The following is a 115,343-nucleotide window of genomic DNA, read 5'->3' on the forward strand; positions in this document are numbered from 1 at the left end:
TTCAATAACTCGACAATTACGGGTGACGTCGCTTTTGTCAGCACCTTCGACGAAAACTATTATGTCGGTGGCCATGACAGTAATGCTGATGGCGTGCTGGATACCAATGGTTGGGACGACACCGACGAACTGAACCTAACGCTGGACAATGGCAGCAAATGGGTTGGGGCCGCCAACTCTGATGTTCAGATTGATTCAGCCTTATATAACCACAGCACCAACAGCATCTGGCCTGGCTCTGTCTTCAGCAGCACCAATGGCTATCTGACTGGCGATGAGGTTTATCAAAGCGGTCTATTTAATGTCGCGCTAAACAACGGTTCCGAGTGGGACACAACCAAAACGTCAAATATTGACGATCTGACTGTTAACAACCGGTCCCAGGTGAATGTCGTTGAATCTGAACTGCTGGCAGATCACATCTCCCTGACCAATACATCAACGTTGAAAATTGCCGCCCACGGTAGTGTTAAAACAGATGTGTTGAACCTGAGCTCAGGCAGTCAGGCATCGCTGACAGAAGAAAGCGCCTCTCTTTACGCCAACACCATCGTCGTGGGCAACGGCTCTGAGCTGAACTTAGGTTTGGGTGAGGTTGATACGCATAACATGGTTCTGACTGATAACGGTACTTTCGATATCGGTAGCCGTGAATATGTTCTTAACTCTGATATGAATAACGCACGCGACAAAACTGCCGCTGACTATGTGTATGATCAGGGGACTATCGCTATCAACTCCGACGGTCATCTGGCCGTGAATGGCGTGACAAACGGCAATTATCAGGTACGTATCGATAACGCGACAGGCGAAGGCCAGGTCGCTGATTATCAGAATAAAGAGCTGATCCGCATCTACGGCGGTAATGCGACCTTTACGCATGCGAATACCGCTGATCTGGGTGCCTACAAGTATCAGGCAGAACAGTACAATGATATCGTTGTGCTGGAAAAACAAGGCATTACCTCTACTGCAAATGCTGCCCTGAGCCTGCCTTCTTCTAATGCTGCAACCTGGCATATGGAACAAGACACGTTAGAAAACCGCATGAACAGTTCACGTCACACCCAGGGCAATGATAAAGGGGGTGTGTGGGTTAACTACTTCGGTGGTCAGCAAAACGGTGACAACGGCGTGATTGATTACGATCAGGACGTTAATGGCATTATGGTGGGTCTGGATAAAGTCACCGAAGGCGGTGGCGAACGCCAGTGGCTGGTGGGTATGGCAGCAAGCTTCGCGAAATCCAGCCTGTCTATGGATGATGCAGATGCGGATACTGACAGCCAGTCAGCACGCGTTTACTCCAGCCTGAACTTCAATAACGGCGCATTCTTTGATTCCTCTCTGAGCTACAGCCACTTCAGCAACTCAACAGACAGCACCATGAGCAACGGTCAGCAAGTATCAGGTGATAGCACTACTGATGCATGGGGCTTTGGTCTGAAACTGGGTTATGACTGGAAATTCGCACCTCAGGCTTACCTGACGCCATACGCAAGCATTACTGGCGTGTTTATTGGTGATGACGATTACAGCATGAGTAACAACATGCATGTCAGCGATCAGGCTTATGACAGTATGCGTTATGAGCTGGGTGGTAACCTGGGTTATTCCTTCGATCTGGGTGCAGATCAGGCAATCAGCCCGTATGCCACGCTGGCATATGTGTATGAAGATGCTAACAACGATGCAAACATCAATGGTGACCGTATCGACAACGGCGTTGATGGCTCCGCTGTCCGTGTTGGTTTAGGGGGTCAGTTCGACATGAGCAAAAACTTCACCGTTTACGCAGGGGCTAACTACCTTGGCGGCAGCGATGTTGACCAGCCCTGGGCAGCCAACCTGGGTATGAAATACCGCTGGTAATTTTGCCGGTCTGAATAACACTCTTCAGTAATTTGTTGGCCCCTTTTCAGGGGCCAATTTTTTTGGGTGTCTTCGCGGCTTTGCTGATTAGGATTCTGCTGCAGTGACATTTTCTGAAAAATAACTTCTACTATACTTATCAATATCCTGAATCGTTCAGGACAAGATGTTTAGGGAGTTGCAGAATGGGAATAATTAAAACCGTCATCGTGCTGGCCGTCATTTACGCGATTTTTCTTTTTTCGGGGTATGGCGTGACGGTTGGCAGCAGTGAGAATGCCGCCGGACTGGGCCTGAAATGCCAGTATTTAACGGCCAGAGGGATAGTCAGCTCGCAATATATTCACTCTGACAGTGGCGTTATCGGCGTTGCCAACTGCCCGATTTTCAAGCAGGTGGGTGAAGTGGTCGATAATAAATAAGACGAACAGTGTACCGCACTGCTGATTGTCATGCCTGCGGATGCAGACATGACAATCATTTATCAGCTATCGTGCTTCGTGAATTTCAACTCGATCAGTGAAATTGCCTTCTCGATAGCACGCTTCGTCACAGGATCGGCTCCGGCAGGATGCTTGCTGAAATCAATGCTTTTCAACTGATGAGACATCTTCTCACGCACTTCGGCTGGCGCAATAATTTCAATCACATCCAGAATTTGTTTAATTACCAGCTGGCATGCAACCAGATCGGATTCGATTTCCTGTTCTCTGTTCAAAGACTCGGACATGCGCTGCTCCTTCCATAACGGTCATTCATAAAAATTATGGCCGCGAGGATATCACGCCCTTTCCTGAAATTCTCTTTTCTGCCGCTTCGCATTTTTTCGTCCGACAAAGACGGACAAATAAGCAGCAAACGCACCGCGCCGGATGTTGTCAGGGGCATAATGGTTCTATGCTTAACAGGATGACAAAAATGGAGATGCGCTATGTTCGCACTTGTTTTGACGATTTGTTATCTGGGCGGAGGATGTGAAGACTTAGTGATCGATGCCTTTAATACTCAGAAACAATGCATGGCCGCGATGCATCAGCAAGGTTTACGCCAGGCTGGCTGTTACCCCATTGAAGATTTTATCGACGGTTACTGGATCCCTGCACACGAGAATGCTGACTACTGAAGCTTTGTGTCAGCATTCACACAGCGCGACAAAAAATGTCATAACGATTGCTAAAGTGTTCGAAGAACGGTATGAATACCCTGTTACTCATTGATATTTAACCATATTGACAGGGCAGGAAATGGCAATGACGATACGTAAAACTTATGGGTGCTTCAAAAAACTTCCTCTCGCGCTCCTTTTCTCCGGCTCCTTAATGGCTTCTTTCGCTACCTGCGCTGCGACTGTTCCCGCAGGCGTTGAGCTGGCAGCCAAACAAGAAATTGTCCGTAACAACGGGAGCGAACCCGCTTCGCTTGACCCGCACAAAGTGGAAAGCGATGTTGAATTCAATATACTCAGCGATCTTTTTGCCGGACTGGTCACTATCGATAGTAAAGGTAATGCACAACCTTCACTCGCGGCTAGCTGGGAAACTAAGGATAACAAAACCTGGGTCTTCCATCTGCGCCCCGGGATCGTCTGGTCCGACGGCTCTCCTGTCACCGCGCAGGATGTCGTTTTCAGCTGGCAACGGCTGATCGACCCGAAAACCGCTTCACCTTATGAAACTTATCTGAGCAGCATGCATGTGCTGAATGCCGGCGACATCATCAACGGCAAGAAGCCCGCTGACCAACTGGGCATCAAAGCGCTGGATAAGCAGACGCTGGAAGTTACGCTTGATCAACCGCTTTCCTATTTCCTCGGCATGCTGGCGCACCCTTCGCTCTCCCCGATCAGTCAGGCGGATGTGGAGAAATACGGCGATAAGTGGACTCAGCCAGGCAATCTGATCAGCAGCGGTCCGTTCAAACTCGATACCTGGACGGTCAACGAACGCATCACTGCCGTGCGCAACCCGAACTACTGGGATAACGCACATACCGTCATCAATAAAGTCACTTATTTACCGATCGCTTCGGGTACTGCGGACGTTAATCGCTATAAAGCCGGTGAAATCGACATTACTTATACCGTCCCTTCCCCGCTGTTTGCATCGCTGAAAAAAGAGCTGGGTTCACAAGTTCATGTCAGCCCTTATCTGGCCGTTTATTACTATGCGATGAACACCCAGAAGCCGCCATTTAATGATGTTCGCGTGCGTAAAGCGCTGAATCTGGCGATTGATAAGTCGATCATTGCCGATAAAGTGATGGGTCAGGGGCAAACGCCAGCCTGGCATCTTTCTCCGGATAACACCGGCGGCTTTACTTTCGCCAAACCTAAAGAAGCCAGTCTGACCCAGGAACAGCGTAACGAAGAAGCTAAAAAACTGCTGACAGAAGCAGGTTTTGGTCCGAACCATCCGCTTAAATTCAATCTGCTGTATAACACTTCTGAAGCGCATCAGCGCATTGCGATTGCCGCCGCGTCAATGTGGAAAAAGAATCTGGGTGTCGATGCTGTGTTACAAAATCAGGAATGGAAAACCATGCTGGATACCATGCATCAGGGCACATATGAAGTGGTGCGTTACGCGTGGATTGCGGACTATAACGAGCCGTCCACTTTCCTGAATACCCTGCACACGGGTAACAGTGAGAACACGCCAAAATTCAGCAATGCTGCTTACGATAAGGCACTCGATGACGCGTTAAAAGCCACGAACAAAGCGGATGTAGGCAAAGCCTATCAGCAGGCGGAACAGGTATTAACCGAGCAGTCACCGGTCATTCCTTTGTATCACTATGTCAGCGCTCGTCTGGTCAAACCGTATGTGGGGGGGTTCAACGACAGCCTGCTTAATTATATTTACACCAAAGATTTGTATGTAATTAAGCATTAATCTGCCTGCCTCTCCTTGCGGCGAATGATTGTCCGGGAGAGGTTTTTCAAATGCTCCGCACTGACCTTCTTTCCATTGCCCCCCTTGTCACACGCTGCCCAGATGATAGATTGTACGTAAATCACACAAACGGGAGCTGTTATGAAATTCTCGGAAAGTGAGATCCAACCGCTTTGGGATGAAGTGGCGCGTATTATCGGTGATGGCGTCATTCAGATGCGCCACAGAGGAGAACCTCTGAGTGCCGATGCGCTGATTGGTTATCTCGATGAGCAACTGGCCTGCGCGACGGGTGTACAGCGTCGTATCATGCTGGGTGCGGCAATTAATATGCTAAAAGCCGACCGGCGTTGCTGATCGTGCGACACAGCAAAACCTCGCAGCCCTGTCAGGCAACGATTCACTCATCAACGATCCGTCAGTCACTACCTGGATTGTGCCGCACGTCCCTGCGCAAATAAGAAAATGCGCTGGGTGATGTCATCAGCGCCCAGAATATTCCCTTTCTGTTCCAGATTAGCTCTGGCATATGCCACATCATGAGCCTGATCGACCATGCTGATCACCCGGTCACGGGTCGGTTTATCCAGTGTTCCCAGCAATGTCGTCAAAATCGCCTGATAAGCATTTGAAGCATAAGTCAGTTGTCTTTCACGTTGTTCCAGCGCGTCAATGCGAACCATCAGGGCCTGCAATTGTTCTTGATGCGTCATAGCGGCATCCTTCTTCACGGGGGGAGAATAACCGGAAACAGCGGAGAAAACAGACCTCCGCCGGTTACTGAATATAAGTTTAGCAGACTTAAAAAAAGTGAAGCCCCCGCACTCTCTCTTAAGTAAACCTGTGTTCAATGAGCCGTTAACTGCTTAGGAAAATGTAACGGAGATATCCCCACTCATGGCCGCCGGTCACCGGCTTGTCTTACCTGAGAAGTAACAGCGGCAGTACCTGCTTACAGATAGAAAAATGACAAGCGGGGGCCGTTATGACATTTTCTGCCACAGCACTATTTATTCATTTGGGGAGAATTCAGTTGAAAAAAATGATGTTGGGTGCAGCTATTTTCAGCATGGTGTTAGTGAGTTCATTTGCTCAGGCAGAAGGATGCCTTAAAGGCGCTGTGGCAGGAGGTGTAGTCGGTCATCTCAAGCATCACGCTGTACTTGGCGCCGTAGCAGGATGCGCTGTCGGGCATCATCTCGCAGCACAAGCCAAAAAACAGCAGATTGCGGCAGTTAAATAAACAGTATCAGGGCCGTTACATCCCCTGATGAGATGAATCTCTGGTTATTCCGGAGCAACAAGTATTTACGGAATTCCATCAATAGCCATCTTTCTATTTATTTCAATAAAAAGCCCCGCTAATGCGAGGCTTAAACAATGCTATGTCAATTTTAATCGAATACGCCATTAATAATCGAAGTGACAATAGCCGTACTCAGGGCAACCAGAACTAAATCATCACCCACGGCTCGCCATTCATAACCAGGATAATACGGCAATTCGTTCAGCATTGCGGCTGGAACTGCTTTCTTGGCAATTCCCGGAGGTAAAGGTTTGCCACGCATCAAGTTTTTTGCGATTCCTGGCGGTAGCGCCTGATATCCGGTTAATCCATAGTTTACTGCAAGTGAACGGGCACGAGAGAAGCTTAAATCTGACGAGACATGGTCTGGCTTGCCATAATTCTTACGATTCCCGGCTTGCTCGGATGATTTACCCTTTTCCTGACCTTTATTGGCGTGACCATTACTATTGCCGTTGCCGTTGCTATTACCGTTACCATTACTATTCCCATTCCCGGGATTAGCAAAAACGGGAGCTGACAGCACAGTCAGAGAAATAACCGCCGCCAGAGCAATCTGGAGTGTGCGACGCTTAAACATGATGGTTGTTCCTTGAGATTAATTATACTTTTTAAATCTATGCCAGAAAACTCGCTTTCACAATCTCATGTATTCCTATTTTATCGTTTTAAAACGATGTAAAAATTAATAACGCTGTTCTCATTATTTATCAGGCTCATCGTTCAAATTGTTAATTAAATAGCTCTCATTTTTCATGGACAAAGACTGCAGGAAAGTTTTGTGGTTCTGACTATTTAAAACAGGCGTTTTCAGTTTGGGTTTGCAGAAGAATTTTAGGCAGGATGAAAAACAAAGGGGGCGCGATGCCCCCGATGTCTACTGCAACAATCTCGCGATTACATATTTGCGATCATGTCGTCGGCAAACTCGCTACATTTGCGCAGCTTAGCGCCTTCCATCAGACGTTCGAAATCGTAAGTCACAGTTTTGTTGGCGATAGCGCCTTCCATGCCTTTAACGATCAGGTCTGCGGCTTCGAACCATTCCATATGACGCAGCATCATTTCTGCGGAAAGGATGATTGAACCCGGGTTCACTTTGTCCTGACCGGCATATTTCGGTGCAGTACCGTGAGTAGCTTCAAACAGCGCGCAATCAGAACCGATGTTAGCGCCCGGTGCGATACCGATGCCGCCAACCTGCGCCGCCAGGGCGTCGGAAATGTAGTCACCGTTCAGGTTCATACAGGCGATCACGTCGTATTCAGCAGGACGCAGCAGGATCTGTTGCAGGAATGCATCGGCAATCACGTCTTTAATGATGATGTCTTTGCCGTTGTTTGGGTTCTTGATTTTCACCCAAGGACCGCCGTCGATCAGCTCACCACCGAACTCTTCACGCGCCAGCTGGTAGCCCCAGTCCTTGAAGGCACCTTCGGTGAACTTCATGATGTTGCCTTTATGAACCAGCGTCAGTGAATCACGGTCGTTGGTGATGGTGTATTCAATCGCCGCACGAACCAGACGTTTGGTGCCTTCTTCGGAGCAAGGTTTGATACCGATACCACAATCTTGTGGGAAACGGATTTTCTTCACGCCCATTTCGTCTTGCAGGAACTTGATCACTTTATCCGCTTCAGCAGAACCGGCTTTCCATTCAATACCGGCGTAGATATCTTCGGAGTTTTCGCGGAAGATCACCATGTCGGTATCTTCAGGACGTTTAACCGGGCTTGGTGTACCGGTGTAATAACGTACCGGACGCAGACAGATGTACAGGTCGAGTTGCTGGCGAAGTGCCACGTTCAGGGAGCGAATACCGCCGCCAACTGGCGTAGTCAGTGGCCCTTTGATAGCAACACGATAATCACGGATCAGATCGAGGGTTTCTTCTGGCAACCAGACGTCTTTGCCGTACAGTTCTACGGATTTCTCGCCGGTATAGATTTCCATCCAGGAGATTTTACGCTCGCCTTTATAGGCTTTCTCAACAGCCGCATCAACGACTTTGATCATGGCCGGCGTCACGTCAACACCGATGCCATCACCTTCGATAAATGGGATAACAGGATTATTAGGAATGACCAGTTTACCCTGAGCGTCTACTGTAATCTTTTTACCTTCAGCCGGAACCACTACTTTGCTTTCCATTAACCTCTCCTTCGAGCGCATTTTTGTTAAAAATTTGTAAGATGCTGGTCGATATTACTCGAATATTTCTCGCTAGCCAATCCGAAACATTTTTCAAGTATAATGCGCTAATTCTCTCTAACTTCAATGCCTATGAACCCGCTATCTTTTAAAAATCACAACGTTAAACGTTTCAGCAAAAGGCCTGCTAAAGAACAATCTGCCCCAAAAGGGCCGGTAAAGGTGATTCTTTTCAATAAACCCTTCGATGTGCTGCCACAATTCACTGATGAGGCGGGTCGGGCGACACTTAAAGATTACATTTCATTAACAGATGTTTATGCCGCAGGCCGTCTGGATCGGGACAGCGAAGGTTTACTGGTGCTGACAAACGATGGCAAACTACAGGCTGCGCTGACCCAACCGGGTAAACGCACCGGTAAGATTTACTTTGTCCAGGTCGAGGGCGAACCGGATGACGCCGCGGTCAAGGCATTGCGTGCAGGCATTACGCTCAAAGACGGGCCAACACTGCCCGCTGGTGTGGAAATCGTCGATGAACCTGAATGGCTATGGGCCCGTAATCCGCCGATCCGCGAACGTAAATCTATCCCGACCACGTGGTTGAAAATCACGTTATACGAGGGAAGAAACCGTCAGGTGCGCCGCATGACGGCGCATGTCGGCTTCCCGACACTGCGTCTGATCCGTTACAGCATGGGCGAATTTACCCTCGGCGATTTACAACCCGGCCAATGGAAGGAAATTCCACATGTTTAAACCACACGTTACTGTCGCCTGCATCGTTCAGGCACAGGGAAAGTTTCTGGTTGTCGAAGAAATCATCCATGGCAACGTCACCTGGAATCAGCCTGCCGGTCATCTTGAAGCCGATGAAACCTTAGTCAGCGCGGCAAAACGCGAGCTGTATGAGGAAACCGGCATCCACGCCGAGCCGCAGTCTTTCCTCGGATTGCATCAGTGGCAGGCGCCGGACGGTACGCCTTTCCTGCGTTTCGCCTTTGTGATTGATCTGCCTGAAATTCTGGAAACAGCGCCTCAGGACGATGACATCGATCAGTGCCGTTGGGTCACCGCCGAAGAAATCATCGGTTCTGCGCAACTGCGATCGCCACTGGTGGCAGAAAGCATTCGCTGTTATCAGCAATCGCCGCGTTATCCTCTGGAAATTCTGCACAATTTCAACCTGCCGGAATAACTCTCCCCTGCCGGTGGTTGCCACGCGGTGAATCAGCGATGCAGCAACCGGCCTGACGTGATAAAATTTTGCGCTTCACGATTTACCTCGCGTGAAATCGCAGTAAAGCAGTGCCTCTCTGTCCGGGTTTCTGTGGTGTTCGGGTTCTGAAGTGTTTTAGTTACGCGCGGCCTTCATCCTCGTGGGACAAGCATCAGAAAAACACCGTCAGTACCGGGCAATTAATTCATGTGTTTCGGGACTATTATGTCTGACAACAGCCAGAAAAAAGTGATCGTCGGGATGTCCGGCGGTGTCGATTCCTCTGTCTCTGCGTACCTTCTGCAACAGCAGGGTTATCAGGTTGAGGGCCTCTTCATGAAAAATTGGGAAGAGGATGACGACGAAGAATATTGCACAGCAGCCACTGACCTTGCGGATGCGCAAGCCGTGTGTGACAAGCTGGGTATTGAACTGCACACCGTGAATTTCGCGGCGGAATACTGGGACAACGTGTTCGAATTATTCCTTGAGGAATACAAAGCCGGACGCACGCCAAACCCGGATATCCTGTGCAACAAAGAAATCAAATTTAAAGCCTTCCTGGAATTTGCGGCGGAAGATCTGGGCGCGGATTACATCGCAACCGGTCACTACGTTCGCCGCCAGGATATCGACGGCGTCAGCCATTTGCTGCGCGGCGTTGACGGCAACAAAGATCAGAGCTATTTCCTCTACACGCTCGGTCATGAACAGGTCGCACAAAGTCTGTTCCCGGTCGGTGAACTGGAAAAACCGGAAGTTCGCCGCATCGCCGAAGAGCTGGATTTGATCACCGCGAAGAAAAAAGATTCCACGGGGATCTGCTTCATCGGTGAGCGTAAATTCCGTGATTTCCTTGGCCGCTATTTACCGGCGCAACCCGGCGTGATCAAAAGTGTTGACGGTCAGGTGATGGGCGAACATCAGGGTCTGATGTATCACACACTCGGTCAGCGTAAGGGTCTGGGTATCGGCGGGCAGAAAGACGGCAGCGAAGAGCCGTGGTACACCGTTGAGAAGGATGTGGAAAACAACATTCTTTACGTCGCGCAAGGCCACGAGCATCCGCGCCTGATGTCAGTGGGCCTGATTGCACAGCAACTGCACTGGGTCGATCGCAAAACGCTGACCGCCCCGCTCACCTGCACTGTGAAAACCCGTTACCGTCAGGAAGATATACCGTGCGTCGTGACGCCGCTCGGTGATGACCGCATCGAGGTGCATTTCGATGCACCGGTTGCCGCCGTCACACCGGGTCAATCTGCGGTGTTTTATCTCGGCGACGTATGTCTCGGCGGGGGCGTGATTGAACAGCGTCTGCCGCTTCAGGCCTGATATTGAGTCAATATGTGATTAAATACGGGACGCTTTCGGGCGTCCCGCTTTATTTCTGCCCGACTGTGACGCCCTGCACTGATTCCGAACTGTGTTTAGGGTCAGTTTTATGGCATGATCTGTCGCCATGAATTTGGGCTATTTTCTTTGTCACTGCGTCTCATCGTTTCAAAAACGCTTACAGGAGTAAACGTGGCTAAAAATTATTATGACATTACGCTGGCGTTGGCGGGGATCTGTCAGGCAGCACGCCTGGTTCAGCAACTGGCACATGAAGGTCATTGCTCACAGGAAGAAATGTCAGTGTCACTGCGCAGCCTGCTGGAGATGAATCCGGCGTCTACGCTGGCGGTGTACGGTAATAATGAAGCCAATCTGAAGATGGGACTCGAGACGTTGCTGGGCGTACTGAACGCCAACCGTCAGGGGCCAGGCGCTGAGTTAACACGTTACGCATTAAGCCTGATGGTGCTGGAGCGTAAGCTCTATGCCAACAAAGCCGCTATGAATCAGCTCGGTGAACGTATCGATCAGCTCGATCGCCAGCTCGCGCATTTTGAACTGGAATCAGAAACGATGATCAGTTCTCTGGCCTCGATTTATGTCGACGTGGTCAGCCCGGCCGGTCCGCGTATTCAGGTCACCGGTTCACCGGCAATTTTGCAAAATTCGCAAGTGCAGGCGAAGGTCCGCGCCATTTTACTGGCCGGCATCCGCTCAGCGGTGCTGTGGCACCAGGTCGGCGGTGGCCGCCTGCAACTGATGTTTTCCCGTAATCGCTTGTTTGAACAGGCGAAAAATATTCTCGCTCATTGTTAATAAGATCCCAGGAGTTGCTACCGATGGAATTATCCTCACTGACCGCCGTTTCCCCCGTTGATGGACGCTACGGTGATAAAGTCAGCGCGCTGCGTACTATTTTCAGCGAATTTGGCCTGCTGAAATTCCGTGTGCAGGTTGAAGTACGTTGGCTGCAAAAACTGGCAGCCTGTGCAGAAATCAAGGAAGTTCCTGCTTTTGATGCCGACGCAAACGCTTTCCTCGACCAGATCGTGGCAAATTTCGATGTTAATGACGCACAGCGCATTAAAGACATCGAAAAAACCACCAACCATGATGTCAAAGCGGTTGAGTATTTCCTGAAAGAAAAAGTAGCCACGATCCCTTCCCTGCACGCGGTGTCTGAATTCATTCACTTCGCCTGTACCTCTGAAGATATCAATAACCTGTCCCACGCACTGATGCTGCAAACCGCACGTCAGGACGTGGTGCTGCCGTACTGGAAGCAGATTATTGATGCCGTGAAAGATCTGGCGCATAAATACCGTGACATTCCGCTGTTGTCCCGCACCCACGGCCAGCCTGCGACGCCATCCACGATCGGTAAAGAGCTGGCTAATGTCGCTTACCGTATGGACCGTCAGTTTAAGCAACTGCAAAACGTCGAAATCCTCGGCAAAATCAACGGTGCGGTCGGCAACTATAATGCTCACATTGTCGCGTACCCGGAAGTGAACTGGCATCAGTTCAGCGAAGAGTTTGTGACCTCGCTGGGTATTACCTGGAATCCGTACACCACCCAGATCGAGCCGCATGACTACATTGCCGAACTGTTTGACTGTGTGGCGCGTTTCAACACTATCCTGATCGACTTTGACCGCGACATCTGGGGTTATATTGCCCTGAACCACTTCAAACAGCGCACCATCGCAGGCGAAATCGGTTCGTCCACAATGCCGCACAAAGTAAACCCGATCGACTTCGAAAACTCCGAAGGTAACCTCGGCCTGTCCAATGCAGTATTACAGCATCTGGCCAGCAAATTGCCGGTTTCCCGCTGGCAGCGCGACCTGACGGATTCCACGGTACTGCGCAACCTCGGTGTGGGTCTGGGCTACGCACTGATTGCTTATCAGGCAACCATGAAAGGCGTCAGCAAACTGGAAGTCAACGAAGCGAATCTGGCGAACGAACTGGATCACAACTGGGAAGTGCTGGCGGAGCCAATCCAGACCGTGATGCGCCGTTACGGCATCGAAAAGCCTTACGAGAAGCTGAAAGAACTGACGCGCGGCAAGCGTGTGGATGCTGCCGGCATGCAGGCATTTATCGATTCGCTCGAATTACCGGAAGACGAGAAAGTACGTCTGAAAGCTATGACACCAGGCAACTACATCGGTCGCGCCACCACCATGGTTGACGAACTGAAGTGAGTTTTTAAGGTGTTGTACCCGAGGCGGCCTGCGGGTCGCCTTTTTTTATGCCGCCTCCGCCAAAGCCGTTTATAATTCGTTTAGGTTCTGTTGATGTTCGGCACACCTGCGTTGACCTGAGGTTGATTAAAATATTTCTGAATCATTTACAATCGCACTCAGAATGTTTAAACCATTTTTCGCGCTGTCAGGATAAGGAATTACCATGCGGATTTTAGTCATTGAAGATAATGCACTGTTACGTCATCACCTCTCAGTACAGTTGCGGGAAATGGGCCATCAGGTCGACGCGGCAGAAGACGCCAAAGAAGCAGACTATTTCCTGCATGAGCATGCGCCTGATATCGCCATTGTTGACCTTGGTTTACCAGGCGAAGACGGCCTGAGCCTGATCCGCCGCTGGCGCAGCCATCAGAACAATCTGCCGATTCTGGTGCTTACCGCCCGCGAAAGCTGGCAGGATAAAGTTGCGGTGCTGGAAGCCGGTGCAGATGATTACGTCACTAAACCCTTCCATCTGGAAGAAGTGCTGGCGCGCATGCAGGCGCTGATGCGCCGTAACAGCGGTCTCGCCTCACAGGTGATCACGCTGCAACCTTTCCAGATTGATCTGTCACGTCGTGAACTGACCGTCAATGAGCAACCGATTAAACTGACCGCTTTCGAATACACGATTATCGAAACACTGATCCGCAATGCGGGAAAGGTGGTCAGCAAGGATTCTCTGATGCTTCAGCTTTATCCGGATGCCGAGCTGCGCGAGAGCCATACCGTCGATGTTCTGATGGGACGTCTGCGTAAAAAATTGCAGGCAGAACATCCTGTTGATGTGATAACGACCGTGCGCGGTCAGGGTTACCGTTTCGACATCAGGCCATAATCATCGCCATGTTCAAAGGACGCTTCATGAAAGGACGTCGTACCCGCAACCCCTTCTCCCTTCGCGTCCGCTTTATGATGGCGACCGCTGCGGTAGTACTTACCCTGTCGCTGGCCTACGGGCTGGTGGCAGTTGTCGGTTATATGGTGAGTTTCGACAAAACTGCTTACCGTCTGCTGCGCGGCGAAAGTAACCTCTTCTTCAGCCTTGCGCAGTGGCGCGACGGCAAGCTGACTATCAACGTTCCGCCTGATCTCGACCTCAACACGCCGACGCTGGTGTTTATTTACGATGCCGAAGGGAAACTGTTATGGGCCGAGCGCCGCATCCCTGAGCTCGAAGCGCATATCGATAAAGCGTGGATGAACAAACCCGGTTTCTATGAGCTCGATACCGACACACAAATCAGCAGCGAAGTGCTGGGTAACAACCCACAGGCGCAGGATAAGTTGAAGGATTACGACGATACCGACGCCAACGCGATGACCCACTCCATTGCGGTCAATACCTACAATGCGACATCGCGCCTGCCAGCCCTGAACATTGTGGTGGTGGATACTATTCCACAGGAGTTGCAGCGCTCAGATCTGGTCTGGGAATGGTTCAGTTATGTCTTACTGGCGAATCTGCTGCTGGTCGTGCCGTTGTTATGGCTGGCAGCTTACTGGAGCCTGCGGCCCATTAAAGAGCTGATTCATCAGGTCGCTGAACTGGAAACCCACGAACGGGAATCGCTGGATGAAAACCCGCCACGGGAACTGCGCGGTCTGGTGCGTAACCTGAATATTTTGCTGCACGGTGAGCGTGGTCGCTATGACCGTTACCGCACCACGCTGGCCGACCTGACGCACAGCCTGAAAACACCGCTGGCCGTCTTGCAGTCCACCCTGCGTGCACTGCGCAATGGTAAACAGATGACCATTGAGGATGCCGAGCCGGTGATGCTTGAGCAAATCAGCCGCATCTCGCAGCAGATTGGCTATTATCTGCATCGCGCGACATTGCGTTCTGAACAAAACCTGTTGATCCGTGAAGTTCACTCCGTCCCGGCGATCCTGGACGGATTATGCTCGGCGCTGAATAAGGTTTATCAGCGTAAAGGCGTGGTGATCACTGTGGATATTTCGCCGGAAATTACCTTTGTGGGCGAAAAAAATGACTTCATGGAAGTGATGGGTAACGTAATAGATAACGCCTGCAAATACTGCCTGGAGTTTGTCGAAATCAGCGCCGTCCATACCGAAAATCAGCTGGTGATCCTGATTGAAGACGACGGTCCGGGCATTCCGGAAAGCAAACGCGAAGTGATTTTCCAGCGCGGTCAGCGTGCCGATACGTTACGTCCGGGGCAAGGTCTGGGGTTATCGCTCGCCAACGACATCATCGAACAGTACGACGGCAAAATTATCATTGGTGACAGCCCGCTTGGCGGTGCCAGCATGCGCGTCTGTTTTGGCCTGCAACAAGGCATCGAACTGGAGTGATGTTTTGCCCGAACATTTTGCCAGCAAATTTCGGCGCAATCTTAGCCATAGTGCGAAATTTGCTGGCAATTGCCCAACTCAGCCGCAACACCTTCCGTTATAATCATTTACAGACTCTCCTCTTCTTTATCACCCTCCATTTAATGCAAGGGAAATACTATGGATTACCAACTCGACTTAGACTGGAATGATTTCCTGCAGCGTTACTGGCAAAAGCGTCCTGTCGTATTAAAGCGCGGCTTTAAAAATTTCGTCGACCCGATTTCCCCGGACGAACTGGCTGGTCTGGCAATGGAGAATGAAGTGGACAGCCGTCTGGTGAGCAATCAGGACGGCAAGTGGAATGTCAGCCACGGACCTTTTGAGAGTTACGATCATCTGGGTGAAACAGGCTGGTCGGTGCTGGTGCAGGCCGTCGATCACTGGCATGAACCCTCTTCTCATCTGATGACGCCATTCCGTCACATTCCTGACTGGCGCATGGACGATTTAATGATTTCCTTCTCGGTACCTGGCGGTGGCGTAGGCCCGCACCTGGATCAGTACGACGTATTTATCATTCAGGGTACAGGTCGCCGTCGCTGGCGTGTGGGCGAGAAAATTGCAATGAAACAACATTGTCCGCACCCTGATTTGTTACAGGTAGAGCCGTTCGACGCCATTATCGATGAAGAACTGGAACCGGGTGATATCGTCTATATTCCGCCGGGCTTCCCGCATGACGGCTATTCACTGGAAAATTCCCTCAACTATTCCGTTGGTTTCCGTGCGCCAAACGCCCGTGAGATGGTCAGCGGTTTTGCCGATTATGTCCTTTCACGTGAGCTGGGCAGCCACCGTTACAGCGATCCGGAACTGGTTGAGCGTGAACATCCGGCCGAAGTGCAGCCTGCTGAACTGAATAAACTGCGCTCCATGATGCTGGATTTAATTGGCAATCCGGCGCACTTCAACAGCTGGTTCGGAGAGTTTATTTCCCAGTCGCGTCATGAGCTGGATCTGGCACCGCCGGAGCCGCCTTATCAGGCCGGTGAAATTTATGAACTGCTCGAATCGGGCGAAACGCTGGAGCGTCTGGGCGGTCTGCGCGTCCTGCGCGTGGGCGATACCTGTTACGTCAACGGGGAAGCCATGACCACGGAACATATCGGCGCGGTGGATGCCATTGCGCGCCATAAAACCGTGACCAAAGAAATGCTCGGCGATGCCATGAACGATCCATCCTTCCTCGCGTTACTGTCTGCGCTGGTCAACAGCGGTTACTGGTACTTTAACGACTGACCGGTGTTGCGCGAATAAAATAAAGGAGCGATGTTTTCAGACATCGCCCCTTTTTTGTCGCCACCTGAACCGTCAGTGCTTCACGGCTTCTTTCGCTGTCAGTTCCGCAATGCGCATAATCACCGCAACGGCTTTTTCCATTCCTTCGAGCGTCACAAACTCATGTTTACCGTGGAAATTATAGCCGCCGGTAAAAATATTCGGACAAGGTAAACCGCGGAAAGAAAGCTGTGCGCCATCGGTACCGCCACGGATTGGCTTCATGACCGGCTCGATGTCACAATCTTTCATCGCCTGCTGCGCCAGCGCAATAATATGCGGGTGCTTAGCCACCTTGTCGCGCATGTTGTAATAATGATCGTCGAGCGTGACTTCGATATAGCAGTCACGGTGCAGACCTTTGCCCACTACGTGCGCAATATCGATAATTTTTTGTTTGCGCGCTTCGAACTGCGTTTTATCGAAGTCACGGATGATGTAATGCATTTCTGCGCGTTCAACGTTGCCCTTGATGGTCGTCAGGTGATAAAAACCTTCGTAACCTTCCGTATGTTCAGGTGTTTCTTCCGCAGGCAGTTCGTTGTGGAAACGGGTTGCCAGTGACAGGGCATTGACCATCACACCTTTGGCACTGCCAGGATGCACATTGTTACCGACAATTTTTATGGTGGCTGACGCCGCGTTAAAGTTCTCAAACTCCAGCTCCCCAACGCCACCGCCATCAACGGTGTAAGCCCATTCCGCGCCAAAGGCAGGAATATCAAAACTCTGCGCACCTTTGCCGATTTCTTCATCAGGCGTAAAGGCAATGCGCACCGGGCCATGTGGAATATTGCTATTTTTCAGCCGGACCATCGCGGTAATGATTTCCGCAATACCGGATTTATCATCTGATCCCAGCAACGTTTTACCGTCGGTGGTAATAATCGTATGGCCGAGAAGCTGATGTAATACCGGGAACATCACCGGAGATAATATTTCATCGCCATTACCCAGCGCGATATCCCCGCCGCGGTAATTCTCAACAATCTGTGGATTCACATGTTTCGCCGTGAAATCCGGCGCGGTGTCCAGATGGGAAATAAAACCGATCACCGGCACTTTCCAGGCGACATTGCCCGGTAAGGTGGCCATCACACAGCCTTTATCACTGAGCGTAACCTGAGAAAAACCCAGTTCAGTCAGTTCATTACGCAGGGCCTGCGCCAGTTTGAGTTGTCCGTCGGTGCTGGGTGTGTGTTTAACATTGGGCTTAGATTGAGTATCGAAAGAAACATAATGAAGAAAACGATCTAGCAACTTATTCATTTGGCTATCCTCTGGCGGCTGGGTTTTATTATGCGCAGCATGAAAACCCTGAATATTGCGTCAGGTCATTTTTCACCAAGTTTAACGAGATATGTCTATTGGGCAGGCGCAATTTTTGGCGGGAACCGTAAAAAAAAGCCTGGTGATCACCAGGCCTGGTCTTTCTTGGTCAGGAACTTATGGACAAACTCCGGTACGACCTGGCTCGCCAGCCCGTAGTGCTTCATATCGAATTCACTTTCAACCTGACTCGGTTCAAGATTCAGTTCAACAGCACAGGCACCGCCGATGCGCGCCTCATGAACAAATCCGGCGGCCGGATAAACATGTCCAGAGGTGCCGATAGCAACAAAGAAATCGGCCTTAGCCAGCGCATCGTAAATCTCGTCCATGCCAAAAGGCATTTCCCCGAACCAGACAATGTGCGGACGCAACGGCGCCGGAAACTGACAGCAATGACAACGGTCATCCACCGTCAGGTCGCCCGGCCAGTCCAGCACCTGCCCCGATTGCGTACAACGCACTTTCAGCAATTCACCGTGCATATGAATGACGCGTGAACTGCCCGCGCGCTCGTGCAGGTTATCGATATTTTGTGTGACCAGCAGGAAGTTGTCGCCGAGGGCCTCTTCCAGCGTGGCCAGCGCGTAATGTGCGGCGTTAGGTTTGAGATCTTCTGCCTGCAACTGGCGGCGGCGCTCATTATAAAAACGCTGCACAAGTTCAGGATCACGGCGATAGCCTTCCGGGGTCGCCACATCCTCAACACGGTGCTCTTCCCACAGGCCATCAGCAGCGCGGAAAGTACGAATGCCGGACTCGGCGGAAATCCCTGCGCCGGTCAGCACCACAACAAACGGTTTCTTCAGCGATGCGGCCGCCATCGAATCCCGGTGGAAAATATTCGACCGGAATCGCTGATGGCGAATACGCTTATTTTTGCGAAACCGACACAGACGATGACGTGTGCGCATGAAGTGCTCCTTACTCTCTGTGTCTGATTAAAACTGCATTTAAAAATAGATTACTGGCCGCCACTGAGTACGCGGGCAGGATCGATACGGCTTGCCCGGCGGGCGGGATACCAGCTTGCCAGCAAACTCAGCACCAGCGCGGTGACCAGTACGCCCGCAACATCCAGCCAGTGAACTTCAGAAGGCAGGAAGTCGATAAAATAAATGTCGCCCGACAGGAACTGGTGACCGGTCAGTTTTTGCAAGGCATTGACGATATTGGTCAGCTGGAAAGCCGCAATCACGCCGATCACCACACCCGCCACGCTGCCCACCAGCCCTGCCAGTAAACCGTACCAGATGAAGACCGCGCGGATAAGTCCGTCTTTCGCGCCAAGTGTGCGCAAAATCGCGATATCGCTGCTTTTATCTTTCACTGCCATCACCAGCGTCGAGACGATATTGAAACAAGCAACGCCAATCACCAGCACCATTGCCATATACATGATAGCGCGCACCATCTGAATATCACGGTACATATAGCCATAAGTCCCGATCCAGCTGCTGATATAAACGTAAGCCTGCGTCACTTCACCCGCGTCGTGCACCAGTTTCTGTGCGGCAAAGACATCGTTCACCTTGATATCAATACCGGTCACGCTGCCGCCCATATCCTGATATTGCTGGGCGTCGGCCAATGGCACCATGCCAAGACTGTGATCAAGTTGCCCGCTAAGCTGCAAGATACCGGCAACCTGCAGGCGAATACGCTTTGGCTGCAACAGCTTCATTTCCGGGTCGCTGTTCGGGATCATCACCGTCACCCAGTCACCCTGTTTGACGCCCACGGCATCCGCCACGCCTTTGCCGAGGATCAGTTGCTGCTGACCGGCTTTAAAATTCTGCCAGGCATTATTCTGCACAAATTTCGGCGCAGCACTGACACGCGGTTCACTCTGCGGATCAACGCCTTTCAGCTGGATGGCGCGCAGTTTGGCACCGTGCTCAATCAGGCCGTTAAACTGAATATAGGGCGCTGCCGCTACAATACCCGGTACTTTTTCCACACGATCCAGCACGCCCTGCCAGTTGTTGAACGGCTGATTGACCGGGCGGATTTCGCCGTGCGGGACGACCGCCAGTACGCGTTCTTTCAGCTCACGTTCAAAACCATTCATGGCGCTGAGACCCACGATCAGCACGGCCACACCCAGCGCAATACCTAACGTTGAAATCACTGAAATCAGCGACACCATGCCGCTGCGACGGCGCCCGCGACTGAACCGCAGGCCAATCAATAATGAAAACGGAATGCCTGACATTACTTCGCTCCCAGCAACATCGAATCCTGCTGCAGCTTGCCGTCACGCATTTCCAGCTGACGCGTCAGACGGTTAGCGAGTTGCAGATCATGGGTCACCACCAGAAATGCCGTTCCCTGACACATATTCAGTTCGCCAAGCAGTTCGAAAATACTGTCGGCATTGCGCTGATCAAGATTACCGGTCGGTTCATCTGCCAACACCAGCGAAGGATTATTCACCAGCGCACGGGCAATCGCCACGCGCTGGCGCTCACCGCCGGAAAGCTCGGAAGGACGGTGATTGCTGCGATGCTGCAAACCCACCGCTTCGAGCATTGCCATCGCCCGCTCCTGCACTTCCGCCGGTTTCTTTTTGCCGATCAGCAGCGGCATCGCCACGTTTTCCAGCGCGGTAAAATCTGGCAGCAAATGGTGGAACTGATAGATAAAGCCCAGCTCACGGTTACGCAATTCTGATTTTGCCGATGAAGACATCGCGTTCAGCGACTGACCTTTGAAAATCACTTCGCCGGACGTCGGGGAATCCAGCCCACCCAGCAAATGCAGTAAGGTGCTTTTGCCGGAACCGGACGTTCCGACAATCGCCATCATCTCACCCGGCTGCATGGCGAAACTCACGTCACGCAGCACGTCGGTATGCATTTTGCCTTCCTGATATGTCTTACAGAGGTTGTCACACTGCAATAATAAAGAATTACTCATAACGTAAAGCCTCTGCGGGATGGGTGGCGGCAGCGCGCCAGGAAGGATAAAGCGTAGATAATAAAGCAATGACCATCGCGACCAGCGCAATGACCACCACCTGAAGCGGTTCGATATCGACCGGCAACGATGCGCCATCAAGCATCAGCCCGATAGCGGGCATAATCGTATTCAGCTGAGTGGCGAGTACCACGCCCAGCACGGCACCCAGCAACGCGCCAATCACACCGGCACTGGCACCCTGCACCATAAACAGCGCCATAATCTGGCGGCGACTTAAACCCTGGGTTTGCAAAATGGCCACTTCGGCTTGTTTCTCCATCACCAGTAATCCCAGTGACGTAATAATGTTAAACGCGGCGACGGCGACGATCAGGCTCAGCAGCAACCCCATCATATTTTTCTCCATGCGCACGGCCTGGAACAACTCACCACGACGTTCGCGCCAGTCTTTCCAGCTGGCACCTTCCGGTAGTTTTTGCGCGCTCAGGCTATCGACGTCCAGCGGTTTGTCGAGGAACAAACGCCAGCCGGTCACATTGCCTTTCGGATACAGCATCAGCCGTGAGGCGTCCTGAATATTGACCAGCATCTGGTAGCCATCCACTTCGCTGTTAGCGGAAAAGGTACCGATGACGTTAAACAAGCGCTGGCTCGGCACGCGCCCGACCGGTGTGAACTGGCTGACGCTGGTGACCATCAGACGCAACTGATCCCCGCGGCGCACTTTTAACTGTTGCGCCAGCTGGTCGCCAAGAATGACGTTGTATTTACCGGGTTGAAGTTCCTGCTGGGCAACCCCAGTTAAGTATTTCGCCAGCGGATCTTTTTGGTCAGGATCTACCCCAAGCATTACGCCTACCGCGACGCTGCCGGGACTTTGTAGCACGACATCACCGGTGGTCAGCGGCACGGCGCGGTTAACGCTTTGCAACGCAGACACCTGTTCATGGGTGATTTTCTGAGGATCGAGGGAACCGCCCGGCGTGGTGATTAACGCCTGAGGCATCAGACCCAGAATGTTGCCTTCCAGATCCTTCTCAAAACCGTTCATCACTGACAGTACGGTCACCAGCGCCATCACCCCGAGGGTGATACCAATGGTGGATAACCAGGAAACAAACCGCCCGAAGCGGTCCGAAGCACGTCCGCGCATGTAGCGCAGACCGATAAATAACGCGACAGGTTGATACATAACATCCGTTTTAAGTGCTTGGCCGCAAATAAGTGCGTGGCGCAGACTAAAGTGATCAAGGATAATAAAGGCTAGCACCGCTTTATGGAACCATTAACCCAAAGTAATCGGTTTAACTTTGTGACGCCGTTGACCGTTTTATACAGACAACGGGTTGACCCCGATTACCCCTGCAAAGCAAGATACGGTCTGCTAATTGGCCTCCGCCAGCCGCCAAAACGAGAACTCAAAACAGCCTATGTCTCAAGATTATCGTTATTCGTTGCCTGAACGTCCGGGCGACACCCGCCTGTTAGGGCAGCTTACGGGCTCTGCCTGCGCGCTGGAATGCGCCCAAATCACTGAACGCCATACGGGCCCGGTCCTGCTGATTGCGCCTGATATGCAAAATGCCCTGCGCCTGCGCGATGAAATTCAACAGTTTACTGATTATAAAGTCCTGAGCATTGCGGACTGGGAAACACTGCCTTACGACAGTTTTTCGCCACATCAGGAAATTATTTCCTCACGTCTTTCCAGTTTGTATCAGCTTCCGACTATGGAACGCGGCATCATCATTCTGCCGGTGAATACGCTGATGCAACGCGTCTGCCCGCATGAATTTCTGCACGGCCACGCGCTGGTGATGAAAAAAGGCCAGCAGCTTTCACGCGATAAACTGCGTGCACAGCTCGAACAAGCCGGTTACCGCAGTGTAGATCAGGTGATGGAACACGGTGAATTTGCTACCCGTGGTGCCCTGCTTGATTTGTATCCGATGGGCAGCGAAGAACCCTACCGCATTGATTTTTTTGATGATGAAATCGACAGCCTGCGCATTTTCGACGTGGATACCCAGCGCACGCTGACTGAAGTGGAACACATCAATCTGCTGCCCGCGCACGAATTTCCGACCGATAAAAACGCCATCGAGCTGTTCCGTAGCCAGTGGCGCGAGAAGTTCGAAGTGCGTCGCGATGCAGAGCACGTTTATCAGCAGGTCAGCAAAGGCACCTTCCCGGCCGGTATCGAATACTGGCAACCGCTCTTTTTCAGTCAGCCGCTGACCACCCTGTTCAGTTATCTGCCGGAAAACACGCTGATACTGAACACCGGCGATCTGGAAGCCGCTGCCGGGCGCTTCTGGCAGGATACCTGCCAGCGTTACGAAAGCCGCCGCGTCGATCCGATGCGTCCGTTGCTCGAGCCGGAAAATCTGTGGCTGCGTGTCGAGTCGCTGTTTACCGAGCTGAAATCCTGGCCACGTGTTCAGTTGCGTACTGATTCGCTGGCGGATAAAGCTGCCAACACCAATCTGAGTTACGAAAAGCTGCCAGATTTATCCGTTCAGCCGCAGAACAAAGCGCCGATGGATAACCTGCGTCGCTTCAATGAATCCTTTGCTGGCAGTCTGGTATTTTCCGTAGAAAGTGAAGGCCGCCGTGAAACGCTTCAGGATCTGCTGGCGCGCATCAAACTGATGCCGACGCTGATCACCCGCATTGAACAAGCTGAAACCGCCGGTCGTTACATCATGATTGGCTCATGCGAACGCGGTTTCCTCGATGCCGGTAAACAGCTCGCACTGATCTGCGAAAGCGATTTGCTGGGTGAGCGCGTGGCGCGTCGCCGTCAGGACAGCCGCCGGTCAATCAATACCGATACGCTGATCCGTAACCTCGCCGAACTGCGTCCCGGCCAGCCGGTGGTGCATGTCGAACATGGCGTGGGGCGTTATCTCGGACTGACGACGCTGGAAACCGGCGGTATTACTGCCGAATATCTGATACTGACCTACGCCGGTGAAGACAAACTGTATGTGCCGGTATCATCGCTGCATCTCATCAGCCGTTATGCAGGTGGCGCCGATGAGAGCGCGCCGCTGCATAAACTCGGCGGTGAAGCCTGGTCGAAAGCGCGGCAGAAAGCGGCGGAGAAAGTGCGCGATGTAGCCGCTGAACTGCTGGATATCTACGCCCAGCGCGAAGCCAAAAGCGGTTTTGCGTTTAAACACGACAAAGAACAGTATCAGTTGTTCTGTCAGGCTTTCCCGTTTGAAACCACGCCGGATCAGGCTCAGGCCATTAACGCTGTCCTGACCGACATGACCCAACCGCTGGCGATGGACCGGCTGGTCTGTGGTGACGTTGGTTTCGGTAAAACCGAAGTGGCGATGCGCGCGGCCTTCCTGGCCGTTTCCAACAACAAGCAGGTGGCGGTGCTGGTGCCTACCACGTTGCTGGCACAGCAGCACTTTGACAACTTCCGCGATCGTTTCGCCAGCTGGCCGGTGCGCATTGAAATGATGTCCCGTTTCCGCAGTGCCAAAGAGCAAAATGTGGTGCTGGAAGATGCGGTTGAAGGCAAAGTCGATATCATTATCGGCACACACAAATTGCTGCAAAGCGATCTGCGCTGGAAAGATCTGGGGCTGCTGATTGTCGACGAAGAACACCGTTTCGGCGTGCGTCATAAAGAGCGCATCAAGGCGATGCGTGCAGACGTGGATATTCTGACCCTGACCGCAACCCCTATCCCGCGTACGCTAAACATGGCAATGAGCGGCATGCGTGACCTGTCGATTATCGCCACACCACCCGCGCGCCGTATGGCGGTTAAAACCTTTGTGCGTGAATACGACAGCCTGGTAGTACGCGAGGCGATCCTGCGTGAAATACTGCGCGGCGGGCAGGTTTATTATCTCTACAACGATGTTGAGAATATCGAGAAAGCGACCCAGCGGCTGGCGGAACTGGTGCCGGAAGCGCGTATCGCTATCGGCCACGGTCAGATGCGTGAACGCGACCTCGAACGGGTGATGAATGATTTCCACCACCAGCGGTTCAACGTACTGGTGTGTACCACCATCATTGAAACCGGTATCGATATTCCGACCGCTAACACGATCATTATTGAGCGCGCCGACCACTTTGGTCTGGCGCAGTTACATCAGTTGCGTGGCCGCGTCGGGCGGTCACACCATCAGGCCTATGCTTATCTGCTGACGCCGCCGCCGAAAGCCATGTCGGTCGATGCGCATAAGCGTCTGGAGGCCATTGCCTCGCTGGAGGATCTGGGTGCCGGTTTTGCGCTGGCGACACACGACCTTGAAATCCGCGGTGCAGGCGAACTGCTCGGTGAAGGCCAGAGCGGCCAGATGACCAGCATCGGTTTCTCGCTGTATATGGAGTTGCTGGAAAACGCCGTCGAAGCGTTGAAAGAAGGCCGCGAACCATCGCTGGAAGATTTAACCACCAGCCAGACCGAAGTCGAAATGCGCATGCCTGCGCTGCTGCCGGAGGATTTCATTCCTGATGTGAATACGCGCCTGTCGTTGTATAAACGTATCGCCAGTGCGAAAAGCGAAGGTGAACTGGATGAACTGCGCGTTGAACTGATTGACCGTTTCGGCACGCTGCCGGACGGTGCGCGTAATTTGTTGCAGATTGCCGTACTGCGCCTTAAAGCCAAAGAACTGGGTATCCGCCGTATTGAAGGCAATGAGCGCGGTGGATTCATTGAGTTTGGCGATAAGAACCGTGTGGATCCGGGCTTCCTGATTGGTCTGTTACAGAAACAACCACAGGTTTATCGTCTGGACGGCCCGGCAAAACTGAAGTTTATGTTAGATCTGACCGATCGTCCGAAACGCCTGAAGTTTGTCGGTGACATGCTGAGTGAGTTTACTGAGCATCTGATCTGAAAATGAACAAGAGGAATTCATGCAAAATGGCAGGTATTATTCTTCTCGCAGCAGGTACCGGAAGCCGGTTTATTGCCGCAGGGGGTAAAGGAAACAAGCTGAATGCTCCCCTGCAAAAAACAGCAGGAAACGCTGTCACGGTTTTTGAGGCCACTTTGCGTCAGGCTCGCGCGAGCCGGTTGCCGGTACACGTGGTCACCCGCCCTGAAAACCGTCCGGTTCAGGAATGTTGTTTGCGCGAGGGAATACCGTTTACGCTCATCAGCAGTACCGGCACCGGAGGATCCATCGCCGCCGGTGTGCGTGATACAGCAGACTGGGACGGCTGGCTGATCCATCTGGCCGATATGCCTTTTGTCACCCCAGAAGTTTTTGCCGCCGTGGCGGATACTTTGGGTCGGGGGACGATCGTACGCCCGTACTGGCAAAACGAACCGGGGCATCCTGTCGGTTTTGCCCTGCCAATGCGTGAAAAACTCCTGCTCTTGCGCGGTGACAACGGCGCACGGGAACTGTTCCGCAGCCATGCCTGGGTACGCCTGGATTTCAACAATCCTGCCGTGACGACAGACATCGATTTTCCGGAGCAACTTTCCTCTTCCCTGCTTATTCCGGACGGAAATCAGTATGCAGCATCTTGATAATGAGGTGATTTCTCAGGCCATAACATGGCTGACACATCAGCCGGTATGGCTTTGTACAGTGCTCAACACCTACGGTTCTTCTCCGCGCGCGCCAGGTGCCTTGATGGTCGCGACACGCGACGGGCATTTCTGCGGGTCGCTTTCCGGCGGCTGTGTCGAAGAAGATTTTTTGCAGCGTATTGCGGCGGGTGAATATCAGCAACCGAGCCAGATTGTGCGCTATGGCGAAGGGGGGCTGACGCCCGATATCGCGCTGCCGTGTGGGGGGGCGCTGGACGTGCTGCTCGAATATTTACCTGCGACTGCCGATAATAGAGATTATCTGCAACGCATGGGGATGGCGCTTGCGGGTCATTACGCGCTCAGCAAATCCATCACACCGCCTGCCGCCTGTGATCATCTGGCGCTGACAGATTATTATCATGCCACGCAAATCATACGCGACGGCGATTGCGTCATGTTGCATCTGGCGGCACCGCCAAGGTTACTGATCGCCGGTCTGTCGGGCGTGGCTCTCTACTGCGCCGATTTTGCCTGCGCACTGGGCTTCGAAGTGGTGGTTTGCGAATGTCGGGATGACGTGCTGGAAAACTTTTTACCGAGGCTGAAATCGGAGGTCCGGCTGGAAAAGCAGTTTCCGGCAAAATATCTCGAACAGCAAAGCTGTCATGCGAATACCGCGATTGTGGCGCTGACCCACGATCCGCGAATGGATGACCTGACGCTGATGGAAGCAGTGAACACCCCGGCATTTTACATCGGTGCGATGGGTTCACAGCGCAACAGCGCACGACGCCATGCGCGTCTGCAAAGCATCGCTGATTTCACTGCGGAAGATTTTTCCCGCCTGCACGCACCAGTGGGATTGCAAATTGGCAGCAAAACTCCGGCTGAAATCGCACTCGCCGTCATGGCCGATATCGTAAAACACAAAAATGGCATTAAAGCGGTATAAAAAAACCTGAGGTTTCCCCCAGGTTTTTCATTTTTTGCAGTTACCGTTTGTTTATGAACGGGTAAGTTGCAACTGACCGCTTTTATCCAGCGGAATTTGTGTGCCCGGATCGTGGTCCATACGCACTTTGCCTTGCTGATCGCCTATTTTATAGGTCACATCATAACCCAGCGTTTTATCTTCTTTGTCATACACGGTTTTACAGCGCTGCTGCTGCGTGGTGTAGGTGTCGTTTTCCTGCATGCTGCTCTGCACACGGTTCCCCGCATAGCCCCCGCCCAGTGCACCCGCGACTGTCGCAACGTCACGCCCGCGGCCGCCGCCAAACTGATGACCCAGCACGCCACCGGCGACTGCGCCGAGTACGGAACCGGCAATCTGATGCTCATCCTGTACAGGACGTCGGTGAGTGACCGTCACATTACGACATTCCTGACGCGGGATTTTCGTCGTTTCTTTAATTGGCGTCGCGCTGACGACCTGCGCGTATTCCGGGCCAGATGAAAAAACATTCATGCTTGCAACGCCAGCAATGCCCAACGCCGCAGCCACACCGATACCGACCCCAGCTAACATTGACTTGTTCACAGGACTTCCTCCGAAAATGTTACCACGCAATGACTCCGTGACCGGGGTCCCTCAGCGGACAACTTCACATCTGAGGTTCGGCGTGCGTGAATCGCCGTCTGTGACAATCTGCTCTTCTAAACGTTGTTCTTGTAAACGTGATGTTAAGTCTGCACGCCCAAACGTAAGCAAACAATAAGACGAAATCTGTAAGTGAGATAAACAACCGGTGCCCCCTTCTGTTTCGGAGGATTCTTAGCAGGCAGAATAATCGTGGCGGGATCTTATGCTGTTTACGGGGGATAGAGGCGCAGATAGGAAAAAGCCTGTCATAAACAGGCTATTAGATATGAAACGATTCAGCTGGCGTTGAAAAAAACACCAGCTGACGGGTATCAGTGCAGTTTAAGACGCGGGCGGATCACACGGTTAATACCGCCGACCAGCATCATCAGACCGGTTTTGATGTAACCGTGTAATGCAATCTGGTGCATACGGTACAGCGAGATATAAACCAGTCTCGCCAGACGACCTTCGACCATCATAGAGCCGCGCATCAGGTTACCCATCAGGCTACCAACAGTACTGAAACGTGACAGAGACACCAGTGAGCCGTGATCTTTATAAACGTAAGGTTTCAGGCTCTGCCCCTTGCGCTGCGCCATGATATTGGCGAAGCAGCGGGACGCCATCTGGTGCGCTGACTGCGCACGTGGCGGCACAAAACCACCGGAAGGCTGCGGACAGGATGCACAGTCGCCAATCGCGTAGATGTTCGGGTCACGTGTGGTTTGCAGAGTCGGTTCCACCACCAGCTGATTGATACGATTAGTTTCCAGACCCGCAATCTCTTTCATGAAATCAGGCGCTTTAATCCCGGCCGCCCAAACCATCAGGTCTGCATCAATGAATTCGCCGGTCCTGGTGTTCAGGCCATGTTTATCAGCACTGGTGACCATGGTTTGCGTCAGAACACGCACGCCCAGTTTGGTCAGCTCGCTGTGCGCCGCCGCAGAAATGCGCGCAGGCAAGGCAGGCAGAATACGCTCACCGGCTTCCACCAGCGTGACGTTCAGCGCTTCGCTGTCGAGCCCTTCGAAACCGTAGCTGTGCAGTTGTTTTACCGCGTTGTGCAGCTCGGCAGACAGTTCAACACCGGTCGCCCCGCCGCCAACAATCGCAATGTTCACTTTCTTCTGCTTGTCAGAACTTGCAGAGAATTTGAGGAACAGGTTCAGCATTTCATTATGGAAACGGTGCGCCTGATGCGGGTTATCCAGGAAGATGCAGTGATCTTTCACGCCCGGCGTACCGAAGTCGTTAGAGGTACTGCCCAGTGCCATCACCAGTGTGTCATACGCGATATCACGCACCGGCACCAGCAATTCACCGTTTTCGTCGCAAATCTCAGCCAGTTTGATGGTCTGACTTTCGCGGTCAATGTCAGTCAGTGAACCGATCTGGAAAGTGAAACCGTGGTTGCGGGCATGAGCCAGATAGCTCAGCGCATCCACGCCGTCGTCCAGACTGCCGGTCGCCACTTCATGTAACAGTGGTTTCCATAAATGGCTGTGGTTGCGATCGACCAGAATGATCTCCGCTTTTTTGTTGCGGCCAAGTTTATGGCCCAGGCTGGTCGCCAGTTCCAGACCGCCGGCGCCGCCGCCGATAATCACAATTTTCTTCATTGGTGATGTCAAAATGACCCCCTCAAATGTGAACCAATTGTTATATAAGAGTAAAAATATTATCCTTATATTACATAGGGTTGCTTAAGTTAAATCGGTATCTGAGACGGAGGATATCACGCGTGGTGATTTGGTCATACCAAAATTGATGTAGGTCAATTTAAATTCAATTGGATAATTTGAGTCAGGGTAATGGCATGTATTTTACCATTTTTAAATCAGCAGGTTAGACGCAGTTCTGCCATGAAAACGATTTCTGAGGCAGGAATGAGGCAAATAAAAAACCACTGCACGAAGGCAGTGGTGAGTCGCGATTTCAGAAACGGAATGTTAAATCAGACGATGTTTTTGAATGCTTTAATGCGTTGCAAATGCGTCGAGATATCTTTGAATTTATGGCTCTGATGCTCGTCCCATTCAACCGGATAATAGTGATGCAATTTCTCAGCCGTTTTGCTGCTGTCGAGCACACCGTCTTCACGGGATAAAATCACCAGACAACGGTCACGGTTTTTCTCGCGGAAATCGCTGATGCATTTGGTGGCGATATCTTCATACTCTTCAGGGCGGTCGATTTTTCCGGTCATATTATCCTGCGGTGATAAATTCGGGTTAAACATCACCTGGCGGATCCCGCACAGAAAACCGATACGTTCAGCCCAGAAGCCGCCGAGCCCGACGCCGCAAATCAGCGCATTTTTGTCCGTCGTTTCATGCAGCACTTTATCCACTTCTTTTAGCAGATGTTGCATGTCATGACGCGGGTGAAGCGTGCTGTAACTGATGAAGCGCACGTCCGGATCAATGAACTGTAACTGCAACACTTTCTCATGGTTACCGGGACTCGTTGAATCGAAGCCATGCAAATAGATAATCATTATTTACCTCATCCTGAATGTGCGTTGAACCCTTCACGCGGTCGGGAAAACCTTACAGGGCAGCCTGTTTGTGTTCCTGCCAGCGGGCGTCGAGTGTGGTCAGATCACGGTTTGCCTCTTGCCAGCGACTCGAATTTTGCAGGTCCTGACGGGCCTGTTTTCCAGTGTACCGTCCGCGATGATACAACTGTGCAACACGCTCAGCGTTGACCGGGGACAGGTTATCCAGCACGCTCACCGCCCCCTGCCGGTTATTACAGGCCAGGATCATGTCGCAGCCCGCATCCAGAGAGGCCTGCGCGCGCTCGGGATACGTCCCCATGATTGCCGCGCCTTCCATGGAAATATCATCGGAGAAGATCACGCCGTTGAAATTCAGCTCCTTGCGTAAAATTTCCTGCAACCAGTATGGCGAACCACTGGCCGGACGCGGATCGGCCTGGGTATATATCACGTGCGCTGGCATCACGGCATCCAGCAATTTACGTTCGTTAAGCTGACGGAAGATAGCCATGTCGTGCTCGCGGATAATCTCCAGTGGCCGATCGTCACGCGGTGTTTCTTTATGGGAATCCGCACTGACGGCACCGTGCCCCGGAAAATGCTTACCGGTGGTTTTCATGCCAGCAGAATGCATACCGAGAATATACTGTTCAGCTATCTCCAGTGCTTTCCGGGGTTCTGCATGGAATGAACGTTCGCCGATAGCTGCGCTGATATGCCCGATATCCAGCACAGGCGCAAAGCTGATGTCGATATCCATCGCAATCATTTCTGACGCCATCAGCCAGCCGCTTTCCTGCGCGAGTCGTGCGGCTTCATGTGGCTCATTGAGGGCAGCAAAAGATTGTGCCGCAGGCAAACGGGTGAAACCTTCGCGAAAACGCTGCACACGTCCGCCTTCCTGATCCACGGCCAGTACCAGCCTGTCGTGCGACGCAGCGCGGATCTGACGGATCAGTTCATGCAACTGATCGACATCATGATAATTTCGGGTGAATAAAATCAGCCCGCCCACCAGCGGATGCTGCAAAATTTCACGTTCTTCGGCATCCAGCGCATAGCCAGCGACATCCAGCATTACAGGTCCTAACAAAATGGACGCTCCTTTTATTTTTCAGATAATTATCACGGGCGCAACGGGCGCGCCCATTCACTGTATTGACTCTCGCCGGTCTGCTGCCAGCGCACTTCAAACCACATCAGCATCAGGTAATTGACCCAGGGGATCCAGCGGTTAACCTGCTGCTGCAAAACGGCTAAATTATGATACCCGCCAGCATTTACGTACTCGCCTATGAATGCGTTTTGCTGATGATGATCCCAGCCGTTACCGCAAATAATCGCCGCCAGCTCCAGCGCAATATCCGCATTCGCCGCGTATTCCCAGTCAATCAGCCGCAGCCCCTCAGGCGTATTCAGCACATTACCTGCGTGAATATCCATATGCACCAGCGCCAGTTTCAGCGGTGACGGCGGAGCCTGCGACAGCATTTTTTGGTGCAAACGCAACCAGTGCGGCGTCAGCCTGCGCCGGTCGATATGATGCCAGTAACGGGCAAATTGCTGCTGTAAGTCCAGCCGGTAGCCCGACAGCGGCAACTGATGTAACTGCACCAGACGCTGGCATAAGCTCTTGCGCACGGAAGCGGCGCCGAACGCCTGATCATCAAGCGGTGTTCCGACAATCCAGTCGACTATCAGCCACGGCGGCGAATAAAGTCTGACACAAGGGCCTAATTTATGCCGCGCGATATGCCGCAAAATCGCAGCTTCACGTTGCCGGTCAGCGCCCGAAACTTGCCGCTGTGCAGACTGATGACGTGCCAGAAATTCGCCAGCAGGTGAGCTTATTCTCCAGCTTTCGCCGGTCAGCCCGGCAACCGGTAATAAACGAAAACCGGCGGTTTTCACCGCCGGATAATGTTGTTCAATCAGTTGCTGTAGTTCGGCTTGCAGAATCTCAGCGCTAATTCTGGACTGCACCGCGGCCTGACCAGACGATTTCTCCGCTCGGTGCGGTAAGCAGGCGCATCGACATGGTCGGTGCTTTCACGTCGCCGCTCACTGTGCTGTAAAGCACGTACTGCGCTTTCACGATGTTTGCCAGGCCGATGGCCTTGCTGACCGAAGCCAGACTGTCATCCGGCGATAATCCCAGTGACTGTTTGGCCGAAGCCAGTTGCCCGGCAGGCACCACCTGGAAGGTGGTGTTATTGGCCAGCGCGTTGCGCAATGCATCGGTGGCTTTCGCCATTTGCAGGGAACCGTTGGTGCTGTTTTTCACCCCATCCACCAGCAGAACGCTGCCCGGCTGCACACCACCAGATTTCAGCATTTTCGCGAGCATTGGCTCAACGGTAGCTGTCCAGTCGATATTGGCAAATTTAGGTGGCTGCGGAACGGGCTGGACCTGGGGCTGCTCAGGAACCGGCGGGTTCACCGGTGGCAACGGCTGCTGTGGTTGCTGCGGTTGTTCAGGCTGCTGTGGTTGGGGTTGCTGCTGGTTTGGCAACGTACAACCGCCAAGGATCAATGCAGCCATTGCCACAATGAGGAAATACTTTTTCATCAACCTTCTCCGTATAAAAAATTAGAGATAAAGGTAAATACGCACACTGTACGCATCAAGATTACCGTTCATGGAACTGACGTCCACGCTACTGTTGGCAGGAACGGTAATGGTTCTGGCCTCGGCGACCGGGAATAAATCCAGCCCCTGTTTATCATACCAATAGAAACGGTAATGCAGGGTGACAGGGTGTGGCTGGTTGTTATCCAATGTCGTTGTCGCTTTTTTCTGCCCGCCGGAATCAGACACGGATGGCGAACCCGGGATGATGCCCGCCGTCAGAACAGGGGATTCCATTACCACTCTTTGTTGATTATTCAGTGCAATAGTGGGCTTGCTGCTACAGCCTATCAACAAAATTACCGGCAATAACGCCATCAGAAAACGCATGTTTACCCTTACTGACGTGACAGCAATGGACCCAGTGCACGGCCACCGACCAGATGCATATGGATGTGATAAACCTCCTGACCGCCGTCTCGGTTGCAGTTGACGATCAGGCGGTAACCGCTTTCGGCAATGCCTTCCTGTTCAGCAATTTTCGCCGCCACCGTCATCATTCTGCCCAGCGCCGCTTCATGCGTGGCATTCACGTCGTTCATGGTCGGGATCAGAACATTCGGGATAATCAGAATGTGGCTGGGTGCCTGAGGAGAAATGTCGCGAAACGCGGTGACAAGTTCGTCCTGATAAACCACATCAGCAGGGATTTCACGGCGAATAATTTTGCTGAAAATTGTCTCTTCGGCCATCTTAACTGTCCTTAACAAAGTAAAAAGCGTTGTACGCAGTATGGGTTAGAATTTCCATTCCTTTCAACCTGATTACGCTTTTTGATGCTTAATTGACGCAGAAAGCGTCAGCCAGCGCCCTGCCGAATCGCAGACATAAAAAAAGAGGCCGGAGCCTCCTTTCTCAGAACCAGACATTGCTCACCATTAATGGTTACGCATGTACTCGTCCATATCGGTTTTCAGGTTGTCAGACTTGGTACCGAAAATTGCCTGAACACCAGAACCCGCAACCACCACACCTGCTGCACCCAATTTTTTCAGGCCAGCCTGATCCACTTTGGATACATCCGCCACGCTGACGCGCAGACGGGTAATACAGGCATCGAGGTTAGTGATGTTTTCTTTACCGCCGAAAGCCTGAACCAGAGAAGCAGACATTTCAGAACCGCCCTGAGTCGTGGTTTCGCTGGTTGCGTCTTCACGGCCAGGGGTTTTCAGATCCAGTTTCGCAATCAGGAAACGGAAGATGCTGTAGTAAATGACCGCATACACCGCACCCACGATTGGGAACAACCAGATTTTGCTGCTGTTACCGCTCAGGACGATGAAGTCGATCAGACCGTGCGAGAAGCTGGTACCGTCACGCATACCCAGCAGGATACAGATCGGGAATGCCAGACCGGCCAGAATCGCGTGGATCACGTACAGGATCGGCGCAACGAACATGAAGGAAAATTCGATTGGCTCAGTGATACCGGTCAGGAATGCAGTCAGTGCAGCGGAAATCATGATACCGCCGACTTTTGCACGGTTTTCAGGTTTCGCTGAATGCCAGATGGCCACCGCAGCAGCAGGCAGACCGTACATTTTGAACAGGAAGCCGCCTGACAGTTTACCCGCAGTCGGGTCACCGGCCATGTAACGTGGGATATCGCCGTGGAACACCTGACCTGCAGAGTTCACGTACTCACCGATTTGCATCTGGAATGGAACGTTCCAGATATGGTGCAGACCAAACGGCACCAGTGCACGTTCAACGACACCGTAAATACCGAACGCCACCACCGGGTTCTGATAAGCGGCCCATTGTGAGAAGGTCTGAATACCTGTACCGATTGGCGGCCAGATGAAGGACAGCACCACGCCCAGGATAATCGCAGCCAGACCAGAGATGATCGGAACAAAACGTTTACCGGCAAAGAAGCCCAGGTATTCTGGCAACTTGATACGGTAGAAACGGTTGAACATGTAGGCCGCAATCGCACCGGAGATGATACCCCCCAATACGCCGGTATCGGCCAGATGCTTGGCTGCAATTTCTTCAGCGGGCAAATGCAGAACCAATGGGGCAACAACCGCCATGGTTTTCACCATGATGCCGTATGCCACAACGGACGCCAGTGCAGAAACACCGTCGTTGTTAGTGAAGCCTAAGGCAACACCGATAGCAAAGATCAGAGGCATGTTAGCGAAGACTGAACCACCGGCTTCGGCCATAACATGAGAAACGATCAGTGGCAGCCAGCTAAAGTTTGCAGAACCGACACCAAGCAGGATACCTGCGATTGGCAGTACGGATACTGGCAGCATTAGCGATTTACCGACCTTTTGAAGGTTTGCAAACGCGTTCTTAAACATAATTGATTGTGCTCCTGAGTAATGATGCTTTTTGATACTTCTTGCGGTTTAGCCTGATAACTCACCGCTTTGCAAAGGGTCGTACTGCCCTTTGCTATCGGGTGTCTGAGCACCCCTTTTAATTTTTACGCAGGGTAAAATAATTCCCTTTGTTAATGTTTGATGGCAGTCACGTTTTTCTGAAAAATGCAGCAATCGCGCCTTAAAAGCCACCATTTATCAACATAAAATCCGAATAAAAACCCCTGACACCGCCAAAAACGGTGCCAAGATACCTCATTCACAGGATTAATTACGAGGTGAAAAATAAATCCAGAGAATATGACCTCGCTTCAGACTAGATCAGGGAGAAAGAGTCGATGTGAAATAATCGTGAAAAGTTTGCGGTGGTGGCTTCGGCAAGCCGTTCCACGCTCACGCCTTTGAGCACTGCCATGTATTCGGCAACGTCACGCACATAAGCAGGCTGGTTTTCCTTTCCGCGATGCGGTACCGGTGCCAGATATGGCGAATCCGTTTCCACCAGCAAACGATCCAGCGGGACATAACGTGCCACTTCACGCAACGCTTCCGCATTACGGAAAGTCACAATGCCGGAGAAAGAAATATAAAAACCCAAATCCAGCAGGAACTCTGCGGTCGGTAAGTCTTCGGTGAAACAGTGCAGCACGCCGCCACACTCACCGGCGTTCTCTTCTTTTAGAATATCCAGCGTATCCTGACGGGCATCGCGGGTATGCACGATCACCGGCTTGTTCAGTTCACGACCAATGCGGATATGCTCACGGAAAGAATCCTGTTGCAGTTTCAGCTGACCGGCTTCTTTCTGATAAAAATAATCCAGGCCAGTTTCCCCCATCGCCACCACTTTCGGACTGACCGCAAGCTCACGCAGTTCGTTGAAGTCGTAACCATCGTCGATATTCAGCGGATGAACACCGCAGGAAAATGCCACGTCCGGGCGATCACCAATCAGTTGCGTCATCGAGCGGTAGCCCGGCAGCGTTGTTGCAACGGCCAGCATGAATTTCACATCACGTTCACGGGCTTTTTCCAGCACACTGTCCACGCCGGAATGCAGTTCGTTGTAATCCAGGCTGTCGAGGTGGCAGTGGGAATCGACTAAAAACATAATAATTAACTCTGCGGTCTGTTGAAGATAAATGGATATCAGCGCGATAACGCGGAACTGAAAATTGACGGGGAAACTGTCCCCTGAAGCATCTGTTCCCATTCCAGCAGCTGTTCTGTCAGCAGCAGTTCGCGGTTTACCCCGACGATGGAAAGCAATTGCTGACGGCAGTGCATCCAGGCTGTAACCGACTGCTGCAGAGACGCGTTAGACTGCGCGCCCGCCAGCAAGGTAATCAGCGACTGCTGATCGTGATTAATGATGAACTGCCCGGCATGTTGCTGCCATTTGATAGCATCCAGCAATAATGTCGCCAGCCAGTACAGGCGTTCCGCGGCATCGTCGTGATTCAGTTGCGGTAACAGGGAAAGCATATCGTGTTGCTGGCACTGAACATAAAGCTGCTGGCAAAGCGCCACGCGTTGCTTCCACCGTTCAGGCTGCAACAGTTCCATCGCAGACAACGGCGCACCGCTGGTCAGGCGCAGTGCGGTTTTAATCGCGATGGGATCGGCGCTAAGCTGGCGGTTGATCCATTGGATCGCCAGCGCCTCATCGGGCACCGGCAGATGCCAGTAGGAACAACGGCTGCGGATCGTCGCCAGTAAGGCCGAAGGCTCACGGCAACCGAGCAGGAAATAGGTGCCCGCAGGCGGCTCTTCCAGCGTTTTCAGTAAGGCGTTGGCCGCCGCTTCGGTCAGCATTTCCGTCCGGGGGATCCACACGACTTTTGCCCCGCCCTGCTGCGAATAGTTGTACAACGTTTCAATCAGCTGACGCACCGGATCGATTCCCAGTGAGTTTTTGCCTTTTTCAGGTTGCAGGATATGCCAGTCTGGATGGTTTCCGGCGATCATCAGTTGGCAGCTATGACAAGTGCCGCAACTTTTTTCGCCGTCTTTGTGCTGGCAAAGCAACCAGCGACTCAGACCGTACACCAGTGCCTCATCGCCAATACCCGCCGCCGCATGCATCAGCACCGCGTGGTGGCCGCGCCCCGTCTGATATTGCCCGGTCAGTTGTCTGTACGGGCCGGTGAGCCACGGATACCACTTCATGATGCGCTGCCTTGTAAGGCCTGCTCATCGAACCAGTTTTTCAGGGTCAGATTGATAGAAGCAGTGACCTGTTCAATGGATTGCGAAGCATCGATGGTTTTGATGCGGCTGTCTTCGGCAGCAAGTGCGAGATAACGCGCACGCGTGCGTTCAAAGAAAGGCAAAGCTTCCTGTTCGATACGGTCCAGTTCACCCCGGGCACGGGCGCGTTGCAGGCCAATAACCGGTGGCAGATCAAGATACAGCGTCAGATCCGGGCGGAAATCCCCCAGGACAGTATCACGCAAAGAGCTCATCAGTTTGGCATCAATTCCGCGACCGCCGCCCTGATAGGCCTGTGAGGAGAGATCATGACGATCCCCGACCACCCACGCGCCACGCGCCAGTGCAGGCAAAATTACCGTTTCAACCAACTGAACGCGCGCGGCATAAAGCATCAGCACTTCTGCTTTCACAGTCGGTTTTTCGCCGTCGACGCCACGTTTGAATAAATCGCGTAATTTCTCGGCCAGCGGCGTGCCGCCCGGTTCACGGGTGAAGACAATGTCTTCCACGCCATGCTCGCGCAGCGCGTTAACGACCACGTCATGTGCGGTGGTTTTCCCTGCCCCTTCGAGGCCTTCAATAACAATGAAGTTACTTTTCATTCTTGTTCTTAAGCGCCTCTATGTACACACGAACCGCTTTGTTATGGTTCTCAAGGTTGGTGCTGAAAGTATGCCCGCCTTTACCATCGGCGACAAAGTATAGATACGGTGTCTTCGCCGGATGCGCAGCCGCCTGGAGTGATGCCTCACCTGGCATCGCAATAGGGGACGGCGGCAGACCGGTGATCACATAGGTATTGTACGGCGTTGGCGTTTCTAAATCTTTTTTCGTGATGTTGCCAGTGTATTTATCACCCATCCCGTAAATCACCGTCGGATCGGTTTGCAGTCGCATACCAATACGCAGACGGTTGATAAACACTGAAGCGACTTCCGGGCGCTCATCTTTTACTGCCGTTTCTTTTTCGATGATCGACGCCATGGTGACCATATCAGCAGGCGTTTTATACGGCAGTGAGTCCATGCGACCTTTCCAGATATCCGCTACCGTTTTTTCCATCCGTACATGAGCACGTTTGAGCAGAGATAAATCTGTCATGCCCGCAGTGTAATGATAAGTATCCGGATACAGCCAGCCTTCGACATTTTTGGTGTCCGTTGCGCCCAGCGCGGCGGCAATGTCTTCATCACTTTTACCGCTAAGTTCATGCTTCAGATATTCTGATTTATCCAGAACTTTCATCCAGTCGCTGAGCTTAAAGCCCTCGACAAAACGAACGCTGAACTGGGCCTCTTTACCGCTTTTCAGCAGTTCAAGCATCTGACGCACTGTCATGCCTTTTTCAAAACGGTAAGTACCGGCTTTAAACTCGCTCAGTTCAGGTTCTAAGCGTAATAACCACGGAAACCACGGATTGGGCTTCATCAGTTTTTTATCGATTAGCAGTGTTTCCAGCACCACGCGGCCAGTGCCCGCAGGCAAGGTAAAGATCGTTTCGCTGCTGACATTGATGGGTCGATCCGCAAACTGTTTTACTTTTTGATAGGCAAACGTCGCCAGCCCTAACAGAATCAGGACAATCAGGGCGAAGATTTTGGTCTTTTTGTTTGTCATTGTTTAATCACTTTTTTAACAACTCTGGAGCAGGAAATCGTACAAACGCCGTGAAACGTAATATTGATCTTCGATCTGATTCACCGGCAGAACGGGCATCAGGGCATTACAAATCAGTATTTCATCGGCATCGGTTAATGTGTCCGGCGATTCACTGACGATGTGCACAACCCAGGGGGAAGTCGCTTCAAGTACGCGGATGATGTGCTGACGCATAATACCGTCAACGCCGGACTGCGATAAATCCGGCGTAAACACCTGATTTCCCTTACGCCAGAATAAATTAGCCGCACAGCATTCCACCAGGCAGCCCGAGGTGTCAACCACCAGCGCTTCATTAGCCTCTGTCTGGTCAAGATGCATGCGGATCATCACCTGCTCCAGCCGGTTAAGATGTTTTATTCCGGCCAGCAACGGGTTTTTACTCAGTGTGACCGGACTCAGCACGAGTTTTACGCCCTGTTGTTGCCACGTATGATAATGCGCCGGATATGCAGACGCAGAAACAATGCGCGTCGGTGCCGAGCAGCCCGCGGCGCTGTAACCACGACCGCCCGCCCCGCGCGTCACAACGGCTTTCACCACTGCCTCTTTCTGTTGTCCCGCAGCCAGAACCATTTCCTGTTCCAGAGCCGTCCAGTCCACACCCTCAATCCGCAGTACCGACGCCGCACGCTGCAGACGCTGAATATGTCGGGCCAGAAACACAATCACGCCGTCTGACACCCGCGCTGTCGTAAAGCAACCGTCACCAAATTGCACTGAACGGTCACTTGCCGGCAACGTCTCGGCTGCCATACCGTTAATCCACATGGTTACTTCCTCCGGATCTCATGGTTCTGTTTCTCTGATTGCAGAGCCTGCGTGAGGCGGTCTGTCGCATCAAGGAGAGCATTCTTACTTTATCGTATTGAAACGCACGGCCAGCAGGAACACGCATCCCGTTTATGCACTGTTGCATTCAGACTTTGCTTTTATTCAGACAGCAAAAAGGCCCGATTGACGGGCCTTCACAAACACTACTGTGCTGGGTCAGATCTTACGGAACACCAGTGAACCATTGGTACCGCCGAAACCGAACGAGTTACACAGTGAATACTGCATATCTTTCACCTGGCGCGCTTCGTGAGGTACAAAATCCAGATCACAACCTTCATCAGGATTATCCAGATTGATGGTCGGTGGAACCGCCTGATCGCGTAGTGCCAGCAAGGTGAAAATGGACTCCACCGCACCGGCTGCGCCTAACAGATGGCCGGTCATCGACTTGGTCGAGCTGACCATAACTTTCTGAGCATCAATACCAAAGACGGATTTAACTGCCTGAGCTTCGGCTTTATCACCCGCCGCCGTCGAAGTGCCATGCGCGTTGATATAACCAATCTGCGCCGCAGAAACACCCGCATCACGCAGCGCATTTTCCATCGCCAGTGCCGCACCCGCACCATCTTCCGGCGGTGACGTCATATGGTAAGCATCGCTGCTCATGCCAAAACCAACAATTTCAGCATAAATTTTTGCACCGCGTTTACGGGCATGCTCGTACTCTTCCAGCACCATAATACCTGCGCCGTCTCCCAGTACGAAACCATCACGATCTTTATCCCACGGACGGCTTGCCGCCTGAGGATTGTCATTGCGCGTAGAGAGCGCACGTGCTGCACCGAAACCACCGACACCCAACGGCGTACTGGCTTTTTCCGCGCCGCCTGCCAGCATCACGTCGGCATCGTTATAGGCGATGATACGTGCTGCATGACCAATATTATGCACCCCGGAAGTACAAGCTGTGGCAATGGAAATACTCGGCCCACGTAACCCGAACATGATACTCAAATGACCTGCAATCATGTTGACGATCGTTGATGGGACGAAGAAAGGACTAATTTTGCGTGGTCCACCGTTAACCAATGAGGAATGGTTTTCTTCAATCAGACCAAGTCCACCGATACCGGAACCGATGGCCGCACCAATGCGTGTCGCGTTCTCAGCAGTCACTTCAAGCCCGGAGTCTTGCATCGCCTGAATACCGGCAGTAATACCATACTGAATAAAGGCATCCATCTTGCGGGCATCTTTGCGCGGGATGAAGTCTTCACAGTTAAAATCTTTTACTAAGCCAGCAAAACGCGTTGCGTAGGCACTAGTATCAAAATGGTCGATCAGGCTGATGCCACTCTGACCGGCAAGGAGAGCGTTCCAAGTAGACTCTACAGTATTGCCGACAGGAGACAGCATGCCCAGTCCAGTCACTACAACTCGACGCTTAGACACGTGTGTCCTCCAGGGAGGGAAAAAAGTAGTAATACCGTGGGATATAAAAAACTTAGGCGGTCAAATGACCGCCTAACTATCTAAACTTAAAGCATGTACGCTTAGCTTACTGTTGGCTAGCGTTGATAAAATCAATTGCTGCCTGAACAGTAGTGATTTTTTCAGCTTCTTCGTCAGGGATCTCGGTATCAAACTCTTCTTCCAGAGCCATAACCAGCTCAACGGTGTCGAGAGAATCAGCGCCAAGGTCGTCTACGAAAGAGGCAGCATTCACTACTTCTTCCTGTTTAACACCCAGCTGTTCAACGATGATTTTCTTAACGCGTTCTTCGATAGTGCTCATACTCTTAAATTTCCTATCAAAACTCGCTTTCGCGATGGTTTTCGTAGTGTATAAAATGTTGAAAAAGATGCAACTAAATCCAGGCTGGTCAAACCACGAATTTGCTCTATTTTGCGGTTTTTACCGCAAAAAACGCAAATAATTTCGTAATTTTTAAATCATATACATGCCGCCATTGACATGTAATGTTTCACCCGTGATGTAGCTGGCCTCGTCAGAGGCTAAAAAAGCAACGGCGCTGGCAATTTCTTTGGCATCGCCCAACCGGTTGGCTGGAACTGATGACAAAATGCCTGCGCGTTGATCATCTGTCAACGCCCTTGTCATATCCGTCTCAATAAAGCCGGGAGCGACGACGTTGACAGTAATGCCACGTGAAGCGACCTCACGTGCCAAAGACTTACTAAAACCAATCAAGCCAGCTTTAGCCGCCGCGTAATTCGCCTGCCCTGCGTTACCCATGGTGCCAACAACGGAACCAATTGTAATAATCCGTCCACACCGTTTCTTCATCATAGCCCGCATGACAGCTTTTGACAGCCGAAACACTGAAGTCAGGTTCGTGTCCAGGATATCCTGCCACTCATCATCCTTCATACGCATGAGAAGGTTATCACGGGTAATGCCGGCATTATTAACTAAAATATCAATTTCGCCAAATTCAGCTCGAATCGTCGCCAATACTTGCTCAATAGATGCAGAATCAACCACATTGAGCATAATACCTTTGCCATTTTCGCCTAAATATTCGCCGATCGCTTCCGCACCTTTCTCGCTGGTCGCGGTGCCGATCACTTTTGCACCGCCAGCAACCAGTTTTTCTGCGATTGCGCGGCCAATACCACGGCTGGCACCGGTAACCAGTGCAATTTTGCCTTCGAAGCTCATATTCATCCTCTTATTACTGCTCAAGCGCCGCTGCCAGACTTGCTGTGTCATTCACAGCGGCTGCCGTCAGGGTATCAACAATGCGTTTGGTCAGACCGGTCAGCACTTTACCCGGCCCCACTTCTAATAATTGTTCTACGCCTTGTGCTGCCATGAATTCCACAGACTCAGTCCAGCGCACCGGGCTGTACAACTGACGGACCAGCGCACTGCGGATGGCTTCAGGAGACGTTTCAATTTTCACATCAACGTTATTCACGACAGAATACTGTGGTGCGCTGAAAGTGACATTTTCGAGTGCAATCGCCATCTTTTCAGCGGCTGGCTTCATCAGCGCACAGTGTGAAGGCACGCTGACAGGCAGAGGCAGAGCACGTTTTGCACCCGCTTCTTTACAGGCTGCGCCCGCACGTTCTACGGCTTCTTTGTTACCCGCGATCACAACCTGACCTGGCGAGTTGAAGTTCACCGGAGAAACAACCTGACCCTGTGCAGATTCTTCACAGGCTTTGGCAATCGAGTCATTATCCAGACCGATGATCGCATACATTGCGCCAGTGCCCGCCGGAACGGCTTCCTGCATCAGCTTACCGCGCAGTTCAACCAGGGAAATCGCCTGTTTAAAATCCAGTACGCCAGCACAAACCAAAGCGGAATACTCACCCAGGCTGTGGCCTGCCATCAAAACAGGCTGAGCGCCGTTCTGTTGCTGCCATACGCGCCAGATAGCAACAGATGCCGCCAGCAATGCCGGCTGCGTCTGCCAGGTTTTATTCAGTTCTTCAGCCGGTCCTTGTTGCACCAACTGCCATAAATCGTACCCCAGCGCCGAAGAAGCCTCGGCAAATGTTTCTTCAACAACCGGATGCGAAGCGGCTAAATCAGCCAGCATACCAAGCGTCTGAGAACCCTGACCAGGGAAGACTACCGCTATTTTTGTCATTTTTATCATCCTGTTAAATCAAAAACGTACCAGCGCCGAGCCCCAGGTAAAGCCACCGCCAAATGCTTCGAGCAACACTAATTGCCCGCGCTGAATTCTGCCGTCACGAACTGCTTCGTCAAGTGCTGCAGGTACAGAAGCCGCAGAGGTATTACCATGGCGATCGAGCGTAACAACGACTTTATCCATCCCCATGCCCAGCTTTTTCGCTGTTGCACTGATAATGCGCAGGTTCGCCTGATGCGGCACCAGCCAGTCAAGTTCGGAACGGTCGAGATTATTGGCCGTCAGGGTTTCATCGACAATGTGCGCCAGTTCAGTCACCGCGACTTTGAAGACTTCATTCCCCGCCATGGTGACATAAGCAGGTTTTTCCGGCTCTGACTGGCTAGGGTAAGCCAACGTCAGCAGATTGCCGTAATGACCATCGGCATGCATATGAGTGGAAATGATGCCTTGCTCTTCGCTAGCCCCCAGCAATACTGCGCCAGCGCCATCCCCAAAGAGGATCACCGTACCGCGATCTTCAGGATCGAGTTTACGGGATAACACATCCGATCCGATCACCAGCGCGTATTTTACGGCACCGTTTTTAATGTATTGATCGGCAACGCTCAGTGCATAGGTAAAACCTGCACATGCGGCTGCAAGATCGAACGCTGCGCAATCCCTGATGCCCAGCATATTCTGCACCTGGCAGGCTGAACTTGGGAATGCATGTGAAGATGAGGTTGTTGCAACAATGATCAAACCCACGTCGCTTACGCTGACGCCAGCCATTTCAAGTGCTTTTTCAGCAGCGTGCAGGCCCATTGTGGCCACAGTCTCATCCGGTGCAGCGATACGACGTTCACGAATACCCGTACGCGTGACAATCCACTCATCGGAGGTATCCACCATTTTTTCTAAGTCGGCATTAGTCCGAACTTGCACGGGCAAATAGCTCCCCGTACCGAGAATCTTTGTATACATGTACGATCAGTCACTCTTGGGTAATACAGCTTCAAGGCGCGCGGCAATCCGTTGAGGGACTTGCCGCTGCACCGCCTGCACAGCCTGTTCGATAGCAACAGCAAACGCACGCTGGTTTGCTCCACCGTGGCTTTTAATAACGATGCCCCGTAATCCTAACAAACATGCGCCATTATACTGGTCGGGGTTGAGATGGCTAAAACGCTTTAGCAATTTTTTCTGCAGGATCCGACCTAACCATTTCAGCCACCAGGCCTGCTTGCCACTCTCTCCCGAGGATTTTAACAGTGACAAAAACATCCTTATTACGCCTTCCATGGTCTTGAGCGTAACATTACCTACAAAGCCGTCACACACCATCACATCTGTTTTACCGGTCAGAAGGTCGTTGCCTTCAAGATAGCCGATATAGTTGATTAATGCGGTATTTTTTAAAATCGCGGCGGCTTCGCGGATATTATCCAGCCCTTTGCTTTCTTCTTCGCCAATATTGAGCAAGGCAACACGGGGATTCGTGATCCCGACAACCTGCTCGGCCATGACAGCGCCCATCACGGCAAACTGAACCAGCATCGTGCTGTCACACTCAACGTTGGCACCCAAATCCAGCACCACCGTTTTACTGCGTTGCTGGTTAGGTAACACGCTCATCAACGCCGGACGCTCAATGCCATCCAGAGGCTTGACAACCAGCTTGGCTAATCCCATCAGTGCGCCGGTATTCCCGGCGCTGACACACGCCAGTGCGTCACCACTTTTGATCAGTTCCAACGCCACCCGCATTGAGCTTCCTTTGCTGGCCCGTATAGCTTGTGACGCACGCAAGTCGCTGGCTATAACGGATTCAGCAGGAATTATCCGAATTCGTTCTGTTAAAGAAGGATCGGCTTTGGCTAAGAATGGTGTGATTGCGTCGGGATCGCCGACCAGAAGGAGGTCTAATTCAGAATTAGAAATCAGTGCCTGCAATGAAGCAGGCACTGTGACGGAAGGACCGAAATCTCCGCCCATTACATCTAACGCGATGGTTAGACGAGTCAAGGTATCGCCTTGCCAGCACTTATCACGTGAATAAGTAGCAGGCAAATATCAGCCGATGACCTTGCGACCGCGGTAGTAACCGTCGGCAGTGATGTGGTGACGCAGGTGAGTTTCACCAGAAGTCTTGTCCACAGACAGAGTGGAAGTGGTCAGCGCATCATGTGAACGACGCATGCCACGTTTAGAACGGGTTGGTTTATTCTGTTGTACGGCCATGGACCTTACTCCTTAAGTACTTTTCTTTAAACTCGCTAATACGGCAAATGGATTTGGTTTTTCCGCCTCTTCAGGCAGTTTACCGAATACCATGTCCGCTTCGGACACTTCACAGTGTTCAGATTCATGTACCGGAACGACAGGCAGTGAAAGAATAATTTCGTCTTCAATCATCGCCAGCAAATCAACTTCGCCAAAATCATCGACTTCGATCGGCTCGTACGCTTCCGGTAATGCCTCAGCCTGTTCATCATTTTGGACAGGACTAAAACAATATGTTGTGTGAACCTGATGTTCAAACGTCTTACCGCATCTCTGGCATTCCAGAGTCACAGCAACATCGGAGTGGCCGGTAATCACAGCCAGGCGCTGATTGTCGATATTAAACGACAAAGAGGTTTGGATATCAGAATCCACACTGACCACTGATTGGGCAACACGCGTAACCTGATCAGCAGTATAGACACCTGTATAGTCTAAACGCTTCTGGGCAGTGCGAACCGCATCAAGGGTCAGGGGTAATTTTACTTTTTGCATAGGGCGCGCATATTAACTTTGTAACGACAGAGAGTCAAAGAAAAAGGCCTTAAAACCGCACCTTTCACCAATATTCGCTTCCACAGCGGCCAACAGTTTAAAATGTGCGATTCAATAACGCTACGCTTTGTGAAAAAAAATTATGTCATCACATCCCAAAAAGTTACTTCTGGCTTCAACATCGTTGTACCGCAAGGCACTTCTCGATAAAACCGGTCTGGCATTTTCCTGCGCCGCTCCTGATATTAATGAGACACCGGGCCGCGACGAAAAACCAGCCGAACTGGTGCAGCGCCTGGCTTTCGCCAAAGCCAGCGTACTTGCGGCCTCGTATCCTGAGCATCTGATTATCGGTTCCGACCAGGTCTGCGAGATCAACGGAAAAATAACCGGCAAACCGCATACTTTTGATAACGCATTTCGTCAGTTACAGGCTGCCAGTGGTAAAACTGTTACGTTTTATACCGGTCTGAGCCTGTATAACGGCGAAACACAAACAGCGCAGACTTTATGTGAAACATTTGACGTGACTTTCCGGTCATTAACTGATGAAGAAATTACCGGTTATTTGCATCGCGAACAGCCTTATGACTGTGCGGGAAGCTTTAAATGTGAAGGACTGGGGATCACACTTTTCGACAGTCTGACAGGACGTGATCCGAACACGTTAATTGGTTTGCCTCTCATTGCCCTGCTCGCCTTGTTGCGACGGGAAGGTATCAATCCGCTCCTATAAAGGAAAAAAGGCGCATCCCGTGCGCCTTTGTTTAATGTTCAGCTTAACGTGCCGTCGTTTTAGCCCGTAAAATTTTCAGGCAGTTACGCAGTTTGGCATCCATCGGGGCTTCAATTCGCATCGTCTCACCGCTAGCCGGATGTTCAAAACGCAGCGCAGCCGCATGCAGGAAAAGACGGTTCAGACCCGTTCCTGACAATTTTGCATCGAAATCACGCTCACCGTAACGATCATCAAACGCAATCGGATGACCGGCGTGCAGCGCATGCACACGGATCTGGTGCGTTCTGCCGGTGACCGGGCTGGCTTTCACCAGCGTCGCAAATTCATAACGTTCTTCAATTTTGAAACGTGTTTCAGAAGGTTTGCCTTCAGCATTAACCCTGACAACACGCTCACCGCTTTGCAGAATATTTTTCAGTAAAGGTGCTTGTACGACTTTGCAATGTGACGGCCATTCACCGCGCACCAGTGCCAGGTAATCCTTCTGCATACTTTTAACGCGCAACTGCTCATGCAGGGATCGCAGGGCGGAACGCTTCTTGGCGACCAGCAAAACGCCGGAAGTATCACGATCAAGACGGTGAACCAGTTCAAGGAAGCGTGCTTCCGGACGCAGGGCGCGCAGGCCCTCAATTACGCCAAAACTCAACCCGCTGCCACCGTGTACGGCCGTGCCGGAAGGCTTATTGAGGATCAGCAAATGGTCGTCTTCATATAAGATGCAATCCGCCAGCGCGGCGACTTTATCCAGCTTTGCGGAAACAGGCGCTTCATCACGTTCCGCAACACGAACCGGCGGCACACGCACTTCATCACCGGCAAGTAATTTGTATTCAGGCTTAATTCTTTTCTTATTAACCCGCACCTCTCCTTTACGCACGATGCGATAGATCATGCTCTTCGGCACGCCCTTAAGGATTTTAAGTAAGAAGTTGTCGATGCGCTGACCGGCTTCGTCTTCGGAGATGGGGATTAATTGTACAGTTGGGTTCTCAGTTTTCATGGCTCGCGATTCTAAATATCCGGCACGGTTCGCGCCACTGATTTTTATGTGCTTAACTTTCACTTTATCAGTAACAGCACAGGAAAACCCTCTCACTTCCCCTGTTTTTTAGGAAAGCTCAGGTTCTGACAATGCGGCGCATCTCTCATTGAGGTAAATATCTTACCTGCTTGGGAAAAGTCACCTTGCTATCACAGTGCCTGCAATGGAATAATGAAGTCACTTTCGGCGTTGTTTCTCTTAAGTTAGGGAAAACGCAGGAATTATAGATTTGCCTGATCGCACAAAAACGCAGCAATGGCGTAAGACGTAATGTGAAATCAAGCAATTAGCGGGCTGCGGGTTGCAGCTTGACCGGCGACGGAATGAGATCTGTTAACGTAAATTCAGAAGCTATTCCCCTAATAAAAGTGCTGCTTTCACAACGCTGGTGTCTTTAATACAGCAAAAGCAGACTTACCGAAATAATGCGCCCCTATGCAAGCGACAGCCGTGAGGTTGACGATTTGCGAGAAGACTCGGGGCCAACGGTTTATCCGGTCATGAGGTCATTTTGCCCGCAGCTTTGTCAATAATGGAATAATAATGAGTAAGTTAAGATGAAAAGAATGTTGATTAACGCAACTCAGCAAGAAGAGTTGCGCGTTGCCCTTGTAGATGGACAGCGGCTGTATGATTTGGATATTGAAAGTCCGGGCCATGAGCAGAAAAAAGCGAATATTTACAAAGGTAAAATCACCCGCATTGAACCCAGTCTGGAAGCAGCATTCGTAGATTACGGCGCGGAACGACATGGTTTCCTCCCTCTGAAAGAAATTTCCCGCGAATATTTCCCTAGCAATTATTCTTCCCATGGTCGCCCGAACATCAAAGATGTGTTGCGCGAAGGCCAGGAAGTGATTGTTCAGGTAGATAAAGAAGAGCGTGGAAATAAAGGCGCAGCACTGACGACGTTTATCAGTCTGGCCGGTAGTTATCTGGTTCTGATGCCAAACAATCCACGCGCCGGGGGTATTTCCCGCCGTATTGAAGGCGATGACCGCACTGAACTGAAAGAAGCCTTGTCCTCCCTGCAATTGCCTGATGGCATGGGCCTGATTGTGCGTACTGCCGGTGTCGGCAAATCCGCAGAAGCTTTGCAGTGGGACCTGACTTTCCGCCTCAAGCACTGGGATGCGATCAAGAAAGCCGCTGAAGGCCGCCCTGCTCCGTTCCTGATCCATCAGGAAAGCAATGTTATCGTTCGGGCGTTTCGTGATTACTTACGCCCGGACATCGGTGAAATCCTCATCGATAACCCGAAAGTCCTCGAGCTGGCAAAAGAACATATTGCTGCTCTGGGCCGTCCTGATTTCAGCAGCAAAATTAAGCCGTATGTGGGTGAAATTCCGCTGTTCAGTCATTACCAAATCGAATCGCAGATTGAATCCGCTTTCCAGCGTGAAGTCCGTCTGCCTTCCGGTGGCTCTATTGTTATCGACAGCACAGAAGCGTTGACCGCTATCGACATCAACTCCGCGCGTGCAACCCGCGGCGGCGATATCGAAGAAACCGCATTCAACACCAACCTTGAAGCTGCAGATGAAATTGCCCGTCAGTTACGCCTGCGCGACCTCGGTGGCCTGATTGTTATCGACTTCATCGACATGACACCCGTTCGCCACCAGCGCGAAGTAGAAAACCGTCTGCGTGATGCCGTTCGTCAGGATCGTGCCCGTATTCAAATCGGTCGCATTTCCCGCTTCGGTTTACTGGAAATGTCCCGTCAGCGCCTTAGCCCGTCATTGGGTGAATCCACGCACCATATCTGCCCGCGTTGTGCAGGTACCGGCACCGTTCGTGACAACGAATCCCTGTCACTGTCGATTCTGCGTCTGATCGAAGAAGAAGCACTGAAAGAAAACACCAAAGAAGTGCATGCCATCGTTCCGGTGCAAATCGCTTCTTACTTGCTGAACGAAAAACGTGAATCGGTGAATGCCATCGAAAAACGGCAGGGTGGTGTGCGCGCGGTGATCGTGCCTAACGATCAAATGCAAACTCCGCACTACCATGTTCTTCGCGTTCGTAAAGGTGAAGAAATCTCTGCACTCAGCTATCTGCTGCCGCAGATTCATGAAGCAGAAATGTTGCAACCTTCTGAAGAGTTGCCAGCTGAGCGTCGTCGCCCTGAGCAACCAGCTCTGGCTGCGTTTGCGCTGCAAAGCGAAGCGCCTCCATCCAGCTTTGAACAGACCACCGTAACCGAAGAACCGGTCAAAACCAGAACGACAACGGTTAATGCTCCCGAGAAACCTGTTGCTGAGAAATCAGGTTTTGTCAGCCGCCTTCTGAGTGGGCTGAAAAGCTTATTCGCGCCGGAGCCACAGCAGGAAGTAAAACCTGTTGAAGCACAGCAAGAGACTCAGGAAGCGACTGAAACAGAAAGCCGTCGTAATAACGAACGCCGTAATCAACGCCGCCAGGGCGGACGTCGTGATCGCAACGGAGAACGTGGCGAGCGCAATGAACGCGGTAATCGTGGTGAACGTGGCGAAGGTCGTGACAACAATCGTGATAATCGTGGTGAAAGCCGTGATACCCGCGAAAATAATCGCGAACAACGAGATGATCAGCGCCGTGGCCGCCGTAATCAGGAACCGGTTATTACCGAAAACCGTCCTGAAGAAGTTGAAACTGTTGCGCGTGAAGAACAGCAGCAACAGCCTCGCCGTGAACGTTCGCGTCGCCGTTCTGAAGACAAACGTAAACCACAAACTGAAGAAAAAGTTCAGGATGTTGCAATCGTTGAACAAGTCGCTGCTCCGGTCGTTGCCGATGAAACTGAGCAGGAAGATCGTCAGCCCACTCAGCGTCGTCAGCGTCGTCAGTTATCGCATAAAATCCGCTTCGAATCTGAAGCAGAAGTTGATCACGAAGAAGAAGCTGCAGCACAGTTATTGATCACGGGTACTCGCCCCGCTGCGCCAGTGATTGCTGAGCAGGAACCTTCTGATGCTGAATCACCAAATGTTGCCGATAACGAAGATAATCAGAATGACAATGCCCGTGAGAATGGCATGCCACGTCGTTCACGCCGCTCTCCACGCCACCTGCGTGTAAGCGGTCAACGTCGTCGCCGTTATCGTGATGAACGTTATCCGACCCAGTCACCAATGCCACTTGCAGGTGCGTTTGTTTCTCCGGAAATGGCTTCGGGTAAAGTCTGGGTCACCTATCCGGTTGCCCAGTCTGTTGAACAGCAGATTATTGAAACCGAAGCCCCTGAAGTGCTGACTGAGCAGGTCGAAATTGCACAGGCGAATACGCCGGTAATGTCTGACATTGCTGAAGTTGCACAACAGCCAGCCGCAGAGCCTGACAATGTCGTCGAAGCTGCACCACAAGAGACGCCAGCCGACGAAACCGCACCAGCAGACATTGCGCAACCTGTTGCCGACGAGCCCGTACTGGTTGAACCGGCAACAGCTGAACCCGTTGCGGAAACGCCGGTGATTGACGTTGCGCCAGAAGCACACGAGCCAGTAATCGTTGAACCAACAGCAGTTCTCGCTGAACCGGAAGTACAGGCACCTGCGCCAGCTGCCGAATCCGAAGTGAAAGCGGAAGAAAAAGCGGAACCTGTTGCTGAAGTTCAACCTGCTGTGGAAACTGCGCCAGTCGCAGCCGTTCCGGTGGTCACTGAAGCAGCGGTTGTTGCACCTCGCTTCAAGCACCTCGCAACAGCGCCAATGACCAAGGCTCCAGCTCCGGCCTATGTGCCAGAGCCTCCTCGTCACAGTGACTGGGTTCGTCCTGAGTTTAACTTTGAAGGTAAAGGTTCTGCAGGCGGCCATGCGGCAGTCACCACCGCAACAGCCCCGGCAACCAAACCTGAGATGCCAGCCGAGTAATCGCTGACCATTGAGACTAAAAAACCCGCTTCGGCGGGTTTTTTTACAGAAATTTTTGGCTGTGAAACCTCATCAGGCCAGGCTTTTCAGGCGGCGAATCGTCAGTTCCTCCAGTTTCCCTTCCAGGCTTTTCGCGAAACGCTGGAAGTGCTCGGTCTTATTGTGCTGATTCAGCGCTTCTTCAGAGGCCCATCGCTCGTAGAAAACAAAAGTACCCTCTGTATCGAGATCCTGATGCAGCTCATATTGCAGGCAACCTACTTCCTGTCGGCTTGGTTCAATTACGTCAAGCAATGCTTCTGTCACTTTTGACTTGAATTCTGCTTTGGCGACAATAGTGGCAACGACTCTGATTTCCATAATGGTTCTCCTGTTTTTTTGGTCATGCTTCAGGGCGTACCGGGAAGCACTCTGACTAAAATCTTCCCTCACTATGAACCTGTCGACGCATTGATTTCAATACGAACTTTATTTAACAGATGCAACACAACGCTTTTACGCTTATTCTTGTTCCCCGCCGTTAATGCTCCCGTTACCGCACCTGATCCCAATATCTTGTCTCTCAATGCCGGAGTTTTGCCTGATGACTGCAACACCGCAAGTTTTGAAAATCCGCCGTCCGGATGACTGGCATATTCACCTTCGTGACGACCAAATGCTCAGCACCGTGTTACCTTTCACCAGTGAAGTATTTGGTCGTGCGATTGTCATGCCAAACCTTACCCCTCCCGTGACCACCGTAGCGGCTGCAATAGCATATCGTGAACGGATTATGGCCGCGTTGCCTGCCGGACATAACTTTACCCCTCTGATGACCTGCTATTTGACCGATTCTCAGGATCCGGAAGAAATTGCACGTGGTTTCGAGCAAGGCGTATTCACGGCGGCAAAACTGTATCCGGCCAATGCGACAACAAATTCTCAGCATGGCGTTTCTGATATCAAAATGATTTACCCTGTTTTGGAGCGTATGCAGAAAATCGGCATGCCTTTGCTGATCCACGGTGAAGTCACGCACAACCACGTTGATATTTTTGATCGTGAAGCCCGCTTCATTGATGAAGTGATGGATCCGGTACGTCGTCAGTTCCCTGAATTGAAAATTGTCTTCGAGCACATCACCACCAAAGATGCTGCGCAGTATGTTCTTTCTGGCAATCAGTATCTGGGGGCAACCATTACGCCGCAGCATCTGATGTTCAACCGCAACCACATGCTGGTTGGCGGCGTACGCCCTCACCTGTTCTGTCTGCCAATTCTCAAACGTAACATTCATCAGGAAGCATTGCGTGAAGTCATCGCCAGCGGCGCTGATCGCTTCTTCCTGGGTACCGACTCTGCGCCGCACACCAAAGACCGTAAAGAATCGAGCTGCGGATGTGCGGGTTGTTTCAATGCCCCGCTCGCATTATCGGCGTATGCGACAGTCTTTGAAGAAATGAATGCACTGCAACATTTTGAAGCGTTTTGCTCACTTAACGGCCCGCGTTTCTATGGCCTGCCGCTCAATGAAGGCTTCGTCGAAATGTCCCGTGTCCCGGTGACGCAACCTGAAGAAATTGCTTTGGGCAATGAATCTGTTGTGCCATTCCTCGCCGGTCAGACACTGAACTGGAAAGTGACGTCTTACTAAATAGAAATTCTCAGCGCGTATTGCACTGTTCATGATTAGACTGTATAAATATACAGTCTAATCTATTCAGGAGGTCCTATGCGTGTTGAAGTCACAATCGATAAAACCAAGCCTCTGCCTGCCGGCGCGCTCGACGCGTTATCTGGTGAATTGAGTAAAAGAATTAACAAACAATTTTCTGACCGCGAAAATAAAATTCAGGTCCGCTATGCCGGAGCAAATAGCCTGTCCGTTCTGGGTGGCGCAAAAACTGACCGCGATCTTATTGAGGAAATTCTTCAGGAAACCTGGGAAAGCGCTGACGACTGGTTCTCAAATCAGAACGATGAGTAACCCGATGAAATTCCTGAAAAGCCGTTCACTTTTTATCCCTTATCTATAATAATCAGGTTTATTAAAACCACGCCGCAAGGCTATTTTTGTATTTCACCGGGCGTCGCAGTCCGGTTTTTTATTCCTTTTTACTGCATAAAACAGACTCTTCTGAAAAATAAAATTTAAGTTAATCTCAGATTATTCCGCTGAATAAACAATCAACACAAATTATTTACAATTTAATACGCTTAAATCACTCCATAAATCAGTTTATCTGTTTATACTGAAATGGCTCATATGATAATGAGCCGCCTTGATCCTCAGATAGTCACTCACGTCAGTCACTACAATATAAGGGGTCTATATGGACAGAAATGATGAAGTTATTCAGACACATCCGCTTGTTGGTTGGGATATCAGTACCGTCGACTCTTATGACGCCATGATGATACGCCTTCATTACCTGTCTTCAAAAGACCAGACACCCGAGGATGCTCAGGTAGACAGAACCTTGTGGTTAACTACCGACGTTGCACGGCAACTCATTAACATTCTTGAAGCCGGCATCGAAAAGATAGAATCTAACGAGTACGAATACAGTGATCACCGAAAACACTAATCTTTACCTGCCAGTCTGAGGCACCAGCGATTTATCCTGGTGCCTTTTTCTTTGCCTCCGCTCTGCTTGCCTTCTCCGCCTTAAACTCTCTATCATGCCCGTAGCCAGTTTGTTAAAAATTCTCACCACAGGAACGTTTGAATTATGGATTACGATCTCATTATCGTAGGCAGCGGTTCGGTTGGTTCAGCCGCAGGCTACTACGCCACCCGTTCCGGCTTGAAAGTACTGATGATAGACAGCGCAATGCCACCCCATCAGGCGGGCAGCCATCATGGCGAAACACGCCTTATCCGCCACGCTTACGGCGAAGGTTCACGTTATGTGCCCATGCTGCTCAGAGCACAAACGCTTTGGGATGAGCTGGCAGAACTGAGCGGCGATAAGATTTTCCATCGCAGCGGCGTTCTGAACATTGGTCCTGAAAACGCTGAATTTATCGGTAACGTGAAGAACAGCGCTGAAACCTACAATCTCGTCACACAATCCCTCAGCGCGGCTGAAATTCGTGAAAAGTGGCCTCTTTTCACGTTGCAGGACGGCTATTGCGGTGTGTATGAACCCAACTCGGGTTTTCTGCAAAGTGAAATGGCGGTCGCGGCATATATTCGCCTCGCCCGGGAAGCGGGCTGTGCGCAATTATTCAACTGTCCCGTTGAAAGCATCAACTGGCTGGATGACGGCATTGAAGTATCAACGATTGACGGCGTCTACCGTGGGGCCAAACTGGTCGTAACGGCGGGAACCTGGGTCACGAAAATCCTCCCCGAATTACCCGTTAAACCCCTGCGTAAGGTATTTGCCTGGTTCCATGCAGATGGCCGCTACAGTGAAGAAAACCATTTTCCAGCCTTTACGCTGGAAACGCTGCAAGGTGACCAGTACTACGGATTCCCCTCTGTTAAGGATGAACTGAAATTGGGGAAACATAACGGCGGTCAATGGATAACCGAACCAGAACAGCGTAAACCTTATGGCAGCTTCAGTCAGGATGGCACTGAATCCTTCAGTTTCTTCCGCCATTTCCTGCCAGGCGTTGGTGTCAGTTTGCGCGGTGCGTCATGCACTTATGACATGACGACTGATGAAGATTTCATTATTGATACCCTGCCGGAAAGAGAGAATACCTTAGTTATTTCAGGATTAAGTGGTCATGGCTTTAAATTCGCCAGCGTATTGGGGGAAATAGTTACTCACTTCGGTAACAATCATCCTATTCCTTTTGATCTCACACCCTTTTCACTTACGCGGTTCAATTAATGTAAAATAATTTCAACCCTCGTGAATATTAACGAGGGCTGTTATTTTATTTCCGTTACCATTTTCTTTAATTCCAGTTTGAACGAGATCAATAGACTGGCATTTCCGAATTGACAGCATTATAGAAAAGAATCTATGCTGGATGCAGAAATCACAGGAGTGGTTTCCGGCGCGTAATGTTACGCATGACAAGGATGTGATATGAAAATTTGTATAATTGAACCCTGTGGCTTTACGCGCTTAGGAATCTTCTCTTATCTCGTTGAAAATAGTAGTCTAGATATTATTGACACTGTCAATATCTCCCACTCCCTCACTTTAATTCCTGAATTTCAACCAGACATCATTTTTGTGAATATGACAAATCATTGTCATAACGCGGAACTATCTGAGGAATTAAAAGCGTTTTTTGAATTTCGCCATAGCGCCCGAATATACTGCTATGTTGATGCCACCTATCCAGACACCGAAACGCCGATTGCTGTTACCCGTGAAGTCTCTATTCTCAACAAACAGTCGCTCACCACACTTTTGCAGCAGATAGCAGCAGATCACGAAGCATTTATGCCGATAAATAATTTCGGCTTGCCGAGAACGTTACTCAGCGATCAGGAAATTCTGGTGATGAGCTACTGGATGTCTGAAATGCCAAACTACCGTATTGCCAGAAAATTAAACATCAGCAGCCGTACGGTGTATGTTCATAAACGACATCTGGCACAAAAAATCAAAGTCCGTAACCGGCTGGAATTTTGTTTTATTTACAACCTGATTAAGTATTTATTCTGGCCCATTGATGATATTTCTGCGACGCCAATCAGCCGTCAGATTAAAGACGACTTGCAGATGATTTACAAAACTTACAGCTAAACCGGCAAAAATCCTAAGTGCCCTGATAATTCAGGGCATTTTCACATCACTGTATTCTTTCCCCTTCGTTTCAATATCTCGCTTGTATTCCCTGTTGCTTATCATTTCGAAGAGAAAGGCTAACTTTTGCGTGCTGGTGCCCCGTCGCCCAAAAGCACAGCAATTTTGTGGCCTGCCGCTGTAGCTTCAAGCGCTATCTTGAGCACAATCGTCAGTGGCACCGAAAGTAACATGCCGACCGGTCCCATCAGCCATCCCCAGAAAATCAGTGACATAAAGACCACAAGTGTCGATAATCCCAGCCCGCGTCCCAGAATTCTCGGATCAATAATGCTGCCGAAAATCAAATTGATCAGGATATACCCCCCCGCCAGTATCAGCCCTTCACTGACACCATTAAACAGAAACGCCTGAATGATCGGCGGGATAGCCGCGATAAAAGAACCAATGTTGGGAATATAATTCAGGGCGAAAGCCAGCATCCCCCACAGGAAAGCAAAACGGATGCCGGTAACCGCCAGTAAGGCCCAAACTGCCAGCCCCGTCACCACACTTATCAGCGTTTTGATCACCAGATAGCGTGTCATGCTGTCCAGTGCACGCTGGATATTGGCCATCCCTTTGCCCGGATCATCTGACATTTTCTCCAGCTTGTAGGGCAATTGCGGAACCTCAAGCAGCATGAATGCGACAGTCATCAGCAGTAAGAACAAACCCGCCATGGCGTTGGACAAATAGCTGATCAATTTACTGACCAGGTTCAGCGTCGCTGCAGGGTCGATATATCCGGCCAGTTGTTCGGGAGATAGCGTCAGTCCGCTTTGTGGAAACCAGGCTTCTATATCACTGAGTTTCTCGACAATAAGCCCGCGATATTGCGGCAATGTGCGGGCAAACTCATTGAGCGTCACCAGCAACCTGGTGGTCAGGAAAACCATCGTGCAAATCACCAGCGTCGCCACCAGCAAAACAGCGAGTGCCCTGGGCACGCGCCATTTTTCCAGCAAGACGATCAGCGGATTCAATACAAAAGCCAGAAACAGCGCCAGAATAAAGGGCACGATAATATCTGCTGCAGATTTTATTCCCGCGAAAATAACCACCAGCATCGCCATCATTACAACAATTTTCAGGCCCTGAGTTGTCACGATCGTTTTACGCAAACCTTTCTCCTCAAGCTGGCGGATCCCTTAGCGAGATTTCACCCACTCACGCAGACGCTGGATATGCACATACAGCGCCGGAATAAACAGGATCCCCACCGTCGTGGATAGCAACATACCACTGAACACCGTAACGCCGATGATATGGCGGCTCATGGCACCGGCACCTGAGGCCATGACCAGCGGTAACACCCCGAGAATGAACGAGATTGCCGTCATCATTACCGCACGGAAACGTTGCTTAGCGCCATCCTCAGCCGCGTCGCGGACGGATACTCCCTCTTCTCTTCTGGCTTTTGAGAATTCAACGATCAGAATGGCATTTTTCGCCGCAAGCCCTATGAGCAAGACCATACCTATCTGAGCATATATGTCGTTGCTCAGCCCTGCGACGTGCAGGCCGGCGATTGCGCCAAACACCGCAAAAATCACGGAAATCATCACAACAAAAGGAATGCTCCAGCTTTCGTATTGCGCCACCAGGAACAGATACGCAAACAGCAGTGCCGCAGCATAGATAAGGATGGCCTGGCCGCCAGCCTGAATTTCCTGCAATGACATGCCGGTCCATTCATAACCGTAACCCGCTGGCAGCTTTTCACTCAGGATATTTTCCATCCGCACCATAGCTTCACCGGAGCTGACACCAGGTGCCGCCGAGCCGCTGATAGCCAGTGAAAGAAACTGGTTATACTGCGTGATAAACGGCGCACCCAGAGAGGGTGTCAGTTCAACCATCTTCGCCAGGCTGACCAGTGAGCCGTTGTCGCTGCGTACCGACAGTGTTGATATCTGGTCAGCGCGCTGGCGATCTTCCATTTCGTTTTGCATCTGCACATTAAACAGGCGGTTGTTGATGATGAAATCGCTGACGTTCACGCCACCCAGAGACGTCTGCAACGTACCGAAAATACGGCTGACCGGCACCTGCAACAGCGCCGCACGGTCACGATCCACACTCAGAGCAATTTCCGGTACGGATGCACTGAAGGTAGTAAACACGCGGCTCAGGCCGGGATCCTGACTGGCAGCCTGGAGCAGCGCCTGCCCTGTGGCAGCGAGTTCCTGCGGGGATTGCCCCTGTAACGCCTGCAAACGCAAATCCAGCCCTGACGCCGTACCTAAGCCGGAAATCGCAGGCGGATTTATTGCCATAATCATTGCAGAAGGAATGCCCGCCATCGCCGGTTGCAGACGCCCGATCACCTGATCCACACTGCTGCGCTCGCCCCACGGCTTGAGCAATACGATGGCAAAAGCAGTGTTCGGCGAACTCCCGCCGCTCAGCAGGCTGAAGCCGCTGATGGCGATAACATCCTCAACCGCCGGATCTTTTTGCATAATTTGCTGCATCTGGCCGAGCACAACATCAGTTCTGTTCAGAGATGCCCCGTCAGGCAACTGTACATTCACAAAGAAATAGCCCTGATCTTCATCGGGCAGGAAAGATTTCGGCAAACTGCTGTAGCCCCAGACGCAGGCTACGCCAATCACCAGAACCGTAATCATGCTGGTAAGCACATGTTTGCTGATCCCCCGCGTGGCTTTCACATAGACATCGCGAACACCGCTCAGCCCCTGATTAAACCAGTGGAAAACACATGCCGGCTTTGCCGGACGCGGTTTCAGGAGGGTTGCACACAGCGCAGGGGTCAGGGTCAGCGCGTTGATACTTGAAAGAACAACGGCCGCTGACAGCGTGACAGCAAACTGACGATACAGTGCCCCGGTAATCCCCGGAAGAACCGCAACCGGCACAAATACTGCCAGCAGTACCACGGTGGTGGCGATCACCGGCCCGGCGATTTGCTTCAGGGCCTGGCGGGTTGCGGCCACTCGCCCGAGCGCCGGATCTTCCATCATCAGACGCTCAACGTTTTCCACTACCACAATGGCATCATCGACCACGACCGTCAGCGCCAGAATAATGGCAAACAAACTGAGGGTGTTGGCGGAATAGCCAAAGGCAAAAAGCACAGCAAACGTGCCCAGCAGGGAGACAGGAATAGTCAGTGCAACGATGAATGTCGCCCGCGCACTTTGCAGAAACAGGTAAACAATCGACAGCACGACGATAAAAGTCAGCACCAGTGAAACGGCAATCTCATCGAGCGTGGCGCTGACAAAAAGGGTCGAGTCAAATTTGATTTCATAGGTAAGATCATCGGGGAAATTGCGCGCCTGACGTGACATTTCTTCGCGTACGGCATTGGCCACATTCAGCGCATTCGCCCCCGGCGCAGGATAGACCGACAGGAAGGCAGAGGGTGTCTGGTTCAGTGTCGCATTCACCTGGTAATCCTGCGCGCCCAGCTCAATACGGGCGACATCGCGCAAACGCACCGTACCGCCATGAGCATTTTTACGCACAATGATATTGCCGAACTCCTGCGGTGAACTCAGACGCCCCGCGCCGCTGATGGTCAGGGTTTGCTGCTGCATGGAAGGGCTTGGTGACGCGCCAATCTGCCCTGCCGCCGCCTGCACATTCTGATCCCGGATCGCCGCGCTGATTTCCATACTGCTGACATCCAGCGCTTCCATTTTGCGCGGATCCAGCCAGATACGCATGCTGTAGTCACGCGAGCCAAACACCCGCACGTCGCCGACACCGTCAACACGCGCCAGTGCATCACGCAACTGAATACTGGCAAAGTTGCTGATAAACAACATGTCATGGGTATTTTCAGGAGAAAGCAGGCTGATGCCCATCAGAATATTGGAAGCCTGTTTGCGCACCGACACGCCCGTGCTCAGCACTTCCGACGGAAGACGTGAGCTGACCTGCGAAATACGGTTTTGTACTTCGACTGCCGCCGTATCCGGATCCGTGCCGCTGGCAAACGTAATGGTCAGCGTGTAGCTGCCGTTATTGCCGCTGTTCGACGACATGTACAGCATGTTACTGACACCGTTCACCTGTGCCTCAATCGGTGCGGCAACGGATTCCGCTACGTCCCGCGCACTCGCACCGGGATAAATAGCACTGACTGACACCACCGGTGGCGTAATATCCGGATATTGTTCAACCGGAATGACCTTCAGGGCGACGGCACCGATCAGCGCCGTCACCAGCGCGATGACCACCGCAAAACGGGGTCTTTTAATAAATTGCTGGAGCATCGTTGTTCCTTAACGTTTCTTCGTGGTCAGACCCGGGTCATCAGTGGCTTCCCGCGTATTTACAGCCATACCTGGCCGGACCCATTGCAGGCCCTCGGTCACGACTTTTTCTCCGCCCCGCAAGCCCTCAATGACGAAATAACCGTGCCCGGTCTGAGCACCAAGCCGAACTGGCCGCGCTTGCACACGCTGTTCAGCATTCACCAGCAAGACAAAATGCCCTGCCGCATTTTGCTGCAAAGCCTGCGCAGGTAATACCGGCAGTGAATGCCCGGAACGGGGCTCTGCCGTCACATTGACGGTGCCCCCCGGCAGCAAACGATGGTCAGGATTTGCCACGTTCATCCTGACCGGTAACGTCCCTGTCTGCGCATCGATACGATTTCCTAAGGATTCCAGTACCGGCGCGTTCATGTAAGGCGAACCGTCAGATAAGCGCAGGGAAAGCGTCATGTTATTGGCAGAGAAAGCGTCTTCCAGCGTGCCGCTGCTGTGGCTGGCACTGAGAACATCACGTTCATTGACTGAAATCACGACACGCACGGGATCGAGCTGCACAATTTCAGTGAGCGCGCCGCTGGCCGGATTCACCAGGCTGCCGGTATGAAAATGGCTTACACCGATACGCCCTGAAATAGGCGCCGTAATGCCGGTATAGCTCAGTTGCAGTTCCTGTGTTTTCAATGCGGCCTGCGCCTGCGCGACAGCCGCCCGGGCGGTATCACGCCCTGCCAGCGCGGCATCTACGTCGGACTGGCTGACGGTGCGCGCATCACCGAGACGTTGTATGCGATTCAGATGGGTTTGTGCATGGCGTGCGGTCGCATTAGCGCTGTCGAGCCGGGCTTTGGCCTGAGCGACAGCCGCCTGATGTAAAGCGGGTTCGATTTCATACAAGACGTCGCCGGCATTCACAAACTGCCCCTCCTCAAAGGCACGTCGGGCAATAAAGCCCTCAGTCCGGCTGGTCACATTGACGGCCTGCACGGCTTCAAGACGTCCAAGATAGGTGCGGCTGACGCCGTCAGGTTGAGTGGTAATTGTCGCTGTGATCACTGACGGTAAAGACTGTGCAACCGCACTGGTCAGGGGAAATAATAATGCTGTCAGCAGCACAGGCATTGCTACGAAACGGCTCATTGCAGGAAACATAGTGTCACTCTCCATGTGATGTCGGATGTTGCTCTCTTAATTCAGCGAAAGTGCACACACCGGCAAACATCAAATATTAATCTATAAAAAAATTCCTAATCAGAATTATTGAGGATTATAAATATTGTCTGATATCACAACCTGATCTCGATCATCTCGGGAATCGAGCTTTAACATATTTACGTTTTATTTAAGAAATATTTAGATTCATAGCCTGAATAAAGAAACTTTCATTTTTCACAGTGAAAAAACAGATAATCAAAAGCTTCAAGAAGAATTAGTCACCGATGAAATTATTATTTTTACTCAAATTTTTAGTACCAGAATTAACTTTACTGTCGATGACAAAACCTGACAGAACCTTATGGTCACTGAACTCCCGATAATCAAAATCGCCGGAAGATAACAAAAACAAAATCACTGAACGAAATCTTCCTGTTACCATCAAAAATAATGAACAAGTTAAATTAATCGGCTAATTTGAAAATAATAGTTTGCCAATATGTTTCCAAATGTTTACTTTCACAAATATCCTCTTCACTGAGAACATCATCTTATGCTGTGGAAAAATACTCCTGCCCGCTTTGGCCATATTTCAGTGTTAATTCACTGGCTCGTAGCGTTGGCCGTTTATGGTTTATTTGCACTGGGATTATGGATGGTCGGATTGGGTTATTACGACACCTGGTATCACCGTGCACCGGAAATACATAAAAGTATCGGCATCCTGATTTTTGCTGTGATGGTATTTCGTCTTGCGTGGCGGTTTATTTCTCCGCCACCTAAACCGCTGGCGAGCTACAGCGTGAAAACGCGTATCGGTGCCTGGCTGGCTCATGTTCTGCTGTTCATCGGCCTGTTCGGCATTCTGATCAGTGGTTATCTGATTTCGACGGCTGAAGGTCAGCCTGTCAGTGTCTTCGGCTGGTTTGAGATCCCCGCCACACTGTCTGGGCTGGAACAACAGGCCGATATCGCCGGCACGCTGCATCTGTGGATGGCGTGGGGCATTGTGATCGTCTCAGGTTTTCACGCCCTTGCCGCGCTTAAACATCATTTCATCGACCGCGACAGTACCCTGACGCGCATGCTGGGGCGCTGATCCGGTTTACGTTCTGCTCTTTACAATGTTGTTCACATTATGGATAAACGGAGAATAACCATGTTTAAAAAGACCACTCTGGGTTTAACCCTGGCCTCGTTGTTACTGGCGGCGGGTTCGGCAACGGCAGCGAGCTACAAGATCGACAAAGAAGGTCAGCACGCTTTTATTGAATTTCGTATCAAGCATTTAGGTTACAGCTGGCTGTACGGCAGCTTTAACGATTTCGATGGCGGATTTACCTTTGATGAGAAAGATCCCGCTGCGGATAAAGTGAATGTCACCATCAACACCACCAGCGTATTCACTAATCACGCCGAGCGTGACAAGCATCTGCGCAGCGCTGAATTCCTGAATGTTGGCAAACATCCGCAGGCTACGTTCAAATCAACATCAGTGAAGAAAGAAGGTGAAAATCTGGCAGTAACGGGCGATTTCACGCTGAACGGCGTCACCAAACCTTTAACGTTACAGGCTAAATTGCTCGGTCAGGGCAAAGATCCGTGGGGCGGTTATCGCGCAGGTTTTGAAGCGTCAGGTACCCTCGCGCTGAAGGATTACGGTATTACTACGGATCTCGGTCCGGCATCGCAGAATGTCGAGCTGATCATTTCTGTCGAGGGCGTGCAGGAGAAGTAATCCCTTTCCCCCAAAGTATAAAGGCCCTGAATCGCTGTCGCTCATTCAGGGCCTTTTTTTATATACGCCGGTCAGTCGTTTTCAGGTGCCGGAATATGCATGGTAGTTTGCAATAATCCTTTAGACTTATTGAAGACTTTGATGCCATTCTCACGACCCGCGCGCAACGCACGTTGCTCTTCAACGGGCAGCTTCAGCTCTGTCATACAGATTTCGCTGCAACAACCGTCAAATTTCGCCGCACACGCCGGACACTGGATAAACAGCAGATGGCAGCCGTCATTTTTGCAATTGGTGTGATTATCACAGGCAGCGCCGCACTGGTGACAATGTGCAATCACGTCATCGGAAATACGCTCACCCATACGCTCATCAAAGACAAAGTTTTTGCCTTTGAATTTGACCGGCAACCCCTTTTCTTTGGCACGGCGCGCATATTCAATAATGCCGCCTTCCACGTGATAGACATTTTTAAAACCGTTATGCAGCATGTACGCGCTGGCTTTCTCACAGCGAATGCCGCCCGTGCAATACATGACGATTTTCTTGTCTTTGTCTTCTTTAAGCATATCAACCGCCATAGGCAGCTGATCGCGGAACGTGTCAGACGGGACTTCAATCGCCTTATCAAAATGCCCCACTTCATATTCATAGTGGTTACGCATATCGACAAACAACGTATCCGGATCGTCAATCATGGCGTTGACCTGCTCGGCTTTCAGGTATTCACCCACGTTTGACGGATCGAAAGAATCATCATCAATTCCGTCCGCAACGATGCGGTCACGGACTTTGAGACGCAGCACCCAGAAGGATTTGCCGTCATCTTCCAGCGCCACATTCAGGCGGATCTGATCCAGCGCCGGATGGCTGGAAAACAGCACGGCTTTAAACGCTTCAAACTGGCTTTGCGGCACGCTGATCTGCGCGTTAATCCCTTCTTTTGCCACGTATATACGGCCAAACACGTTAAGGCGTGTCAGGCTGACGTACAGGGCGTCACGGAAGGCTTTTGGATCTTCAATCTGGAAATACTTATAAAAAGAAACCGTCGTGCGGGGCTCAGTTTCAGCCAACATGCGCGCACGGAGTTCCTCATTAGAAATACGGTTATGTAACACTGGCATGGTGTACGTTCCTGTCTTTCAGGGGGAATTTAACTATTGGATACTGAATATCTACTTTTGAAGCGGCAAGATTATACATTAAAGCAACAACGAGGACATCTCCCGTTGCAAATTCGTCAGCAGAAAAACACCTGCTGTGCATTGCACATTTTTGAAATGCGATAACCTATTCTTAGTTGTTATCTATTCTTATAGTCCATTATCAGGCTGAATTTTAAGGGGCATGAAACATGAGTAAGCTTTTTGAACCGATTTCCTTAGGGAAGCTGACACTCGCTAACCGCATCGTGATCGCGCCAATGTGCCAGTATTCATCCGATGAAGGGAAAGCCACGTCCTGGCATCATGCACATCTCGGGCAGTTATCCTTTTCCGGCGCGGGTTTGCTGATCCTTGAGGCAACCGCTGTCGAAGCCGTGGGACGTATCTCTGCTCAGGATTTAGGTTTGTGGGACGATGCCACCGAAGCGGCCCTGCAGGATTTAGTGACCGGCTTACGCGAAAACAGCAATATGCCACTCGGTCTGCAACTCGGACATGCCGGACGTAAAGCGTCGTGCGCTGCACCGTGGAATGGCGGTGCGCAAATTCCGCCCTCCGCAGGCGGCTGGCAGGCGGTTGCTCCCTCCGCACTGGCCTTCGCGGAAGGCAGCGAAGCCCCGCTCGAAATGTCACCGGAGCGTATCGCAGAACTGAAAAAAGCCTATGTCGACACGGTACGTCGTGCAGACCGTCTGGGCTTTGATCTGCTGGAACTGCACGGTGCGCACGGTTACCTGCTGCATCAATTCCTGTCACCGCTTTCAAACCAGCGCACCGACCAGTACGGCGGCTCACTGGAAAACCGTATGCGCCTGCTGCTGGAAATCTTCGCGGAAATCCGCGCGGCATTCCCGGCAGAAAAACCGATTGGTGTACGTATTTCGGCTACAGACTGGGTCGAAGGCGGCTGGGATCTGGAACAATCCATTGAGCTGGCCAAAGCGCTCGACGAACTGGGTTGCAGCTACATTCACGTCTCCAGCGGCGGACTGAGCCCGCATCAGAAAATCACGGTCGGCCCGAACTATCAGGTGCCATTTGCTGATGGCATTAAGCGTTATGTGAAAATGCCGGTGATTGCTGTGGGTCTGATCACTGAGCCGGAGCAGGCCGAAGCCATTATCGGCACCGGACAGGCAGACATGATTGCACTGGCGCGCGGTATTTTATATAACCCGCGCTGGCCCTGGCATGCCGCAGCAAAACTGGGGGAAAAAGTGGCTGCCCCGAAACAGTACTGGCGCAGCGAACCGCATAGCGTCAAAGGTCTTTTCCTGCCGGAATAATGACCTGATTTAAGATTGACGCGGAGCCCGCCAGAAATGGCATTTGCAAACGCGATCGCGGGCGGCTGAGCCGCCCGTTTCATTGACAAAAACGCATTCTCTACGGATATTTGAATCAATGATGAATGACTACGCCGGGACATGAATGAGAATTTTTGTTGTTTTTCATTCACTCAACTTATGAATAAATGAGGTATTAGTGCCGTGAATTTTCACCTCACCGCAAAAAAATGCCACAATATTCCACTTTGCTGCAAAAAATAACGGATACCCATATTCCGGATGAATATGTGGGCGTGTTTCTGTGGCAGGCTGCTGCATTAGACAGAGCTTATAAACTTTCTACTTCGACTCACTGACGCAGAGATTCTATGACTCAGGTACCAACCTTTAATCGTTCGTTACTGCACCCCCGTTACTGGATCACCTGGATGGGTCTGGGACTGCTTTATGCGCTGGTATTACTGCCTTACCCGATCATTTACCGCATCGGTACCGGACTGGGTCGCTTCTCAATGCGCTTCCTGAAACATCGCTATAAAATCGCCCGACGCAATATCGAATTGTGTTTCCCGGACATGCATCCGGAACAGCGCGAAGACATGATAGTGAAAAACTTCGAATCCGTTGGCATGGGTTTGTTTGAAACTGGTATGGCGTGGTTCTGGCCAGACTGGCGCATCGAGCGCTGGTTCAAAGTCAGCGGTCTGGAACATATCCAGCATGCGCGTGATAACAAACAAGGCGTTCTGTTGATCGGTGTCCATTTCCTGACACTGGAACTGGGCGCACGTATCTTTGGTATCCATAACCCTGGCGTCGGGGTTTACCGCCCTCACGATAACAAGCTGATGGATTGGATCCAGACCAAAGGCCGTATGCGCTCGAACAAAGGCATGCTGGATCGCAAAGATCTCAAAGGGATGATCCGCAGCCTCAAGCAAGGCGACATCATCTGGTACGCGCCGGATCATGACTACGGCCCGCGCGCCAGCGTATTTGTGCCATTCTTTGCGGTTGATAAAGCCGCCACCACCACCGGGACATATCTGCTGGCACGCATGGGCAAACCGGCAATCATTCCCTTCACCCCGCGCCGGCTGCCGAAAGGGGAAGGTTATGAGATGATTATTCATCCTCAGGTCGCGGACTTCCCGCTCGATGATGAAGTCGTTGCCGCCGCGTACATGAACAAAGTGGTGGAAAACGAGATCTGTCAGGCACCGGAGCAATACATGTGGCTGCACCGTCGTTTTAAAACACGCCCTCAAGGTGAGCCTTCGCTCTATAAACCCCTGAGCGATTAATCCCCGAAACCGGTCCGGCAGCCGCTGGTCCGGTTTTTTGATTTGCTTCATCAGTTTTTTTCACAGACTTCTTCAAACTTATCAGATTTTATCCCAGGCTGTTTAGACCAATACTCTCTCCCTAATTTCTCCACGTGATTACTCCGCTAATTTTGGAGCCGCGTGACCGCTCGCCTCTGAAAAGGCATGTTACCTTTAAAAGGAACACATTATGTTGGCTAAACTGAACTCTGCTTTTACCCGTGCTGTTGATCATCAGAACTTTGGTAAGCTTTTGTTGCGTCTGACTTTTGGTATTTTAGTTTTATTCCACGGTGTGGCAAAAATGGAAAATGGCGTGGGCTGGATTGCACAAATGTTACAGGCTGATGGCCTGCCGGGCTTTATTGCTTATGGTGCATACATCGGTGAAGTGATTGCGCCGGTTCTGATTATTCTGGGCATCTTCACCCGCCCTGCCGCACTGGTTCTGGCATTCAATATCTTAGTGGCCGTTTTCCTGGTGGTTGGCGGCAAATTCTTCACCGTCACTGAAGTCGGTGCCTGGGGGCTGGAAGGTGAAGCCCTGTACTTCCTCGGGGGTCTGGCCATCATGTTCCTGGGCAGCGGCCGTTACTCTGTCATGAAGAATGAAGCCCTGCGCTAAGATCCGGTTTGAGTATTTTGACTTTCTTTATCTGTTTTTAATTCTGTGTCTGTCGCGGTCAGCCTTGCTGCTGACCGTTTTTTAGCTTTTATTTACCCTCTTTCATCCCGCCAGATTTTTTGAACCTGTATTTTACTTAGCTTGTTACAGTTCGTTAACATCATTGAAGTGAATGATATTTAGGCGCATAATTATTAAGCCAATTGATTGTTACTTATGCTCTGCCTTGTTTCTTTTTGTCATTCCAGAGCGAATCTGACCTCTTTCTTCGGTATTTTATGACTTCGGCTTCTGAACCTGAAATCGCCCCAGATCCCATTAACTGGAAACGTAATCTGTTTGTCGCCTGGATCGGTTGCTTCCTGACCGGTGCCGCGTTCAGTCTGATCATGCCCTTCCTGCCCCTTTACGTGGAAACCCTCGGCGTAACCGGTCACGAATCCCTGAATATGTGGTCGGGACTGGTGTTCAGTATCACCTTCCTGTTTTCCGCCATCGCATCGCCCTTCTGGGGCGGACTCGCCGACCGTAAAGGCCGAAAAATCATGCTGCTGCGTTCCGCACTCGGCATGGCTATCGTCATGGCGCTGATGGGCGTGGCGCAAAACATCTGGCAATTCCTGGTCCTGCGCGCATTGCTCGGTTTACTCGGTGGCTTTGTACCCAACGCCAATGCCCTGATCGCCACCCAGATCCCGCGTAACAAAAGCGGCTGGGCGCTGGGCACATTGTCAACCGGTGCGGTGAGCGGTGCACTGATCGGCCCTCTGGTCGGCGGCCTGCTGGCCGACAGCTACGGTTTACGTCCGGTATTCTTCATCACGGCGCTGGTGCTTTTCCTGTGTTTCCTGATGACGCTGTATTTCATCCGCGAGCAGTTTGTCCCGGTGAACAAAAAAGACATGCTGAATCGTAAGCAGGTCTTTGCTTCGCTCAAAAACCCTAAACTGGTGCTCTGCCTGTTTGTTACCACCCTGATTATTCAGGTGGCGACCGGTTCGATTGCACCGATCCTGACGCTTTACGTGCGGGAGCTGGCCGGTAATACGCAAAACCTGGCGTTTATCAGCGGCATGATTGCTTCGGTACCGGGCGTCGCCGCCCTGATGAGTGCGCCACGTTTAGGCAAACTCGGCGACCGGATAGGCCCCGAGCGGATCCTGGTGGCGATGATGGCGCTATCTGTGTTGCTGCTGATCCCGATGGCCTTTGTACAGACGCCCCTGCAATTGGGTATTTTGCGTTTTCTGCTGGGCGCTTGTGATGGCGCATTACTGCCTGCGGTTCAGACCCTGCTCATTTATAACTGCACTAACCAGGTCGCAGGACGGGTATTCAGCTACAACCAGTCGTTTCGTGATGTCGGCAATGTCACCGGTCCGCTGCTGGGTGCCGCGGTCTCAGCCAGTTACGGCTTCCGCACGGTATTTTTTGTGACGGCGATGGTGGTGTTATTCAACGCGGGATATTCGTACTGGTGTCTGCAACGCCGGCCCAAACAGGCCATGGCGGACTAAAACCTGACAGGCGTCGCAGGAAGAAGAATGATTCGATTTTCTGGCTTATAAGGACACTTGTGTTTATGCCGTCCAGTCCCGCAAGGCCAGTACCACACGATAACCGTCAATATCCTCGAAGGTTTTGCCGCATTCATCCCAGTAGGGATTAAACGACGGTACGGCACTAAAACCCGCCTGCAGCATCCGCTCGCACTGCATACTCCATTGCTGATTATCCGGAATATAGAACACCAGAAGGTTGTCCTGCGTAGGCGCACGCCCCACGGAGGAACCGTGATGATGGGTAAACTCGAGATGATAATGATGATGCGGATGCCCGACAAGCACGCCATCAAATCCCTGATGATCGCTAAAACTGCCGATTATTTCGAAACCCAGCCCCTCTGAATACATGCGGGCTAACTGCTCAAGATTATCCGTCGGGCGCGCCACCCGTAATACTGCCTGTCGTGAAACCATGTGAACTCCCGTTCTTTTAAAACGTCGCAACGTCGCCAGCAAGAAAACGAGAATAGCTGAAAAAAAGCGACGGATTGAGTCTGAAAACTTACATCCTGTCAGTTATCGACAACACTCACTTGCTGATCGTATCAAATCAATAGGGGCTCTATCAGCCCCAAATGTGTTATGCCGTACTTCGTTCGTTCCAGGCATCGGTATATTGAATATTGCCATCAACATACTTCCAGGTGATTTTCTCATAACGAAGTGCAACATTTTCCATATGGCCTGTGCCAGGACAGCCACGGGTATCGTGCATCATTGGAGTTACTGAAATGACCTTTACGGTTTCAAGCAAAATGTTGAAGTACTCGACTTCCTGCCCTGCATCGTTGATGCAATACCATTTGATTTCGGCAGAGTGTAACGTTTGACCTGTACCCACTGCCTTGTATAAGTAAGGACTTGATGAGTCGATTTCCTTATCAAACTGGAAAGGGGCATGTTGTCGAGTGCCTGTTAGCTTCCCTGTGTTGCTATCAGTTGGGATACTCAGGTTATGGTGAATCGATCTTAGTTCTATGCTTCCTTCACGATTCTTTACATCAGATGAACCACGGATATTTGCACCGCCATCGTCCTTAAGCCATAAGTGAACTGGTACAGCCATTGATTTAGCTCCTTGCTAATCGTACAACCATTTACCGGCTTTAGCCGACTCTATCAACATACCAATTGTAAAATCTGGAATGTCTACTATTTGTTTTTCAAATGGATTCCATGAAAAGGTTACTTCTGGATAATAGGTTTCAATTTTAAAACCTTCCCTCTTAACCTGAAACTTTGAAAAGTACTCTTCCATTAACTCTTCAACATCATCTTGATCTAATTTCACATCAAAATGAATATTTGATTCTTCAGTGTATGTATCATATTTTTTACGTCTAAACATATAAACGCCACTGCGGCGAGTCACAAGATCAATGACTTGTTTAGCTATATCATCAGTTACCATATTTTATCATCGCCTCTGGCTATCATATTATAGTCACGGATTGAGCGATAAACGATTTGGGAAACATCAGAGATTAGAATCAACTCACCGATCAGGGGAATAGTACGACCAATAAATGTACTGATTTGTGACACCATTCTTCTTTTTACTGTCCAAGGTGTATAGCCGCCAATCCACGTCGGTAACTGTATCCCGAATGGGAATTTGGCCTGCTTGAATACTGCCCTAACTTTTTGTGAAGCTCTCGATGTCCCTTTAAGAGCTGTTCTGGGTTTGCCTCGTGTTGTCTGGTTGTTCACGCCGCTGTATAACGCAACTAACGCACCAAAATCACCGAAGCCAAATTGATCAGCGGTGTTCTCACAAAAGATCATGAACAGTAGCCCACCAGCAGTTAAATTTGACTTACCCGCATAAAAGTAAGTTCCATTTAGTTCTTCAACCGTATCCATACCTTCCCCTTTTACGTGACGTCTAAAGAGTATACAACTGACTAAAATTATTAAACATTAAAAAGAGTGTGCGAAATATCTGAATTTACCTTCCTTCGTGATTTAGATCATTCAACGCGGTCTTCGTCTAATCATATAATTTCTAATATTCTGTTATGATGAACTATATTGTTACCCTTCTGCATTCATTAATGATTTGATGTTATCAATACTGTCTTGTAGTTCTTTTAGTTGAGCATCAGATTTATCCTGATTTCCATATGCGTCTACAAACGCCGTGAGGCTGTTTAAATCTTTCTGTAGTGCTACGAGGTCTGTTACTAATAGATCGTCTGTAACCCTTTCTACGTAGCTTGTATTAGCCATTAGGTAATCAGTGTGTAATTCTGCTTTTGTTTTTTCTGCCATTTTATTTCCTTATAAGTTTTTATAAAATTCTCCGGTAGCACGTAGTCCATACTTTTTATCCAAATGTGTGTAACTTGCCGTGGTTCCCTTCTGTTCTTTGTATTTAGTCATATAGTCCCTGATTACCTCCCTGAGTTCATTACCTATCGTGGGACTATCACTAAGTGGGGATTTCTTGATAGTGTTATAAAGTCCGTTTGACTTCCCGTAAGGGACTGGCAAAAAACGCAAGTATGATCTTATTATTGGTTTTACATAGACTAACGACCAAAGGGAGTTAGGCTATATAAGACTGGAAATATGTAAATAATTTAATTAAGAGAATTATTTTTGTTAGTCAAGTTAGTTTTTAATGTACATAGTTCTCACAATGGCATTAACACAGCAGATATAGAGGTATAATACGGCCTTCAGCCCTATACACAGTACAATAATTAAGCGCTAAAAACGCCCCATTGTGAGCACATAACGGCTATTGTGAGAATGATTAGTTCTCATAATAAAGTACAATAATGAGAATGAAATCATTACTTTCATTCTCAGATTCGGCAATCATTGCCTCTAAACGCTTTATCATTTTTTGTGCGGATAATCCTGCATCTTGTCCATTTCATAGTGCTGTACTGGTGATAGGTAGTACATTCCCTCTTCTTTCTTTTTGGAAACGCCGAAGCTCCCCCTTAGTGAAATTGTGTCCCTTATAGGCAGACTTCCCTAAATCACTTTCCAGCAATTCGTAGTCATTTGGATCAAGCTCATAACCTAAGCCAGCAGGCAGGGACGCTTCAGAAAGAAAATCCATTACAGTGTTAATCTGACGCTCAATCCCATAACCCGCTTGCTGCTGCAAGCTACTGATACGAGTGTATAAATAAGACTTAATTTTTTTATCGCCATTTTTTTTACCCTCGGCAAACTTGGTCTATCCTTCACTAATCATCCAAAATGATTACAGGAGAAAGTATGTCATTATACGCGACGCTGGAAGAAGCTATTGATGCCGCCCGCGAAGAATTCCTTGAAGCCGCGCAGGATCGGATCCATGACGACGAAGAGCCAATTCCGGACCAGTTTAATCTGCAGAAATACATCATGCAGGATGGCGACGTGATGTGGCAGGCAGAATTCCTCAACGGTGAAGGGGATTCCATCGAGGCCCTGACGTTCCGCAGCGGGGCGGCGGCGCAGGCCATCTTTGATGAGGATTATGATCTGATTGAGCTTGAAGAAGAGTGGCAGGAAGAAGCCACGCTGTATGAATGGGATGAAGGTGAGTACCAGCATGAACCCCCGCTGGATACTGAAGAAGGTAAAGCGGCAGTTGAAGAATGGGACGATGAAGACGAATATCCGGGTCGTGATATCGACTAAGTTATTCTATTCATAAGGCCCGTGGCGGGCGTCAACCGGCAGCATGAAAGTGTCGACAATCATCGACAGCGGGACATCGATGACAGTGACATAACGCCACGGGCTGTCCCGTAAATCCCACTGCACACCGGGATAATACTGGTTGCCATGCCCTTGTCCCGGCACGGTCCGGCTGATAATACTGCCACAGCCGGTCAGTAGCGTCGCCAGTAAAGCCAGCACACATCCGCGAAAAACAACCCGATTAATCACTCACCCAACCTGTCGATTCAATTCAAAAGAAGCCCATTCAGGAGCGCTGACAGCTTATCACGCACAGCGTCTGCCTTATGTTAAGGCAAGGTAAAAATCCTGCGCTACCGGCTAAAGAGTAACCCGCTTTCATCACAAAGAAAACGGGCAGCATGTTTTCACATACTGCCCGTTTTTTATTCACTCAATGTCATGATCAGGCGGATTTAACTTCCAGCGTCTGAGTGACAGGGAATGCCTGTACATTGCGAGGTAGTTTCTCGTAGTAATCACTCCAGACCTGCTGATCCGGTTGCGTCCACACCGCAGAGTGTAAACGCGCCATCAGCACCGGATCACTCAGCAGGATCAGACGATCCGCCTTGCCCAGATCCTTAGGACCGGTTTTCAGCGCATGCTCCAGATGAGCACGACGGCCGTTTTCTACCGTTTCACGCAACAGGTGACGGGATGTTGCCATCGCCGTGGCCAGTGCGTTGAAGCCCGGATCGAAGACCGCATGCATAAAGCCATTTTGCAGCTTACGCGAACGGTTCAGCGTCAGGTATTCCTCGGTAGCCACCAGTTCACGTGGAGGATCGTATTCTTCCGGGATCAGGAACAGTTTGGCCTTCTTACTCTTAATCCCCAGCGTTGCACGGCTCGACAGTACGGAGACGATTGGCGACAGGATCAGGGAGAAGACGATTGGCGCAAGCCACCACAGGAAACGCAAGTCCAGCCACGCCATACCGGCAGCCCAGACCGCACCCAGCAACAGCTGAGAACCGTGACGTTTAAAGGCTTCGCCCCACGGCGTATCATCATCATCACGCTGCGGTGAGTTCCAGACCACTTCCCACCCCAGAAACGCGCTGACCACGAAGACGGTGTGGAACAACATACGCACCGGTGCCAGCAATACTGAGAACAGCATTTCGAGGAACATGGAAATCAGCAGACGGAATGCACCACCAAACTGTTTCGCTCCCTTCGCCCAGATGAGCACAATACTCAGCAGTTTTGGCAGGAACAGCAACACCATGGTCGTCGAGAACAAGGCTATCGCCAGTTCAGGACGCCACTGCGGCCACACCGGGAACAACTGACGGGGTTGCAGGAAATACTGTGGCTCCATCAGCGTGTGCACGACCTGCAATGCGGTAGACAAGGCCAGGAAGGTAAACCACAACGGTGCCGACAGGTAAGACATCACACCGGTCAGGAACACCGCACGGTGAACCGGGTGCATTCCTTTCACCAGGAACAGGCGGAAGTTCATCAGGTTACCGTGGCACCAGCGACGGTCACGTTTCAGCTCGTCGAGCAGGTTCGGTGGCAACTCTTCATAACTGCCCGGCAGATCATAAGCAATCCACACGCCCCAGCCCGCACGACGCATCAGCGCAGCTTCCACAAAGTCGTGAGACATGATGGAACCGGCAAAGGAACCTTCACCGGGCAATGGCGCAAGCGCACAGTGCTCAATAAACGGTTTCACACGGATAATGGCGTTATGGCCCCAGTAATGGGATTCGCCCAACTGCCAGAAATGCAGACCGGCGGTAAACAGCGGGCCGTAAACACGGGTCGCAAATTGCTGGCAACGTGCATACAGCGTATCCATACCTGACGCTTTTGGCGCAGACTGAATAATACCGGCATTCGGGTTGGCATCCATCAGACGGGCCAGACCGGTCAGACATTCACCACTCATGACGCTGTCGGCATCGAGAATAACCATATAGGCATATTCCCCGCCCCAGCGACGGCACCAGTCATCAATGTTACCGCTTTTACGTTTCACACGACGGCGGCGGCGGCGATAGAAAATACGTCCATGACCTTCAACGTCGCGGCACACTTCCATCCAGGCTTTTTGTTCCGCTACGCAGATATCCGGATCGTAACTGTCACTCAGCACGTAGATATCAAACTGATCCAAATCTCCCGTCGCTTTGACTGATTCATACGTTGCACGCAGGCCCGCGAAAACGCGCTCCACGTCTTCGTTACAAATCGGCATGATCAATGCGGTACGGTTGTTCGGATTCAGCGGCTCATTACCTTTCGTCGAAGCGGTAATGCTGTATTTGTCCCGACCAATGAGCAATTGTAAAAAGCCCATCAGTGCCGTCCAGAAACCGGCCGACACCCAACAGAACAGAATGGCGAACAGCACCAGGATCCCGGTCTGTAAGACGTAAGGCAGCAATTGCAGAACCGACTGTTGCCAGTCCTGGTTCAACATATCGCTGGGATCGATGAGCGCCCAACCCTGATACGGCAGAATGGTTTTCATATACCAGGTGGCGATCGCCGTCTGCACCAGCATCAGAACCAGCAGGATATAACGACGCACAGAACCGGCATGACGCCAGCGTTTTTCCGACTCGGGCATTTCTGATGTGGCGTGACGCGAAACTGCGCTGCGCCCCATCAGGTTGTCCCAGAAACGCCCGACCGGGTTGGTGCGCCAGACATCAGGGAACATGCTGGAACGTTTAACCGGTGGCATGGCGCTGGCAATCGTGCGCCCTTCATTATCGACTTCGTCTAACGTGCCCTTTTCAAGGGCATCAGGCCAGCTTGCGCCGACGCGGGCTTTCACTGACACCAAGGGCGCATCAGGATTGGCCGCATCAACCGTGGTCGTCACATCACCGCCTAAGCGGTGATGTACGGTAGCAAAAGCCTGCTCCGGCTCAGCGGGAAGCTGCTGAGAGAGCGCCGCTTTCTGTTCATCAGTAAGCGGCAAAGCTTCTACATAATCTTGAGTAGAGTGCGTTGACTTATTCATTTGCAGGCAGCTGATAGCTCCAGGTTTCACTCAGAGTTTTATCGCCATTGGCCAGAGAAGCGCGCATTTCGATCGCCTTCTTAGGATCCTTCACTTTCAGGCGCAGCGTCAGACGCCAGCCTTTCGTTACAGGATTATAGCGTACGGAGTTTTCAACCAGATCACCGTTGTCGCCCACGCTGACCTGAGATACCACCGGCGTGTCGCTCTTCAGTGCTTTCAGGTTTGGACCGACGAAGTCGACCAGGAAAGCCACGCTGCCATCTGGTTCACGGATCAGATTCGACTGTTTCACATCACCAGTAGAGCGCATGGTACGTTCAACCCACGCCAGATCAGGAGAGTGCAATTTCTCTTCTTCACGGGTGAAATGTAAACGATAGTTCAGGCTCAGCGGTTTACCCGCATCAGGCAGTTGATCAGGGGTCCAGAATGCCACAACATTGTCGTTGGTTTCATCCGCAGTCGGGATTTCTACCAGCTCAACTTTTCCTTTACCCCAGTCGCCTTTGGTCTCAACCCAGCCGCTCGGACGCAGGTCATAACGATCATCCAGGTCTTCAAAGTTAGAGAAACTGCGACCACGTTGCAGCAGACCGAAGCCTTTCGGGTTCTCCATAGAGAACTGGCTGACGGCAAGGTGTTTCGGATTATTCAGCGGACGCCAGATCCATTCACCGTTACCGGCGTGGATAGACAGACCGTTGGAATCATGCAGCGCCGGACGGTAGTTCAGCACCGGCGAAGGCTGGTTTGCGCCAAACAGGAACATGCTGGTTAAAGGAGCCACGCCCAGTTTGCCGACTTTATCGCGCAGATAAACCTGAGACTGCACGTCAACCGTTGCTTCTTTACCCGGATAAACGTCCAGACGATAAGCACCGGTCGCACGCGGGGAATCCAGCAAAGCATAAATGACTAAATGCTTTTCATCCGGATTAGGACGTTCGATCCAGAATTCACGAAAACGTGGAAACTCTTCGCCGGAAGCCAGTGCAGTGTCGATCGCCAGACCACGGGCAGACAAGCCATAAACCTGGCCTTTACCGATGACGCGGAAGTAGCTGGCACCCAGCACACTCATAATTTCATCATCTTTGTCGGCTTTATTAATGGGATAAAGCACTTTGAAGCCGGCAAAGCCGAGATTTTTCACTGAGTCAGCGTCATGCTTGACGTTGCCAAAGTTGAAGTAGTCCGGGCTGTATTTGATTTCTTTGACTGAATCAGCCGTCACTTCGTTGATTTTCACCGGAGTGTCGAAGTACATCCCCTGATGGTAAAACTCAAGCTTGAAAGGCGTATTCAGGTTTTTCCAGTACGCTTTGTCATGATTGAATTGAATTTGTTGGTAATCTGCGAATTTGAGATCGCGGAACTGAGACGGAAGATTGCTTTTCGGCGCTTCGTAACCTTTATCGGCTAACGCCTTCGCTTGTTTGGCAACATCATCTATAGAAAAAGCCCAGGCAGATGAGGTGAACATGGTCATCAACACTGCGGCACTTAGCAAACGGACTTTGATCATACGTGACCCTATGGAAAAATTTTTATCCGACACCTTGTCTCCTTTATGCGCGCTTCATTCATTGTAACTATTTTAAGGGAAGTGTCAGGTTTCCGACAACTTGAGCAGTCGATGGTTCATCCATTGATGAACCGTTTAAGCGCAACAGGGTACAAGGATATCAATTCGTTGAAACTCCGGCTATGGAAACTTGTCCTATAACAAAGCATGTTTTAAGGTTAGAAACTAAACTAATGTCAACGATGGTCATTTTTGCTTACGTGCGAAATTAGCCTTAAAGACAAATTACGCTCTAAAATTAGGATGAGCTACTTACAACGGATACGTAATGACACAGCCAAAACCACAACGTGAGTTTTTCTTAGACTCCATCCGCGCATATTTGATGCTGCTGGGTATTCCTTTCCATATATCATTGATTTACTCCAGCCATATCTGGGCGGTAAACAGTGCAATACCCTCTGACGGCCTGACGATATTCAATGATGTTATCCATGCCTTCCGTATGCAGGTATTCTTTGTTATCTCCGGCTATTTCTCTTATATGCTGTATGAGCGCTATGACCCGCAGCAGTGGCTGAAGGTGCGCCTGGAGCGGGTCGCCATTCCGCTGGCGGCAGCCTTCCCGCTGATCACGATCCCACAACTCTATTTCCTGATGAAATTCACCAGCAAATTTTCTGACTGGAATAATCTGGATTTTTATCAAAAAATTAACGTTACCGTCTGGGAACTGGTCTCGCATTTATGGTTCCTGTTAACCCTGGTCATTCTCACCAGCATTTGCTTTTACCTTTTCAAATTTATTAAAGAAATTAAGACTAGTCGTATTCAAATAATAAAAAGCCGGACAAACAGCTTAGGAAAACTCTCAATTATATTTCTTTTTATCGGTTTAATTTACGCGGCATTTAACAGAAGCCTGTATCTTTTCGCACCGAATTTACTTTCCAATGGTGCGTTTAATTTCATCGTCATGCAGACGTTGTTTTATCTGCCGTTTTTCATCCTGGGCGCACTTGCTTATAAATTCTCCTGGCTGAAAGAACTGTTTCTGAAACCGTCGGCCACCGCCGGGGTAGTCAGCATTTTCCTGTTCGCCGCTTACATGTTCAATCAACATGTCAATACACCACAACTGTACTCGATGGAAATCGATGCCATTATCACCACCCTGCTCGGGTTCCTGATGGTCAATGTGGTGTTTTCATTCAGCCATTATTTACTGAATTTCCAGGCACCGTGGATCACCTATCTGGTCAACTCGTCCTTGTTTATCTATCTGATCCATCACCCTTTAACGCTGATTTATGGTGCGTTTATTACACCGAAAATTCACAGCGACTGGCTGGGATTCTGGCTGGGGCTGGTGTTTGTATTCGGTATCGCCTTTTTGCTGTATGAAGTGCATAAACGCATCCCGATCCTGCGGTTCCTGTTCTCAGGCAAACCACAGCATCCGGCGAAAAAAGCGCCTTCAGATGCCAATCAGCCACAAAATCAGACATCCTGAACCTGATTAAGCACGCATAAAAAAGGCGACCCGGCATCAACAGGGTCGCCTTTTTGTTGCAAAATGCGTCGGTCAGCGTGTCGTTGTGTGGATCGTAGGGATCACTGACATGCCGACTTTCAGACGTTTCACATCCGGCTGATTGCTGTCGAGCACGATTTTAACCGCCAGACGCTGCACCACTTTGGTGTAATTGCCGGTGGCATTGTCAGGAGAGATCGGCGAAAACGTCACGCCGGTGGCAGGCGAAATACTGTCCACCTTGCCTTTCAGTACCACTCCCGGCAAGGCATCGACTTTGATATCCACCGGCTGCTGCGGCTGCACATCGCCCAGCTGGGTTTCCAGATAATTCGCCACGATGTAAGCACTTTTCAACGGCACGACAACCAGAACGCGCGTGCCGGCGGCCACATATCCGCCAATACGCAGCGAACGCTGGCCGACGACGCCATCCACCGGCGCTGTAATTTCGGTATAAGAAAGATTCAGCTTCGCCTGCGCCAGTGCCGTTGCAGCTGAATCGATGGCCGCTTTCGCTTCTGCCTGTTCCGCTTTCAGTACATCAATCTGCTTTTCAGCGCCCAGAGCCGCAGCCATATCACTCTGCTGCGCAGCCAGTCTGGAACGTAAATTGGCATCAGACTCATCACGGGCATCGGCCGTGCCGGAGCCATTTTGCAGCAGGCGTTTATAACGGTCAGCACTCTGACGCGCATAAGCAATACTGGCTGCGTCGGCATTAACCAGCGCCTGTGCCTGCAAGATAGTCTGTTGTTGTTTCGCCAGTTGCGCGGTCAGGCTGAGCATCTGTGCATTCGCGGTTTCCAGATTGGCTTCTGCCGTCAGTACCGCATTGCGATAATCACGATCGTCGATTCGGGCAAGCACATCACCGGCCTTCACCGTCTGGTTATCCTGGACATAAACATCGGCAATGGTGCCGGAAATTCGCGGCGCGACCAGCGTGGAGTCAGCAGAAACAAAGGCATCATCAGTGACCGGTTGCGTGTTTCCGCTAAGTATCCGCAAGGCGATGACAACCAGCAATATCACTACCACAGCAGCACACAGCCAGCTCAGGCGGACAGGTGAGGTTTTTATCATAATGTTGTTCTCTCGTACTTTTCAGAGTGGAATACCACTGTTAATGGTGATGCGATATTCAGGGACGTTTAACCAGGGACTGAGGCGGATAGGTGCGTTTAGGCAAAATGGCGACCAGCAATATCAGGGAGAATGCCAGCCCGATGATCACCATGTAGGCGTCCGATATTCCCAGCACCAGCGCCTGCTGTCTCACCCCTTTAGAAAACCGGGTGAGGACTTCTGTCGAAATCTCCGTGCCACTGCCGTTCAGCGGGGCCAGGAAGCTGCTGTCGCCGCCATAAGGCTGGGAGAGCAGGTAACTCACGCTACCGGCGTGATTGAGCAAAACATTGGAATGAAATTGCTCGCGGTGGCTGACAAAAACGGCCAGCAGAGAACCGCCCGTCACGCTGCCCAGCCCGCGGGTCGTATTAAACATCGCCGAGGCAAAAGGCCCTTCCTGTGGCTGTACCACACTGGTCGCGCTCATCAGGATCGGCAATACCGCCATCGGTTGCCCGAAAGCCTGCATAACCTGAATCAGATAGAAATTGTCGCGCGCCCAGGTGCCGGTAAGTTGCGTTCCCCAATAACAGGAAAAACCCACCAGCCCTAAACCACAGGCCAGCACCCAGCGGCTGTCAATCCAGCGCATGGTCAGCACAAAAGCGATAAGCGGGGCGAGTAATAACTGCGGTAAACCGATAGTCAGCGCCAGCGGTCCGACCTGTACGGCACGAAATCCTCCGACCTGCTCCATATAACTGGCTGGCAAAGCAGAACCGGATAAGAAGAGAAACATCAGGGCGAACAGCGTGATTAACCCGTGCGCCAGATTATGTCTTCTCAGCATTTGTAATTTGAACAAGGGCAACGGGTGATGCCATTCGTTGACCAGGAAAACAGTCAGTAAGCCAAGCGCCGTGAAAAACATCAGCGTAATCAGCGGGGAACTGAACCAGTCGAGGCGTTCCCCCTGCTGCAAGGCCAGCAGCAGTAAAGTTACCCCGCTCGTGCCGGTCAGCATGCCGACGACATCCATTTGCCGGAAACGCTCAAAACGCGGCGGATCCTGCGGCAGCCCGTGGGCGATCATCACTACCGCCAGCAGACAGGGTGGGATCACCTGCCAGAACACCCACTCCCAGCCAACATAATCGGTCCAGATGGCCGCCAGTGAAGTCGCCATATTGGGCCCAAACGTGGCCGTCAGCGCATAAGCACTCAGTCCGTATAACTTGTATTGCGGCGGCATAAAACGCAGGGCTGACGTCATCAGTAACGGTGGCAAAGCGCCACCAAAAATGCCCTGGACTGCACGCAGTGCAATGAATACCGGCAAATTCGGGGCATAGGGCAAAATGGCGGCGAGGAGCACAAAACTCAGCGTCACAAACACGGTGAAACGACGCAGTGAAAAGGTCATGGCAAACCACGGTGCCAGCATCATTGCTGAAACTTCCGCAGCCTGATACGCACCAATCAGCCATGAGCCCTCGTCTGTGCTGATGCTAAGCGCGCCACGAACATCGGCAAGCGCAATATCGGTAACACGGTCGTTAAGGCCCGAACACAATGAGGCGATTAAGACCCCCAATAGCCCGATAACCAGCCTTAAAGTAAAAGGGGGCGGCACGGGCAGCGCAGCAGCGGGCCCCATCGTGATTGTCTGATTCATCATTAACTCCACCGCTTTATCGTTGCGGCGATAGGGAGAAGGCAGGCTTTGTGTCGCAGAAGTGCAAATAAGCGACCGGCGTCACATATATTTCGATGCATTGCACCACATTGCGATACACTCAAAATACTATAATACGGTGCACTGTATTGCAATGCGATTAAAAATTGTTTTTCACCCATTGAGCCATTACATTGACCACTCAGGCTTATGGACAGGATCACGCACCGAGATAAAGGAGAAATAATGGCTCAGGACAATCCGGCAGACGAAGAACGCAGCGGTGGGATCCAGGTGATCTCGCGGGCGGCAACCATCCTTAATGCGCTGGGAAAACACCCGCAGGGGATGAGTCTCGGTGCCATTGCCAATGAAGTGGATTTACCCCGTTCGACGGTGCAGCGGATCGTTGCTGCGCTGGCCGAAGAAGGGCTGGTTCGCTCAGAAGGCAGCGGAGGCGTACGTCTTGGTCCGACGCTTCTGAAACTCGTTTCAACGGTCCATACCGATGTCATCGCCATCGCCTCCCCTTTTCTGCGTCAGCTTTGCGACAACACGCAGGAAACAGTGTCGCTCGGGCGGGCAAGCGGCCGGCAGATCGCTAATATTCACAGCATTGTGGCCGAGCGGGAATTGCGCGTGGTGCCGCGCGTCGGTCTGAATCTGCCGATTTACAGCACATCGGGGGGGCGTGCCCTGCTATCACTGAAAACCGATGAGGAGATCCGTATTATCGTCGGGGATGTACTGGAGCCCGCCACAGAAAATACTGTGCGGACCCTTGACTCACTGCTGGAAAAAATCGCCAGGGTGCGGGAAAGCGGGATTTCGCTGGAAGAGGGAGAAACGGTAAACGGCGTGACCACACTGGCTATCGCGATAGATACCATTTTAGGCCGTTACTCCGTGTCGGTACTTTTCCCTACCGCCCGGCGGGCAGCCAAAGAGTCGCAAATCCGCGAAGCGTTGCTGGAATGCAAAAAAGCCCTGATTGGCGAAATTGGTAAATTAGGTGAACCCCACGTATCCGGTTAAAAATAGACAAAGGAGTTGCCGTGTTTGATGTCATTTTGTTAGCCGTAGACGGCTCAAAGCAATCACCTTTCGTGATTGATCTCGCCCGCCAGCTGGCAAAGGGACAGGCTTCCACGGTTTTCGTCACCTGCTGCATTGACGAGTCTTACGCGCTGGAAAACAACGGCGATGCCTCTGGTGAAATCGTCGATTATCCGCCAGCAGAAGAAGAGCAAAACACCGCGCGCGCCGTGGTCGGGCAGGCAGTGGAAACTTTGTTACAGGCGGGGATCCGTGCGAGAGGCAATCTTATCGTCGGTCCGGCAGGAGAAGCGCTGGTGGCAGAAGCCGAAAGACTCAATGCCTCATTGATTGTCATCGGTCACCGTCAGCTTTCAGCATTTGGCCGGATGATGAAAGGCTCGGTCAGTGCGGAAGTGATCGCGGCCGCGTCCTGCCCGGTTATGGTTGAAGTTCGCGGTAATTAATATTTCTGATGTCAGACGATAAAAAGCGCCCTCAGGCGCTTTTTTTAGACGAATGAAGAGCAGAAATAACGGGGAGGATTATTTAATGTTTATCAGTCCCATGGATTTTGCCCACTCTGTGATGTGATCCCGATAAAAGAAAGTAATATCCAGTTCCAGTGAACATTCCTTTGATGGCGTCACGCTGCCTAAACACGGGTATTCCTGCGGACGATATTCAAAAAGAAAATCATCCATTTCCTCATCCGTCAGCAACTTATCGCCTTCCATTTTATCCTGATAGAAATAGGCATCAAGCATCCAGGTGCGGTATTCAAAATCATTTTTAATCAATTGCATAAGGATAATCTCGCTAAATGACATGTTACATATCTGACAGGGTTTTCCCCTGTATGACGGCCTGTTTCATCAGATATGTGTCGTACTCGAGCCATCCGTTGCCGATCTCATAACAAGAAATTAACATATTAATGACCGTTAGCAAGCTGCAATTACTCTTAAAAACGTTTTTCCCAAACTCATCAGCATTTAATAGAAAAGAACACATCCTTATATAATTCAAATAAATGAATCACGTCGTTTGCATTCACAAGGTAATTAATTTGGCGAGGGCTTATTAATAACGGCGGATGAAATGTGAAAGGAACAGAACTGACATTGGGGATGCTTTCGCATCGCCACTGCCAACCCTGTTCCCAAAATCTTTTTTAGCGTCTGTCATTCAACTCATCAAACATTTAACTCATCAAACTTCTGTTACCAGCGGCCCGGAGGCGGACCTTCTCGCCAGTGCCCGGGAGGGCCATCACGCCAGTGTCCGGGAGGCCCCTCGCGCCAGTAGTAGCCAGGAGGCGGGCCTTCATGCCAACGCTCACGATGCCAGTAGCGTGGCGGCGGTGGAGCCGGTTCGTAATAAACCCAGTGCCCGCGACCTTCATCACGATAATGCTGATCCCACCAACCCGGTGGACGCCAGTCGCCACCGTCCCAATAGTATCCGCGGTCGTCACGGTCTCCGATATGCAGTGACAACCCTGGCATATTAACGCCAAGCTCGACGTTCGCCTGTGCGACAGCGGGCAAAGTTAGCAAAACGGCGAGAACTAAAATCAGCTTTTTCATTGTGAACCTCACAACCTGCTTATCAGGTGGTGACAAAGTACCCCCGGCTATCTTCCTGTTCTATAGGAATTTATCCCAAAAGAATACCCTTAACGTAACCCTTACATTTGCGTCAGTACGCCACTGCGGACACCCCGTTGCAACGCTATGGCAACAAAGGGAATTCAGTTCAACATTGCGAAGTCGTTATAAATGACAGATACAAAAAAAACCGCCGAAGCGGTTTTTTTGTTTGCTGCTTTGTTGTGCAAAATCAGATTTTACAGCCTTCGCAGTCACTTTCGTCCTGAACGGCTTCAGGCACTTCTGCTGCTTTTTCAGCTGCTTTAACTTCGGCAGTTTCCAGTGCAGCATCGATGTCAAAATCAAAAATATCGTCGCTCATTCTCATCACCTTAAATGTTCAAAATCGCGTTCAGTATAAACGACAGGCCACGCCCGGTGCCGGTTTTTTTGTGCCCTGCCGCCGCAGGATTTGCATAAAGTGCATCGGGAAACCATAGTTATAGTGAATGCAACAGTGTCACGGAGACACTTTTTTGAAATAAATACGAGGAGAACCGGATGACGACGTCAAACATCAAAGCGTGGGCAAATACCCGTGAAACCTCTCACGAAATCGCCGAGGCCATTTTCGAACTGGCGAATAACGACGAGACGCTGGCACAGAAAATCTGGGAAGAAGGCAACGACGAAGTGTTGCCTATCGCGTTCGCCAAAACCAAGGAAGACTATTTGTTCTGGGGTGAAGAGAAAATCGATCGGAAAAATGTCTGATAACCACAGCGTGAACGGCTGACGCTCAGCCCTGAGTCTGACTTAGGGCTGAATCAGCATGAAACTGGCGCAGTTAGCTGTCGAAGCCAAATCCCATTTTATACGCCCACTCAAAGACTTGCTCTTTGTAGAAAAAACGCGGCTCACACACACCCGGTTCGCCTGGCGTCTGGATCATCACGGCCACGCACGGATAAGCCACCGGACGGGCGTCAAAGATAAAGTCATCCACTTCCTGATCGGCAAACTCAGAGGTTTCGCCTACCGCACTCGCCTGGAATATTTCATCCATTATCCACTGACGGTATTCAAATTCGTTGCTGATAAATTTCATCATTCACCTCTGTCTGGCATTGACTCTGCTGGCGGTCATTTCCCGATTTAATCAACCGTGTAAGGCGTCACTGCCACAGCAAGGGCATACTTCGGCACGCGTTACGGACATTTGCGCGCTGCCGTCGCTGTCCCATTCAACTCTCAACGGTTTGCCGTTATCGTGTACGGCTTTGATGAAACGATCAAAATGTACAGCCTGCCCGGTCATCGTTTCTGTCAGTAACAGTTCATCGCCAGCATAAATGCGTGCGGTAGCTTGCGCATCCTGTTTTTCGCCTGAGATGATTTTGTGCAGATGATGAATGGTAAGTTTGATTCGTTCCACTGTCGCTCCTGTAACGGCTCAACATCATTTTTCTCGCGTTCAAATACGTTCACAAAAATGATGTCCAGCCGCTATTTTATCAGAGCATGCAGGGTAACGTCATGGCCTGTTGCCATGTTTAGAGGGGTTATGAGTGAGCTAACTGTGCTGTCCCGGCGCTGTCTGGCAACTGGCGCTCCAGCCGCGCCAGATCGTAGACATCATAGAAGTCCACAAAACCTTTATGGCGGACAATCGATTCAATACGGTTTTTAATGTGCTCACTGACATCAGCAGCGCTGAGAATTTGCTTCACAGCGTCAGCAGAAAGCTCGCGGCTGAAATACCATTCGCCGTTATAGCAAACGCGTAAATCAAGCACGCCGATATCTTCGTAGCGATAAACCGGCTTAATTTCCAGCAATAGCATCGCGGACATAAAGATCAGGAAAGCCGTAAATCCGATAAACCAGCCGAGTCCCATATAAGGTGAAACGTACATGACGATGCCCACGGCAATGTACCCCACCAGCATAGCCAGACATAACCACGGATGGTTTACGAAGAACTCAGCGTTGATCCGCGCTTTACCATCGCGCCCTTCCTGGCGGTTGATGCGATCAATTTCACTGTTTAATACGTTTTTGATTACGTCCATCTCATACCTCATTGCGTCACGACTATAATGCAATCTGATTACATAATTTTATCACGACAACTGTTATAGCGCGTAGAGCAGTTAACCTGCGTAAATCGGGAAACTGTTATAGTTCGGCATTTGCACGTTACTCAACAGGGAACCCGTTCAATGCATGTCAGATAAAAGGAGATCATCGTGGCATTATTAATTGTAGAGAGACCGGCCAAAAAGCTGGTGAGCTACCGGGTGGTGGGCCCCTATCAGGAGTCTATCCACAGTGGTTTTCAGCAACTGATGAAATGGGCTGCACGGCACCATCAGCCGCAAAACGAATGGCTGACGTGGTTTCATGATAATCCTGACACCACGCCGGCTGAGGCTTTGCGTGCTGATCCGTCGGTTTGTGTAGCCGATAATTTTATTCTGGATGATGCGGAAGGACTGACGTTGCAAACGTTGCCGGGAGGCACGTATGCGGCGTATCACACCACGATTACAGACGGCAATTTTGAAAAAGCCTGGCGGGAATTCTACAGCCAGCTGCTGGCCAGTACGAGCTATCGCCCGGATGGAAAAGCTTGCTTTGAGCACTATCTCAGCGACGGTTCCAAAAATGGCATCTGGGAAGTGGTTTTTTATCAGTCGGTCGAAAAAATCCCGGCAATCCGCTGAAAGTATTACACCAGCAGCGGAATGTCGGACTGCTCGCAGAAATCGAGATAAGCCTGTGGTGGTTCAGCGTTGCTGACCACCACATTAAAGCGCGCAAGCGGCGCAATGGCTGCAGGCCGGATCTGATCAAATTTGCTGCTATCCACGACGAGAATACTCTGCGCTGAGCGTGCTATAGCCTGATGTTTCATCAGTAATTCATCAAAATTAAAGCAGGTTACACCATGCTCAATACTGACGCCCGCAGCAGAAATAAAAGCTTTCGCCGGACGGATAAAATCGAGTTCGCTGCTGCGCCCGATAGGCGTAAAAATGCTGTTACTGGATTTAAACGCACCGCCACACAGGATGACTTCACAGTGAGGTTTTTCCTGCAGCGCCAGAAAGGTATTGAGCGAGTAACAAATAGCCGTAAATACCCGGTCATCTGCAATGCTTTCAATCACATAAGGCATTGTCGTGCCGCAGTCAAAAAAGACGGTATCGTTATCCTGAATAAGACTGGCTGCACGGGCGGCAAGGCGTTGTTTCTCAGCAACCTGGCGGGTTTTCTGTTCGCTGATAAAGTAATGCGTCGCCGGATTATTCTTCGGATCAATCACAATGTAACCGCCGAGCAAAATGACCGGCGCAGGTGCTGCATTGAGATCACGACGGACAGTCATTTCCGAAACATTAAGCAGTAAAGACGCTTCTTTAAGGTGAATTTTGTCGGTCTTTTTTAATGCCAGCAACAGACGCTGGATCCTGTCTTCACGCTTATTTTCCATGATGTTATCTCGTGCCTTCCCGGTTCGCAGCCGCTCACTATACCGTTGCCCGCCAGTCACCGCAAACCCTGCTAATACCTGACATTACTGCAACTGACGAAGCGTCAGATAACCGCCGAATACGGCACCCGTATCAATATAAAACTGATTGGCAAACTGCATTGCAGGCTCAACCGGTGTGTGACCGAAATAAAATTCATCCGCGCCCGTAATCGGTTGAAAACGGCCTGCCAGTGCAGAATTCACACGCTCACGATCCCAGATAACGTCATCCCCATCCATTGGTTTATCGAACACGTATTCATCGGAAAGATAATCGGCATGAGCCACCACGATGCGCTTGCCCTCACGGGTGGTCAGTTCGAGAATATGTGGCAGTTTATCAGCCTGCAAAATCAGCGCTTTTGCCTGTTCTTGTTTGTCATGCTCAAGGGCATAAAACCAGTCGCCACCATTACGTAACCAGCGCGGGATATTCTCTTCGTTTATGGCATCAATCGCCATCTGCTCGTGATTTCCGCGTACACACGCGAACCAGGTTTCATTGAGTAGTTGCAAACAACCGACGCTGTCAGGCCCGCGATCAGCAAGGTCACCCACAGATAACAGCAGATCGCGGTGGGGATCGAAAGACACTTTCGCCAGCTTTTCCCCGAGCAAACTCAGGCAACCATGCAAATCGCCAACAATATAAATGTGTCTGTATATTGAACAATCAATACGATGGTACAGAGCAGGAGTCATACTTCGCAAAAACCCATAATCAGGATGAATACCTTAAGTGTAATGCAAGATGATAATGAGGAAAGCGGAGAAAATCGGGGAAAAACTTTGCCTTGTCATCAGCGGCTTGTGCGCTCCCTACACTGAGTTGACGCTGAAATCCACTGATAATTAAATTATCGTTAAGTCACTGACGCCTTTTTGTGCTAGACTACTGCCCGCTCTAAGTAAAACCGGAGGTTTTATGAGTTCCACAGTTTTAAGCGCTCAAGACGAGTGTCCGTTATGCCAAAGCACGAATAAGACGTCGGTTAATATGTCGGCGAAAATTGTTACCGTGACCTGCACTTCTTGTGGCCGGTACAGTATCTTCCGCAAAACCATGGAAGAGATCTCAATCGACAGAAAGAAACGCGTTGCCCTGCAGGCGTTTTTCACCAGCCAGCCTAACTACCATTTGCCGCTATCAATCAGGGCATTGAGCAACACTGATTCATCGGGTGAATTCTAACCCTAAAAACGCCCCTCGGGGCTGTTTTAATTTCTGATTTTCTTCATCTCTTTCATCCAATAACCGACACAACCGACATGGCGTTCAGAACATGTCAATTCTGGCTGAGGTTGCGCACGCGAAGAATGTGATTGAAGAAACACTTAAGGCCCCCTGTTGCAGGTGGCCTTTTTTATTGCATCAGGAAGATGTGAATTTCAGAAATAAAAAAACCACCCGAAGGTGGCTATAACGACATTACTACTTTATTGCTTTTGATTATTCAGCTAATTTTCCCATGGTACCCGGGACGAGACTTGAACTCGTACAGCCATAAGCCGAGGGATTTTAAATCCCTTGTGTCTACCGATTCCACCACCCGGGCTCCGGGAAAATTGGAGGCGCGTTCCGGAGTCGAACCGGACTAGGCGGATTTGCAATCCGCTACATAACCGCTTTGTTAACGCGCCTTAAATCTTACTACTTGTCTTGCACTTAAACCAATTCACGAACCAGTTTAAGAAAATTTGGAGCGGGAAACGAGACTCGAACTCGCGACCCCGACCTTGGCAAGGTCGTGCTCTACCAACTGAGCTATTCCCGCTTTAATCAGAACGTACTGATTTTTTTAACTAATCTTCTGGCATAAGACTGGCTGCCTTCCGATGCGTTGCATTCTACTGACCTGACGGATTGAGTCAATAAAATTATCTGCTTCATGCGATCGTTTGACGTTTTTTACGGCAGTTTGATCAGGGTTCCAGCAAATCATGACGCGCAGCGTTCAGATATTGGAACATTGACCAGAAAGTCAGCACTGCCGCAATATAAAGTGCAGCGACACCAACCCAGACAACAATGGCATCAGGACGCCACAACAGCGCGACCAGCGACAGCATCTGCGCCGTGGTTTTCACTTTACCGATCCAGGAAACGGCCACACTGCTGCGTTTTCCAATCTCAGCCATCCACTCACGTAGCGCGGAAATAATGATTTCACGGGCAATCATGGTCGCCGCCGGTAACGTAATCCACCATGAGTGAAAATATTCAGCCACCAGCACCAGCGCAATCGCTACCATCACTTTATCAGCGACCGGATCAAGGAATGCACCAAAACGCGTCGTCTGCTTCCAGCGGCGGGCCAGATAGCCGTCAAACCAGTCGGTTACGGCAGCAAAAACGAAAATCAGCGCACAGGCCATTGATGCCCACGGATAAGGCAGGTAAAAGGCCAGCACGAAGAACGGTATCAGTACAACGCGAAACAGGGTAAGGCACGTAGGTATATTAAATTGCATAGCGAAGGTAACTGTTTGTCCGGTGTGGATATTATGAGTATGTTGCTACATTGCCTTTAGTGTTTCAACGCATTATGGATCTTTTCTGCCAATGCGATAGAAATACCCGGTACCTGTGCAATTTCCTCTACGCTGGCATTCAGTAATGGCTGAATGCCTCCCATGTATTTCAGTAAAACCTGACGCCGTTTCGGCCCGACGCCTTCAATCTCTTCCAGCGCACTGGTCGTACGCACTTTCGCACGCCTCTGCCGGTGGCCGGTAATGGCATGGTTATGCGAATCATCACGAATATGCTGGATGACATGCAACGCTGGCGAATCAGCGGGTAATGCAATCCCTTCACCTTCCGGCACAAAGAACAGCGTTTCGAGCCCGGGTTTACGATCCGCACCTTTCGCAATACCAATCAGTAAAGGTTTGGATTTGTCCCACTCAACATTCAGCGAATGAAACACATCCAGTGCCATGCCGAGTTGCCCTTTACCGCCATCAATAAAAATGACGTCAGGGATCTTATTGTCATCAAGCGCTTTGCCATAGCGACGCTGCAATACCTGCGCCATCGCCGCGTAATCATCGCCTGGCGTGATGCCGGTAATGTTATAGCGCCGGTATTCAGAACGCACCGGGCCATTACTGTCAAAAACCACACAGGAAGCGACCGTCTGCTCGCCCATAGTATGGCTGATGTCGAAGCATTCCATGCGGTTAATTTCCGAAAGATGCAGTGTTTTTGCGAGTTCGGACAGCCGCTGATGGATTGTCGACTGCTGCGCCAGTTTGGTCGTCAGCGCAGCAGAGGCATTGGTGCGCGCCAGTTTCAGATAACGGGCACGGTCGCCCCGCGGCTTACTCTGAATCTGCACTTTGCGCCCGGCCAGTTCGCTGAGCGAATCGGCCAGCAGATCTTTTTCCGCCAGACTGAAATCCAGCAGAATTTCGCCAGGCAGCGTCCGTTGCTGACTGCCCTGCAAATAGAATTGTCCGACGAAGGTCTGCACCACTTCGCCCAGATCGGTACCGCCCGGTACTTTCGGGAAATAACTGCGGCTGCCCAGCACTTTGCCCTGACGGATAAACAGAACGTGCAGGCACGCCATGCCTGACTCGAAGGACACGCCGATCACATCCAGATCTTCGCTGTTACCCGACACAAACTGACGTTCTGTCACACGGCGTACAGCCTGAATCTGATCGCGTATCCGTCCGGCATCTTCAAAGCGCAGCGCTTTACTGGCTTCTTCCATGCGGTTTACAAGCTGTGTCACAACCTGCTGGTCTTTCCCGGAGAGGAAAAGGCGAACGTATTCCACCTGATCTTTATAATCTTCCTCGCTCACCAGGCCTTTGACACACGGGCCCAGACAGCGGCCAATCTGATATTGCAGACAAGGACGCGAACGGTTGCTGTAAACGCTGTTTTCGCACTGGCGTATCGGGAAAAGTTTTTGCAGCAGCGCCAGTGTTTCACGCACGGCATAGGAATTCGGGAAAGGCCCGAAATACTCACCTTTGGCGTGCTTAGCACCGCGGTGTACCGAAAGTCTTGGATGGTTATCCGCACTGAGGAAGATCAGCGGATATGACTTATCATCGCGTAACAATACGTTATAACGCGGCTGATAAAGTTTGATGTAATTATGTTCGAGGAGCAGCGCTTCGGTTTCCGTGTGGGTCACGGTCACATCAATTTGCGCGATGTTTTTGACCAGAGTTTCGGTTTTACGGCTGGAAACCTGGACGCGAAAATAACTCGAAAGACGTTTTTTGAGGTCTTTGGCTTTACCTACGTAGATTACGGTGCCGCTGGCGTCATACATTCTGTAGACGCCCGGCTGGCTGGTGACCGTTTTCAGAAAGGCTTTTGGGTCGAAACGCTCATCACTCACTGCCTGATAAAGTCTCCGTGTTGAACAAACCGTGCCGGATTGCCAGATGCGTTAACTCAACATCACCGCTGATATTTAATTTACTAAACATCCGGTAACGATAACTGTTAACCGTCTTAGGACTCAAGCTCAGTTGTTCAGAAATTTCATTGACCTTTTGTCCCTTGGTGATCATCAGCATGATTTGCAATTCACGCTCGGATAAGGAATCAAAAGGCGTTTCAGATTGCGGTTCAATCTGGCTCAATGCCATTTGCTGAGCAATGTCGGAGGCAATATAACGCTGACCCGAGTCAACCAGACGGATAGCATTGATCACTTCCTGCGGAGCCGCGCCTTTGCTCAGGTAACCGGAAGCCCCCGCCTGCATCACTTTGGCTGGCAGCGGGTTCTCAGTATAAATCGTTAACATGATGATCTTGATGTCTGGCGAAAAGCGGACAATTTTCTTGGTCGCTTCAAGCCCGCCAATACCTGGCATGTTCATATCCATCAGGACGATATCAACGTCATGGGTCCGACACCATTTGACGGCATCTTCACCGCATTGCGCCTCACCAACAACTTTGATGCCTTTGATATCTTCAAGAATGCGTCGGATCCCTGCGCGCACCAGTTCGTGGTCATCAACAAGAAGAACGCTAATCAAAGAGAATTCTCCAAAAAATAAGGGCAACACACCGTCAGGGACTTCACGCTTGTCTTACGTAAACCTACGTATCGAACATTAAAATTTGCTCTCAGACAGCTTATAAATGAAGAGAAGGTGACAAATAAGAGGCCAATATCAACAAACTCGCCCCACTACCGCTCATCGGTAGTATTTTAAAGCAGGAAGACACAGTTATTTATTATAGCCTGCGTATTTTACTCTATCAGGCGTTCCTGACCAAGAAATGTCTGCAAAAAACTAGTTTGCTGAATGTAAATGAGAAGTACCACTATCTGTATTAATAAATTATAAAAAAAACGTGTCTAATCAAAGGGCAGGCAGGAAAATCCGTGATCTCTTTTAAGCGGTAAGTAAATAACCCCAGGCCTTTTCTCTTATCTGAAACGCGCTTAACGCCGGGCTGACTATTTAAGCGGCTGTACACCCACTTCATATATCTATGATATATCCAATTATTATTTGCGATCGCACGAATTGCCGATGGCTTATATGAATAAGTCTGCACATAAAGATGAAAGATTCTCAACCGCTCCTTATGTTTAGTATTCTTTACTCGCTGTCCGGAACTCTATATGCGGGCGCTCGCCCTCATTTTAAGCGGCCCCACTGACGCTGCCCTAAAACGGACCAACTATGCTAAAATGCGGCCACTTTTCATATGTTCAGAATTCGGCGCGCTGCCTGCAGCTTGCCTGAGGAGATAAAAATAATGAGTAATTGCGATTTTACAACTGAAGCAAACGTTGAAACACTGGCAACAGAAGTTGCCTGCCTGAAAGCCACCCTGACCCTGATCCTGAAAGCAATTGGCCAGGCTGATGCCGGTAAAGTGATGCTGAACATGGAGCGTTTTGTCGCGCAGATGGAAGACGAGCAGCAGGCTGAAGTGTTCAAAAACTCCCTGCAGCAAATTAAGTTCGCGTATCGCCAGTAATGCCTTTTCAGAGTCTGTCGCCTGACGGACTCTGCCTCTCGCCTTCCGGTTATCCCCCGCAATGTCTGCTATAATCATGCCCTGCATCCATTCAATGAGAACATAAACATGAGCGACGAAAAGAATAAAGAAAACAAAAGCAAAGCCGATGAAGTCCATGTCAGTGACGGGCTGGGTGAACTGTTTGAAGTTTCTGAACAACTGACAGAAGAAGAAATTGAAAAAGCGGCAGAAGAAGCCAAACAAGCCGTAGAAGACGCCAAAAAACAGAAACATCATTGATCAATGCATCACAATTTCCTTGCTCCCCATCAGGCGATTGCGCCTCTGGCCATTGATTATCAACATGGCGACAGCGAACCTGCTCACAGTCACAACTGCTCACAGCTGATTCATACGCTATCCGGCATTGTAGAAGTGCATACGTCGCTCGGCACCTGGATGGTGCCGCCCGGACGCGGGGTCTGGCTGCCTGCAGAGGTTGAACACAGCCTGCGTTTTATCGGCGGGGTCAAGGCCCGCACCCTGTTTGTCGATCCACTCGCCCGTGCTGACTTACCGGCGCAATGTCAGGTGGTACAGATTTCTGCGCTGCTGCGTGAACTGATTTTGTCATCGCTGACTATTCCGGCCGATTATCTGCCCGGCGGGCGCGATGAACGCATCATGGAATTATTGCTTGATGAACTGCGCCTGTTACCGACACTGCCTCTTTATCTGCCGGAACCCCAAGAGCCGGAGCTGACTGAACTTTGCCAGCAAATTCGTGCAGATCTTGGTTCATCATGGGAGCTGGAAGAGGTCGCGCAACGTCTGAATATCAGCAGCCGCACACTCTCACGTCGTTTCCAGCGCGAAACCGGATTACGTTTCAGTGACTGGGTTCGCCAGGCAAAACTGCTTGAAGCCCTGAACCAGCTTGCTGCGGGCATTTCAGTTATTGATGTGGCGCTGGCACTCGGCTACGACAGCCCGAGTGCCTTCAGTGCGATGTTTCGCCGGTCACTTGGCGTCTCACCCAGCGAATATTTTAGTCAGCCATGATGGCACTGGCAGCATTGAACAACGCCTGTAATGAGGCACCGGACACATCACTGTCAATGCCCACGCCATAACAGGTTTCGCCCAACCGCCCCCGGCAGCTCAGATACGCCACCGCGCGGCTGTGACTCTGATGCCCCAGCGTATGTTCATGATAATCGCCAATTTCCAGCTGCACATCGTAACTGCGACGCAGTGCGTCTGCCGCACCGGACAACAAACCGTTACCGCTGCCGGTAATATGCTGTTCTTCATTGCGATAGTGGATCCGCGCACTGAAATGGCAGACGTTTTGCTCATCGCTGCGGATGTCGTAACTCAGCAGTTTTACCCCCGGCTGATCGGTTAACCCGTAGCGCTGACGGAACAACCGCCAGATATCGCTGGTGCTCATTTCCTTGCCGTGCGTATCGGTTTCACGCTGCACCGCTTTGCTGAAATCAATTTGCAAACCGCGCGGTAATTTCAGCCCGTGATTCTGTTCCAGCAACCAGGCCGCCCCGCTTTTCCCTGACTGGCTGTTAACGCGGATCACCGCTTCATAGCTGCAACCGACGTCCGCCGGATCTAACGGCAGATACGGTACCCGCCAGACAGCGCTCTCTGATGTATTCTGCGCAGCAAATCCTTTTTTGATGGCGTCCTGATGCGAGCCGGAAAATGCCGTAAACACCAGTTCACCGGCATACGGATGGCGCGGATGTACCGGCAACTGGTTGCATTCTTCCACCGCCTCGACAATCGCCTGCAAATTACTGAAATCCAGCAGCGGCGCGACGCCCTGAGTGTAAAGATTCAGCGCCAGCGTCACGATATCCACGTTACCGGTGCGTTCACCGTTACCAAAAAGGCATCCTTCCACGCGGTCGGCGCCGGCCAGCATCGCCAGCTCCGCACAGGCCACCCCGGTTCCACGGTCATTGTGCGGATGAACACTGACCGAAACCTGTTCGCGGCGGCTGAAATGACGGCAGAACCATTCAATCTGATCGGCATAAATATTCGGCGTGCTGACTTCCACCGTTGCCGGTAAGTTAATGATCATCGGTCGTTCATTGCCCGGTTCCCAGACATCTGCCACGGCTTCACACACTTCCAGCGCAAACTCCAGTTCGGTGAAGCAGAAGGTTTCCGGTGAATACTCAAACGTCCATTCCGTCTGCGGATATTGCCCGCACAGCTGACGAATTTGCTGAGCGCCGCGAACCGCCAGCTCGCGGGTTGCAGCCTGATCCTGATTAAATACCACTTCACGGAACACCGGCGCAGTCGCGTTATATAAATGCACAATGGCACGCGGCACATCTTTGAGTGCCTCAAAGGTACGGGCGATCAGATCCGGCCGTGAAGGCGTCAGCACCTGAATCACCACATCATCCGGGATTAGCCCCTCTTCAATCAGACTGCGGACAAAATCAAAATCGGTTTGTGAAGCCGAGGGAAACGCCACCTCAATCTGCTTAAAACCACACTTCACCAGCAAATCAAAAAAATGGCGCTTACGGGCATTGTCCATGGGTTCTGCCAGTGCCTGATTGCCGTCACGCAGATCACTGGAACACCATTGCGGGGCTTTATTGAGTACATTTCCCGGCCACCGGCGATCGGGTAAATTCACCTGCGGAAAGGGGCGATATTTTTGCGACGGGTCGTTTAACATACGATTCTCCTTTTATCATTGAGGCAGCGGTTAAGTTCCGTTAAATCCATAGTACGCAAACGATAACTTCCTGCGCCTGACTAACTGACAGCAACCCGCGCAAAACGGACAAAAAGAAAATGATCATAAAAAAACCCGCATTCAGCGGGTTTTGTCATTTTGTTATTTATTACTGCTGCCTTCCGGCCGGATGTTGTAGGTTCCGAAGAAGCTGCGATCCGTTTCCAGGCTGATGCTTTTGCCCTTCGCATCCACGGTAATCGAACCTGATGTTTTGGTCAGCGCGCACGCAATACGAACATCAATGGTGCGCATCCCGTTCGGTACATTCAAATCCACGTACTGATTAAAATGCAGGGAAGCCACGGTCTTCCCGTCTAAAAACACCATCAGCGGACAGGTTTTCTCAAATGGCACGACTGACCACTGATCTAAGCGGTGTAAACGGATATGGGTCTGCCCTGCGGGCGCTGCCGCGCTGGCGTTAGCGAAAGATGACTTGACCTGTAGCGTCGGTTCATAAGGATTGGCCGCGCACCCGGCTAAAAATAAAGCCGCCAAGGCCACCAGTGTTTTTTTCATCGTTATCTCCCTGAGTTTATGAACGAATGATAGCAGTGTGCGCGCGGCGGGCAACAAAAAAACCGGCGGGAGCGGGCTATGGAGAGTCCGAAGCCTGAGAAAGTCATCTAAATCTGTGACGTTAGTACAAAAAAACACCACCCGAATTGCTAATAGTCATCCACGGGTATTTGATATTCTTGTTAGGATTTATCCGATCAGTCGTTCAACTCAGTTTCAGGAATCATTATGTACAGCTACACACTAATCGCCCCCGCAGGGATCGTTAAAGCCTACGAAGACGAATTCCGCGACAAAGGGATTGAGTTACTGGTTGCCAAACAGAATCGTTCGGAGACGGTTGTCTTACGCAGTGACCAGTTCACCGAAGAAAGGACGTTTATCACGCATGTTCATTTGCTGATCTTCAGCCTGTGCATGCGGCTACAAAAACAGCTCAAAAATGGTAATGCACCTAATACCACCATTATGTATTGATGCATTCCTGCCCTTCACACTGTTTTGGCCCCGGACCGGGGCCTGACTTTTATCCCCTGTATTTTCTGCCTTCCGCTCATTTTTATTGAGCAGTAAATTTATATCCCGCAAAACACGCCTGCCAGATCGATTAAATAAACGACAAGATATTCAGCGTTATTTCCCGACAGGAAACGGCTTTATTACCGGTGTATACAACAGAGGAACTGACGGCTTGAAGAAGAAAGGAAAATAAGAGCAGAAGGAGCGTAATACATTGATTAATAATTTGTTGGTGGGTCGTGGCGGGTTCGAACCGCCGACCAATTGATTAAGAGTCAACTGCTCTACCGACTGAGCTAACGACCCAACGGAACGGATTATTCTCTTCTGCCATGATGTTGTCAAACGCTTATCCATACTTTTTTGCCGTTAATATCCGTCATATTTGTGAAGCTCATCACGTCTAAAAACGGTATTATTCCTGCCACTTTCGAAGATATTTGGTTAATTAACACTCAGTTATCGACAATGTAAAAAATACGATACATTTTTTCCTTTGGCATTTTTCATGCCAGTTATAATAAATGCGTACTTAACATTACTATTACACCGTTCACGCACGCTGTCGTTCCCGCCGTGGTGAGCAAAGGGCCATGCAGAGCTCAGAAAATTGACGTAAATGAATGCGATATGGCGGAGTTCATACGCAAAAAGCAAAAAACAGGAATCAATACAACATGCAAGAAGAGTCAAAAATCCTCGTCCGGCCGGAGGAAGAGAACGCTGAAGGTTTGCGGCGAAATCTCTCTAACCGTCATATCCAGCTCATTGCCATTGGCGGCGCTATCGGTACCGGCCTGTTTATGGGCTCCGGCAAAACGATCAGTCTGGCGGGTCCGTCCATCATCTTCGTCTACATGATCATCGGCTTTATGCTGTTTTTCGTCATGCGTGCGATGGGTGAACTGTTACTGTCCAATCTCGACTATAAATCCTTCAGCGACTTTGCCGCCGATTTGCTTGGCCCGTGGGCAGGATATTTCACCGGCTGGACCTACTGGTTCTGCTGGGTAGTGACCGGTATCGCCGATGTCGTCGCCATTACCGCGTATGCGCAGTTCTGGTTCCCCGGCCTCTCACAATGGGTCGCGTCGCTGCTCTGCGTTCTGGTACTGCTGAGCCTGAATCTCGCTACCGTGAAAATGTTCGGTGAGATGGAATTCTGGTTCGCGATGATCAAAATTGTCGCCATTGTCGGGCTGATTATCGCCGGGCTGGTGATGGTATTGACTCACTTCCAGACGCCAGCCGGCACGGTTGCGTCCTTCAGCAACCTGTGGAATGACGGCGGATTCTTCCCGAAAGGCGTCAGCGGTTTCTTTGCCGGTTTCCAGATAGCCGTGTTCGCGTTTGTTGGTATCGAACTGGTCGGCACCACCGCCGCCGAAACGAAAGATCCGCAAAAATCCCTGCCGCGCGCCATCAACGCAATCCCGCTGCGCATTATCATGTTCTATGTATTCTCGCTGATCATGATTATGTCGGTGACGCCCTGGAGCCATGTGGTTGCTGATAAAAGCCCGTTTGTTGAACTGTTCGTTCTGGCCGGTCTTCCGGCGGCGGCGAGCATCATCAACTTTGTGGTACTGACCTCAGCGGCGTCATCCGCTAACAGTGGTGTATTCTCCACCAGCCGCATGCTGTTTGGCCTGGCACAGGAAGGCAACGCACCGAAAGCCTTCGGTAAGCTCTCTTCCCGCGCGGTGCCATCGAACGGCCTGACTTTTTCCTGCATCTGCCTGCTCGGCGGTGTGGTACTGATTTACCTGATCCCGAATGTGGTGACGGTTTTCACGCTGGTCACCACCGTTTCTGCGATCCTGTTTATGTTCGTCTGGACCCTCATCCTCTGCTCTTATCTGGTCTACCGCCGTAAACGTCCGCAACTGCACGAAGCCTCCATCTACAAAATGCCGCTCGGCAAACTGATGAGCTGGGTCTGTATGGCATTCTTCGTCTTCGTGCTGGTGCTGCTGACCTTACAGGATGATACCCGTCAGGCGCTGCTCGTCACGCCGCTGTGGTTTGTGATTCTGGGGATTGGCTACTGGCTGCGCAGGCGCCAGTCCTGATTGCACGAATAGACTGCCATAGGTATTTTTTAGTCACAGTGTTTTGAATGACTGAGGAGCATAAAAACCCTCCTCAGTCATTCTCTCTAATTAATTATTAATCTCTTTTCTATAATAAAGGCACTGCAAATCTCTTTCGGCGCTTTTATTTAAATATTTAAATCATAAATATTCACTAAAAAATATAACTTTCTCTGCGTGATTATTTATGATGCACGGCCTCCTCATACCTTAGCTAGCATTAAATCTAATTTAATGTCGATTAGCATGAGGCCTATTTTATGTATTCTGCAAAGCAAGACGTACAACCAGAAACTATTATTCAGGATAATGATCCCTCTATTATTTATACCGGCAACTGGGCACGGTATACCGGAAGGGCTTACAGCGATGATGGTGCAAGTATGGCGCTGTACGATAACGGAAAGTATTTTGAATACACATTTATCGGTTCCGGAATTGGATTTTATAGTGAAAGAAACTCCGATCAGGGCGAAATAGATTTTTATCTTAATGGCGTGTTATACGGTACGGCAACCACCAAAACGCCAACGCACCAATATAGCGATCTTATTTTTTATATTGCGGGCCTGCCACCGGGTCATCATACCTTTAAAGGGGTGAAGAAAAACGGCACATGGATGTTGCTCGATCAGCTCAAAGTTTATAACGATGCCCCGCTCACCGCTGAAGTAAAAGCTTTTTCAGGGGCAGGTAGCGAAGGTACAGCAACTCTCCTGTTCAATCAGTCTCTCGATCAACAAAGCGGAACGGTACCCGGTAACTATCAGCTCAATAATGGCGCAAGTGTGACTTCAGTCAGCTTAAGCAATGACAGAAAAACCGCAACTTTGATCATTGATGGTTTAACTGCGAACACGGATTACACCTTAACGCTGAGCCAAATCAGTAATCAAATTTTGACCACCACCGTTCAAAACCAGTCCTTTACTCTGCGCTACACTGCGTTACCTCCTGAACAGGTTTATGACGATCCACAGCCTGAAATCACGTATGGCGGTAACTGGACACATAGTACCGGGCGCACGTCGAGTATTTTTAATCACACCACCTCATATACTCAAAACAATAACTCCGGGACATTCTCGCTGGATTTTGTCGGCACCGATATTTCCTATTATGCAGAAAGCAATACCGATCAGGGTGATGTGGAAATATATATCGATGATGTTTCTCAAGGGCGCATTAGCACGTGGTCAGACAGCCATTTAAACAGCCATATTTTATATCAGAAAACCGGCTTGCCTTTCGGCAACCATAACATTAAGGGAATTAAACGTTCAGGAACCTGGGCTCATTTGGATGCGTTAAAAGTTTATAACGCGGGCGATCTTGAAATTGTTAAAACCACAACTGACGGCAATGACAATATTGTGGTTACTTTCAACCAGGCGCTGGACTCAAAAAGTGCATTAGATCTGACAAACTATGATCTGGATAATGGTGGCGTTATTCAAAGTGTCGCAATAGATGATTTAAAAACGACACTGACGCTCAATGCGCCTGACTTACAAACTGGCATCCTCTATACCCTGACTTTCTGCGGGCTTAAAAATGAGATCCTGACGAAAGATTTTGCCGATATCCAGGCCACGTTTACCTACAACCAGGGAATGAAGTATTACTACACCTTTGATGATGAAACTGACGGGGCTTTCTTAGAGACCATTAATAATCAACGCAGTGCAATAAGCCAGGGTCATGCCCCCTCACTGGTGACGGCAAAGCTCAACAAGGGTATCGATTTTGCCAGCGGGCAGCCGGGTTATATTGATTTAGGCGTACTGGATTGTTTGCAAAAATCGGCTTTTACCGTTGAAGCGTGGATATACCCGCGTTCAACAGCGATGAGCATGATTGTCAGCCAGGACACGCGCAACAACAACAACCAGCGCTGGCAGCTTTACACCCAGGACAATCAGCTGGTTTGCACGATGTCGAATGATACCAACAGCATCTCGTTTACCTTAACAACCAAGTCTTTTATTCCACTGAATGCCTGGACCCACGTCGCAATTCTGCGCCAGGGTGATGAATATGCCCTGGCGGTTAACGGCAATATAGCGATGACCGGTGGCAGTAATGTGGTGCAGACGAACGTCACCACGTCGGTGAAAGTGGGCGGACGGCTGGATACCAACGGCGCGCTGGCTGATGCTTTCAACGGTATCATTGATGAAGTTAAATTCTTTGATTCACAGATAAACCCGCAGACGTTGAGCGGGCATTATCGTCAACTGGCCGACACGAATTTCAACCTTCAGGCGAGTAATGGCAGGCTGAAAGCGGTGTTTGTTCACCCGCAATCTGTGGCACCTGTGCTGAGTGATTTCCTGACACACCTCAAAGTGAACAATGAAATGCGCGTTGGTTTGCCAATAACTCACTTTGAGTGGGATGCGGCAGGCAATACTGCAACACTCTCTTTCACACCACTCGAACTTGCGGCGGTTGAGCAAAATATCGTCTTCACCTTGCGTTATCGTGAGCTGCCTGTTGATGCGAATTTCTCGCTGGAACCGACCACGATAGCCGCGCCTTCTCTCTCTTCCCTGCTATTAAGCGGCTCGTTACTGACGCGCGAAATTCTATGCCCGGATTATCTTTTTACTGACCCCGGCGGTTTTGCAGAAAATGGCAGTGAATACCTGTGGGAAGTGGCGAGCAGTACGACTGGCCCGTTCAGTACCATCAACGGGTTGCATACCCGCACAATGATGCTGCTGCCCGAGCACAACGGGAAATATATTCGCGTCACGGTTACACCGCGCAATGAACGCCTGTGCTTTGGTGAGTCACAATCTGTGATTGTCGGGCCTGTCGTTGCGCGAAGTGGCAACCCGCGAACCGACTGGTTCCGCAACGCGCACTACGGCGTATCGCACCATTTCCTGCCTAACTATCTCAATCTCTCACCGGATATTCCGCAAAATGAGAAATGGCAACCGGGCGAAAGCTGGGACGATTTCCTCAGTACTTTTGACGTGCAGGCTTATGCCAAAGCCATCAGTGAAACGGGAGCGGGCTTTGTTCTGCTGACGATGGATCAACATGCCGGTTACAAGCTGGGGCCGAATAAAACTCATGATGCCATTCTGGATATTGAACCTGGCGTGCGCAGTGCCATTCGTGACTTGCCGCTGGAAATGGCTCAGGAACTGGCGAAGTACGACATCAAACTGATGCTGTACATGATGGGCTTCGCGCCAGCCAAAGCCAGCCTGATTTATTACGATGATGACGCGAATCAGCACTCACCGGATCGCTGGGGTGACATGCTGGTACCGCATCTGTACGAATGTTCTCCATTTGACAATATCATCACCTCTGAAACTACGCGCATGAACTATGCGGTGGTACGGGAGTTTGGTGAACGTTATGGTGATTTGTTAGCGGGCTGGTGGTTCGACGGTATGTGGAACACTTACACCGATATGAACCAACCTTACAACATCAACGATGTGGTGGACGGCTCGCGGGCGGGGAATCCCGACCGTATAGTTACCGGGATTGGTGTGCACACGTTGGCCTATACCGATTACTCTGCTGGTGAGGCATATGGCACGAAAAATGCCGAAGGTAACTATGTGATGACTGAGTTACCGGATTCCCGCTGGGACAGCAACGACGGCTATCACCAGTGGTATCGCTGGATAGCGCTCGGCAACCAGACGGTGAATGCGGGCTGGGGTGCGATGGGTTCAAGCGATACCGGTAAACATTACGACACTGACGCCTTAGCCCAATGGGTGAAAGACGTAGCTGCCCGTGATGGCGTGGCCTGTATGGATATCCGCATTAACCGTTTCGGAGAACTGGACCCGATTGTTTCTCAACAGCTTGCGGCCGTCAACGCGGCAGTTTATCCGTCCCTCGATGACGAGCAGTTGCTTGATAAAGTACAGCAAACCACGCTGCGTTATTTCTGGGACTACGCACACCCGACCAGCGGTCTGGCTTTTGAGCGGTTATATCGCAACAGCGATGCCGGGCTTAATGAACCGGTGACCATTGGCGGCAGCGGTTTTGGCGTCATGGGCATTCTGGTGGCGATTGAACGCGGTTTTATCACTCGAGAAGAAGGGTACGATCGCATTAATAAAATGGTCGATTTTCTGGGCGGCCCGACCACCCGTTACAAAGGTGCCTGGCCACACTGGATTAACGGCAGTACAGGCGCGACCATTCCGTTTGGTACCGATGACAATGGCGCAGATCTGGTCGAAACCTCGTTCATGGTGGAGGGGTTGCTGACGGCACGTCAGTATTTTAATGATCCTGGGCTGACGGATAAAATCAACACACTCTGGCATGACATTGACTGGAACTACTTCACCAATAACAGCAACAGTCTGTACTGGCATATCGATAAAAATTTACAGTTCACCATGGGGATGAAAATCACCGGCTGGAACGAAGCGATGATCAGCTACCTGCTGGCCATTGCCTCGCCGACCCATGCCATCGATCCGGCACTCTGGGAAAGGGGCTGGTCACAGGGAAGTTATCACAACAAAAACAAAGACTACTACGGCGTTACACTGCCGATCGGCCCGACGATGGGCGGCCCGATGTTCTTTATGCATTACTCCTTCCTCGGTTTTGACCCGCGTAATCTGCGGGACAGTGCCAATAACGTGAATTATTTCCAGCAGGGTGAAGCGCAAAGCCAGATCCAGCAGGCTTACTGTATCGATAACCCTGGCGGATTTAACGGCTATGCAGAAAATTACTGGGGACTGACATCGGGTTACGGACCTGCAGGTTATGCAAGTCATGATCCAACGTCTGATGACGGGACGATTACCCTTACCGCTGCACTATGTGACTTACCTTATTTACCTGAAGCGTCAATAGCAGCGCTGCGCCATTTTTATGACGACCTGGGAAATGCGCTGTGGACCGAGAAATGCGGGTTTATTGATGGTGTAAATCTTTCCAAAAACTGGTATTCCGAGGGATATCTGGCCATCGACCAGGGACCGATCATTGGCATGATTGAAAACCATCGTAGTGGATTGTTATGGCGTTATTTTATGAGTTGTCCGGAAATTCAGCAGGCTTTATCGCTTATCGGCTTTGTTGATGATGACTATCCACCGCGCCAACGTTAAATAATATTCTGACCTGAAGTGTTTGTCTGCAAGGGTACCCGCAGGCAAACACTTTCTTTCGTCATGACAATCCTTTAACTCATACCTCAATCCGGGCAACTTTATGCAGATCACTCCACGTCCAGCGCCTGCCGGAACTGCGCCCACATTTTTGAGGCAGACGGCCTGACGGAGGCCACTTTCACCGGCAGTTGCGGCGGTGCACCGGCTTTCATCTCGCCGAGATCGAACACAAAGGTGTAATCCGGTTCCTGCCCCATACGTAAATCGCTGACCAGAATATGCCCGGCCTGCTCTTTTACGCTGAAGAAACCGTGGCTGAACCAGGCGACGCGCGCCAGAAACGCATTATCTTTGTGCGCTTCATACAACGCTTCACCGCGCGGATAGAAGCGGAAGCGGATCGGGGAATCCGGATGCAGCAATGAGGTAAAGCCTTCACCGTAACTGTCTTTACTCATCACCACCACACGCCACACCAGCGAATTGAGCGGTGTCGGCGTGACCAGAACCTGTGTGCTTTCTATATTTTGCCGCTGCAGTTCTGCGCCAACGTGCCGCGTCACCTGATGTTGCTCAATCACGGTACAGGCCAGATACAGGCAACTGATGCCCAGTAGCGCATTACTCCACATAATGCCGCGCTGCTGCTCGCGATAAAGCGCCAGACCGACGCCGATAATCAGCGGCAGGGTATAGAGTGGATCGATAATAAAAATGCTGCCGATGGCAAAAGGATAATGGGTAAACGGAAGGCCGAGCTGTGTGCCGTAAACCGTCATCAGATCCAGCAACGGATGGGTGATCAGCGCCAGCCAGACCGCGCCCCACCAGTGGCGGAAATGTTGTCCGCCGCTGAACAGTTTTGCCATCAGCCAGGCCAGCAGCGGTGAAATCAGCGTCAGATAAAATAACGCATGGCTTTCGGTGCGGTGCATCGTCATATTGCTGATGGCATCACCGTGATCGTAAAACACATCCAGATCAGGTAAGGTTCCGCACACCGCGCCTGCCAGTGCAGATTTCCACACCGGCGCACGTTTGCCCATCACCGCAATACCCACCGCCGCGCCAAGAACTAATTGTGAAACCGAATCCATTCTGCCCCCTTAATCCCGAAGCTGAATACCTTCGGTAATAATGCGCTGGACGTTGCTCACCGTTTGCTCAAAGAATTCAGGGTCATTGAGCGTTTTGCCGGTAATAGCTTCCACCTGAACACCAAAATCGGCGTAATGTTGCGTGGTGGCCCACAGCATAAAAATCAGCTGCATCGGCTCAACCGGCGCGATCAGTTCTGCTTTAATCCAGCCACGGATCACATCCGATTTATCTTCCACCAGCGTTTTCAGACTGCCCCCCAGTTCCTGTTTCAGCAGCGGCGCGCCCTGTACCATCTCCAGACAAAACAGCTTTGATGCCTGTGGGTGATCGCGCGAAACACACAGTTTCAGGCGGATATATTCACGGATGGCTTCCAGCGGATGTTGATCAGACTGCAAGGCTTTCAGCGGCGCCAGCCAGATATCCAGCAGCCCTTTCAGCACGGCGATATACAAATCTTCTTTCGACGGGAAGTAATACAGCAGGTTGGTTTTGGACACATCAGCGCGCTCGGCAACCTGATCCAGACTGGTGCCATGCATGCCGTACAACGAAAAGAATTCCAGTGCCGCCGCCATGATATTGCCACGTTTGGCCGCGACCGCCCGTGAGCGTCGCGTCGGGGCTTTCGCCGCCGTCTGGCGGGATTTTTTCTCTCCGGCGTCAGGCTGCGGAGGTTCGACCAATGGCTTCACAATGTCTCCCTGAGACAAACAGCAAGGCTGAAATCATAACAAATGGCGGTACAGGCGACTATCGCTATGCATACCGATGATGGAAGTAACACTCACACCAATAATTATTAACCACAAAGGGTTACTAATTTAACAAATTTGCACCATTTCCGTTCAATCCTGCCTGATAAATGTGCAGCTATTTTTGACCATATGGTCTGAAACAGACCATATGCTCTACCAAAAATCCAAACAAAATTTTAACACACTGATAAACAAAGAGATTAAAAAACTGGCATCCGGCTTGCAATACCTTTCCTGAATTCCTTCATTCGCGTTGCATCACGAGGTGAGCTATGAAAATCGGTGTCTTTATTCCTATCGGCAACAACGGCTGGTTAATTTCAGAAACTGCGCCGCAGTACAAACCCACCTTCGAACTGAACAAAACCATCGTGCAGAAAGCGGAGCACTATCATTTTGATTTCGCGCTGTCGATGATCAAACTGCGCGGCTTCGGCGGCAAAACCGAATTCTGGGAACACAATATGGAGTCGTTCACGCTGATGGCGGGCCTCGCTGCCGTAACTTCCCGCATCCAGCTTTACGCCACCGCCGCCACACTGGTGATGCCACCCGCGATCGTTGCGCGTATGGCCGCCACGATAGATTCCATTTCCAACGGCCGTTTCGGCGTAAATGTCGTCACCGGCTGGCAGAAACCGGAATACGAACAAATGGGTATGTGGCCGGGCGATGACTATTTCAGCCGCCGCTATGACTACCTGACCGAATACGTCAGCGTGCTGCGCGATCTGTGGGGCACCGGTCACTGCACGCTTGACGGCGAATTCTTCAAAATGGACGACTGCCGCGTCAGCCCGCGCCCGCAGAGCGAAATGAAAGTGATCTGCGCCGGACAAAGCGATGCCGGCATGGCGTTCTCCGCAAAACACGCCGACTTTAACTTCTGCTTCGGCAAAGGCGTCAACACGCCAACCGCCTTTGCCCCCACCGCTGCCCGCATGAAAACGGCGGCTGAAGCTGAAAACCGCGACGTCTCCTCTTATGTCCTGTTTATGGTAATTGCTGATGAAACTGACGCCGCCGCCCGCGCCAAATGGGATTTGTACAAATCCGGTGCTGACGCCGATGCGCTCGCCTGGCTCACCGACCAGAGCAGCAAAGACACCAAATCCGGAGCCGATACCAACGTCCGCCAGATGGCTGACCCGACGTCCGCCGTCAATATCAACATGGGCACGCTGGTCGGTTCTTACGCCAGCGTTGCCAGAATGCTCGACGAAATCGACACCGTGCCCGGCGCTGGTGGCGTGCTGCTGACCTTTGATGATTTCGTGGAAGGCATCGAAAACTTTGGCCGCTACATCCAGCCATTAATGAAAACCCGCCAGCACATCGGCACTGAGCAGAAAGAGGTCGCATGATGAACGTTGTTGAGAATCAAACTGTGGTCCGCCGCGAACCCCACAATACCGGCGAGGAAACGATCCTCACAGCACGCCCTGAAGCCATTGCTTTCACGCCGCAGCAAACGGCGCTGATCGTGGTGGATATGCAAAACGCCTATGCCTCACAAGGCGGTTATCTGGATCTGGCCGGTTTTGACGTTTCCGCCACCGCGCCGGTGATTGCCAATATCAAAGTAGCCATTGCCGCCGCCCGCGCCGCCGGGATCAAAGTGATTTTCTTCCAGAACGGCTGGGACAATCAGTACGTTGAAGCCGGTGGCGCCGGTTCGCCGAACTTCCACAAATCCAATGCGCTGAAAACCATGCGCAAACGCCCGGAACTGATGGGTAAACTGCTGGCGAAAGGTGACTGGGATTATGACCTGGTCGATGAGCTTCAGCCGCAGCCGGGCGACATTGTGTTGCCAAAACCACGCTACAGCGGCTTCTTCAATACCCAGCTCGACAGCCTGCTGCGCAGCTACGGTATTCATCATCTGGTGTTCACCGGCATCGCCACCAATGTCTGCGTGGAATCCACGCTGCGTGATGGCTTCTTTCTGGAATATTTCGGCGTGGTGCTGGAAGACGCCACCCATCAGGCCGGACCGGAATTCGCACAAAAAGCCGCAATTTATAACATCGAAACCTTCTTTGGCTGGGTCTCCAGCGTGCGCAATTTCTGCGACGCCGTGGGCTATAAAACTGAACAAAACGCCGCTTAACCGTTTTCTGAAAAGGACAATTTACGATGCCTAAAAGTGCCATTATTCCGGCGGGCAGCGGTGTTCCGCTGGCCCCTTTTGTCCCAGGTACCCTTGCCGATGGCGTGGTGTACGTTTCCGGCACCCTGCCGTTTGATAAAGACAATAACGTGGTGCATGTCGGCGACGCCGCGGCGCAAACCCGCCACGTACTGGAGATCATCAAAAGCGTGATCGAAACCTCGGGCGGCACAATGGATGACGTCACCATGAACTCGATTTTCATCACCGACTGGGCGAATTACGGTGCGGTAAATCAGGTTTACGCCGAGTATTTTCCGGGCGAAAAACCGGCACGGTTCTGCATTCAGTGCGGTCTGGTGAAACCGGATGCGCTGATCGAAATCGCCTCCGTTGCGCATATCGGCAAATAATCATTTCGCAAAAAACCGTCCTGAACACCTTGAGGAAACAGCATGTATTACAAGGTATTGGGTAAGAAAAATGCCGATGCCGAAACCGTTGTGCTCTCATCGGGGCTTGGCGGTTCGGGCGGCTTCTGGCAGCCGCAACTGACGATGCTTGCGGCACATTTTCGCGTGGTGGTGTACGACCAGCACGGCACCGGCGTCAGCCAGGGTACGGTGCCTGCCGGTTACCGGATGGAAGACATGGCCGACGAACTGGCAGACATGCTCAATGAACTGGATATCAGCCGCTGTCATCTGGTCGGTCATGCGCTCGGCGGTATTATCGGCCTGCATCTTGCACTGCGTTATCCGGCGCTGTTGCAAAGTCTGGTGGTGATTAACGGCTGGACGAAGCTCGACAGCCAGACGCGGCGCTGCTTTGAAGTGCGGCAAAATCTGCTGCTCAACAGCGGCGTGGATGCCTATGTGCAGGCGCAGCCGCTGTTTTTGTATCCGGGAGACTGGCTTTCTGAACATGAGGCGTTATTGCAGGAAGAGCGCCAGCATCAGGTGGCGCATTTTCAGGGGATGGAAAACCTGCTGCACCGTTTGCAGGCGCTGATGGATTCAGACCTGACGGAGTCGCTTGGACACGTGATCACACCGACGCTGGCTTTCAGTTGTAAAGACGATTTGCTGGTGCCGTGGTCACGCTCGGTGGATCTCGCTTCCCGTCTGCCTAACGGCGAACACACGCAAATGCTGTACGGTGGCCACGCCATGAGCGTGACCGACCCGGAAACTTTTAACCCGATTTTACTGGACTGGCTGCTGCGACATTCATCCCGACATACCACCGCGCATTAAGCAAGACTGATTAAAAACTGAGGACACGACCATGCCATCAACCCTGAACGCCACATTGCCTGCTACCGATATGCCTGTCGTTGAACAACAAGCAGTCGTTGAGAAAGAAGCCTCCGTGGAAAAACAAGCGTATCGCGATGCGATGGCGCGCCTCGGTTCGGCCGTCAACATCATCACTACCGACGGTCCCGGCGGACGGGCAGGTTTCACCGCCTCCGCCGTATGCAGCGTTACCGATTCGCCGCCGACATTGCTGGTATGCCTGAACCGCTCGGCGTCGGTGTATCCTGCCTTCAAAGAGAATCAGGTGCTGTGCGTTAATACGCTGGCCGATTGCCATGAGTCGCTGTCCAATTTATTCGGCGGAAAAACGCCGATGGAGCAACGTTTTGACGCCGCCGAGTGGACGCGCCTCGCCACTGGCTCCCCCATTCTTACCAACGCGCTGGTGTCATTTGACTGCAAGGTCACGCAGATCACCCGCGTCGGCACCCACGACATTTTGTTTTGTGAAGCCGTTGCCTTACGACGCAACGACGACAGCCACGGACTGGTGTATTTCGACCGGCGCTATCACCCGCTTATGCGTCAGTTAGCCTGTTAACTCAATCCTCTCAACTTAGTAAGGGTCGTGCATGGCGAATACCTGGTTTCCACAATGGCGTAAAAGAGAAGGTAATCTGGATGGTGCGGTGATCGCGCCGGATGAACGGCTGCCGTTAGGATCAACAGTGATCATGGGGCTGCAACATACGGTGGCCATGTTTGGTGCCACCGTGTTAATGCCCTTGCTGATGGGTTTTGATGCCAACATGGCGATTCTGATGTCGGGCATCGGCACCCTGCTGTTCTTCCTGGTGGTCGGCGGACGCGTACCCAGCTATCTCGGATCCAGCGCCGCATTTGTCGGGCTGGTGATCGCGGTGACCGGCTACAGCGGCCACGGGGCGAACCCGAATATCGGCGTGGCACTGGGTGGCATTATTGCCTGCGGCGTGATTTACACGCTGATCGGTTTTGTGGTGATGGCGGTCGGTACACGCTGGATTGAACGTCTGATGCCGCCGGTTGTTACGGGCGCGGTAGTGATGGCGATTGGTCTGAATCTGGCACCCATTGCCATTAACAGCGTGTCGGCCTCTTCATTTGACAGCTGGATGGCGGTGATGACCGTGCTATGTATCGGTTCGGTGGCGGTGTTCACCCGCGGTCTGGTGCAGCGTTTGTTACTGCTGCTCGGTCTGGTGGCGGCGTATCTGATTTACATGGCGATCACCAACGGCCTCGGGCTGGGCACACCGGTAGATTTCAGCGCCGTAGCCCAGGCACCGTGGTTTGGCGTCCCGACCATTACCACGCCGGTGTTCAGTTCTCACGCCATGCTGATGATTGCGCCGGTGGCGGTGATTCTGGTGGCGGAAAACCTTGGCCACATTAAAGCGGTGGCGGGCATGACCGGCAAAAACCTCGACCCGTACATGGGCCGCGCGTTTGTCGGTGACGGTCTGGCAACTCTGCTTTCCGCCTCGGCGGGCGGCACCGGTGTCACCACTTACGCAGAAAACATCGGCGTGATGGCTGTGACCAAGATTTACTCCACGCTGATTTTCGTTGCTGCGGCGATAGTTGCCATTGTGTTGGGCTTCTCGCCCAAGTTTGGTGCACTGATCCACACCATTCCCGGCCCGGTGCTCGGTGGTGCGTCGATTGTCGTGTTCGGTCTGATTGCCGTAGCAGGTGCCCGCATCTGGGTACAAAACCAGGTGGATCTGGGACTTAACGGAAATTTGATCATGGTGGCAGTCACGCTGGTACTGGGCGCAGGCAACTTTACCCTGAGCCTGGGCGGCTTCAGCATGGGTGGCATCGGCACGGCGACGTTTGGCGCCATTTTGCTCAATGCCTTCCTGAGTCGCAGCAAACAGGCAAAAATTCAGCCTGAAATAAAAACTGGCACAGAAGCTGCATTAAAAGATCACTGACGACCTCAGTTTCTCCTTAGCTCATCATTTTTGATGATCGCCAGCGGTTAGCCGGTCCACCCGTCCGGATTAGCCGCTGGTTTTTTTCTTTCTGCCTCCCGTACATTCCTCCTAATGCCGTTTTCCAGCTAACGATTGCAAAATTCCTTCGTTCACCTGCCCTTTAAATTGGTTTGTTATGGGTTCAGCACTTTGGTTCTAAGAACGCCAGAGTCATCACCTGTCACCATAACCAATAAGAAAAAGGGTTTAACGATGAAGAACATTCGCCGGATTAACGCGGTCACCCGCGCACTGGCTTTAGGGGTACTTCTCACCAGCACGTTTTCTGCCATCGCCGCTGACGGTACTCCCGTTCAGGGCGGTACGCTGATTTATCTTGAACAGCAGGCGCACACCAACCTGTATCCGCCCGCCGGTGGATTCTATCCGAACGGCGGCATACTCAATCAGATCACCGACAAACTGACATACCAGAATCCGAAGACGCTGGAGATTGAGCCCTGGATTGCCGAATCCTGGTCGTTCAACGCCGACAAGACCGAATACACCTTCAAACTGCGTCCGGGCGTGACTTTCTCCGACGGCACGCCGCTTGATGCCAGTGCAGTAGCCAAAAACTTTGATACTTACGGTCTGGGCAATAAAGAGCATCACCTGCCGGTCTCCGAAGTCATCAACAATTACGACCACAGCGAAGTAATTGATCCGCTGACCGTGAAGTTCTATTTCAAAAAGTCGTCACCGGGGTTCCTGCAGGGCACGGCAACCATTGGCTCCGGGCTGGTGTCGCTGAGCACGCTGGAACGTAATTTTGACGCGCTGGGCGACGCCACGCACATCATCGGTTCCGGTCCGTTTGTGGTCAGTAAAGAAACGCTGGGTCGTGAAGTCGATCTGACTGCCCGCAAGGATTACAACTGGGGGCCGAAAAACCTTAAACAACAGGGACGTGCCAATCTTGACGGCATCAAAGTGATCGTGACCGGCGAAGACAGCGTGCGTATCGGCGCGCTGCTGGCGGGTCAGGCTGATTTCATCCGTCAGGTTCAGGCGTATGACGAGAAACAGGCCAAAGACCAGAACTTCCCGCTTTATGCCGCGCCGACCAAAGGCGTTAACGACAGCATTTCGTTCCGGCCGGACAACGCGCTGGTGTCGGATCTGAAAGTGCGTCAGGCGCTGCTGCACGCCACCAACAGCAAACAGGTGGTCGATACGCTGTTCTCGCCAAACTATCCGCAGGCGACTTCGGTGATTGCTAAAACCGCCGCCGGTTATGTCGATCTGAGCCACAAACTGACTTACGACCCGACGCTTTCCAAAAAGCTGCTCGATGAAGCGGGCTGGAAGCCGGGCCCGAACGGCATCCGTCAGAAAGACGGCAAAACGCTGTCGCTGACCATTTATGAATCGCTGCCGCAACCGCAGAACAAAGAGGTGTTGCAGTTGGTTTCCCAGCAATGGAGCCAGGTCGGCGCGAAGCTGAACATTCTGGCGGGTGATGCGGGCAGCCGCGTGGCGGATAACCTTGATCCGCAGAAAACCCCGGCGAACGTGGTGGAAGTCGGACGCGCCGATCCGGACGTCATCAAAAGCTCGTTCTACCCGACCAACCGCGATGCGCTGCTGCAAAAAGGCGGCCTGAGCAGCAAGGTGAAAAGCTTCCGTGACGACAAACTTAACGACCTGCTGACCGCAATTTCCGCCGAAGTCGATCCGAAAAAACGTCTGGCACTGACCGGCGACGTGCAGAACTACCTTCTGGATCAGGCGTATGTCATTCCGATTTTCGAAGAGCCACAGGTGTTTGCCGGTGCGCCGTATTTCAAAGGCGTCAGCTTTGAAGCGGTCGGGCGTCCGAGCTTCTACGGCGCATGGCTGGAAAAGCATTAACAGACAGGGGTAAATCATGAGCCGATACGTGAGCGGTCGATTCGGGCAGGCCTTGCTGGTGTTGTGGGCGGCGTTTACCGTCTCCTTCATCCTGTTGCAGGTGCTGCCCGGCGACGCGATTCTGATTAAATTCCAGAACCCGGACATGGGATTAAGCCCGGCGCAAATCGCCGATATGCGTGCCGCCTACGGCGCGGATATGCCGGTCTGGCAGCAATATCTGCATACGCTGGGCAATTTCCTGCGCGGGGATCTGGGCTATTCGATTCAGGCTGGCGTACCGGTGACTGAATTACTCAGCAGCAACTTCCCGCCGACGTTACGTCTGGCGCTGATGGGGTTCGCACTGGCCGCCGTGGTGGCCTTTGCGCTGGCGTTTCTCTCCAGCCTGCTGCATTTCGGCTGGCTGAAAAATGCCTTACAGGCGGTGCCGTCGCTGTTTATTTCCATTCCGACATTCTGGCTGGGCATTGCGCTCATCCAGTTTTTCTCGTTCCATCTGCGCTGGATCCCGGTGATTAATCCGGGGGAATGGGTCGGGCTGATCCTGCCGGTTATCACGCTGGCGGTACCGATTTCCGCGCCG

Annotated in this window: 113 protein-coding genes and 4 tRNA genes (2 of these 117 cut by a window edge); 51 read left to right on the forward strand and 66 right to left on the reverse strand. The window is 51.2% G+C overall.

The features are described 5' to 3' along the window. Positions 1-1,872, forward strand: partial view of an autotransporter outer membrane beta-barrel domain-containing protein gene (locus tag RAHAQ2_RS14170; RefSeq protein ID WP_015697895.1) — the 3' portion only. 819 nt of this gene lie to the left of the window's left edge; the window shows 1,872 of its 2,691 coding nt (coding positions 820-2,691); its start codon lies beyond the left edge, outside the window; its stop codon occupies positions 1,870-1,872. Positions 1,873-2,057: 185 nt separating this feature from the next. After that, positions 2,058-2,294, forward strand: a complete 237-nt coding sequence (locus tag RAHAQ2_RS14175) for a YobH family protein (RefSeq protein WP_015697896.1) — start codon at positions 2,058-2,060, stop codon at positions 2,292-2,294. Positions 2,295-2,356: 62 nt separating this feature from the next. On the opposite strand, the gene RAHAQ2_RS14180 is transcribed toward RAHAQ2_RS14175, so the two are convergent. Next, complete coding sequence (locus tag RAHAQ2_RS14180; RefSeq protein ID WP_015697897.1) at positions 2,357-2,602, reverse strand: DUF2766 family protein; 246 nt, start codon at positions 2,600-2,602, stop codon at positions 2,357-2,359. Between the two features lie 201 nt (positions 2,603-2,803). Here RAHAQ2_RS14180 and RAHAQ2_RS14185 point away from each other — a divergent pair, with 201 nt between their 5' ends. The 3 genes from RAHAQ2_RS14185 (at position 2,804) to RAHAQ2_RS14195 (ending at position 5,120) form a co-directional block, all read left to right on the forward strand. Continuing rightward, the gene (locus tag RAHAQ2_RS14185; protein ID WP_015697898.1) at positions 2,804-2,995 is read left to right on the forward strand and encodes a YdfD/YebW family protein; all 192 of its coding nucleotides are present in this window, start codon (positions 2,804-2,806) and stop codon (positions 2,993-2,995) included. Between the two features lie 127 nt (positions 2,996-3,122). Beyond that, complete coding sequence (locus RAHAQ2_RS14190) at positions 3,123-4,763, forward strand: ABC transporter substrate-binding protein (protein ID WP_015697899.1); 1,641 nt, start codon at positions 3,123-3,125, stop codon at positions 4,761-4,763. 141 nt (positions 4,764-4,904) lie between these two features. Then, positions 4,905-5,120 carry a hypothetical protein gene (locus RAHAQ2_RS14195; protein ID WP_015697900.1) on the forward strand — a complete coding sequence of 72 codons (216 nt, stop codon included), beginning with the start codon at positions 4,905-4,907 and terminating at the stop codon, positions 5,118-5,120. Between the two features lie 68 nt (positions 5,121-5,188). On the opposite strand, the gene RAHAQ2_RS14200 is transcribed toward RAHAQ2_RS14195, so the two are convergent. Further along, entirely contained in the window at positions 5,189-5,476 is a 288-nt protein-coding gene (locus tag RAHAQ2_RS14200) for a hypothetical protein (protein WP_015697901.1), read from the reverse strand. Between the two features lie 329 nt (positions 5,477-5,805). Here RAHAQ2_RS14200 and RAHAQ2_RS14205 point away from each other — a divergent pair, with 329 nt between their 5' ends. Beyond that, positions 5,806-6,006, forward strand: a complete 201-nt coding sequence (locus tag RAHAQ2_RS14205) for a hypothetical protein (protein ID WP_148267160.1) — start codon at positions 5,806-5,808, stop codon at positions 6,004-6,006. A 151-nt stretch (positions 6,007-6,157) separates the two neighbouring features. Here the strand turns inward: RAHAQ2_RS14205 and RAHAQ2_RS14210 are convergent, their stop codons facing one another. Further along, complete coding sequence (locus RAHAQ2_RS14210) at positions 6,158-6,649, reverse strand: anti-virulence regulator CigR family protein (protein WP_015697903.1); 492 nt, start codon at positions 6,647-6,649, stop codon at positions 6,158-6,160. 317 nt (positions 6,650-6,966) lie between these two features. Next, on the reverse strand, positions 6,967-8,220 hold the full coding sequence (gene icd, locus RAHAQ2_RS14215) for an NADP-dependent isocitrate dehydrogenase (RefSeq protein WP_015697904.1): 1,254 nt from the start codon (positions 8,218-8,220) through the stop codon (positions 6,967-6,969). 132 nt (positions 8,221-8,352) lie between these two features. On the opposite strand from icd, the gene rluE reads away from it, so the two are divergent. The 8 genes from rluE to RAHAQ2_RS14255 all read left to right on the forward strand — a co-directional run bounded on the left by rluE (position 8,353) and on the right by RAHAQ2_RS14255 (position 16,632). Continuing rightward, entirely contained in the window at positions 8,353-8,979 is a 627-nt protein-coding gene (rluE, locus tag RAHAQ2_RS14220; RefSeq protein WP_015697905.1) for a 23S rRNA pseudouridine(2457) synthase RluE, read from the forward strand. Beyond that, positions 8,972-9,418 carry an NUDIX hydrolase gene (locus RAHAQ2_RS14225; protein WP_015697906.1) on the forward strand — a complete coding sequence of 149 codons (447 nt, stop codon included), beginning with the start codon at positions 8,972-8,974 and terminating at the stop codon, positions 9,416-9,418. Before rluE ends, RAHAQ2_RS14225 begins: the two co-directional genes overlap by 8 nt. Positions 9,419-9,664: 246 nt before the next feature. Next, a complete protein-coding gene (gene mnmA / locus RAHAQ2_RS14230; RefSeq protein WP_015697907.1) occupies positions 9,665-10,774 on the forward strand; it encodes a tRNA 2-thiouridine(34) synthase MnmA in 1,110 nt (369 codons plus the stop codon). Positions 10,775-10,966: 192 nt separating this feature from the next. Next, complete coding sequence (gene hflD, locus RAHAQ2_RS14235; RefSeq protein ID WP_015697908.1) at positions 10,967-11,593, forward strand: high frequency lysogenization protein HflD; 627 nt, start codon at positions 10,967-10,969, stop codon at positions 11,591-11,593. A 23-nt stretch (positions 11,594-11,616) separates the two neighbouring features. Next, positions 11,617-12,987, forward strand: coding sequence for an adenylosuccinate lyase (purB, locus tag RAHAQ2_RS14240; RefSeq protein WP_015697909.1), 1,371 nt, complete (start codon positions 11,617-11,619; stop codon positions 12,985-12,987). 205 nt (positions 12,988-13,192) lie between these two features. Continuing rightward, positions 13,193-13,867, forward strand: coding sequence for a two-component system response regulator PhoP (gene phoP, locus RAHAQ2_RS14245; protein ID WP_013576218.1), 675 nt, complete (start codon positions 13,193-13,195; stop codon positions 13,865-13,867). Positions 13,868-13,893: 26 nt separating this feature from the next. Then, a complete protein-coding gene (phoQ, locus tag RAHAQ2_RS14250; RefSeq protein ID WP_015697910.1) occupies positions 13,894-15,351 on the forward strand; it encodes a two-component system sensor histidine kinase PhoQ in 1,458 nt (485 codons plus the stop codon). A gap of 159 nt (positions 15,352-15,510) precedes the next feature. Beyond that, entirely contained in the window at positions 15,511-16,632 is a 1,122-nt protein-coding gene (locus RAHAQ2_RS14255; RefSeq protein WP_015697911.1) for a ribosomal protein uL16 3-hydroxylase, read from the forward strand. Between the two features lie 72 nt (positions 16,633-16,704). Here RAHAQ2_RS14255 and pepT read toward each other — a convergent pair whose 3' ends face one another. From pepT to lolC, 5 genes are all read right to left on the reverse strand, one after another. Then, complete coding sequence (gene pepT, locus RAHAQ2_RS14260; protein ID WP_015697912.1) at positions 16,705-17,940, reverse strand: peptidase T; 1,236 nt, start codon at positions 17,938-17,940, stop codon at positions 16,705-16,707. A gap of 146 nt (positions 17,941-18,086) precedes the next feature. Further along, positions 18,087-18,914 carry a Sir2 family NAD+-dependent deacetylase gene (gene cobB / locus RAHAQ2_RS14265; protein WP_015697913.1) on the reverse strand — a complete coding sequence of 276 codons (828 nt, stop codon included), beginning with the start codon at positions 18,912-18,914 and terminating at the stop codon, positions 18,087-18,089. 50 nt (positions 18,915-18,964) lie between these two features. Further along, on the reverse strand, positions 18,965-20,215 hold the full coding sequence (gene lolE / locus RAHAQ2_RS14270) for a lipoprotein-releasing ABC transporter permease subunit LolE (RefSeq protein ID WP_015697914.1): 1,251 nt from the start codon (positions 20,213-20,215) through the stop codon (positions 18,965-18,967). After that, entirely contained in the window at positions 20,215-20,919 is a 705-nt protein-coding gene (lolD, locus tag RAHAQ2_RS14275; RefSeq protein WP_015697915.1) for a lipoprotein-releasing ABC transporter ATP-binding protein LolD, read from the reverse strand. Before lolD ends, lolE begins: the two co-directional genes overlap by 1 nt. Further along, positions 20,912-22,114, reverse strand: coding sequence for a lipoprotein-releasing ABC transporter permease subunit LolC (lolC, locus tag RAHAQ2_RS14280; protein WP_037039891.1), 1,203 nt, complete (start codon positions 22,112-22,114; stop codon positions 20,912-20,914). Before lolC ends, lolD begins: the two co-directional genes overlap by 8 nt. A 238-nt stretch (positions 22,115-22,352) precedes the next feature. On the opposite strand from lolC, the gene mfd reads away from it, so the two are divergent. Genes mfd through RAHAQ2_RS14295 form a run of 3 tightly spaced genes read left to right on the forward strand, consistent with a single transcriptional unit; the run spans position 22,353 to position 27,395 of the window. Continuing rightward, positions 22,353-25,796 carry a transcription-repair coupling factor gene (gene mfd, locus RAHAQ2_RS14285; RefSeq protein ID WP_015697917.1) on the forward strand — a complete coding sequence of 1,148 codons (3,444 nt, stop codon included), beginning with the start codon at positions 22,353-22,355 and terminating at the stop codon, positions 25,794-25,796. Positions 25,797-25,822: 26 nt separating this feature from the next. Beyond that, positions 25,823-26,437 carry a nucleotidyltransferase family protein gene (locus tag RAHAQ2_RS14290; RefSeq protein ID WP_015697918.1) on the forward strand — a complete coding sequence of 205 codons (615 nt, stop codon included), beginning with the start codon at positions 25,823-25,825 and terminating at the stop codon, positions 26,435-26,437. Continuing rightward, positions 26,424-27,395 (forward strand): XdhC family protein, encoded by a 972-nt coding sequence (locus tag RAHAQ2_RS14295; protein WP_015697919.1) that lies wholly within the window; start codon positions 26,424-26,426, stop codon positions 27,393-27,395. The genes RAHAQ2_RS14290 and RAHAQ2_RS14295 overlap by 14 nt, the downstream gene beginning before the upstream one ends. A 51-nt stretch (positions 27,396-27,446) precedes the next feature. Here the strand turns inward: RAHAQ2_RS14295 and RAHAQ2_RS14300 are convergent, their stop codons facing one another. From RAHAQ2_RS14300 to yceD, 22 genes are all read right to left on the reverse strand, one after another. Beyond that, positions 27,447-27,983: a glycine zipper 2TM domain-containing protein gene (locus RAHAQ2_RS14300; protein ID WP_013576229.1), complete on the reverse strand. Its 537-nt coding sequence runs from the start codon at positions 27,981-27,983 to the stop codon at positions 27,447-27,449. Between the two features lie 374 nt (positions 27,984-28,357). Further along, the gene (locus tag RAHAQ2_RS14305; RefSeq protein WP_015697920.1) at positions 28,358-29,662 is read right to left on the reverse strand and encodes an NAD(P)/FAD-dependent oxidoreductase; all 1,305 of its coding nucleotides are present in this window, start codon (positions 29,660-29,662) and stop codon (positions 28,358-28,360) included. 323 nt (positions 29,663-29,985) lie between these two features. After that, positions 29,986-30,528 carry an alpha/beta hydrolase YcfP gene (gene ycfP, locus RAHAQ2_RS14310; RefSeq protein ID WP_015697921.1) on the reverse strand — a complete coding sequence of 181 codons (543 nt, stop codon included), beginning with the start codon at positions 30,526-30,528 and terminating at the stop codon, positions 29,986-29,988. A 52-nt stretch (positions 30,529-30,580) separates the two neighbouring features. Next, the gene (gene nagZ / locus RAHAQ2_RS14315; RefSeq protein WP_015697922.1) at positions 30,581-31,609 is read right to left on the reverse strand and encodes a beta-N-acetylhexosaminidase; all 1,029 of its coding nucleotides are present in this window, start codon (positions 31,607-31,609) and stop codon (positions 30,581-30,583) included. 47 nt (positions 31,610-31,656) lie between these two features. Then, positions 31,657-32,514, reverse strand: a complete 858-nt coding sequence (locus RAHAQ2_RS14320) for a phosphotransferase (protein ID WP_015697923.1) — start codon at positions 32,512-32,514, stop codon at positions 31,657-31,659. Further along, positions 32,498-33,100: a penicillin-binding protein activator LpoB gene (gene lpoB / locus RAHAQ2_RS14325; protein WP_015697924.1), complete on the reverse strand. Its 603-nt coding sequence runs from the start codon at positions 33,098-33,100 to the stop codon at positions 32,498-32,500. Before lpoB ends, RAHAQ2_RS14320 begins: the two co-directional genes overlap by 17 nt. Positions 33,101-33,121: 21 nt before the next feature. Continuing rightward, positions 33,122-33,490, reverse strand: coding sequence for a YcfL family putative periplasmic lipoprotein (locus RAHAQ2_RS14330; protein ID WP_015697925.1), 369 nt, complete (start codon positions 33,488-33,490; stop codon positions 33,122-33,124). A gap of 8 nt (positions 33,491-33,498) precedes the next feature. Beyond that, entirely contained in the window at positions 33,499-33,852 is a 354-nt protein-coding gene (hinT, locus tag RAHAQ2_RS14335; protein WP_015697926.1) for a purine nucleoside phosphoramidase, read from the reverse strand. Between the two features lie 186 nt (positions 33,853-34,038). Further along, positions 34,039-35,472: a PTS glucose transporter subunit IIBC gene (gene ptsG, locus RAHAQ2_RS14340; protein ID WP_015697927.1), complete on the reverse strand. Its 1,434-nt coding sequence runs from the start codon at positions 35,470-35,472 to the stop codon at positions 34,039-34,041. 337 nt (positions 35,473-35,809) lie between these two features. Further along, positions 35,810-36,604, reverse strand: coding sequence for a metal-dependent hydrolase (locus RAHAQ2_RS14345; RefSeq protein WP_015697928.1), 795 nt, complete (start codon positions 36,602-36,604; stop codon positions 35,810-35,812). Positions 36,605-36,642: 38 nt separating this feature from the next. Then, entirely contained in the window at positions 36,643-37,662 is a 1,020-nt protein-coding gene (gene holB / locus RAHAQ2_RS14350) for a DNA polymerase III subunit delta' (RefSeq protein ID WP_015697929.1), read from the reverse strand. Next, positions 37,659-38,309, reverse strand: coding sequence for a dTMP kinase (tmk, locus tag RAHAQ2_RS14355; RefSeq protein WP_015697930.1), 651 nt, complete (start codon positions 38,307-38,309; stop codon positions 37,659-37,661). The genes holB and tmk overlap by 4 nt, the downstream gene beginning before the upstream one ends. Continuing rightward, complete coding sequence (gene mltG, locus RAHAQ2_RS14360; RefSeq protein WP_015697931.1) at positions 38,299-39,324, reverse strand: endolytic transglycosylase MltG; 1,026 nt, start codon at positions 39,322-39,324, stop codon at positions 38,299-38,301. The genes tmk and mltG overlap by 11 nt, the downstream gene beginning before the upstream one ends. Before the next feature lie 15 nt (positions 39,325-39,339). Then, on the reverse strand, positions 39,340-40,137 hold the full coding sequence (gene pabC, locus RAHAQ2_RS14365; RefSeq protein ID WP_015697932.1) for an aminodeoxychorismate lyase: 798 nt from the start codon (positions 40,135-40,137) through the stop codon (positions 39,340-39,342). Positions 40,138-40,356: 219 nt separating this feature from the next. Beyond that, a complete protein-coding gene (gene fabF, locus RAHAQ2_RS14370; protein WP_015697933.1) occupies positions 40,357-41,598 on the reverse strand; it encodes a beta-ketoacyl-ACP synthase II in 1,242 nt (413 codons plus the stop codon). 106 nt (positions 41,599-41,704) lie between these two features. Next, positions 41,705-41,941, reverse strand: a complete 237-nt coding sequence (acpP, locus tag RAHAQ2_RS14375; RefSeq protein WP_015690190.1) for an acyl carrier protein — start codon at positions 41,939-41,941, stop codon at positions 41,705-41,707. Positions 41,942-42,094: 153 nt separating this feature from the next. After that, positions 42,095-42,829, reverse strand: a complete 735-nt coding sequence (gene fabG, locus RAHAQ2_RS14380; protein ID WP_013576245.1) for a 3-oxoacyl-ACP reductase FabG — start codon at positions 42,827-42,829, stop codon at positions 42,095-42,097. Positions 42,830-42,842: 13 nt separating this feature from the next. Next, positions 42,843-43,772: an ACP S-malonyltransferase gene (gene fabD / locus RAHAQ2_RS14385; protein ID WP_015697934.1), complete on the reverse strand. Its 930-nt coding sequence runs from the start codon at positions 43,770-43,772 to the stop codon at positions 42,843-42,845. Positions 43,773-43,790: 18 nt separating this feature from the next. Next, on the reverse strand, positions 43,791-44,744 hold the full coding sequence (locus tag RAHAQ2_RS14390) for a beta-ketoacyl-ACP synthase III (protein WP_015697935.1): 954 nt from the start codon (positions 44,742-44,744) through the stop codon (positions 43,791-43,793). A gap of 6 nt (positions 44,745-44,750) precedes the next feature. Then, entirely contained in the window at positions 44,751-45,785 is a 1,035-nt protein-coding gene (gene plsX, locus RAHAQ2_RS14395; RefSeq protein WP_015697936.1) for a phosphate acyltransferase PlsX, read from the reverse strand. 48 nt (positions 45,786-45,833) lie between these two features. Continuing rightward, complete coding sequence (gene rpmF / locus RAHAQ2_RS14400) at positions 45,834-46,001, reverse strand: 50S ribosomal protein L32 (protein WP_015697937.1); 168 nt, start codon at positions 45,999-46,001, stop codon at positions 45,834-45,836. 12 nt (positions 46,002-46,013) lie between these two features. Beyond that, positions 46,014-46,538: a 23S rRNA accumulation protein YceD gene (gene yceD, locus RAHAQ2_RS14405; protein ID WP_013576250.1), complete on the reverse strand. Its 525-nt coding sequence runs from the start codon at positions 46,536-46,538 to the stop codon at positions 46,014-46,016. A gap of 142 nt (positions 46,539-46,680) precedes the next feature. On the opposite strand from yceD, the gene RAHAQ2_RS14410 reads away from it, so the two are divergent. After that, positions 46,681-47,274: a Maf family protein gene (locus RAHAQ2_RS14410; RefSeq protein WP_015697938.1), complete on the forward strand. Its 594-nt coding sequence runs from the start codon at positions 46,681-46,683 to the stop codon at positions 47,272-47,274. Between the two features lie 43 nt (positions 47,275-47,317). On the opposite strand, the gene rluC is transcribed toward RAHAQ2_RS14410, so the two are convergent. Beyond that, positions 47,318-48,280, reverse strand: coding sequence for a 23S rRNA pseudouridine(955/2504/2580) synthase RluC (gene rluC, locus RAHAQ2_RS14415; protein WP_015697939.1), 963 nt, complete (start codon positions 48,278-48,280; stop codon positions 47,318-47,320). 599 nt (positions 48,281-48,879) lie between these two features. On the opposite strand from rluC, the gene rne reads away from it, so the two are divergent. Further along, positions 48,880-52,173: a ribonuclease E gene (gene rne / locus RAHAQ2_RS14420; protein ID WP_015697940.1), complete on the forward strand. Its 3,294-nt coding sequence runs from the start codon at positions 48,880-48,882 to the stop codon at positions 52,171-52,173. A gap of 72 nt (positions 52,174-52,245) precedes the next feature. Here the strand turns inward: rne and RAHAQ2_RS14425 are convergent, their stop codons facing one another. Then, entirely contained in the window at positions 52,246-52,533 is a 288-nt protein-coding gene (locus RAHAQ2_RS14425) for a putative quinol monooxygenase (protein ID WP_015697941.1), read from the reverse strand. Between the two features lie 223 nt (positions 52,534-52,756). Between RAHAQ2_RS14425 and pyrC the strand changes: the two genes are divergently transcribed. From pyrC to RAHAQ2_RS14450, 5 genes are all read left to right on the forward strand, one after another. Beyond that, complete coding sequence (gene pyrC, locus RAHAQ2_RS14430) at positions 52,757-53,806, forward strand: dihydroorotase (RefSeq protein WP_015697942.1); 1,050 nt, start codon at positions 52,757-52,759, stop codon at positions 53,804-53,806. A gap of 78 nt (positions 53,807-53,884) precedes the next feature. Beyond that, the gene (gene dinI, locus RAHAQ2_RS14435) at positions 53,885-54,139 is read left to right on the forward strand and encodes a DNA damage-inducible protein I (protein WP_013576257.1); all 255 of its coding nucleotides are present in this window, start codon (positions 53,885-53,887) and stop codon (positions 54,137-54,139) included. A 346-nt stretch (positions 54,140-54,485) separates the two neighbouring features. Then, positions 54,486-54,740 (forward strand): biofilm formation regulator BssS, encoded by a 255-nt coding sequence (gene bssS, locus RAHAQ2_RS14440; protein ID WP_013576258.1) that lies wholly within the window; start codon positions 54,486-54,488, stop codon positions 54,738-54,740. Between the two features lie 144 nt (positions 54,741-54,884). Then, the gene (gene solA, locus RAHAQ2_RS14445) at positions 54,885-56,000 is read left to right on the forward strand and encodes an N-methyl-L-tryptophan oxidase (protein WP_015697943.1); all 1,116 of its coding nucleotides are present in this window, start codon (positions 54,885-54,887) and stop codon (positions 55,998-56,000) included. A gap of 201 nt (positions 56,001-56,201) precedes the next feature. After that, positions 56,202-56,870 carry a LuxR C-terminal-related transcriptional regulator gene (locus RAHAQ2_RS14450; RefSeq protein WP_015697944.1) on the forward strand — a complete coding sequence of 223 codons (669 nt, stop codon included), beginning with the start codon at positions 56,202-56,204 and terminating at the stop codon, positions 56,868-56,870. Positions 56,871-56,989: 119 nt separating this feature from the next. Here RAHAQ2_RS14450 and RAHAQ2_RS14455 read toward each other — a convergent pair whose 3' ends face one another. Genes RAHAQ2_RS14455 through RAHAQ2_RS14465 form a run of 3 tightly spaced genes read right to left on the reverse strand, consistent with a single transcriptional unit; the run spans position 56,990 to position 62,308 of the window. Continuing rightward, positions 56,990-58,033, reverse strand: a complete 1,044-nt coding sequence (locus RAHAQ2_RS14455) for an AI-2E family transporter (RefSeq protein ID WP_015697945.1) — start codon at positions 58,031-58,033, stop codon at positions 56,990-56,992. A 27-nt stretch (positions 58,034-58,060) separates the two neighbouring features. Further along, positions 58,061-61,156 carry an efflux RND transporter permease subunit gene (locus RAHAQ2_RS14460; protein WP_015697946.1) on the reverse strand — a complete coding sequence of 1,032 codons (3,096 nt, stop codon included), beginning with the start codon at positions 61,154-61,156 and terminating at the stop codon, positions 58,061-58,063. 9 nt (positions 61,157-61,165) lie between these two features. Continuing rightward, on the reverse strand, positions 61,166-62,308 hold the full coding sequence (locus tag RAHAQ2_RS14465) for an efflux RND transporter periplasmic adaptor subunit (protein ID WP_015697947.1): 1,143 nt from the start codon (positions 62,306-62,308) through the stop codon (positions 61,166-61,168). Positions 62,309-62,864: 556 nt separating this feature from the next. Here RAHAQ2_RS14465 and RAHAQ2_RS14470 point away from each other — a divergent pair. Beyond that, positions 62,865-63,410: a cytochrome b gene (locus RAHAQ2_RS14470; protein ID WP_015697948.1), complete on the forward strand. Its 546-nt coding sequence runs from the start codon at positions 62,865-62,867 to the stop codon at positions 63,408-63,410. A 60-nt stretch (positions 63,411-63,470) separates the two neighbouring features. Beyond that, entirely contained in the window at positions 63,471-64,049 is a 579-nt protein-coding gene (locus RAHAQ2_RS14475) for a YceI family protein (protein WP_015697949.1), read from the forward strand. A gap of 71 nt (positions 64,050-64,120) precedes the next feature. On the opposite strand, the gene trhO is transcribed toward RAHAQ2_RS14475, so the two are convergent. Further along, a complete protein-coding gene (gene trhO, locus RAHAQ2_RS14480; protein WP_015697950.1) occupies positions 64,121-65,176 on the reverse strand; it encodes an oxygen-dependent tRNA uridine(34) hydroxylase TrhO in 1,056 nt (351 codons plus the stop codon). A gap of 230 nt (positions 65,177-65,406) precedes the next feature. Between trhO and RAHAQ2_RS14485 the strand changes: the two genes are divergently transcribed. From RAHAQ2_RS14485 to mdtG, 4 genes are all read left to right on the forward strand, one after another. Next, a complete protein-coding gene (locus tag RAHAQ2_RS14485) occupies positions 65,407-66,504 on the forward strand; it encodes an NADH:flavin oxidoreductase/NADH oxidase (RefSeq protein ID WP_015697951.1) in 1,098 nt (365 codons plus the stop codon). Between the two features lie 371 nt (positions 66,505-66,875). Further along, positions 66,876-67,811 (forward strand): Kdo(2)-lipid IV(A) acyltransferase, encoded by a 936-nt coding sequence (locus RAHAQ2_RS14490; RefSeq protein ID WP_015697952.1) that lies wholly within the window; start codon positions 66,876-66,878, stop codon positions 67,809-67,811. A 211-nt stretch (positions 67,812-68,022) separates the two neighbouring features. Next, positions 68,023-68,457, forward strand: a complete 435-nt coding sequence (locus RAHAQ2_RS14495) for a DoxX family protein (RefSeq protein ID WP_015697953.1) — start codon at positions 68,023-68,025, stop codon at positions 68,455-68,457. A 278-nt stretch (positions 68,458-68,735) separates the two neighbouring features. Next, complete coding sequence (gene mdtG, locus RAHAQ2_RS14500; RefSeq protein ID WP_015697954.1) at positions 68,736-69,974, forward strand: multidrug efflux MFS transporter MdtG; 1,239 nt, start codon at positions 68,736-68,738, stop codon at positions 69,972-69,974. Between the two features lie 63 nt (positions 69,975-70,037). On the opposite strand, the gene RAHAQ2_RS14505 is transcribed toward mdtG, so the two are convergent. The 5 genes from RAHAQ2_RS14505 to RAHAQ2_RS14525 form a co-directional block, all read right to left on the reverse strand. Next, positions 70,038-70,436 carry a VOC family protein gene (locus RAHAQ2_RS14505; RefSeq protein WP_015697955.1) on the reverse strand — a complete coding sequence of 133 codons (399 nt, stop codon included), beginning with the start codon at positions 70,434-70,436 and terminating at the stop codon, positions 70,038-70,040. A gap of 166 nt (positions 70,437-70,602) precedes the next feature. Further along, complete coding sequence (locus RAHAQ2_RS14510; protein WP_015697956.1) at positions 70,603-71,088, reverse strand: Hcp family type VI secretion system effector; 486 nt, start codon at positions 71,086-71,088, stop codon at positions 70,603-70,605. Positions 71,089-71,103: 15 nt separating this feature from the next. Continuing rightward, the gene (locus RAHAQ2_RS14515; RefSeq protein WP_015697957.1) at positions 71,104-71,433 is read right to left on the reverse strand and encodes a DUF1493 family protein; all 330 of its coding nucleotides are present in this window, start codon (positions 71,431-71,433) and stop codon (positions 71,104-71,106) included. Beyond that, positions 71,427-71,885, reverse strand: a complete 459-nt coding sequence (locus RAHAQ2_RS14520; RefSeq protein ID WP_015697958.1) for an STM2901 family protein — start codon at positions 71,883-71,885, stop codon at positions 71,427-71,429. The genes RAHAQ2_RS14515 and RAHAQ2_RS14520 overlap by 7 nt, the downstream gene beginning before the upstream one ends. 171 nt (positions 71,886-72,056) lie before the next feature. Continuing rightward, a complete protein-coding gene (locus tag RAHAQ2_RS14525) occupies positions 72,057-72,293 on the reverse strand; it encodes a hypothetical protein (RefSeq protein ID WP_015697959.1) in 237 nt (78 codons plus the stop codon). Between the two features lie 963 nt (positions 72,294-73,256). Here RAHAQ2_RS14525 and RAHAQ2_RS14530 point away from each other — a divergent pair. Further along, positions 73,257-73,664 carry a MysB family protein gene (locus tag RAHAQ2_RS14530; protein WP_015697960.1) on the forward strand — a complete coding sequence of 136 codons (408 nt, stop codon included), beginning with the start codon at positions 73,257-73,259 and terminating at the stop codon, positions 73,662-73,664. 6 nt (positions 73,665-73,670) lie between these two features. On the opposite strand, the gene RAHAQ2_RS14535 is transcribed toward RAHAQ2_RS14530, so the two are convergent. From RAHAQ2_RS14535 to RAHAQ2_RS14545, 3 genes are all read right to left on the reverse strand, one after another. Then, positions 73,671-73,916 (reverse strand): YceK/YidQ family lipoprotein, encoded by a 246-nt coding sequence (locus RAHAQ2_RS14535; protein WP_015697961.1) that lies wholly within the window; start codon positions 73,914-73,916, stop codon positions 73,671-73,673. A gap of 196 nt (positions 73,917-74,112) precedes the next feature. Then, the gene (gene mdoH, locus RAHAQ2_RS14540) at positions 74,113-76,695 is read right to left on the reverse strand and encodes a glucans biosynthesis glucosyltransferase MdoH (protein WP_015697962.1); all 2,583 of its coding nucleotides are present in this window, start codon (positions 76,693-76,695) and stop codon (positions 74,113-74,115) included. Beyond that, positions 76,688-78,223, reverse strand: a complete 1,536-nt coding sequence (locus RAHAQ2_RS14545; RefSeq protein WP_015697963.1) for a glucan biosynthesis protein G — start codon at positions 78,221-78,223, stop codon at positions 76,688-76,690. Before RAHAQ2_RS14545 ends, mdoH begins: the two co-directional genes overlap by 8 nt. A gap of 328 nt (positions 78,224-78,551) precedes the next feature. Here RAHAQ2_RS14545 and mdoC point away from each other — a divergent pair, with 328 nt between their 5' ends. Then, positions 78,552-79,736: a glucans biosynthesis protein MdoC gene (mdoC, locus tag RAHAQ2_RS14550; protein WP_015697964.1), complete on the forward strand. Its 1,185-nt coding sequence runs from the start codon at positions 78,552-78,554 to the stop codon at positions 79,734-79,736. A gap of 72 nt (positions 79,737-79,808) precedes the next feature. Here the strand turns inward: mdoC and RAHAQ2_RS14555 are convergent, their stop codons facing one another. Beyond that, positions 79,809-80,843: an HlyD family secretion protein gene (locus RAHAQ2_RS14555; protein WP_015697965.1), complete on the reverse strand. Its 1,035-nt coding sequence runs from the start codon at positions 80,841-80,843 to the stop codon at positions 79,809-79,811. 58 nt (positions 80,844-80,901) lie between these two features. Next, positions 80,902-82,503 carry an MFS transporter gene (locus RAHAQ2_RS14560; RefSeq protein ID WP_015697966.1) on the reverse strand — a complete coding sequence of 534 codons (1,602 nt, stop codon included), beginning with the start codon at positions 82,501-82,503 and terminating at the stop codon, positions 80,902-80,904. 246 nt (positions 82,504-82,749) lie between these two features. On the opposite strand from RAHAQ2_RS14560, the gene RAHAQ2_RS14565 reads away from it, so the two are divergent. Beyond that, positions 82,750-83,538 (forward strand): IclR family transcriptional regulator, encoded by a 789-nt coding sequence (locus tag RAHAQ2_RS14565; RefSeq protein WP_015697967.1) that lies wholly within the window; start codon positions 82,750-82,752, stop codon positions 83,536-83,538. Positions 83,539-83,558: 20 nt separating this feature from the next. Next, complete coding sequence (locus RAHAQ2_RS14570; RefSeq protein ID WP_015697968.1) at positions 83,559-84,005, forward strand: universal stress protein; 447 nt, start codon at positions 83,559-83,561, stop codon at positions 84,003-84,005. A gap of 78 nt (positions 84,006-84,083) precedes the next feature. Here the strand turns inward: RAHAQ2_RS14570 and RAHAQ2_RS14575 are convergent, their stop codons facing one another. The 3 genes from RAHAQ2_RS14575 to RAHAQ2_RS26140 form a co-directional block, all read right to left on the reverse strand. Continuing rightward, positions 84,084-84,344 carry a hypothetical protein gene (locus RAHAQ2_RS14575; RefSeq protein ID WP_015697969.1) on the reverse strand — a complete coding sequence of 87 codons (261 nt, stop codon included), beginning with the start codon at positions 84,342-84,344 and terminating at the stop codon, positions 84,084-84,086. A 417-nt stretch (positions 84,345-84,761) separates the two neighbouring features. Then, positions 84,762-85,163 (reverse strand): DUF2502 domain-containing protein, encoded by a 402-nt coding sequence (locus tag RAHAQ2_RS14585; protein ID WP_377432604.1) that lies wholly within the window; start codon positions 85,161-85,163, stop codon positions 84,762-84,764. Between the two features lie 217 nt (positions 85,164-85,380). Next, positions 85,381-85,512, reverse strand: coding sequence for a hypothetical protein (locus RAHAQ2_RS26140; protein ID WP_013576285.1), 132 nt, complete (start codon positions 85,510-85,512; stop codon positions 85,381-85,383). A 179-nt stretch (positions 85,513-85,691) separates the two neighbouring features. Between RAHAQ2_RS26140 and RAHAQ2_RS14590 the strand changes: the two genes are divergently transcribed. Beyond that, on the forward strand, positions 85,692-85,904 hold the full coding sequence (locus RAHAQ2_RS14590) for a YccJ family protein (protein ID WP_015697971.1): 213 nt from the start codon (positions 85,692-85,694) through the stop codon (positions 85,902-85,904). A gap of 73 nt (positions 85,905-85,977) precedes the next feature. Here the strand turns inward: RAHAQ2_RS14590 and RAHAQ2_RS14595 are convergent, their stop codons facing one another. The 3 genes from RAHAQ2_RS14595 to RAHAQ2_RS14605 form a co-directional block, all read right to left on the reverse strand. After that, the gene (locus tag RAHAQ2_RS14595; protein ID WP_238532035.1) at positions 85,978-86,241 is read right to left on the reverse strand and encodes a hypothetical protein; all 264 of its coding nucleotides are present in this window, start codon (positions 86,239-86,241) and stop codon (positions 85,978-85,980) included. A 48-nt stretch (positions 86,242-86,289) separates the two neighbouring features. Beyond that, entirely contained in the window at positions 86,290-86,565 is a 276-nt protein-coding gene (locus RAHAQ2_RS14600) for a hypothetical protein (RefSeq protein ID WP_015697973.1), read from the reverse strand. A 127-nt stretch (positions 86,566-86,692) separates the two neighbouring features. Next, a complete protein-coding gene (locus RAHAQ2_RS14605; RefSeq protein WP_015697974.1) occupies positions 86,693-87,202 on the reverse strand; it encodes a YlaC family protein in 510 nt (169 codons plus the stop codon). A 177-nt stretch (positions 87,203-87,379) separates the two neighbouring features. Here RAHAQ2_RS14605 and RAHAQ2_RS14610 point away from each other — a divergent pair, with 177 nt between their 5' ends. Further along, positions 87,380-87,856: a GyrI-like domain-containing protein gene (locus tag RAHAQ2_RS14610; RefSeq protein WP_015697975.1), complete on the forward strand. Its 477-nt coding sequence runs from the start codon at positions 87,380-87,382 to the stop codon at positions 87,854-87,856. A gap of 5 nt (positions 87,857-87,861) precedes the next feature. On the opposite strand, the gene deoR is transcribed toward RAHAQ2_RS14610, so the two are convergent. Beyond that, a complete protein-coding gene (deoR, locus tag RAHAQ2_RS14615; RefSeq protein WP_015697976.1) occupies positions 87,862-88,626 on the reverse strand; it encodes a DNA-binding transcriptional repressor DeoR in 765 nt (254 codons plus the stop codon). Between the two features lie 84 nt (positions 88,627-88,710). Then, entirely contained in the window at positions 88,711-89,370 is a 660-nt protein-coding gene (locus RAHAQ2_RS14620; protein WP_015697977.1) for a metallophosphoesterase, read from the reverse strand. Between the two features lie 223 nt (positions 89,371-89,593). Here RAHAQ2_RS14620 and RAHAQ2_RS25020 point away from each other — a divergent pair, with 223 nt between their 5' ends. Beyond that, positions 89,594-89,860 (forward strand): hypothetical protein, encoded by a 267-nt coding sequence (locus RAHAQ2_RS25020; protein ID WP_015697978.1) that lies wholly within the window; start codon positions 89,594-89,596, stop codon positions 89,858-89,860. Between the two features lie 278 nt (positions 89,861-90,138). Here the strand turns inward: RAHAQ2_RS25020 and RAHAQ2_RS14625 are convergent. From RAHAQ2_RS14625 to uvrY, 6 genes are all read right to left on the reverse strand, one after another. After that, positions 90,139-90,224: transfer RNA gene (locus RAHAQ2_RS14625), tRNA-Leu, on the reverse strand. An 11-nt stretch (positions 90,225-90,235) separates the two neighbouring features. Then, a tRNA-Cys gene (locus RAHAQ2_RS14630) sits at positions 90,236-90,309 on the reverse strand. Positions 90,310-90,367: 58 nt separating this feature from the next. Further along, a tRNA-Gly gene (locus RAHAQ2_RS14635) sits at positions 90,368-90,443 on the reverse strand. Between the two features lie 148 nt (positions 90,444-90,591). Further along, positions 90,592-91,140: a CDP-diacylglycerol--glycerol-3-phosphate 3-phosphatidyltransferase gene (gene pgsA, locus RAHAQ2_RS14640; protein WP_015697979.1), complete on the reverse strand. Its 549-nt coding sequence runs from the start codon at positions 91,138-91,140 to the stop codon at positions 90,592-90,594. Between the two features lie 56 nt (positions 91,141-91,196). Beyond that, positions 91,197-93,032 (reverse strand): excinuclease ABC subunit UvrC, encoded by a 1,836-nt coding sequence (gene uvrC / locus RAHAQ2_RS14645; RefSeq protein WP_015697980.1) that lies wholly within the window; start codon positions 93,030-93,032, stop codon positions 91,197-91,199. Beyond that, the gene (gene uvrY, locus RAHAQ2_RS14650; RefSeq protein ID WP_015697981.1) at positions 93,025-93,681 is read right to left on the reverse strand and encodes a UvrY/SirA/GacA family response regulator transcription factor; all 657 of its coding nucleotides are present in this window, start codon (positions 93,679-93,681) and stop codon (positions 93,025-93,027) included. The genes uvrC and uvrY overlap by 8 nt, the downstream gene beginning before the upstream one ends. Positions 93,682-94,414: 733 nt before the next feature. Here uvrY and RAHAQ2_RS14655 point away from each other — a divergent pair. From RAHAQ2_RS14655 to RAHAQ2_RS14660, 3 genes are all read left to right on the forward strand, one after another. Then, complete coding sequence (locus RAHAQ2_RS14655; RefSeq protein WP_015697982.1) at positions 94,415-94,639, forward strand: DUF2594 family protein; 225 nt, start codon at positions 94,415-94,417, stop codon at positions 94,637-94,639. A 108-nt stretch (positions 94,640-94,747) separates the two neighbouring features. Continuing rightward, entirely contained in the window at positions 94,748-94,921 is a 174-nt protein-coding gene (locus tag RAHAQ2_RS25815) for a hypothetical protein (protein ID WP_015697983.1), read from the forward strand. Between the two features lie 3 nt (positions 94,922-94,924). Then, positions 94,925-95,683 (forward strand): AraC family transcriptional regulator, encoded by a 759-nt coding sequence (locus tag RAHAQ2_RS14660; RefSeq protein WP_015697984.1) that lies wholly within the window; start codon positions 94,925-94,927, stop codon positions 95,681-95,683. Here the strand turns inward: RAHAQ2_RS14660 and leuA are convergent. Both leuA and RAHAQ2_RS14670 read right to left on the reverse strand, forming a co-directional pair. Continuing rightward, the gene (gene leuA / locus RAHAQ2_RS14665; RefSeq protein WP_015697985.1) at positions 95,670-97,340 is read right to left on the reverse strand and encodes a 2-isopropylmalate synthase; all 1,671 of its coding nucleotides are present in this window, start codon (positions 97,338-97,340) and stop codon (positions 95,670-95,672) included. The two genes, RAHAQ2_RS14660 and leuA, sit on opposite strands and share 14 nt — an antisense overlap. Positions 97,341-97,502: 162 nt before the next feature. Continuing rightward, the gene (locus RAHAQ2_RS14670; protein WP_015697986.1) at positions 97,503-97,922 is read right to left on the reverse strand and encodes a hypothetical protein; all 420 of its coding nucleotides are present in this window, start codon (positions 97,920-97,922) and stop codon (positions 97,503-97,505) included. 228 nt (positions 97,923-98,150) lie between these two features. Here RAHAQ2_RS14670 and RAHAQ2_RS14675 point away from each other — a divergent pair, with 228 nt between their 5' ends. Further along, entirely contained in the window at positions 98,151-98,399 is a 249-nt protein-coding gene (locus RAHAQ2_RS14675) for a hypothetical protein (RefSeq protein ID WP_015697987.1), read from the forward strand. 272 nt (positions 98,400-98,671) lie between these two features. Here RAHAQ2_RS14675 and RAHAQ2_RS14680 read toward each other — a convergent pair. Next, positions 98,672-98,747 (reverse strand) — tRNA-Lys (locus RAHAQ2_RS14680). Positions 98,748-99,118: 371 nt separating this feature from the next. Between RAHAQ2_RS14680 and cycA the strand changes: the two genes are divergently transcribed. Together cycA and RAHAQ2_RS14690 are read left to right on the forward strand one after the other, a co-directional pair. After that, positions 99,119-100,513: a D-serine/D-alanine/glycine transporter gene (gene cycA, locus RAHAQ2_RS14685; RefSeq protein ID WP_015697988.1), complete on the forward strand. Its 1,395-nt coding sequence runs from the start codon at positions 99,119-99,121 to the stop codon at positions 100,511-100,513. Positions 100,514-100,794: 281 nt separating this feature from the next. After that, a complete protein-coding gene (locus RAHAQ2_RS14690) occupies positions 100,795-105,648 on the forward strand; it encodes a glucoamylase family protein (protein ID WP_015697989.1) in 4,854 nt (1,617 codons plus the stop codon). Positions 105,649-105,758: 110 nt separating this feature from the next. Here the strand turns inward: RAHAQ2_RS14690 and RAHAQ2_RS14695 are convergent, their stop codons facing one another. Together RAHAQ2_RS14695 and rutR are read right to left on the reverse strand one after the other, a co-directional pair. After that, the gene (locus tag RAHAQ2_RS14695) at positions 105,759-106,748 is read right to left on the reverse strand and encodes a metal-dependent hydrolase (RefSeq protein ID WP_015697990.1); all 990 of its coding nucleotides are present in this window, start codon (positions 106,746-106,748) and stop codon (positions 105,759-105,761) included. A gap of 9 nt (positions 106,749-106,757) precedes the next feature. Further along, positions 106,758-107,447, reverse strand: coding sequence for an HTH-type transcriptional regulator RutR (rutR, locus tag RAHAQ2_RS14700; RefSeq protein WP_015697991.1), 690 nt, complete (start codon positions 107,445-107,447; stop codon positions 106,758-106,760). A 335-nt stretch (positions 107,448-107,782) separates the two neighbouring features. Between rutR and rutA the strand changes: the two genes are divergently transcribed. From rutA to RAHAQ2_RS14740, 8 genes are all read left to right on the forward strand, one after another. Continuing rightward, positions 107,783-108,874: a pyrimidine utilization protein A gene (gene rutA, locus RAHAQ2_RS14705; protein WP_015697992.1), complete on the forward strand. Its 1,092-nt coding sequence runs from the start codon at positions 107,783-107,785 to the stop codon at positions 108,872-108,874. After that, entirely contained in the window at positions 108,871-109,623 is a 753-nt protein-coding gene (gene rutB / locus RAHAQ2_RS14710; protein ID WP_015690206.1) for a pyrimidine utilization protein B, read from the forward strand. Before rutA ends, rutB begins: the two co-directional genes overlap by 4 nt. A gap of 26 nt (positions 109,624-109,649) precedes the next feature. Then, positions 109,650-110,036 carry a pyrimidine utilization protein C gene (rutC, locus tag RAHAQ2_RS14715; protein ID WP_015697993.1) on the forward strand — a complete coding sequence of 129 codons (387 nt, stop codon included), beginning with the start codon at positions 109,650-109,652 and terminating at the stop codon, positions 110,034-110,036. Positions 110,037-110,078: 42 nt separating this feature from the next. After that, the gene (gene rutD / locus RAHAQ2_RS14720; protein ID WP_015697994.1) at positions 110,079-110,879 is read left to right on the forward strand and encodes a pyrimidine utilization protein D; all 801 of its coding nucleotides are present in this window, start codon (positions 110,079-110,081) and stop codon (positions 110,877-110,879) included. Positions 110,880-110,949: 70 nt separating this feature from the next. After that, positions 110,950-111,483, forward strand: coding sequence for an NADH-dependent FMN reductase RutF (rutF, locus tag RAHAQ2_RS14725; RefSeq protein ID WP_049796154.1), 534 nt, complete (start codon positions 110,950-110,952; stop codon positions 111,481-111,483). 31 nt (positions 111,484-111,514) lie between these two features. Then, positions 111,515-112,861 carry a pyrimidine utilization transport protein G gene (gene rutG / locus RAHAQ2_RS14730; protein WP_015697996.1) on the forward strand — a complete coding sequence of 449 codons (1,347 nt, stop codon included), beginning with the start codon at positions 111,515-111,517 and terminating at the stop codon, positions 112,859-112,861. Between the two features lie 255 nt (positions 112,862-113,116). Continuing rightward, on the forward strand, positions 113,117-114,757 hold the full coding sequence (locus tag RAHAQ2_RS14735) for a TIGR04028 family ABC transporter substrate-binding protein (protein WP_015697997.1): 1,641 nt from the start codon (positions 113,117-113,119) through the stop codon (positions 114,755-114,757). A 16-nt stretch (positions 114,758-114,773) separates the two neighbouring features. Further along, positions 114,774-115,343, forward strand: partial view of an ABC transporter permease gene (locus RAHAQ2_RS14740; RefSeq protein ID WP_015697998.1) — the 5' portion only. Its footprint extends 390 nt past the window's final position; the window shows 570 of its 960 coding nt (coding positions 1-570); its start codon is at positions 114,774-114,776; the stop codon falls past the right edge of the window.

The organism is Rahnella aquatilis CIP 78.65 = ATCC 33071 (genome assembly GCF_000241955.1).
Lineage (GTDB): Bacteria > Pseudomonadota > Gammaproteobacteria > Enterobacterales > Enterobacteriaceae > Rahnella > Rahnella aquatilis.

What these genes read in the sequence shown, in the direction of transcription:
- RAHAQ2_RS14175 (WP_015697896.1), top strand. Translation starts at nt 2,058, where the DNA reads ATGGGAATAATTAAAACCGTCATCGTGCTGGCCGTCATTTACGCGATT.
- RAHAQ2_RS14180 (WP_015697897.1), bottom strand. Translation starts at nt 2,602, where the DNA reads ATGTCCGAGTCTTTGAACAGAGAACAGGAAATCGAATCCGATCTGGTT.
- RAHAQ2_RS14185 (WP_015697898.1), top strand. Translation starts at nt 2,804, where the DNA reads ATGTTCGCACTTGTTTTGACGATTTGTTATCTGGGCGGAGGATGTGAA.
- RAHAQ2_RS14190 (WP_015697899.1), top strand. Translation starts at nt 3,123, where the DNA reads ATGACGATACGTAAAACTTATGGGTGCTTCAAAAAACTTCCTCTCGCG.
- RAHAQ2_RS14195 (WP_015697900.1), top strand. Translation starts at nt 4,905, where the DNA reads ATGAAATTCTCGGAAAGTGAGATCCAACCGCTTTGGGATGAAGTGGCG.
- RAHAQ2_RS14200 (WP_015697901.1), bottom strand. Translation starts at nt 5,476, where the DNA reads ATGACGCATCAAGAACAATTGCAGGCCCTGATGGTTCGCATTGACGCG.
- RAHAQ2_RS14205 (WP_148267160.1), top strand. Translation starts at nt 5,806, where the DNA reads ATGATGTTGGGTGCAGCTATTTTCAGCATGGTGTTAGTGAGTTCATTT.
- RAHAQ2_RS14210 (WP_015697903.1), bottom strand. Translation starts at nt 6,649, where the DNA reads ATGTTTAAGCGTCGCACACTCCAGATTGCTCTGGCGGCGGTTATTTCT.
- icd (WP_015697904.1), bottom strand. Translation starts at nt 8,220, where the DNA reads ATGGAAAGCAAAGTAGTGGTTCCGGCTGAAGGTAAAAAGATTACAGTA.
- rluE (WP_015697905.1), top strand. Translation starts at nt 8,353, where the DNA reads ATGAACCCGCTATCTTTTAAAAATCACAACGTTAAACGTTTCAGCAAA.
- RAHAQ2_RS14225 (WP_015697906.1), top strand. Translation starts at nt 8,972, where the DNA reads ATGTTTAAACCACACGTTACTGTCGCCTGCATCGTTCAGGCACAGGGA.
- mnmA (WP_015697907.1), top strand. Translation starts at nt 9,665, where the DNA reads ATGTCTGACAACAGCCAGAAAAAAGTGATCGTCGGGATGTCCGGCGGT.
- purB (WP_015697909.1), top strand. Translation starts at nt 11,617, where the DNA reads ATGGAATTATCCTCACTGACCGCCGTTTCCCCCGTTGATGGACGCTAC.
- phoP (WP_013576218.1), top strand. Translation starts at nt 13,193, where the DNA reads ATGCGGATTTTAGTCATTGAAGATAATGCACTGTTACGTCATCACCTC.
- phoQ (WP_015697910.1), top strand. Translation starts at nt 13,894, where the DNA reads ATGAAAGGACGTCGTACCCGCAACCCCTTCTCCCTTCGCGTCCGCTTT.
- RAHAQ2_RS14255 (WP_015697911.1), top strand. Translation starts at nt 15,511, where the DNA reads ATGGATTACCAACTCGACTTAGACTGGAATGATTTCCTGCAGCGTTAC.
- pepT (WP_015697912.1), bottom strand. Translation starts at nt 17,940, where the DNA reads ATGAATAAGTTGCTAGATCGTTTTCTTCATTATGTTTCTTTCGATACT.
- cobB (WP_015697913.1), bottom strand. Translation starts at nt 18,914, where the DNA reads ATGCGCACACGTCATCGTCTGTGTCGGTTTCGCAAAAATAAGCGTATT.
- lolE (WP_015697914.1), bottom strand. Translation starts at nt 20,215, where the DNA reads ATGTCAGGCATTCCGTTTTCATTATTGATTGGCCTGCGGTTCAGTCGC.
- lolD (WP_015697915.1), bottom strand. Translation starts at nt 20,919, where the DNA reads ATGAGTAATTCTTTATTATTGCAGTGTGACAACCTCTGTAAGACATAT.
- lolC (WP_037039891.1), bottom strand. Translation starts at nt 22,114, where the DNA reads ATGTATCAACCTGTCGCGTTATTTATCGGTCTGCGCTACATGCGCGGA.
- mfd (WP_015697917.1), top strand. Translation starts at nt 22,353, where the DNA reads ATGTCTCAAGATTATCGTTATTCGTTGCCTGAACGTCCGGGCGACACC.
- RAHAQ2_RS14290 (WP_015697918.1), top strand. Translation starts at nt 25,823, where the DNA reads ATGGCAGGTATTATTCTTCTCGCAGCAGGTACCGGAAGCCGGTTTATT.
- RAHAQ2_RS14295 (WP_015697919.1), top strand. Translation starts at nt 26,424, where the DNA reads ATGCAGCATCTTGATAATGAGGTGATTTCTCAGGCCATAACATGGCTG.
- ycfP (WP_015697921.1), bottom strand. Translation starts at nt 30,528, where the DNA reads ATGATTATCTATTTGCATGGCTTCGATTCAACGAGTCCCGGTAACCAT.
- nagZ (WP_015697922.1), bottom strand. Translation starts at nt 31,609, where the DNA reads ATGCTGGATGTCGCTGGCTATGCGCTGGATGCCGAAGAACGTGAAATT.
- lpoB (WP_015697924.1), bottom strand. Translation starts at nt 33,100, where the DNA reads ATGAAAAAGTATTTCCTCATTGTGGCAATGGCTGCATTGATCCTTGGC.
- RAHAQ2_RS14330 (WP_015697925.1), bottom strand. Translation starts at nt 33,490, where the DNA reads ATGCGTTTTCTGATGGCGTTATTGCCGGTAATTTTGTTGATAGGCTGT.
- hinT (WP_015697926.1), bottom strand. Translation starts at nt 33,852, where the DNA reads ATGGCCGAAGAGACAATTTTCAGCAAAATTATTCGCCGTGAAATCCCT.
- ptsG (WP_015697927.1), bottom strand. Translation starts at nt 35,472, where the DNA reads ATGTTTAAGAACGCGTTTGCAAACCTTCAAAAGGTCGGTAAATCGCTA.
- RAHAQ2_RS14345 (WP_015697928.1), bottom strand. Translation starts at nt 36,604, where the DNA reads ATGTTTTTAGTCGATTCCCACTGCCACCTCGACAGCCTGGATTACAAC.
- holB (WP_015697929.1), bottom strand. Translation starts at nt 37,662, where the DNA reads ATGAAGTGGTATCCGTGGCTCACCGGCCCGTACAGACAACTGACCGGG.
- tmk (WP_015697930.1), bottom strand. Translation starts at nt 38,309, where the DNA reads ATGAAAAGTAACTTCATTGTTATTGAAGGCCTCGAAGGGGCAGGGAAA.
- mltG (WP_015697931.1), bottom strand. Translation starts at nt 39,324, where the DNA reads ATGACAAACAAAAAGACCAAAATCTTCGCCCTGATTGTCCTGATTCTG.
- pabC (WP_015697932.1), bottom strand. Translation starts at nt 40,137, where the DNA reads ATGTGGATTAACGGTATGGCAGCCGAGACGTTGCCGGCAAGTGACCGT.
- acpP (WP_015690190.1), bottom strand. Translation starts at nt 41,941, where the DNA reads ATGAGCACTATCGAAGAACGCGTTAAGAAAATCATCGTTGAACAGCTG.
- fabG (WP_013576245.1), bottom strand. Translation starts at nt 42,829, where the DNA reads ATGAGCTTCGAAGGCAAAATTGCACTGGTTACCGGTGCCAGCCGTGGT.
- fabD (WP_015697934.1), bottom strand. Translation starts at nt 43,772, where the DNA reads ATGACAAAAATAGCGGTAGTCTTCCCTGGTCAGGGTTCTCAGACGCTT.
- RAHAQ2_RS14390 (WP_015697935.1), bottom strand. Translation starts at nt 44,744, where the DNA reads ATGTATACAAAGATTCTCGGTACGGGGAGCTATTTGCCCGTGCAAGTT.
- rpmF (WP_015697937.1), bottom strand. Translation starts at nt 46,001, where the DNA reads ATGGCCGTACAACAGAATAAACCAACCCGTTCTAAACGTGGCATGCGT.
- yceD (WP_013576250.1), bottom strand. Translation starts at nt 46,538, where the DNA reads ATGCAAAAAGTAAAATTACCCCTGACCCTTGATGCGGTTCGCACTGCC.
- RAHAQ2_RS14410 (WP_015697938.1), top strand. Translation starts at nt 46,681, where the DNA reads ATGTCATCACATCCCAAAAAGTTACTTCTGGCTTCAACATCGTTGTAC.
- rluC (WP_015697939.1), bottom strand. Translation starts at nt 48,280, where the DNA reads ATGAAAACTGAGAACCCAACTGTACAATTAATCCCCATCTCCGAAGAC.
- rne (WP_015697940.1), top strand. Translation starts at nt 48,880, where the DNA reads ATGAAAAGAATGTTGATTAACGCAACTCAGCAAGAAGAGTTGCGCGTT.
- RAHAQ2_RS14425 (WP_015697941.1), bottom strand. Translation starts at nt 52,533, where the DNA reads ATGGAAATCAGAGTCGTTGCCACTATTGTCGCCAAAGCAGAATTCAAG.
- pyrC (WP_015697942.1), top strand. Translation starts at nt 52,757, where the DNA reads ATGACTGCAACACCGCAAGTTTTGAAAATCCGCCGTCCGGATGACTGG.
- dinI (WP_013576257.1), top strand. Translation starts at nt 53,885, where the DNA reads ATGCGTGTTGAAGTCACAATCGATAAAACCAAGCCTCTGCCTGCCGGC.
- bssS (WP_013576258.1), top strand. Translation starts at nt 54,486, where the DNA reads ATGGACAGAAATGATGAAGTTATTCAGACACATCCGCTTGTTGGTTGG.
- solA (WP_015697943.1), top strand. Translation starts at nt 54,885, where the DNA reads ATGGATTACGATCTCATTATCGTAGGCAGCGGTTCGGTTGGTTCAGCC.
- RAHAQ2_RS14450 (WP_015697944.1), top strand. Translation starts at nt 56,202, where the DNA reads ATGAAAATTTGTATAATTGAACCCTGTGGCTTTACGCGCTTAGGAATC.
- RAHAQ2_RS14460 (WP_015697946.1), bottom strand. Translation starts at nt 61,156, where the DNA reads ATGCTCCAGCAATTTATTAAAAGACCCCGTTTTGCGGTGGTCATCGCG.
- RAHAQ2_RS14465 (WP_015697947.1), bottom strand. Translation starts at nt 62,308, where the DNA reads ATGTTTCCTGCAATGAGCCGTTTCGTAGCAATGCCTGTGCTGCTGACA.
- RAHAQ2_RS14470 (WP_015697948.1), top strand. Translation starts at nt 62,865, where the DNA reads ATGCTGTGGAAAAATACTCCTGCCCGCTTTGGCCATATTTCAGTGTTA.
- RAHAQ2_RS14475 (WP_015697949.1), top strand. Translation starts at nt 63,471, where the DNA reads ATGTTTAAAAAGACCACTCTGGGTTTAACCCTGGCCTCGTTGTTACTG.
- trhO (WP_015697950.1), bottom strand. Translation starts at nt 65,176, where the DNA reads ATGCCAGTGTTACATAACCGTATTTCTAATGAGGAACTCCGTGCGCGC.
- RAHAQ2_RS14485 (WP_015697951.1), top strand. Translation starts at nt 65,407, where the DNA reads ATGAGTAAGCTTTTTGAACCGATTTCCTTAGGGAAGCTGACACTCGCT.
- RAHAQ2_RS14490 (WP_015697952.1), top strand. Translation starts at nt 66,876, where the DNA reads ATGACTCAGGTACCAACCTTTAATCGTTCGTTACTGCACCCCCGTTAC.
- RAHAQ2_RS14495 (WP_015697953.1), top strand. Translation starts at nt 68,023, where the DNA reads ATGTTGGCTAAACTGAACTCTGCTTTTACCCGTGCTGTTGATCATCAG.
- mdtG (WP_015697954.1), top strand. Translation starts at nt 68,736, where the DNA reads ATGACTTCGGCTTCTGAACCTGAAATCGCCCCAGATCCCATTAACTGG.
- RAHAQ2_RS14505 (WP_015697955.1), bottom strand. Translation starts at nt 70,436, where the DNA reads ATGGTTTCACGACAGGCAGTATTACGGGTGGCGCGCCCGACGGATAAT.
- RAHAQ2_RS14510 (WP_015697956.1), bottom strand. Translation starts at nt 71,088, where the DNA reads ATGGCTGTACCAGTTCACTTATGGCTTAAGGACGATGGCGGTGCAAAT.
- RAHAQ2_RS14515 (WP_015697957.1), bottom strand. Translation starts at nt 71,433, where the DNA reads ATGGTAACTGATGATATAGCTAAACAAGTCATTGATCTTGTGACTCGC.
- RAHAQ2_RS14520 (WP_015697958.1), bottom strand. Translation starts at nt 71,885, where the DNA reads ATGGATACGGTTGAAGAACTAAATGGAACTTACTTTTATGCGGGTAAG.
- RAHAQ2_RS14525 (WP_015697959.1), bottom strand. Translation starts at nt 72,293, where the DNA reads ATGGCAGAAAAAACAAAAGCAGAATTACACACTGATTACCTAATGGCT.
- RAHAQ2_RS14530 (WP_015697960.1), top strand. Translation starts at nt 73,257, where the DNA reads ATGTCATTATACGCGACGCTGGAAGAAGCTATTGATGCCGCCCGCGAA.
- mdoH (WP_015697962.1), bottom strand. Translation starts at nt 76,695, where the DNA reads ATGAATAAGTCAACGCACTCTACTCAAGATTATGTAGAAGCTTTGCCG.
- RAHAQ2_RS14545 (WP_015697963.1), bottom strand. Translation starts at nt 78,223, where the DNA reads ATGATCAAAGTCCGTTTGCTAAGTGCCGCAGTGTTGATGACCATGTTC.
- mdoC (WP_015697964.1), top strand. Translation starts at nt 78,552, where the DNA reads ATGACACAGCCAAAACCACAACGTGAGTTTTTCTTAGACTCCATCCGC.
- RAHAQ2_RS14555 (WP_015697965.1), bottom strand. Translation starts at nt 80,843, where the DNA reads ATGATAAAAACCTCACCTGTCCGCCTGAGCTGGCTGTGTGCTGCTGTG.
- RAHAQ2_RS14560 (WP_015697966.1), bottom strand. Translation starts at nt 82,503, where the DNA reads ATGAATCAGACAATCACGATGGGGCCCGCTGCTGCGCTGCCCGTGCCG.
- RAHAQ2_RS14565 (WP_015697967.1), top strand. Translation starts at nt 82,750, where the DNA reads ATGGCTCAGGACAATCCGGCAGACGAAGAACGCAGCGGTGGGATCCAG.
- RAHAQ2_RS14575 (WP_015697969.1), bottom strand. Translation starts at nt 84,344, where the DNA reads ATGCAATTGATTAAAAATGATTTTGAATACCGCACCTGGATGCTTGAT.
- RAHAQ2_RS26140 (WP_013576285.1), bottom strand. Translation starts at nt 85,512, where the DNA reads ATGAGCGACGATATTTTTGATTTTGACATCGATGCTGCACTGGAAACT.
- RAHAQ2_RS14590 (WP_015697971.1), top strand. Translation starts at nt 85,692, where the DNA reads ATGACGACGTCAAACATCAAAGCGTGGGCAAATACCCGTGAAACCTCT.
- RAHAQ2_RS14595 (WP_238532035.1), bottom strand. Translation starts at nt 86,241, where the DNA reads ATGATGAAATTTATCAGCAACGAATTTGAATACCGTCAGTGGATAATG.
- RAHAQ2_RS14605 (WP_015697974.1), bottom strand. Translation starts at nt 87,202, where the DNA reads ATGGACGTAATCAAAAACGTATTAAACAGTGAAATTGATCGCATCAAC.
- deoR (WP_015697976.1), bottom strand. Translation starts at nt 88,626, where the DNA reads ATGGAAAATAAGCGTGAAGACAGGATCCAGCGTCTGTTGCTGGCATTA.
- RAHAQ2_RS14620 (WP_015697977.1), bottom strand. Translation starts at nt 89,370, where the DNA reads ATGACTCCTGCTCTGTACCATCGTATTGATTGTTCAATATACAGACAC.
- RAHAQ2_RS25020 (WP_015697978.1), top strand. Translation starts at nt 89,594, where the DNA reads ATGAGTTCCACAGTTTTAAGCGCTCAAGACGAGTGTCCGTTATGCCAA.
- pgsA (WP_015697979.1), bottom strand. Translation starts at nt 91,140, where the DNA reads ATGCAATTTAATATACCTACGTGCCTTACCCTGTTTCGCGTTGTACTG.
- RAHAQ2_RS14655 (WP_015697982.1), top strand. Translation starts at nt 94,415, where the DNA reads ATGAGTAATTGCGATTTTACAACTGAAGCAAACGTTGAAACACTGGCA.
- RAHAQ2_RS25815 (WP_015697983.1), top strand. Translation starts at nt 94,748, where the DNA reads ATGAGCGACGAAAAGAATAAAGAAAACAAAAGCAAAGCCGATGAAGTC.
- RAHAQ2_RS14660 (WP_015697984.1), top strand. Translation starts at nt 94,925, where the DNA reads ATGCATCACAATTTCCTTGCTCCCCATCAGGCGATTGCGCCTCTGGCC.
- leuA (WP_015697985.1), bottom strand. Translation starts at nt 97,340, where the DNA reads ATGTTAAACGACCCGTCGCAAAAATATCGCCCCTTTCCGCAGGTGAAT.
- RAHAQ2_RS14670 (WP_015697986.1), bottom strand. Translation starts at nt 97,922, where the DNA reads ATGAAAAAAACACTGGTGGCCTTGGCGGCTTTATTTTTAGCCGGGTGC.
- RAHAQ2_RS14675 (WP_015697987.1), top strand. Translation starts at nt 98,151, where the DNA reads ATGTACAGCTACACACTAATCGCCCCCGCAGGGATCGTTAAAGCCTAC.
- cycA (WP_015697988.1), top strand. Translation starts at nt 99,119, where the DNA reads ATGCAAGAAGAGTCAAAAATCCTCGTCCGGCCGGAGGAAGAGAACGCT.
- RAHAQ2_RS14690 (WP_015697989.1), top strand. Translation starts at nt 100,795, where the DNA reads ATGTATTCTGCAAAGCAAGACGTACAACCAGAAACTATTATTCAGGAT.
- RAHAQ2_RS14695 (WP_015697990.1), bottom strand. Translation starts at nt 106,748, where the DNA reads ATGGATTCGGTTTCACAATTAGTTCTTGGCGCGGCGGTGGGTATTGCG.
- rutA (WP_015697992.1), top strand. Translation starts at nt 107,783, where the DNA reads ATGAAAATCGGTGTCTTTATTCCTATCGGCAACAACGGCTGGTTAATT.
- rutB (WP_015690206.1), top strand. Translation starts at nt 108,871, where the DNA reads ATGATGAACGTTGTTGAGAATCAAACTGTGGTCCGCCGCGAACCCCAC.
- rutC (WP_015697993.1), top strand. Translation starts at nt 109,650, where the DNA reads ATGCCTAAAAGTGCCATTATTCCGGCGGGCAGCGGTGTTCCGCTGGCC.
- rutD (WP_015697994.1), top strand. Translation starts at nt 110,079, where the DNA reads ATGTATTACAAGGTATTGGGTAAGAAAAATGCCGATGCCGAAACCGTT.
- rutF (WP_049796154.1), top strand. Translation starts at nt 110,950, where the DNA reads ATGCCTGTCGTTGAACAACAAGCAGTCGTTGAGAAAGAAGCCTCCGTG.
- rutG (WP_015697996.1), top strand. Translation starts at nt 111,515, where the DNA reads ATGGCGAATACCTGGTTTCCACAATGGCGTAAAAGAGAAGGTAATCTG.
- RAHAQ2_RS14735 (WP_015697997.1), top strand. Translation starts at nt 113,117, where the DNA reads ATGAAGAACATTCGCCGGATTAACGCGGTCACCCGCGCACTGGCTTTA.